The 114884-nt window shown below is 62.0% G+C and carries 107 protein-coding genes (2 of these 107 only partly in view); 28 read left to right on the top strand and 79 right to left on the bottom strand.

Features of this window, described 5'->3' with window-relative positions; genetic code table 11:
* On the top strand, positions 1-2450 hold the 3' portion of the coding sequence (locus AC3WWH_RS03260; protein WP_058320472.1) for a PAS domain S-box protein. It extends 1207 nt beyond the left edge of the window; the window shows 2450 of its 3657 coding nt (coding positions 1208-3657); the start codon falls outside the window, past its left edge; the stop codon is at positions 2448-2450.
* Between the two features lie 200 nt (positions 2451-2650).
* The gene (locus AC3WWH_RS03255) at positions 2651-4225 is read left to right on the top strand and encodes an ABC transporter permease (protein ID WP_245299033.1); all 1575 of its coding nucleotides are present in this window, start codon (positions 2651-2653) and stop codon (positions 4223-4225) included.
* Positions 4226-4525: 300 nt separating this feature from the next.
* On the opposite strand, the gene AC3WWH_RS03250 is transcribed toward AC3WWH_RS03255, so the two are convergent.
* Positions 4526-6478, bottom strand: a complete 1953-nt coding sequence (locus AC3WWH_RS03250; RefSeq protein ID WP_058320474.1) for an acetoacetate--CoA ligase — start codon at positions 6476-6478, stop codon at positions 4526-4528.
* A 185-nt stretch (positions 6479-6663) separates the two neighbouring features.
* On the opposite strand from AC3WWH_RS03250, the gene AC3WWH_RS03245 reads away from it, so the two are divergent.
* The gene (locus AC3WWH_RS03245; RefSeq protein WP_058320541.1) at positions 6664-8487 is read left to right on the top strand and encodes an AsmA family protein; all 1824 of its coding nucleotides are present in this window, start codon (positions 6664-6666) and stop codon (positions 8485-8487) included.
* A gap of 60 nt (positions 8488-8547) precedes the next feature.
* Here AC3WWH_RS03245 and AC3WWH_RS03240 read toward each other — a convergent pair whose 3' ends face one another.
* The 4 genes from AC3WWH_RS03240 to AC3WWH_RS03225 form a co-directional block, all read right to left on the bottom strand.
* Positions 8548-9393 (bottom strand): ABC transporter permease subunit, encoded by an 846-nt coding sequence (locus tag AC3WWH_RS03240; RefSeq protein ID WP_058320475.1) that lies wholly within the window; start codon positions 9391-9393, stop codon positions 8548-8550.
* 3 nt (positions 9394-9396) lie between these two features.
* Positions 9397-10308, bottom strand: a complete 912-nt coding sequence (locus tag AC3WWH_RS03235; RefSeq protein ID WP_057250993.1) for an ABC transporter permease subunit — start codon at positions 10306-10308, stop codon at positions 9397-9399.
* Positions 10309-10312: 4 nt separating this feature from the next.
* Positions 10313-11455 carry an ABC transporter ATP-binding protein gene (locus tag AC3WWH_RS03230; RefSeq protein ID WP_057250995.1) on the bottom strand — a complete coding sequence of 381 codons (1143 nt, stop codon included), beginning with the start codon at positions 11453-11455 and terminating at the stop codon, positions 10313-10315.
* 104 nt (positions 11456-11559) lie between these two features.
* Complete coding sequence (locus tag AC3WWH_RS03225; RefSeq protein ID WP_057250997.1) at positions 11560-12654, bottom strand: polyamine ABC transporter substrate-binding protein; 1095 nt, start codon at positions 12652-12654, stop codon at positions 11560-11562.
* 333 nt (positions 12655-12987) lie between these two features.
* On the opposite strand from AC3WWH_RS03225, the gene AC3WWH_RS03220 reads away from it, so the two are divergent.
* Positions 12988-13971 (top strand): fatty acid desaturase family protein, encoded by a 984-nt coding sequence (locus AC3WWH_RS03220; protein ID WP_058320476.1) that lies wholly within the window; start codon positions 12988-12990, stop codon positions 13969-13971.
* Here the strand turns inward: AC3WWH_RS03220 and AC3WWH_RS03215 are convergent.
* Positions 13965-15374, bottom strand: coding sequence for an XRE family transcriptional regulator (locus AC3WWH_RS03215; RefSeq protein WP_113398491.1), 1410 nt, complete (start codon positions 15372-15374; stop codon positions 13965-13967). The genes AC3WWH_RS03220 and AC3WWH_RS03215 overlap by 7 nt on opposite strands.
* A gap of 228 nt (positions 15375-15602) precedes the next feature.
* Here AC3WWH_RS03215 and aceA point away from each other — a divergent pair, with 228 nt between their 5' ends.
* From aceA to AC3WWH_RS03200, 3 genes are all read left to right on the top strand, one after another.
* Positions 15603-16892 carry an isocitrate lyase gene (aceA, locus tag AC3WWH_RS03210; protein WP_058320477.1) on the top strand — a complete coding sequence of 430 codons (1290 nt, stop codon included), beginning with the start codon at positions 15603-15605 and terminating at the stop codon, positions 16890-16892.
* 134 nt (positions 16893-17026) lie between these two features.
* A complete protein-coding gene (locus AC3WWH_RS03205) occupies positions 17027-17266 on the top strand; it encodes an SMc00767 family acetate metabolism repressor (protein ID WP_034800815.1) in 240 nt (79 codons plus the stop codon).
* Between the two features lie 281 nt (positions 17267-17547).
* Positions 17548-18657 carry a helix-turn-helix transcriptional regulator gene (locus tag AC3WWH_RS03200; protein WP_057251004.1) on the top strand — a complete coding sequence of 370 codons (1110 nt, stop codon included), beginning with the start codon at positions 17548-17550 and terminating at the stop codon, positions 18655-18657.
* 58 nt (positions 18658-18715) lie between these two features.
* Here AC3WWH_RS03200 and AC3WWH_RS03195 read toward each other — a convergent pair whose 3' ends face one another.
* Positions 18716-19585, bottom strand: coding sequence for a LysR family transcriptional regulator (locus tag AC3WWH_RS03195; protein WP_058320478.1), 870 nt, complete (start codon positions 19583-19585; stop codon positions 18716-18718).
* An 89-nt stretch (positions 19586-19674) separates the two neighbouring features.
* On the opposite strand from AC3WWH_RS03195, the gene AC3WWH_RS03190 reads away from it, so the two are divergent.
* Entirely contained in the window at positions 19675-19878 is a 204-nt protein-coding gene (locus AC3WWH_RS03190; RefSeq protein ID WP_057251007.1) for a hypothetical protein, read from the top strand.
* A 96-nt stretch (positions 19879-19974) separates the two neighbouring features.
* On the opposite strand, the gene AC3WWH_RS03185 is transcribed toward AC3WWH_RS03190, so the two are convergent.
* The 3 genes from AC3WWH_RS03185 to AC3WWH_RS03175 all read right to left on the bottom strand — a co-directional run bounded on the left by AC3WWH_RS03185 (position 19975) and on the right by AC3WWH_RS03175 (position 24416).
* On the bottom strand, positions 19975-22497 hold the full coding sequence (locus AC3WWH_RS03185) for a methyl-accepting chemotaxis protein (protein ID WP_058320479.1): 2523 nt from the start codon (positions 22495-22497) through the stop codon (positions 19975-19977).
* A 352-nt stretch (positions 22498-22849) separates the two neighbouring features.
* Positions 22850-22996, bottom strand: coding sequence for a hypothetical protein (locus AC3WWH_RS03180; RefSeq protein ID WP_197417228.1), 147 nt, complete (start codon positions 22994-22996; stop codon positions 22850-22852).
* A 235-nt stretch (positions 22997-23231) separates the two neighbouring features.
* Positions 23232-24416, bottom strand: a complete 1185-nt coding sequence (locus AC3WWH_RS03175; protein WP_058320542.1) for a BaiN/RdsA family NAD(P)/FAD-dependent oxidoreductase — start codon at positions 24414-24416, stop codon at positions 23232-23234.
* A gap of 124 nt (positions 24417-24540) precedes the next feature.
* On the opposite strand from AC3WWH_RS03175, the gene AC3WWH_RS03170 reads away from it, so the two are divergent.
* The 5 genes from AC3WWH_RS03170 to edd all read left to right on the top strand — a co-directional run bounded on the left by AC3WWH_RS03170 (position 24541) and on the right by edd (position 31574).
* Complete coding sequence (locus AC3WWH_RS03170) at positions 24541-25977, top strand: glutamine synthetase family protein (protein ID WP_057251012.1); 1437 nt, start codon at positions 24541-24543, stop codon at positions 25975-25977.
* Positions 25978-25992: 15 nt separating this feature from the next.
* Positions 25993-27279 (top strand): NAD(P)/FAD-dependent oxidoreductase, encoded by a 1287-nt coding sequence (locus tag AC3WWH_RS03165; RefSeq protein WP_058320480.1) that lies wholly within the window; start codon positions 25993-25995, stop codon positions 27277-27279.
* A gap of 96 nt (positions 27280-27375) precedes the next feature.
* Positions 27376-28851 (top strand): glucose-6-phosphate dehydrogenase, encoded by a 1476-nt coding sequence (gene zwf, locus AC3WWH_RS03160; RefSeq protein WP_492376871.1) that lies wholly within the window; start codon positions 27376-27378, stop codon positions 28849-28851.
* An 8-nt stretch (positions 28852-28859) separates the two neighbouring features.
* Positions 28860-29558: a 6-phosphogluconolactonase gene (gene pgl, locus AC3WWH_RS03155; RefSeq protein ID WP_058320481.1), complete on the top strand. Its 699-nt coding sequence runs from the start codon at positions 28860-28862 to the stop codon at positions 29556-29558.
* Positions 29559-29753: 195 nt separating this feature from the next.
* Complete coding sequence (gene edd, locus AC3WWH_RS03150) at positions 29754-31574, top strand: phosphogluconate dehydratase (protein ID WP_058320482.1); 1821 nt, start codon at positions 29754-29756, stop codon at positions 31572-31574.
* Positions 31575-31669: 95 nt separating this feature from the next.
* Here edd and AC3WWH_RS03145 read toward each other — a convergent pair whose 3' ends face one another.
* From AC3WWH_RS03145 to AC3WWH_RS03115, 7 genes are all read right to left on the bottom strand, one after another.
* Positions 31670-32035, bottom strand: coding sequence for a GFA family protein (locus AC3WWH_RS03145; protein ID WP_058320483.1), 366 nt, complete (start codon positions 32033-32035; stop codon positions 31670-31672).
* 89 nt (positions 32036-32124) lie between these two features.
* Entirely contained in the window at positions 32125-32535 is a 411-nt protein-coding gene (locus AC3WWH_RS03140; protein ID WP_057251024.1) for a hypothetical protein, read from the bottom strand.
* A 285-nt stretch (positions 32536-32820) separates the two neighbouring features.
* Positions 32821-33909: an ABC transporter ATP-binding protein gene (locus AC3WWH_RS03135; protein ID WP_058320484.1), complete on the bottom strand. Its 1089-nt coding sequence runs from the start codon at positions 33907-33909 to the stop codon at positions 32821-32823.
* Between the two features lie 59 nt (positions 33910-33968).
* Positions 33969-35627: a beta-galactosidase BglA gene (gene bglA / locus AC3WWH_RS03130; protein WP_058320485.1), complete on the bottom strand. Its 1659-nt coding sequence runs from the start codon at positions 35625-35627 to the stop codon at positions 33969-33971.
* A gap of 22 nt (positions 35628-35649) precedes the next feature.
* Entirely contained in the window at positions 35650-36795 is a 1146-nt protein-coding gene (locus AC3WWH_RS03125; protein WP_058320486.1) for a carbohydrate ABC transporter permease, read from the bottom strand.
* Position 36796: 1 nt separating this feature from the next.
* Positions 36797-37810: a carbohydrate ABC transporter permease gene (locus AC3WWH_RS03120; protein ID WP_093231965.1), complete on the bottom strand. Its 1014-nt coding sequence runs from the start codon at positions 37808-37810 to the stop codon at positions 36797-36799.
* A gap of 192 nt (positions 37811-38002) precedes the next feature.
* On the bottom strand, positions 38003-39361 hold the full coding sequence (locus AC3WWH_RS03115; protein ID WP_057251032.1) for an ABC transporter substrate-binding protein: 1359 nt from the start codon (positions 39359-39361) through the stop codon (positions 38003-38005).
* A 292-nt stretch (positions 39362-39653) separates the two neighbouring features.
* Here AC3WWH_RS03115 and AC3WWH_RS03110 point away from each other — a divergent pair, with 292 nt between their 5' ends.
* A complete protein-coding gene (locus AC3WWH_RS03110; RefSeq protein ID WP_057251034.1) occupies positions 39654-40685 on the top strand; it encodes a LacI family DNA-binding transcriptional regulator in 1032 nt (343 codons plus the stop codon).
* A gap of 48 nt (positions 40686-40733) precedes the next feature.
* Here the strand turns inward: AC3WWH_RS03110 and folD are convergent, their stop codons facing one another.
* Positions 40734-41633, bottom strand: coding sequence for a bifunctional methylenetetrahydrofolate dehydrogenase/methenyltetrahydrofolate cyclohydrolase FolD (folD, locus tag AC3WWH_RS03105; protein WP_057251036.1), 900 nt, complete (start codon positions 41631-41633; stop codon positions 40734-40736).
* A 252-nt stretch (positions 41634-41885) separates the two neighbouring features.
* On the bottom strand, positions 41886-43895 hold the full coding sequence (locus AC3WWH_RS03100) for a GumC family protein (RefSeq protein ID WP_058320488.1): 2010 nt from the start codon (positions 43893-43895) through the stop codon (positions 41886-41888).
* A 266-nt stretch (positions 43896-44161) separates the two neighbouring features.
* Here AC3WWH_RS03100 and AC3WWH_RS03095 point away from each other — a divergent pair, with 266 nt between their 5' ends.
* Positions 44162-45427: a lipopolysaccharide biosynthesis protein gene (locus AC3WWH_RS03095; protein ID WP_057251040.1), complete on the top strand. Its 1266-nt coding sequence runs from the start codon at positions 44162-44164 to the stop codon at positions 45425-45427.
* A gap of 14 nt (positions 45428-45441) precedes the next feature.
* Here the strand turns inward: AC3WWH_RS03095 and AC3WWH_RS03090 are convergent, their stop codons facing one another.
* From AC3WWH_RS03090 to AC3WWH_RS03080, 3 genes are read right to left on the bottom strand one after another with little or no spacing between them, the layout of a single operon-like run.
* Positions 45442-46335, bottom strand: coding sequence for a DUF6492 family protein (locus AC3WWH_RS03090; protein ID WP_306341281.1), 894 nt, complete (start codon positions 46333-46335; stop codon positions 45442-45444).
* Positions 46332-47147 carry a WecB/TagA/CpsF family glycosyltransferase gene (locus AC3WWH_RS03085; protein ID WP_244495602.1) on the bottom strand — a complete coding sequence of 272 codons (816 nt, stop codon included), beginning with the start codon at positions 47145-47147 and terminating at the stop codon, positions 46332-46334. The genes AC3WWH_RS03090 and AC3WWH_RS03085 overlap by 4 nt, the downstream gene beginning before the upstream one ends.
* The gene (locus AC3WWH_RS03080) at positions 47144-48382 is read right to left on the bottom strand and encodes a glycosyltransferase (protein ID WP_113398843.1); all 1239 of its coding nucleotides are present in this window, start codon (positions 48380-48382) and stop codon (positions 47144-47146) included. The genes AC3WWH_RS03085 and AC3WWH_RS03080 overlap by 4 nt, the downstream gene beginning before the upstream one ends.
* Before the next feature lie 155 nt (positions 48383-48537).
* Here AC3WWH_RS03080 and AC3WWH_RS03075 point away from each other — a divergent pair, with 155 nt between their 5' ends.
* Positions 48538-49527, top strand: a complete 990-nt coding sequence (locus tag AC3WWH_RS03075; protein WP_057251114.1) for a glycosyltransferase family 2 protein — start codon at positions 48538-48540, stop codon at positions 49525-49527.
* Between the two features lie 124 nt (positions 49528-49651).
* Here AC3WWH_RS03075 and AC3WWH_RS03070 read toward each other — a convergent pair whose 3' ends face one another.
* The 23 genes from AC3WWH_RS03070 to AC3WWH_RS02960 form a co-directional block, all read right to left on the bottom strand.
* On the bottom strand, positions 49652-50218 hold the full coding sequence (locus AC3WWH_RS03070; RefSeq protein ID WP_057251044.1) for a hypothetical protein: 567 nt from the start codon (positions 50216-50218) through the stop codon (positions 49652-49654).
* Positions 50218-50586: a hypothetical protein gene (locus tag AC3WWH_RS03065; protein ID WP_058320491.1), complete on the bottom strand. Its 369-nt coding sequence runs from the start codon at positions 50584-50586 to the stop codon at positions 50218-50220. Before AC3WWH_RS03065 ends, AC3WWH_RS03070 begins: the two co-directional genes overlap by 1 nt.
* 14 nt (positions 50587-50600) lie before the next feature.
* The gene (locus tag AC3WWH_RS03060; RefSeq protein ID WP_058320492.1) at positions 50601-51152 is read right to left on the bottom strand and encodes a rod-binding protein; all 552 of its coding nucleotides are present in this window, start codon (positions 51150-51152) and stop codon (positions 50601-50603) included.
* A 103-nt stretch (positions 51153-51255) separates the two neighbouring features.
* On the bottom strand, positions 51256-51669 hold the full coding sequence (locus AC3WWH_RS03055; RefSeq protein ID WP_058320493.1) for a hypothetical protein: 414 nt from the start codon (positions 51667-51669) through the stop codon (positions 51256-51258).
* 4 nt (positions 51670-51673) lie between these two features.
* Complete coding sequence (gene fliR, locus AC3WWH_RS03050; RefSeq protein WP_058320494.1) at positions 51674-52426, bottom strand: flagellar biosynthetic protein FliR; 753 nt, start codon at positions 52424-52426, stop codon at positions 51674-51676.
* Positions 52423-54510 (bottom strand): flagellar biosynthesis protein FlhA, encoded by a 2088-nt coding sequence (gene flhA / locus AC3WWH_RS03045; protein WP_058320495.1) that lies wholly within the window; start codon positions 54508-54510, stop codon positions 52423-52425. The genes fliR and flhA overlap by 4 nt, the downstream gene beginning before the upstream one ends.
* A gap of 133 nt (positions 54511-54643) precedes the next feature.
* Complete coding sequence (fliQ, locus tag AC3WWH_RS03040) at positions 54644-54910, bottom strand: flagellar biosynthesis protein FliQ (protein WP_043624946.1); 267 nt, start codon at positions 54908-54910, stop codon at positions 54644-54646.
* Between the two features lie 7 nt (positions 54911-54917).
* Entirely contained in the window at positions 54918-55328 is a 411-nt protein-coding gene (gene flgD / locus AC3WWH_RS03035) for a flagellar hook assembly protein FlgD (RefSeq protein ID WP_057251055.1), read from the bottom strand.
* A complete protein-coding gene (gene flbT, locus AC3WWH_RS03030; protein WP_025425943.1) occupies positions 55319-55768 on the bottom strand; it encodes a flagellar biosynthesis repressor FlbT in 450 nt (149 codons plus the stop codon). Before flbT ends, flgD begins: the two co-directional genes overlap by 10 nt.
* A complete protein-coding gene (gene flaF / locus AC3WWH_RS03025; RefSeq protein ID WP_034800744.1) occupies positions 55765-56112 on the bottom strand; it encodes a flagellar biosynthesis regulator FlaF in 348 nt (115 codons plus the stop codon). The genes flbT and flaF overlap by 4 nt, the downstream gene beginning before the upstream one ends.
* A gap of 34 nt (positions 56113-56146) precedes the next feature.
* Positions 56147-57205 (bottom strand): flagellar hook-associated family protein, encoded by a 1059-nt coding sequence (locus AC3WWH_RS03020; protein WP_057251057.1) that lies wholly within the window; start codon positions 57203-57205, stop codon positions 56147-56149.
* Positions 57206-57207: 2 nt separating this feature from the next.
* A complete protein-coding gene (gene flgK, locus AC3WWH_RS03015) occupies positions 57208-58656 on the bottom strand; it encodes a flagellar hook-associated protein FlgK (protein WP_058320496.1) in 1449 nt (482 codons plus the stop codon).
* A gap of 23 nt (positions 58657-58679) precedes the next feature.
* Complete coding sequence (locus tag AC3WWH_RS03010) at positions 58680-59912, bottom strand: flagellar hook protein FlgE (protein ID WP_058320497.1); 1233 nt, start codon at positions 59910-59912, stop codon at positions 58680-58682.
* Between the two features lie 91 nt (positions 59913-60003).
* Positions 60004-60675: a transcriptional activator Rem gene (rem, locus tag AC3WWH_RS03005; protein WP_058320498.1), complete on the bottom strand. Its 672-nt coding sequence runs from the start codon at positions 60673-60675 to the stop codon at positions 60004-60006.
* A gap of 270 nt (positions 60676-60945) precedes the next feature.
* Entirely contained in the window at positions 60946-61497 is a 552-nt protein-coding gene (locus tag AC3WWH_RS03000) for a transglycosylase SLT domain-containing protein (protein WP_057251064.1), read from the bottom strand.
* On the bottom strand, positions 61448-62896 hold the full coding sequence (fliK, locus tag AC3WWH_RS02995) for a flagellar hook-length control protein FliK (protein ID WP_058320499.1): 1449 nt from the start codon (positions 62894-62896) through the stop codon (positions 61448-61450). The genes AC3WWH_RS03000 and fliK overlap by 50 nt, the downstream gene beginning before the upstream one ends.
* A complete protein-coding gene (motC, locus tag AC3WWH_RS02990; protein WP_058320544.1) occupies positions 62893-64194 on the bottom strand; it encodes a chemotaxis protein MotC in 1302 nt (433 codons plus the stop codon). The genes fliK and motC overlap by 4 nt, the downstream gene beginning before the upstream one ends.
* A gap of 5 nt (positions 64195-64199) precedes the next feature.
* Positions 64200-65435: a MotB family protein gene (locus AC3WWH_RS02985; RefSeq protein ID WP_058320500.1), complete on the bottom strand. Its 1236-nt coding sequence runs from the start codon at positions 65433-65435 to the stop codon at positions 64200-64202.
* A complete protein-coding gene (locus AC3WWH_RS02980) occupies positions 65432-66085 on the bottom strand; it encodes a hypothetical protein (protein WP_058320501.1) in 654 nt (217 codons plus the stop codon). The genes AC3WWH_RS02985 and AC3WWH_RS02980 overlap by 4 nt, the downstream gene beginning before the upstream one ends.
* A gap of 445 nt (positions 66086-66530) precedes the next feature.
* Positions 66531-67502 carry a flagellin N-terminal helical domain-containing protein gene (locus AC3WWH_RS02975; protein WP_058320502.1) on the bottom strand — a complete coding sequence of 324 codons (972 nt, stop codon included), beginning with the start codon at positions 67500-67502 and terminating at the stop codon, positions 66531-66533.
* 346 nt (positions 67503-67848) lie between these two features.
* Entirely contained in the window at positions 67849-68796 is a 948-nt protein-coding gene (locus tag AC3WWH_RS02970) for a flagellin N-terminal helical domain-containing protein (protein WP_058325385.1), read from the bottom strand.
* A 275-nt stretch (positions 68797-69071) separates the two neighbouring features.
* A complete protein-coding gene (locus AC3WWH_RS02965) occupies positions 69072-70019 on the bottom strand; it encodes a flagellin N-terminal helical domain-containing protein (protein WP_192494620.1) in 948 nt (315 codons plus the stop codon).
* 292 nt (positions 70020-70311) lie between these two features.
* Positions 70312-71259 (bottom strand): flagellin N-terminal helical domain-containing protein, encoded by a 948-nt coding sequence (locus tag AC3WWH_RS02960; protein WP_113479948.1) that lies wholly within the window; start codon positions 71257-71259, stop codon positions 70312-70314.
* Between the two features lie 373 nt (positions 71260-71632).
* On the opposite strand from AC3WWH_RS02960, the gene AC3WWH_RS02955 reads away from it, so the two are divergent.
* Positions 71633-73576, top strand: coding sequence for an O-linked N-acetylglucosamine transferase, SPINDLY family protein (locus AC3WWH_RS02955; protein WP_058323541.1), 1944 nt, complete (start codon positions 71633-71635; stop codon positions 73574-73576).
* 99 nt (positions 73577-73675) lie between these two features.
* On the opposite strand, the gene fliP is transcribed toward AC3WWH_RS02955, so the two are convergent.
* The 14 genes from fliP to AC3WWH_RS02885 all read right to left on the bottom strand — a co-directional run bounded on the left by fliP (position 73676) and on the right by AC3WWH_RS02885 (position 83409).
* The gene (gene fliP / locus AC3WWH_RS02950) at positions 73676-74413 is read right to left on the bottom strand and encodes a flagellar type III secretion system pore protein FliP (RefSeq protein ID WP_057248216.1); all 738 of its coding nucleotides are present in this window, start codon (positions 74411-74413) and stop codon (positions 73676-73678) included.
* Between the two features lie 8 nt (positions 74414-74421).
* Positions 74422-74919, bottom strand: a complete 498-nt coding sequence (locus AC3WWH_RS02945; protein WP_058323542.1) for a flagellar basal body-associated FliL family protein — start codon at positions 74917-74919, stop codon at positions 74422-74424.
* Between the two features lie 17 nt (positions 74920-74936).
* On the bottom strand, positions 74937-75647 hold the full coding sequence (flgH, locus tag AC3WWH_RS02940; protein ID WP_057248214.1) for a flagellar basal body L-ring protein FlgH: 711 nt from the start codon (positions 75645-75647) through the stop codon (positions 74937-74939).
* Positions 75644-76171 carry a MotE family protein gene (locus AC3WWH_RS02935; RefSeq protein WP_373419912.1) on the bottom strand — a complete coding sequence of 176 codons (528 nt, stop codon included), beginning with the start codon at positions 76169-76171 and terminating at the stop codon, positions 75644-75646. Before AC3WWH_RS02935 ends, flgH begins: the two co-directional genes overlap by 4 nt.
* Positions 76172-76179: 8 nt before the next feature.
* Positions 76180-77295 carry a flagellar basal body P-ring protein FlgI gene (locus AC3WWH_RS02930; RefSeq protein ID WP_058323543.1) on the bottom strand — a complete coding sequence of 372 codons (1116 nt, stop codon included), beginning with the start codon at positions 77293-77295 and terminating at the stop codon, positions 76180-76182.
* Positions 77292-77804 (bottom strand): flagellar basal body P-ring formation chaperone FlgA, encoded by a 513-nt coding sequence (gene flgA, locus AC3WWH_RS02925; RefSeq protein WP_082615704.1) that lies wholly within the window; start codon positions 77802-77804, stop codon positions 77292-77294. The genes AC3WWH_RS02930 and flgA overlap by 4 nt, the downstream gene beginning before the upstream one ends.
* 17 nt (positions 77805-77821) lie before the next feature.
* Positions 77822-78610 (bottom strand): flagellar basal-body rod protein FlgG, encoded by a 789-nt coding sequence (flgG, locus tag AC3WWH_RS02920; protein WP_057248211.1) that lies wholly within the window; start codon positions 78608-78610, stop codon positions 77822-77824.
* Positions 78611-78621: 11 nt separating this feature from the next.
* Positions 78622-78963, bottom strand: coding sequence for a flagellar hook-basal body complex protein FliE (gene fliE, locus AC3WWH_RS02915; RefSeq protein ID WP_057248210.1), 342 nt, complete (start codon positions 78961-78963; stop codon positions 78622-78624).
* A complete protein-coding gene (flgC, locus tag AC3WWH_RS02910; RefSeq protein ID WP_057248209.1) occupies positions 78963-79382 on the bottom strand; it encodes a flagellar basal body rod protein FlgC in 420 nt (139 codons plus the stop codon). The genes fliE and flgC overlap by 1 nt, the downstream gene beginning before the upstream one ends.
* A gap of 5 nt (positions 79383-79387) precedes the next feature.
* Positions 79388-79768 carry a flagellar basal body rod protein FlgB gene (gene flgB / locus AC3WWH_RS02905; RefSeq protein WP_057248268.1) on the bottom strand — a complete coding sequence of 127 codons (381 nt, stop codon included), beginning with the start codon at positions 79766-79768 and terminating at the stop codon, positions 79388-79390.
* Between the two features lie 166 nt (positions 79769-79934).
* Positions 79935-80492 (bottom strand): hypothetical protein, encoded by a 558-nt coding sequence (locus AC3WWH_RS02900; protein WP_058323544.1) that lies wholly within the window; start codon positions 80490-80492, stop codon positions 79935-79937.
* Positions 80492-81883, bottom strand: a complete 1392-nt coding sequence (fliI, locus tag AC3WWH_RS02895) for a flagellar protein export ATPase FliI (protein ID WP_058323545.1) — start codon at positions 81881-81883, stop codon at positions 80492-80494. The genes AC3WWH_RS02900 and fliI overlap by 1 nt, the downstream gene beginning before the upstream one ends.
* Before the next feature lie 18 nt (positions 81884-81901).
* Positions 81902-82627, bottom strand: coding sequence for a flagellar basal-body rod protein FlgF (flgF, locus tag AC3WWH_RS02890; RefSeq protein ID WP_058323546.1), 726 nt, complete (start codon positions 82625-82627; stop codon positions 81902-81904).
* A 2-nt stretch (positions 82628-82629) separates the two neighbouring features.
* Entirely contained in the window at positions 82630-83409 is a 780-nt protein-coding gene (locus AC3WWH_RS02885) for a DUF1217 domain-containing protein (RefSeq protein WP_058323700.1), read from the bottom strand.
* Positions 83410-83593: 184 nt separating this feature from the next.
* Between AC3WWH_RS02885 and motA the strand changes: the two genes are divergently transcribed.
* The 6 genes from motA to AC3WWH_RS02855 all read left to right on the top strand — a co-directional run bounded on the left by motA (position 83594) and on the right by AC3WWH_RS02855 (position 88946).
* A complete protein-coding gene (motA, locus tag AC3WWH_RS02880; protein ID WP_057248205.1) occupies positions 83594-84472 on the top strand; it encodes a flagellar motor stator protein MotA in 879 nt (292 codons plus the stop codon).
* A 4-nt stretch (positions 84473-84476) separates the two neighbouring features.
* Positions 84477-85421: a FliM/FliN family flagellar motor switch protein gene (locus AC3WWH_RS02875; protein WP_057248204.1), complete on the top strand. Its 945-nt coding sequence runs from the start codon at positions 84477-84479 to the stop codon at positions 85419-85421.
* Between the two features lie 24 nt (positions 85422-85445).
* Positions 85446-86090, top strand: a complete 645-nt coding sequence (fliN, locus tag AC3WWH_RS02870; RefSeq protein WP_082615703.1) for a flagellar motor switch protein FliN — start codon at positions 85446-85448, stop codon at positions 86088-86090.
* Between the two features lie 29 nt (positions 86091-86119).
* A complete protein-coding gene (gene fliG / locus AC3WWH_RS02865) occupies positions 86120-87151 on the top strand; it encodes a flagellar motor switch protein FliG (protein WP_058323547.1) in 1032 nt (343 codons plus the stop codon).
* Between the two features lie 272 nt (positions 87152-87423).
* Positions 87424-88500 (top strand): flagellar biosynthesis protein FlhB, encoded by a 1077-nt coding sequence (gene flhB / locus AC3WWH_RS02860; RefSeq protein ID WP_058323548.1) that lies wholly within the window; start codon positions 87424-87426, stop codon positions 88498-88500.
* A 5-nt stretch (positions 88501-88505) separates the two neighbouring features.
* Positions 88506-88946, top strand: coding sequence for a BspJ family T4SS effector nucleomodulin (locus tag AC3WWH_RS02855; RefSeq protein ID WP_058323549.1), 441 nt, complete (start codon positions 88506-88508; stop codon positions 88944-88946).
* 56 nt (positions 88947-89002) lie between these two features.
* On the opposite strand, the gene visR is transcribed toward AC3WWH_RS02855, so the two are convergent.
* From visR to AC3WWH_RS02755, 20 genes are all read right to left on the bottom strand, one after another.
* A complete protein-coding gene (gene visR, locus AC3WWH_RS02850) occupies positions 89003-89743 on the bottom strand; it encodes a transcriptional regulator VisR (RefSeq protein ID WP_058323550.1) in 741 nt (246 codons plus the stop codon).
* 12 nt (positions 89744-89755) lie between these two features.
* Positions 89756-90496 carry a transcriptional regulator VisN gene (gene visN / locus AC3WWH_RS02845; protein ID WP_058323551.1) on the bottom strand — a complete coding sequence of 247 codons (741 nt, stop codon included), beginning with the start codon at positions 90494-90496 and terminating at the stop codon, positions 89756-89758.
* Between the two features lie 826 nt (positions 90497-91322).
* Positions 91323-92993: a flagellar basal-body MS-ring/collar protein FliF gene (gene fliF, locus AC3WWH_RS02840; RefSeq protein WP_058323552.1), complete on the bottom strand. Its 1671-nt coding sequence runs from the start codon at positions 92991-92993 to the stop codon at positions 91323-91325.
* Positions 92994-93351: 358 nt separating this feature from the next.
* Positions 93352-93744, bottom strand: coding sequence for a chemotaxis protein CheT (cheT, locus tag AC3WWH_RS02835; protein WP_058323553.1), 393 nt, complete (start codon positions 93742-93744; stop codon positions 93352-93354).
* Positions 93745-93818: 74 nt separating this feature from the next.
* On the bottom strand, positions 93819-94373 hold the full coding sequence (gene cheD / locus AC3WWH_RS02830) for a chemoreceptor glutamine deamidase CheD (RefSeq protein ID WP_058323554.1): 555 nt from the start codon (positions 94371-94373) through the stop codon (positions 93819-93821).
* The gene (locus tag AC3WWH_RS02825) at positions 94370-94759 is read right to left on the bottom strand and encodes a response regulator (RefSeq protein WP_025425902.1); all 390 of its coding nucleotides are present in this window, start codon (positions 94757-94759) and stop codon (positions 94370-94372) included. Before AC3WWH_RS02825 ends, cheD begins: the two co-directional genes overlap by 4 nt.
* Positions 94759-95820: a protein-glutamate methylesterase/protein-glutamine glutaminase gene (locus tag AC3WWH_RS02820; RefSeq protein WP_058323555.1), complete on the bottom strand. Its 1062-nt coding sequence runs from the start codon at positions 95818-95820 to the stop codon at positions 94759-94761. Before AC3WWH_RS02820 ends, AC3WWH_RS02825 begins: the two co-directional genes overlap by 1 nt.
* Positions 95817-96725 (bottom strand): protein-glutamate O-methyltransferase CheR, encoded by a 909-nt coding sequence (cheR, locus tag AC3WWH_RS02815; RefSeq protein ID WP_057248193.1) that lies wholly within the window; start codon positions 96723-96725, stop codon positions 95817-95819. Before cheR ends, AC3WWH_RS02820 begins: the two co-directional genes overlap by 4 nt.
* On the bottom strand, positions 96722-97192 hold the full coding sequence (locus AC3WWH_RS02810; RefSeq protein WP_058323701.1) for a chemotaxis protein CheW: 471 nt from the start codon (positions 97190-97192) through the stop codon (positions 96722-96724). Before AC3WWH_RS02810 ends, cheR begins: the two co-directional genes overlap by 4 nt.
* Positions 97193-97197: 5 nt before the next feature.
* Entirely contained in the window at positions 97198-99489 is a 2292-nt protein-coding gene (locus AC3WWH_RS02805) for a chemotaxis protein CheA (protein ID WP_058323556.1), read from the bottom strand.
* A gap of 19 nt (positions 99490-99508) precedes the next feature.
* Entirely contained in the window at positions 99509-99874 is a 366-nt protein-coding gene (locus tag AC3WWH_RS02800) for a response regulator (protein ID WP_025425897.1), read from the bottom strand.
* A gap of 3 nt (positions 99875-99877) precedes the next feature.
* Positions 99878-100171, bottom strand: a complete 294-nt coding sequence (locus AC3WWH_RS02795) for an STAS domain-containing protein (RefSeq protein WP_057248191.1) — start codon at positions 100169-100171, stop codon at positions 99878-99880.
* Positions 100172-100212: 41 nt separating this feature from the next.
* Complete coding sequence (locus AC3WWH_RS02790) at positions 100213-101826, bottom strand: globin-coupled sensor protein (protein ID WP_057248190.1); 1614 nt, start codon at positions 101824-101826, stop codon at positions 100213-100215.
* A gap of 799 nt (positions 101827-102625) precedes the next feature.
* Entirely contained in the window at positions 102626-104014 is a 1389-nt protein-coding gene (locus tag AC3WWH_RS02785; RefSeq protein ID WP_113399393.1) for an FGGY-family carbohydrate kinase, read from the bottom strand.
* 4 nt (positions 104015-104018) lie between these two features.
* The gene (gene rhaM / locus AC3WWH_RS02780; protein WP_058323557.1) at positions 104019-104333 is read right to left on the bottom strand and encodes an L-rhamnose mutarotase; all 315 of its coding nucleotides are present in this window, start codon (positions 104331-104333) and stop codon (positions 104019-104021) included.
* Between the two features lie 7 nt (positions 104334-104340).
* The gene (locus AC3WWH_RS02775; RefSeq protein WP_058323558.1) at positions 104341-105345 is read right to left on the bottom strand and encodes an ABC transporter permease; all 1005 of its coding nucleotides are present in this window, start codon (positions 105343-105345) and stop codon (positions 104341-104343) included.
* Positions 105345-106325, bottom strand: coding sequence for an ABC transporter permease (locus AC3WWH_RS02770; protein WP_058323559.1), 981 nt, complete (start codon positions 106323-106325; stop codon positions 105345-105347). Before AC3WWH_RS02770 ends, AC3WWH_RS02775 begins: the two co-directional genes overlap by 1 nt.
* Positions 106322-107818 carry a sugar ABC transporter ATP-binding protein gene (locus tag AC3WWH_RS02765; RefSeq protein ID WP_058323702.1) on the bottom strand — a complete coding sequence of 499 codons (1497 nt, stop codon included), beginning with the start codon at positions 107816-107818 and terminating at the stop codon, positions 106322-106324. The genes AC3WWH_RS02770 and AC3WWH_RS02765 overlap by 4 nt, the downstream gene beginning before the upstream one ends.
* 302 nt (positions 107819-108120) lie before the next feature.
* On the bottom strand, positions 108121-109110 hold the full coding sequence (gene rhaS / locus AC3WWH_RS02760) for a rhamnose ABC transporter substrate-binding protein (RefSeq protein ID WP_057248265.1): 990 nt from the start codon (positions 109108-109110) through the stop codon (positions 108121-108123).
* A 116-nt stretch (positions 109111-109226) separates the two neighbouring features.
* Positions 109227-110039 carry a DeoR/GlpR family DNA-binding transcription regulator gene (locus AC3WWH_RS02755; RefSeq protein WP_058323560.1) on the bottom strand — a complete coding sequence of 271 codons (813 nt, stop codon included), beginning with the start codon at positions 110037-110039 and terminating at the stop codon, positions 109227-109229.
* A gap of 202 nt (positions 110040-110241) precedes the next feature.
* Here AC3WWH_RS02755 and AC3WWH_RS02750 point away from each other — a divergent pair, with 202 nt between their 5' ends.
* The 5 genes from AC3WWH_RS02750 to AC3WWH_RS02730 all read left to right on the top strand — a co-directional run.
* Positions 110242-112341 (top strand): bifunctional rhamnulose-1-phosphate aldolase/short-chain dehydrogenase, encoded by a 2100-nt coding sequence (locus AC3WWH_RS02750; RefSeq protein ID WP_492376870.1) that lies wholly within the window; start codon positions 110242-110244, stop codon positions 112339-112341.
* A 14-nt stretch (positions 112342-112355) separates the two neighbouring features.
* Entirely contained in the window at positions 112356-113651 is a 1296-nt protein-coding gene (gene rhaI, locus AC3WWH_RS02745) for an L-rhamnose catabolism isomerase (RefSeq protein WP_058323562.1), read from the top strand.
* A 156-nt stretch (positions 113652-113807) separates the two neighbouring features.
* Positions 113808-114062 carry a GlsB/YeaQ/YmgE family stress response membrane protein gene (locus AC3WWH_RS02740; protein WP_057248181.1) on the top strand — a complete coding sequence of 85 codons (255 nt, stop codon included), beginning with the start codon at positions 113808-113810 and terminating at the stop codon, positions 114060-114062.
* Positions 114063-114205: 143 nt separating this feature from the next.
* Positions 114206-114394: a hypothetical protein gene (locus tag AC3WWH_RS02735; protein ID WP_057248180.1), complete on the top strand. Its 189-nt coding sequence runs from the start codon at positions 114206-114208 to the stop codon at positions 114392-114394.
* Positions 114395-114482: 88 nt separating this feature from the next.
* Positions 114483-114884, top strand: partial view of a YbaK/EbsC family protein gene (locus tag AC3WWH_RS02730; protein ID WP_058323563.1) — the 5' portion only. The gene runs 60 nt beyond the window's last position; only the first 402 of its 462 coding nucleotides appear in the window; its start codon is at positions 114483-114485; its stop codon lies beyond the right edge, outside the window.

Genomic DNA, 114884 nt, shown 5'->3' with positions numbered 1-114884 from the left:
CCGCGGTCGGCCCGCGCGCGGCCGACGTGATTGGCGCAAGCTTCACCGAAGTCGCGGTACGCTACGACCTCGACCGCGACCACAAGATCGGCACGCTGCTGCAGCGACGCGACACCTGGTCCGGCAAGACGATTTTCTGGCCCATTCAAGGCACGAGCCTCAAGGTTCCGGTCGATCTTGCGGCTTTACCCACCTATTCCCGCTCGCGCGAATTCGACGGCTTCCGCGGTTTCGGCATCGTGCGCCTGGCCGATGCCGTCGAGGACGAGAACGCCAACGGCCTGGCGCTCGGCCTCACCGAGGCGGAGACGGACGAGCCCCTGCCAGAACGGGCCGAGAGCGAAAGTCCAGCCGGCGAGGCTGAGGCCGAAGGCCGGGTTGCGGCCGGACCGCAGGCCGAAGAACAACCGTCGCCCGCACCTGAACCTGCGACAGAGACTATCACGGGCGAAGGCAGCGCTGCCGAACCCGAAGACCTGCCGCTTTTCTCGGTCGTGCCGGAAGCAACGGAACTTCCACCTGAAGAGGAAAGCCTTGTCGAAGAGCCCACGCCCCCCTCGAATCCCTTCCAGGGCGAGCGCCCGGTGCTGCGCGTCGTCGAGACACCAGGCCGGCGAACCTCCGACAAGGTCGTCGAGCTTGAGCAGCACCGCGCGGCGAACGGGCTGACACGCGGCGAACAGGCGGCCTTTCGCGAGATCGCCCGGCAACTGGGCGAGAATTTCGGCAAGCCGCCTGAAGAGGAAGACGCCGCGTCGGAAAGCGGCAAAACAGTCAGCGCGGCAACAGACGGGCCCCTCCTTGCGGGTGAGAACGACGACACCGCTTCGCTGCAGCCCCCGTCGGACGAGCCGGAAATTGAGGACGCAGCACCTGTCGCGGCAAGCGGAAGCGAAACCGAGCTTGACGCAGAGACACGCGACGCCGCCAGCGAGACCGACGTCCAGCAGCAAACGGCCGACATCGGTCTTAGCGGCGAGATCCTCGACAGCCTGCCGATCGGCATGCTCGTCCATCGCGGCGAGCAATTGCTGCATGCCAATCCGGAGTTCCTGCGGCTCACGGCCTATAGCGATCTCGGCGCGTTCGCACAGGAAGGCGGCATAGACGCGCTGTTTGCCAACGGCGAAGAGGCGATCGACGGCGAACCCGACGGCACGATGACGCTGATCCGCAAGGACGGCCAATTGCGGCCGGTCATCGCGCGCCTGCACTCGATCCGCTGGGGCGGCAACAGCGCGCTGATGCTGGCACTGACGCCGGCAAGCGCGCCAAGCGTCCAGCCGGCCAAGAGTGACGAGGCGGTGGCAGGCGGCGAACAGGTCGATCGCCTGAAGACGGAAATCGACGAGCTCAAATCCATTCTGGAAACGGCCACCGATGGCGTGGTCGTTCTCGGCCATGACGGCGATATCCGCTCGGTGAACCGCTCGGCGAGCGCGCTCTTCAACTATGACGAGGCCGAGATCCGCGGCAAACCCTTCGCGGCGCTCTTTGCCCATGAAAGCCAGAAGGCCGTGATCGACTACCTGCACGGCCTTTCCGGCCACGGCGTCGCAAGCGTGCTGAACGACGGCCGCGAGGTGATCGGGCGGGAGGCCAATGGCGGCTTCATCCCTCTGTTCATGACCATCGGAAGGCTTTCGGCATCGAACGGCTTCTGCGCCGTGATCCGCGACATCACCCAGTGGAAGCGGACGGAAGAAGAGCTCCGGAACGCCAAGCGCGCGGCGGAAACGGCAAACGCCCACAAGACCGAGTTCCTAGCCCGCGTCAGCCACGAGATCCGCACGCCGCTCAACGCGATCATCGGCTTCTCCGACATGATGGCGAGTGAACATTTCGGCCCGGTCGGCCACCCGCGCTATATCGAATATGCCGGCGATATCGGCCGCTCCGGCCGCCATGTGCTCGATATCGTCAACGATCTCCTGGATATCTCGAAGATCGAAGCCGGAGAGATGGAGCTCGACTTCGGCGCCGTCGAGATCAACGAGGCGGTTTCCGAGGCCGTGTCTCTCGTCCAGCCCCAGGCCAACAGCCAGCGCGTCATCATCCGCACCTCGCTTTCGGCAGCCGTGCCGAACGTCGTCGCCGATGGCCGCTCGATCAAGCAGATCGCGCTCAACATCCTGGCCAATGCCATCCGCTTCACGCCCTCAGGCGGTCAGATCGTCGTGTCGACCTCCTACGAGGCGAACGGCAGCGTCATCCTGCGGATCCGCGACACCGGCGTCGGCATGACGCGCAACGAGCTGGACCAGGCGATGAAGCCATTCCGACAGGTGACGACGGGCGCACGCAAGCGCGGCGACGGCACCGGGCTTGGCCTGCCGCTGACGAAGGCCATGGCCGAAGCGAACCGGGCGCACTTCTCGATCACCTCCGCGCCGAACGAAGGCACACTGGTGGAAATCTCCTTCCCGTCACAACGCGTCTTGGCGAACTGAGACCGGATGTTATAAGGAAATGTTGACTCACGGTGGCCAGTTTGCTGGCTGCCGGTTAGCTATTCCTGCCGTCTCGCTTCGGAATCGATCGATTGCAGTCCATCACTCAGAGAACAAAGCGGCGTCTTGCACGTGCAGGAACCGGTCTTTCCCATCCTCTCCTGGCGACCTGGGCCGGCCTGACGTCGGTGATCGTGCTGATGCCGATCATTGCGATCGCGTGGCTCGCTGTTTCGGGCGGGGGCGGCAACTGGCCGCATCTCATGGAAAACGTCATTCCGCGCGCAACCGGGCGAACGCTGCTCCTCGTTTCGCTGACCGGTGCCACCACGGCAATCATCGGCATCCTGACCGCCTGGCTGGTGGCAAGCTGCGAGTTTCCGCTTCGCCGATTTCTTTCCGCCGCCCTGGTGCTGCCGCTCGCCATCCCCGCCTATCTTGCGGCCTATGCCTTCGGTGAGCTCTTCACCTTCACCGGGCCGGTGCAGAGCCTGATCCGCTTGATCTTCGGCTTCAAGACGAGCCGCGACTATTGGTTTCCGGATATCCGCTCGCTCGGCGGCGCGGTGCTGGTGCTGAGCTCGGTGCTCTATCCCTACATCTACCTCGCCTGCCGCTCGATGTTCCTGATGCAGGGACGGGCGGCTGCGGACGTCGCGCGCACGCTCGGCGCCGGTCCGCTGAAAGTGTTCTTCCGCATCCAGATCCCGATGGCGCGCCCGGCGATCATGATCGGCCTGACGCTGGTTGCGATGGAGACCTTGAACGATATCGGTGCCGTCGAATTCCTCGGCGTGCAGACGCTGACCTTCTCGATCTTCGATACCTGGCTGAACCGCGGCAGTCTTGCGGGCGCCGCGCAGATCGCCTGCATCATGCTGGTCTTCGTCATCGGCCTGATGATGATCGAACGGGCCGCACGCCGTCGCCAGCGTTTTTCCAGCCAGAAGACGACCTCAGCCGTCCACGACGCCGTCCGGCTGTCGCTGACCGGCTGGAAGAAGTGGGCGGCAATGTTCGCCTGCCTGCTGCCCGTCCTCTCCGGTTTCGCCGTGCCGTTCTTCATCCTCGGCAATTTTGCCCTGAAGCGGATCGACCAGTTCGTGGAGCCTCGCCTTCTGAACGCGCTCTTCCACAGCATCCTGGTTTCGGGCGCGACGGCGATGGCCACGGTATTGCTCGGCTTCGTGCTGGCCTATGCGGCGCGCACCGGGCACTCCCGCGTCTCCGACACGGCCGGGCGGCTCGCCTCCTTCGGCTACGGTGTGCCCGGCACGGTGCTGGCGATCGGCGTGCTCTTTCCGCTCGCTGCTCTCGACAATGCGATCGACGCCGGCATGCGGGAAACCTTCGGCATCTCCACCGGCCTGATGATGACCGGCACCGGCTTTGCCATCATTTATGCCTGCAGCGTGCGCTTTCTTACAATGGCGGAAGGCACGCTCGAAGCCGGCTTCCAGAAGCTCTCTCCGCATCTCGACATGGCCGCGCGCGCGCTCGGGCGCACGGGCGGACAGACCCTGCGCACCGTGTTGCTGCCGATGATGCGCCCAGCCGTTCTGACTGCAGCCCTGCTCGTCTTCATCGAAACGATGAAAGAGCTTTCCGCCACGATCATGCTGAGACCCTTCAACTTCAACACGCTCGCGACCCTCGTCTACGAGGACGCCTCGCGAGCGAAGGTGGAGGATGCTTCGGTCGCCGCCATGATCATCGTCATCGCCGGCATGATCCCGGTCATTGCCGTGTCGCGGTCTCTCGAAGGCCGATCCTGATAGGTATCGGGAAGCCCGCCCTGCGAGTTTCTGACGGCAGCAACGGCATAAAAAAAAGGTGGCTGGGAGGCCACCTCGATAATCGAATGCTAAACCAACAAGTGCTCGAGAAGGGATGACATCATGTCTGCGGCGGCATCGCTGCCGAGCGCCGACTTACATCGACCGGCCTCAAGTTGACATGACCATGCGCCCCCAATTCTTAACAAGACCTTACCAGGCGGCTCCGCAATTTTAGTGATTTTTCAGCAAGTCTGAAGGCGTGGTTAATTCGGGGAGCGCCAACAAGTTAACGCGCCCTCAATTTTTAAGGGCCTCGAGCCCGGCAAAAAGGTCGAGCGCCTCGGGGTTGGCGAGCGCCTCCTTGTTCTTCACCGGACGGCCGTGCACGACGTCACGAACGGCAAGCTCGACGATCTTGCCCGACTTGGTGCGGGGGATGTCGGCGACCGCGATCACCTTCGCCGGCACGTGGCGCGGCGACGCGCCGATGCGGATGCGGTTCTTGATCGCCTTGGTCAGATCGTCGGTGAGCGCGATACCAGATGCGAGGCGAACGAAGAGAACGACGCGTACGTCGTCTTCCCAATCCTGCCCGATGCAGAGGGCTTCTGCGACCTCCTCCATCTGCTCGACCTGATTGTAGATCTCCGCAGTGCCGATGCGCACGCCGCCGGGGTTCAAAGTCGCGTCGGAGCGGCCGTGAATGACGATGCCGCCATGTTCGGTCCATTCGGCAAAGTCGCCATGGCACCAGATATTGTCGAAGCGCTCGAAATAGGCGGCGCGATACTTGGCACCCTCCGGGTCGTTCCAGAACATCACCGGCATCGACGGGAACGCCTTGGTGCAGACGAGCTCGCCCTTTTCACCGCGCACGGATTGCCCCTCGTCGTTCCAAACGTCGACCGCCAATCCGAGGCCGGGCCCCTGAATCTCGCCGCGCCAGACCGGCTTCAAGGGATTGCCGAGCACGAAACAGGAGACGATATCGGTGCCGCCGGAGATCGAGGCGAGCTGGACGTCCGACTTGATGCCTTCGTAGACGAAGGAGAAGCCTTCCGGCGACAAGGGCGAACCGGTGGAGGTGAGCAGCCTCAGGGTGGAGAGATCATGGGTCTTGGCCGGCACGAAGCCGCCCTTGCGGACCGCATCGATGTACTTGGCCGAGGTGCCGAACACGGCGAACTTCTCGGCGGCGGCATAGTCGAAGAGCACGTTGCCGTCGGGATAGAAGGGCGAGCCGTCGAAGAGGCAAAGCGTGGCGCCGACCGCCAGGCCCGAGACCAGCCAGTTCCACATCATCCAGCCGCAGGTGGTGAAGTAGAAGAGGTTTTCGCCGCGGCGCAGGCCGCAATGGAATCGGTGCTCCTTCAGGTGCTGCAGCAAGGTGCCGCCGGCCGAATGAACGATGCACTTCGGAACACCCGTCGTGCCCGACGAAAACAGCACATAGAGCGGATGGCTGAACGGAAGCCGTTCGAACGTCAGCGCCTTCGCCTCGAACGGCGCGATGAAATCTCCGAGAGTCTTGCCGCCCGCGATCGAGGCCGCAAGCGCTGCGCTGTCGCCGGCATAGGGTATGATCAGCGCCGGCACTGCAAGGCTCGCGGAGACCGCGCGCACCTTCGCGTCGACGTCCTGGCGCTTGCCGTTATACCAGTAGCCGTCGCAGGCGATGAACAGCTTCGGCGCGATCTGGCCGAACCGATCGAGAACGCCCTGCTCGCCGAAATCGGGAGAGCAGGACGACCAGATCGCCCCGATCGAGGCGGTCGCCAACATCAGCGCGATGGTTTCCGGCATGTTCGGCATCATCGCCGCGACGCGATCGCCCGGGCCGATGCCCTGCGCTTTCAGCGCCTGCTGTAGTCGCGACACCAAAGCACGCAGATCATTCCACGACAGGCGGTAGTCGACCTTGTCCTCACCGCGGAAGACAAGCGCATCGCCATCGCCGGTTTCGCGAAGCAGGTTCTCCGCGAAGTTCAGTTTCGCTTCGGGGAAGAAACGGGCATCGAGCATCCGGTCGCCATTGACGAGGGCAGTCGCGCCACGCTCGCCGACGACGTTGCAATGCTCCCAGACGGCGGTCCAGAAGTCACCACGCTCGGCCACCGACCATGCATGGAACGCGTCATAATCCGCAAAGGTTCTGCCGAAGCGTTCGCTGCACCAGGCGATGAATTCAGCCATGGGGCTATGCGCACGGATCTCGGGACTCGGAACCCACAACGGCTGCTCTGCTTGCATGCTTTCCTCCACTCCTACTCCATGCTCTCTATACCATGCTGCATCGCAAAATAAACAGTACCTGCAGTCGTCTCGGCATCGCGCCGGCGACATTTACCTGTCTGTTTCCTGTCCGTCGCATTTGATTTCTGAAGACCGAAGGCCTATCCAACATGCGAGATCCAAGCGATGGCGACCGGGCAGACATGACACGGAATTTCCTGCATAAGATGCGCGACGCACGCCTGCGGTCGCGGCTCAGCCGTCGCCACTTCCTGTGGGCCGCAGCGATCGGAGTGGGGCTTGCTGTCGCCTACAATGCCGCACTGCCTCTGCTGATTTCGACCGCCGACGTGCGCCCGACGGTGGAGCACATGCTCGACGCCTGGTCAGGTGGGAAAAGCCGGATAACAGGCAATCCCGAGATCAGCTTCTGGCCAGAACCGACCCTCATCCTGCGCTCCGCGACGATCGAGACGGCAGATGGCACATCGCGCAAGCTCGTGCATATCGGCAGCATAACCGCGTCCTTCAGCCTGCTTTCAGCCATCGATGGCGACCCGGACCTCGAGGACATCCGCTTGATCGAGCCGGTCGTCACGCTGGAAAGGCGGACGGATGGCACGCTCAACTGGCAACGCCCACACTGGTTGACTGTGCCGGAGCGATCGACCTCCGGCGACGATACGCCCTTCGGTGACGTCACGGTCGAAAACGGACGCCTGCAGGTCATCGATCTCATTACCAATCAGACCCGTGAATTTTCCGGCATCTCCGGAACGGTCAAGTGGCCGTCCTTCTCCGAGCCTCTGGGCGCCCAGTTCTCGGGCAGCCTTGGTGGACAGCTGGTGACCTGGACGCTCGACTGCAACGAACCGCTGGCGCTTCTTGCCGGCCGCGATACGACGCTCAGGACATCGCTGACCTCAACGCCATTGAACCTCTCTTTCGAAGGCGTCGGCAGTCTCTCACAAACACCGATCAGTTCGGGCCGGCTCCAGCTTTCGACGGCATCCCTGCAAACGCTGGCGGCCTGGTTCGAGGGCAAAGCCGAGCGTGCCCTGCCCGATAGCAGTTTCAACCTCAGCGCCAATGTCACGACAGGTGATCGCTCCCTGAAACTCGACGATCTGCAGCTTGCTCTGGGCGGCGCCAACGCGACCGGTGTTCTCGACGTCTCCACGCCAGCCAACGATACGCCCCGTATTGAGGGCACGCTCGCCTTCGACCGCATCGGCCTCAACGGTTTGCAACCCCTCATCGATCAATTGCCGGTGGAGCCTGACGACATCGCCAAGCAGCTCGGTGACGCTTTCGCGCGGACCTGGCGTGCCGATGTCCGCCTGTCGGCGCAGGAGGCATTGGTCGGCCCGCTGCGGCTTGTGGATGTGGCGGCCGGCATCATCATCGACCATGGGCGCGCTTCCATCGACATCGCCGACAGCACCTATGCCAATGGCCGGCTCAGTGGCCGGATCGCCGTCTCGGAAGCCGGGTTGGCAAAGGGCGGCAAACTCGAACTTGTCCTGAAAAATGCCGACCTCGCCGCAGCACTCGCGGACTTCGGGTTTACCGGCCCGATCCCGTCCGGCCGCGGCAACGTCAACTTCGACCTGGTGACCGAGCATCCGTTCTGGACTGAGCAGGCGGCCGAGGCTTCGGGCCGCATCAGGCTCTCGCTCGCCAACGGCACCCTCTCCGGTTTCGACGCAAACGCCTTTGCGGACCTGGTCAGGGCGGGAGAGTTCTTCTCGTTGGCTCAGGCGAGCGATGGCAGCTTCGCCTTTCAAACGGCGGACATCGAAGCCAGTTTCGGCCAGGGGTCGGCGCGGCTGAACCAGGCGCTTTTCACCGGCCAAACCGGCAGTCTCTCGGTCAATGGCGTCATTCCCTATCGCACCGGCAGCCTGGCGCTCGCCGGCACGTTCATCGACACGCTCAATGCCGGACAAAGGCTGCGCTTCTTCGTCGGCGGGTCCTGGCCGAATGCGGTGATCTCGCCCCTGTCGGTCCTCGGCGAACCCAACTGAAAACGGCCGGCGTCGAGACACTGGCCGTTGGCTTGCGGTTCATAACGGACAAAAGCCGCTTCACGCCAAGCGTGGAGCTTCTCCCGCTCCGGATTGCGCAAAGGCCGCGCGCTCGTCTCGCTCGCGCTGCGCCTCGCGCTGCTTGGTGACGATGGAGGCAACGACGACCCCGATTGCGACAATGCCGATGAGGATCGTGCAGATCGCATTGATTTCCGGCGTCACGCCGAGCCTCACCTGGCTGTAGATCTTCATCGGCAGCGTCGTGGCGCCCGGTCCCGTCGTGAAGCTCGAAATCACCAGATCATCCAGCGACAGCGTGAAGGCCAGCACCCAGCCGGAAAACACTGCCGGCGCGATAACCGGCAGCGTGATCGCAAAGAAGGTGCGGACCGGGGTGGCGCCGAGATCGAGCGCTGCCTCTTCGATCGACTGGTCGAAGCTTAAGAGCCGTGACTGCACGACCACGGCGACGAAGCACATGGTGAAGGTGATGTGCGCCAGCGTGATCGTCCAGAAGCCGCGGTCAAGGCCGATCGCGACGAAGAGCAACAGCAGCGACAGGCCGGTGATCACCTCGGGCATCACGAGCGGCGCGTAGACCATGCCGGAAAACAGCATGCGACCACGGAAGCGCGTGAAGCGGACGAGCGCCAATGCGGCGAGCGTGCCGAGCACGGTCGCGCAGGTCGCCGAGATCAGTGCGACGCGGATCGTCACCCAGGCGGCATCGAGCAGCGCCTGATTGTGCCAGAGCTGCGTGTACCATTTGGTCGAAAAGCCCGCCCAGACCGTGACAAGCTTCGACTCGTTGAACGAGAAGATCACCAGAAGCACGATCGGCAGGTAGAGGAACCCGAAGCCGAGCACGATCGAGGCGATGTTGAAGCGAGACCAGGTGCCCATCTCCTACTTCCCCTCGCTGTCGGCTTTGGCCTGCGCGTTCTGGAAATAGACGATCGGCAGCACCAGGATCAGAAGCAGAATCGTCGCCACTGCCGAGGATACCGGCCAGTCGCGGTTGGCATTGAACTCGTTCCAGAGGGTCTTGCCGATCATCAGCGTTTCCGAGCCGCCGAGCAGGTCGGGGATAACGAACTCGCCGACCGCCGGGATGAAGACGAGCAGGCAGCCGGCGACGACGCCCGCGAGCGAGAGCGGGAAGGTCACGCGCCAGAAGGCCGTAAACGGCGTGCAGCCGAGGTCGAGTGCCGCTTCGGTCAGGGTGTGGTCCATCTTCTCGAGCGACGAATAGATCGGCAGCACCATGAAGGGCAGATAGGAATAGACGATGCCGATATAGATCGCCCAGTTGGTGTTGAGGATGATCAACGGCTGGTCGATGACGTTGATACTCATCAGGAACTGATTGAGCAGGCCCTCGGGCTTCAGGATCGCGATCCAGGCGTAGACGCGGATCAGGAAGCTCGTCCAGAACGGCAGGATCACCAGCATCAAGAGCGTCGGCCGAATGGTCTTCGGTGCCTTCGCCATGCCGTAGGCGACCGGATAGGCGATCAGCAGCGTCAGGACAGTCGAAACCGCCGCGATGATGACGCTCGATACATAGGCGTTGAAGTAGAGGACGTCTTCCGTCAGCCAGACATAGTTGTCGAACGAGAACTCCCGCGCCTTTTCAAGGATTCCGGACAGGCCGCCAAAGAGATCGAAGACCGGCGTATAGGGCGGCATCGCCACTGCCGTCTGCGACAGCGAGATGCGGAAGACGATGAAGAAGGGGATGAGGAAGAAAAACAGCAGCCAGGCATAGGGGATGATGATGACGAGGCGGCTGAAGAGAGCGGATGCGACGCGTGTCATGGTCTCAATCCTTCAGAACGACGCCGGCGTCTTCGCCGAAGGAAATCCAGACCTCCTGGTCGTAGCCGAGTGGATCCTCAACCGCGCGCACCGCATTCAGCGACGACGCCTTGATCACGCGTCCGTCCTTCAGGCGCACGTGGAAGACGGTCATGTCGCCGAGATAACCGATATCCCAGATCTCCCCCTGGACGGCGTTGACGGGCGCGTGTGCCGGCGGCTGGCGGCTGACACGAATCTTTTCCGGGCGGACGGCGACGGCGGACTTGCCGCCTGTAGCCGGTCTTTCGGGCGACGCCATGCGGATCGGGAAGCCGTTGGTGCCTTCAAGGCGCACGTAGCCGCCGTCAGCCCCGCCGACTGCTCCTTCGAAAATGTTGACGTCGCCGATGAAGTCCGCGACGAAACGGGAATTCGGCGCCTCATAGATCTCGGCCGGGGTCGCGACCTGGATGACCTTGCCGTGGCTCATCACCGCAATGCGGTCGGCCATGGTCATCGCCTCCTCCTGGTCGTGCGTCACGACGACGAAGGTGAGGCCGAGTTCCTGCTGCAGGTCCATCAGTTCGAACTGGGTTTCCTCGCGCAGCTTCTTGTCGAGCGCGCCGAGCGGCTCGTCGAGGAGCAGCACCTTCGGCCGCTTGGCAAGCGAGCGGGCGAGCGCGACGCGCTGACGCTGGCCGCCGGAAAGCTGGTGCGGCTTGCGCTGGGAAAACTTTTCGAGCTTCACCAGCTTCAGCATCTGCGCGACGCGCGCAGCGATATCCGCTTTCGGCATGCCGTCCTGCTTGAGGCCGAAGGCGATGTTGTTCTCGACCGTCATGTGCGGAAAGAGCGCGTAGGACTGGAACATCATGTTGACCGGCCGCCGGTAGGGCGGGATGCCGGCGAGGCTCTGCCCGTCGAGAATGATCTCACCCGACGTCGGCTGCTCGAAGCCGGCAAGCATGCGCAGGAGCGTCGACTTCCCGCAGCCCGACGCGCCGAGGAGCGCAAAGAACTCGCGTGTGTAGATATCAAGCGAAAGGTCGTCGACGGCGGTGAAATCGCCGAACCGCTTTGTCACGTTCTTGACGGAAATGAATGGCTTGGAAGCGGGATCCGCCCAGGGGGCAAAGGACCGCCGAATACTGCCGAGAGACTTCATCATCTATCCCCGAATGATACAGCCGATTGGGCGCTCTTGTTTTCCCCGGCGCCCATTAAGAAAATTGCCCGGATTTTGAGGTCCGGGCAATTCGTTTTCCGCTCTTACTGGCCGGTTACGACCTTTGTCCAGAGTCGGGTCAATACCCTCTGTTCCTTCGCCTCGAAGGGCGTCACCGTGAACAGTTTCTGCATCACCTCTTCCGACGGATAGATGGCGGTATCTTCCAGAACGGCCTTGTCGAGGAACTGCTGCGAGGCCTTGTTGCCGTTGGCGTAGAAGACGTAGTTCGATGCCTTGGCGACGACTTCAGGTTTCATCATGTAGTTGAGGAAGGCATGGGCTTCCTCGACGTGCTGCGCATCGGCAGGGATCGCGAACATGTCGAACCACATCTGCGCACCCTGCGACGGGATCGCATAGTCGACGGTCACGCCGGCCTTCGCTTCGGCCGCGCGGTCACGGGCCTGGAAGACGTCGCCGGAGAAACCGACCGCAAGGCAGATGTCGCCGTTGGCGAGCGCGTTGATGTATTCCGAGGAATGGAACTTGCGCACGTTGGGACGGATGCTTGCCAGGAGTTCGGCCGCCTTTTCCAGATCGGCAGCATCGTGGCTATCCGGATTGAGGCCGAGATAGGCAAGCGCCGACGGCATGACGTCGGTCGGGGAATCGAGGATGTGGATGCCGCAATCCTTGAACTTCGCCGCCAGTTCCGGCTTGAAGATCACGTCCCAGTTGGGCTTCTCGTCCGTGCCCAGGATCGCCTTCATCTTGTCGACATTGTAGCCGATGCCGGTGGTGCCCCACATGTAGTCGACGGCGTATTCGTTGCCCGGATCGTACTTCGCCGTACGCTCCATGATCACGTCCCACATATTGGAAAGGTTCGGCAGCTTCGACTTGTCGAGCTTCTGGAACACGCCGGCGGCGATCTGCCGCTGCAGGAAGGTTGCCGTCGGCACGACCACGTCGTAACCCGAACCGCCCGCGAGCAGCTTCGTCTCCAGGATCTCGTTGGAATCGAAGACGTCATAGACGACCTTGATACCGGTCTCCTTGGTGAAGTCTTCCAGAATGCTGCTGTCGATGTAATCCGACCAGTTGTAGACGTTGACCACGCGCTCCTGCGCCGAGGCCAGCATGGTCGAACCGGCCAGTACGGCTGCCGCCAGGGTTGTGACGATGAGCTTGGACATACAACTCCCCTTTTGATTTTTCGTATCGGGCCCGGCATGCCGGGACACCGTCCAATCCGCTTCGCTCAGGCCGGAGGTTAGGCATGTTTCTCGATAACCTCAAGCGCTTTCGTGCCAACAAAAGGCGCCGCCGCATCGGTCGGTGTTTTTCACAAGCCAAGGAAAATCGGGCACTTATGGCAAGCCGCCGGGCGGCTGCTTAAACCGGGCGTCACCGCTCGCCGCAGTTAACCATGTCGATGCTCGACATGTACGGACCGACGTTTACAATTGATTAACCATGATCGCCGTGCGATTTTCCGGCCGGTTGTGCATCAAGGCTTGGGTATTGCGATGGGCGAGAAGATCGTTGGCGAGAAGGCCACAGGCGGACGAAGCCGCAGGATCGACCCGAAGGAACTGAAACGCCTTTCCGTGCTCGAGCCGCACAAGGCGCTGGGCGCAATCGCTTTCGATTGGGTGATGATCGCAGCGGCGATCGCCGTCAGCGAATATGCCAGCAATCCGCTGGTCTATCTGCTCGCCGTTGTGCTGATCGCCGGACGCATGCATGCACACGGCTGCATGATCCACGAGGCCGCGCATTACCGCATCGTCCGCAACAGAAAACTCAGCGACTGGATGAGCGACCTGTTGCTCGCCTGGCCGGTGCTTGCCACCGTCGACGGCTATCGCCAGAACCATCTCGCGCACCACCAGCATGCCAATACCGACGAGGATCCGGACTGGACGGCGAAGCTCGGCATGCCGCAATTCACCTTCCCGCAGAAGCTTGCTCGCGGCATAACACAGTTGCTTGGCTACCTCGTTGCGGTCAATTCGCTGCGCGACATGCTGCACATGGCCAAACGCATGGGAAAGAACGACCGCTCGACGCTTCAATACAAGCTGCTGCGCATCGGCTTCTATGTGGCCGCCGCGGCGATCTTCACGCTGCTCGGCATCTGGCGGGAAGTGGCGCTCTACTGGGTGGTGCCGTTCCTCACTTTCTTCTGCCTGTTCCTTTATATACGCAGCGTCGCCGAGCACTTTGGCAGCATGGACTATAGCGACGAACTCACGAGTTCACGCACGGTCTATCCGCATGCCTGGGAGAAGCTGTTCTTCGCCCCCCACAACATCAACTATCACCTCGAGCACCACCTCTATCCGGGCGTGCCGTTCTACAACCTGCCGGAGTTGCACGCGATCCTGATGCGCAACAAGGCCTATGCGGACAAGGCGCATATCACCCGCGGCTATACGACGGGCCTTCCGGCGGAATGCTTCGCGCCGGATGCACCGCTGCTGCCGAACCAGCATCCCGTCAGCTATTGAAAATCGAAAACGCTGAGCCCGGTCGCCATCTCATCGAGCCCCAGCGGCCGCGTGACCGGCGGCTCGGCGCGTGCCAGACAGCCCTGCCGTTCACAGAGCCGGCAGGCGGCACCAATCGCGACCGCCGGCGGCATCCCCGCACCGTAGACCACCTCATCAGCGAAGGACGCTTCGCAACCGAGGAGTAAGGCCGTGCGCCGAACCCGCTCCTGAAACGCCGCCTGCGGGCCATCCAGCGTGCGCGCCACTGTCAGAAATGCAGCGCCATCGGGCATTTCGACACGATCGACCAGAACCTGGCCCGGCACCGAGAAGGCGGCGTGGATATTGAGCTTCGGACAGCCGCCGCCGAATTTCGCCTGCGGGAAGCCTGAAGCGCCGGCCCGCCGCAAGCGGTGGCCGGCATTGTCGATCTCCGTCAGAAAGAAGGGCACGCCTTGTGCGCCCGGCCGCTGCAGCATGGTCAGCCGATTGGCGGCCTGCTCGAAGGAGACCTGAAAGCGCGCACGCAGAACGTCGACATCATACTTCGCGCGCTGCGCGGCGGCGAGGAAGGCGGCATAGGGCATCATCAGCGCATGCGCGCCATAGCGCGCAAGCTCGAAACGGGCGATGCGTCGCGCCTCCGCCGTCGAGAAACGCAAAGGCTCGAGTTCGGCGATGATCGCCTCATGGCAGGCGATCGATACGGCCTCCATGGCGATCTCGCGGAGCTGGTCATACGGCGATAGCCGCTCGGAGATGAAGAGGCGCATGGAATGCCGGTCGAAACGGCGGCGCAGATTGGGCATGGCATGCACCGGCAGGCTGCGCACCACCAGGCCATGCTCCTTCTTCAGCCAGTTCCTGAGAGCACCCACGAGATCATCGCCTGGCGACAGCGCCTCATGAAAGGCTTCCGCCGCTGCCTCGATCGCAGCAAAATGATTGGGCCGCGCCTCGAAGGTTTCGCGCACCTCGTCCATCGGCAGCCGCGTGCCCGAAAGCGCCTCCATATGCCCCTGCCCCGCCAGCAGGTCGGCGAGATCCTTCAGGCGTGCTGCCTGCTCGCGATAGGCGCGATAGAGCTTGACGACACCGCCGGCGGCATTGGGGGCGGCTTCCGCCACCTCGATCAGCTCCTGCTCTCCGGGCAGTTCGGCTGACAGCAGCGGATCGGCGAAGACCTCGCGCAATTGCGAGAGGCTGCCACCGGTTTCTCCCTGCAGCTCGTCGAGATCGACCTTGTAGACCGACGCGAGTTTCAAAAGCAGCTGAACAGTCAACGGCCGCTGATTGCGCTCGATCAGATTGAGGTAGGACGGCGAGATGCCGAGAGCCTCGGCCATGGCCGTCTGCGTCAGCGAGAGACCGTTGCGAATACGCCTGACCCGCGGACCAGCGAAGATCTTGTTCTCGGCCATTTGTAACTACCTTTACAATCTGCAACGAACGCGACGCTTTACACTTTTTACAAATTTACTTCGCGCTTCTGTCAAAGGCAAGACAAGATAACCCTTTTGACCGCGCCATTTCATTGTTTCCAATAGCCGAATATCGCAGCGCAATGTAAAACCTGTCACATGAACTCGAAACACAAAGCGCCGTGCGACGAAAGTCGAATGGAAGTCCGATTTTGACAGGAGGATGTAATGACTGATTTTTACAAGCTCGTTCCGAGCGCACCGCAAGGCCGCTTCGATGGCGTCGAACGCCCCTATACCGCCGAGACCGTGAAGCGGCTGCGCGGGTCGGTCGAGATCCGCTATTCGCTGGCCGAAATGGGCGCGAACCGCTTGTGGAAACTCATTCACGAGGATGACTTCGTCAACGCGCTTGGAGCGCTCTCCGGCAACCAGGCCATGCAGATGGTCCGCGCCGGCCTGAAGGCGATCTATCTCTCCGGCTGGCAGGTTGCTGCCGACGCCAACACCGCTTCGGCAATGTATCCGGACCAGTCGCTCTATCCGGCCAATGCGGCGCCCGAGCTCGCAAAGCGCATCAACCGCACGCTGCAGCGTGCGGACCAGATCGAGACCTCCGAAGGCAAGGGTCTTTCGGTCGACACCTGGTTCGCGCCGATCGTTGCCGATGCCGAAGCCGGCTTCGGCGGCCCGCTCAATGCCTTCGAGATCATGAAGGCGTTCATCGAAGCCGGGGCTGCCGGCGTTCACTACGAAGACCAGCTCGCGTCTGAAAAGAAGTGCGGCCACCTCGGCGGCAAGGTTCTAATCCCGACGGCCGCCCATATCCGCAACCTGAACGCGGCACGCCTTGCCGCCGACGTCATGGGCACGCCGACGCTGGTCATCGCCCGTACCGATGCGGAAGCGGCAAAGCTGCTCACTTCCGATATCGACGAGCGCGACCGTCCTTTCGTCGACTATGACGCCGGGCGCACGGTCGAAGGCTTCTACCAGGTGAAGAACGGGCTGGAGCCCTGCATCGCCCGAGCCATCGCCTATGCACCGCATTGCGACCTCATCTGGTGCGAGACCTCGAAGCCAGATCTGGAGCAGGCCCGCAAGTTCGCCGAAGGCGTCCACAAGGCGCATCCGGGCAAGCTGCTCGCCTACAACTGCTCGCCGTCGTTCAACTGGAAGAAGAACCTCGACGACGCGACGATCGCCAAGTTCCAGCGCGAGCTGGGCGCGATGGGCTACAAGTTCCAGTTCATCACGCTCGCTGGCTTCCATCAGCTGAACTTCGGCATGTTCGAACTGGCACGCGGCTACAAGGCGAGACAGATGGCCGCCTATTCGGAACTGCAGGAAGCGGAGTTCGCAGCCGAGGTCAACGGCTACACCGCGACCAAGCACCAGCGCGAAGTGGGCACCGGCTATTTCGACGCCGTTTCGATGGCGATTACCGGTGGCCAGTCCTCAACGACCGCGATGAAGGAATCGACCGAGCACGACCAGTTCCGCCCGGCCGCAGAGTGAAAGCCCGGCGGGAGCGCGGCAATCCCTGCCCGCTGCGCTCCTGCCGATCCTCATAAATCAGAGCGGGACACGGACGGAAACTGCAGACACGCCTCCGCATCCCACTCTAGCCTCGAACCTCAAGGAGAAGTCCAATGACAGTCCAGACACGCGTCAAGGAACGGGCCGAGGAACAGTCTTCGGCGATGACCCCGGACCAGCAGGCAGCGATCCGCATGGTCGCCAACGACCTGCACCGCCTCAACCAGTCCGTCATGAAGGCCGTCGATGCCGGCGTTTCGGTCGAGCTCGTTCGCTCGGCCCGCCACCACGGCGGTGAAGGCAACTGGGGCGACCTCCTGATCCCGGTCATCGTGACCCAGGGCAGGCCATGACACTCGTGGCGATGACGCTTGCGATGGCCTTGCTTTCATCCGACTCGCTTCGTCCGCTCGCTGCATCTTTCGTTCGAAGCGCAATTTATCGTTGAACATCATTGAAACTGCAGCGCGAGATCTCGGCGCACAAGATCGGAAAGGCCGGCAGCGATGCCGGCCTTTCCGTGCTCGCGGTGATCGTTCACGACGCAACGATCACCGGCAACCCACTATTTCAGGTTGATCGAACCGCCCGCTCCTGCCTATATTAGCCAAACCTACCTTAGGCAGAGGTGCGCATGCATCGATCGACGAGAGCTGCCGATACGGCCGAACTGACGGAGTTGATCTACGGCGCCGCATTTGGTGACTGCAGCTGGCAGGACTTTCTTGATCGACTGACCACGACGATGCCCGGCGGGCGCTCGGCGCTCCATTACCACGATCTCACATCGCCGGCGTCATGCGTGCCCTATGTCTCCGGCTTTACGCCGGAAGCCATCGACCAGTTCAACAGCCACTTCGCGGCGATCAATCCCTGGATACCGAAGTCGGTCCTCGTGCCCGTCGGCCGCGGTCTCGCCGGCGAGCATATCGTCTCGCGCGCGGATTTGCTGAAATCGGAATTCTACAATGACTGGCTGAAGGGCCAGACCGGCTGCGAGACCACGGTGGGCGTCACCATCGTGCGCAGCGCGACGCGCACATTGCTCGTATCGACCTGTACATCGTCCACGGACGAGGAACTCAACCGGCAGGCGGCCGATCAATATACCCTTCTTGCCCCTCATCTGAAACGCGCCTTCGATTTCCTGCGCCGACGGGACCTGATGATGGCCGAGCAGCATGAGGGCCAGACGCTTCTCGATACGATCGGCGTCGGCGTCATTTATGTCGGCGACAATCTTCGCATCCGCTCGATGAACGTCAACGCCGAACGCATGGCGGCGAAGGGTTCTCCGTTTCGCGTCACGATCGGCGGACGCTTGTTCATGGACGAACCGGAAGCCAACGCGGCACTGGAGCTTCTGGCCTCACCGGTCGGCACTCCCGCACAGCCGCAGGTTCGCATCGTCAGGACCGCGGAGAATGGCGCCTTTCGGATCACGCTCGTCCGGCGAAGCGCCAGTATCTTCACCGAACTCCTCGATGGCCCCACCGTCGCGGTGCTGGTCGAGCCGGCGTCCTCGCTGGTTTTTGACCAACGCCTCACCCACCTGAAAGACAGCTACGGCCTCACGCCGGCCGAAATCCGCATCGCGTCAGGCGTCGTTGCCGGCCTGACGCTGAAGGAAATGTCGCATGCCAACGGCGTCAGCTACGAGACGACCCGTACGCAGCTTAAAAGCATCTATTCCAAGACCCGGGTCAATTCTCAGGCCGCCCTGGTCAAGCTCCTGATGCGCTGACCGAAGGCGCCAGAACCCACGACCCGTCGTTCTGGATGCGGGCCGGTCGCGCGCATGCTCAGCCGCGACGCGGCCGTTTTCCGGCAAAGACGTCAGCATGGCTACGCAACAGCTTCGTCATGCGATCGACCACCGTGCGGATTTCCTTTCGGTGCCGATCCTCGTTGTTCATCACGATCCATTGCCGATGCCTGAGCGCCGGGATTTCGTCACCCGCCCGCTCCAGCATCGGATCGAGATCGCCGACGAAACAGGGAAGCACGGCGCACCCGGCGCCGGCACGGGCGAGATCCAGGAGCGAACGCGGCCGTGTGATCGTCGCGACGATCCTGCCCTCTGCCTGCTGGTGAGGCCAGCGAAGATAGGCCGAGATCGCCTCCTCTTCGCCCACGGCCACCCACCGACTGTTGGCAGCTGACGCTGCGTTCTTCTGGCGATAGGCGGCGTAGGCGACGTCACCGATCAGGCTCGCCGCCAGATAGCTTTCCTCGGGCTCGAAAGCACGGATGCCGATATCGGTCTCACGATAGGCGAGGCTTGCGCGTGTCTCGCCAACCGTTATCGCCAGGCTGAAACCATCCCTCTCGCTGCAAAGTGCCGGGAAATTCTCGGCAAGAAGCCAGGCATTCCAGGTGCCGACGGTGATGCGGACTGTCGCGCCTTCACCCTCGCGCCGCCAGCTTTCGACCAGGCGCGCCGCCGTCTCCATCTCCTGAAGCTGCTCGAAAAGAAGCTCACCGTCGCCAGTGAGCTGATAGCCGGTCTGGCTGCGCAGGAATAGGGCGCGGCCCGTCCGCTCCTCGAGCTCCAGCATCCGCCGCCCGACCGTGGCCGGGCTCGAACCGAGCGCCTGTGCCGCGCCGGTCAGGCCCCCGGTGCGCGCCACGCTCATGAAACAGCGGTAGATATCCCAATCCATGTTTTTCATTACTGAAAAATATAGCGCGATATCCGGTGTATGTAAAACTGCTTTGGATGCATAAAAGACGTGATGCCCACCAAGTGAGGAGCATCACCATGGAAATGATGGCAATGGTCTATATCGCCGACATGGCCTTGAAGAACCGGCGTTGGGACGAAGACTTCGATCCGAAGCCGCCGGGATATCTTCGGCGCCTCTTTAACGCCCTGTCCGTCAGGATTGCCCAGCGGCGCATGAGGCGCCTTGACGCTGAAGAAAAGAGCACCGCGGAGCCCTGCGGCCACGCGGTGCAATGTTAGCCCCTGCCCTTGTTATGTCGCACGGCGATACCGGTTTGCCGTGCCTTCGCCTGAAGGCGGAACGTCCGCCGTCAGCGAATTCGATTGCCGGCCGCCTCAGGCGGCCCGGTAATTGTAGTCGTCTGCCTGCGGCTCCAGCCGGAACTGCTCGACAAGCATCATCAACGTGTCGGCCTGGTGCGCGAGCGACCGGCTCGTCGCCGTGGCTTCCTCGACCATGGAAGCGTTCTGCTGTGTCATCTGGTCCATCTGGTTGACCGAGCCGTTGACCTCGTTGAGCGCAACGGCCTGATCGCGGCTAGCGGTCGCGATCATCTCCACATGCTGGCTGACGGTGACAATCTGCGCGCTGATCGATGCCAACACTTCGCCCGTTTCCTTGACCAGGTGCGAACCGGCATTGACCTCGTTCGTCGACTTGTTGATGAGCCCCTTGATCTCGCGCGCGGCCTCCGCCGAACGCTGCGCCAGTTCACGCACTTCCTGAGCGACAACGGCAAAACCCTTGCCTGCTTCACCCGCACGCGCCGCTTCGATGCCGGCGTTCAGCGCCAATAGGTTCGTCTGGAAGGCGATGTCGTCGATAACCTCGATGATTTGCTCGATCTGGCGCGAGGCCTCCTCGATGCGTCCCATGGCGGCAATCGCGTTGGTGACGACGGTCGCCGAGCTGTCGGCACTGCGCTTCGTCTGGATCACGGCATGGTTGGCTTCGCCGGCACGCTCGGCCGAAGAGCGAACGGTCACGGTGATCTGGTCGACCGCAGCGGCGGTTTCTTCAAGCGATGCCGCCTGGGCTTCCGTCCGCTTCGACAGCGAATCGGCTGCATGGTGCATGCTGGAACCGCTTTCCTGGATCGCCTGCGCATTGGCACGGATCTGGGAGAGCGTGTCCTGCAGCCGGATCAGCGAGCCATTGAAGTCCTCGCGCAACTGTTCGAGACGACCGTGGAACGGAACCTCGATCTGGCGTGAGAGGTCGCCCTGCGCGAGACGGCCGAGACCGGCGGCAAGCTCGCTGACGGCAAGATCGATCTGGCGATCGAGCTCCCGCTTTTCCTGATCGTTGCGGCTGCGCTCCATTTCGGCGCGGGTACGCTGCTCTTCGCTCTCGGCCTCGATCCGCACCTTGGAAAGCGCGTTCTCCTTGAAGACGCCGAGCGCGCGCGCCATGTCGCCGATTTCGTCACGACGGGCGTCGCCGTCGATCGCCGTGTCGAGGCGGCCATCGGCGAGGCGCCGCATGGCAGCGGTGATCTGACCGATCGGCTTCTTCAGCGTCAGCGTCAACGCAATGCCGGCAAGCAGCGCGATGACGACGCCGCCGACGGTTGCGGCCACCGAGATCTGGTTTGCTTCCTGGCGTTCTGTTCCGGCGGCCACCTTCTGCTGCTCGGCAAAGCCGGTGAGATCGCCCCAGATCTGGTCGATCGATTGGCCGGCAGCGTCGAAGTCGGCGGTCCGCTTGACGGTGATTTCGACGAGCGCTGCGGCATCCTTCTTCATCGCCGTCAGGATCGGCATCAGCGTATCGGCGATCTTGTCGAAGGAAGCGCCGTCACTGGCAACACCACGCAGCGTCGCCATGTTCTGTTGAACGGCAAGCGACTTGTCGAGCAGCTTCTGGCGGTTCTCTTCGTTCGTCTGCCCCATGAAAGTCGCAGCGGAAATCTGAATGTCCGTGATCGACGCGGCGAGCCGGCGGGTTGCGGTCAGTACCGATTCCGTCGTGACGATCTGCTCGTCGAGTTCGGCGAAGATCCGCGTCGCGTCACGCATCTTGCCGACCGATGCCGCCTCCAGGCGGAAGCTCGCAGTGCGGAAACGGTCGACATATTTGGAGATGCCGGCAAGCGTCTCCGGGCCGGCCGGCGCCTTCAGCAGCGAACCGATCTCGCTCGAAGCCGACGTGATCGTTTCGGCAAGCGATTTCTCGTCCTTCGGCAGCAGACGGAAGATGTCGCGCTCGGTGCGGCCGATCATCGGGAAGCGTTCCTTGACGGCCTTGAGCTTGTCGTCGACGGTGATCGCCTTGCTGACCTCGGTGCCGAATTCGTTGAAGAAGCGGCTGGCGCGCATCAGCTTTTCGGCTTCGCGCAACATGGTCTTGGCAGCGTTTTCGTTCTTCCGCACGGCGTATTGCAGCCGGTTCGATTCCTCGTTGATCTTGGAGCGCTCGATCAGCAGCGCGTCGAGGTTTGCCGCCATCGCTGCGCGCAGCTCCTGCTCGCCGACATGCAGCTTCCAGAGGCCATCAATGCGTGCCTCGATGTCGTTTGTCGCGGCGATTGCGGCCGTCAACTCGTCCTGACCGCTCTGGCCGGCGACCTGCGCGGCCGTCGCCGCAAGCACGTCCTTCTGAGCCGAAATCTTCGACTGGACGGCTTGCCTGGTTTCCTCGGTCGTCGAATGCAGGAAGGCGTTCATGCCCGCATAGACATCCTTGAAGCCGCTCAATGTCTGCAGCACGCTGTTGGAAATCTCCATGCGGCCCTGAAGCAGGCCGGATGCATAGAGACCGGTGATACCGACGGCACAGATGCTGACGACGAAGGGCAGGATGAAAAAGAGCACCTTCGTCTGGATCTTGAAACGGGCAAGAATTCTATCAATGAACATTGAAAACACCTTGGCTCGCAGCTCGCATTCGCCTCCCCCGGCAGCTCGAGACGTCTCCGCCTTCAACGACAGGGCGTGAAGGTGCGAGCGATCGAGAGCCACCCGATGCGCAAACAGGCTGATGTTTTTCGGAAAATCATACGGCGCACGCCGCAAGTCCGTCGGCAATCATTGCGGATCCGCGTCACCACTCCTAGGCAACGTGGACCTGACGAACTCACATCGTCGCACTATCCAATTTGAACGATTAAAATTTATATAAGCGCGTTTCACCTGCGGCAGAAAATCCGAAGGGCGCGGGGCGCTTCAATGGCGCCCGAGGAACCGGCCGTCTAGGGCCGGTTGCCTGAGATCAGAACCAAAGGGCCGGAACGGTTGCAAGCGCGGCTACGGCGAAGAAAGCGATGAGGGCGAGGCGCGTGATCGCGGCCTTCTGCTGACGGCTTTCATCGGTGCGGGCGACCGCGATGGCGCGGGGACGGCGGCGTGGTTGGTTCATGGCATCCTGTCCTTGTCACATTCACCGGCAACCATCGGCCCGGATGAACCGGCTTGCCAGTCACACGTATATTGCAGCCATGCCGTGGCGGAGGAAAGTCAAAAAATAGGAAACAGTGTTATTTCCGTTTACGCGACAATCCGATCACACCAACCGCCGGCTGTGCCGACGAGAAACAAGGTTCGATCAGACCCGTTAACAATCGCTGAAGCACGACCCACCAAAAGCGGGGAGATCAGGCGTCCTGCCCGGCAGCAAAGCCCGATGCCCAGGCCCATTGGAAATTGTAGCCGCCGAGCCAGCCGGCCACATCGACGCATTCGCCGATGAAGTAGAGCCCCGGCACCGCCTTCGCCTGCATCGTCTTGGAATCGAGCCCTTTGGTATCGACGCCGCCGAGCGTGACCTCGGCCGTGCGATAGCCTTCCGATCCGGCGGGCTTGATCGTCCAGGCCTGGATCGAGGCCGAAAGCTGGTTGATCGTCTTGTCCGAGAGGTCGGCAAGCTGACGGCCGGTCAGCTTCGCGCCGTCGGCGAAAAACTGTGCGAGCCGGCGCGGCAGGATATCGCCAAGCGCCGTCTGCACCGCCTGCTTACCGTGGGTGCGGCGGATCTCCTTGAGGATCGCGGCGATGTCGATATCGGGCATCAGCCGCAACTCGATCTCCTGTCCCTCGCGCCAATAGGAAGAGATCTGCAGGATCGCCGGGCCGCTCAGGCCACGATGGGTGATCAGCACCGCCTCGCGAAAGGCCGCCTTGCCGAACCGGGCTTCGGCGTCGGCTGCGACACCCGCCAGTTCGCCGATCGTTTGGAGTTGCGCCGGATCGAGGGTCAGCGGCACGAGGCCCGGCCGCGTTTCGACGATGCCAAGTCCGAACTGTTCGGCGATCCGGTAGGCGAGCCCGGTCGCACCCATCTTCGGGATCGACTTGCCGCCGCTGGCTATGACGAGCGATTGGGCATCGATGGGCCCCTCATCCGTCATGACGCGGAAGCCCGCCCCGTGGCGTTCGACGCTTTCGATCGTTGTCTCCAGCCGCAACTCGGCGTGCACATCGCGCATTTCCGCGAGCAGCATCCTGATGATGTCCTTGGCCGAGTGGTCGCAGAAGAGCTGGCCGAGCGTCTTTTCGTGCCAAGCGATGCCGTGCTTTTCGACAAGGCCAAGGAAATCGCGCGGCGTAAAGCGCGCCAGCGCCGACTTGCAGAAATGGGGGTTTGCCGAAAGGAAGTTCTTCGGCCCCGCATGGATATTGGTGAAGTTGCAGCGACCACCGCCGGAGATGCGGATCTTCTCACCGGGTGCCTTGGCATGGTCGAGCACAGCCGCACGGCGGCCGCGCTTGCCCGCTTCGATGGCGCACATCATGCCCGCGGCACCGGCGCCGATGATGACCACATCCTTCTTCTCAGCCACGAAACACCCCAGCTCTTTTGTCTTTCCTTCCCGGTGGCAAAGAAGAAAGTCAATGACCAAGCCCATCTAGCCAATTGCCAATCTGTGGTTATGATGCGTCATCCGAAGCCAAAACCGGTGATTTATGCCCTCCAAGAGAAGTGCTGCCCAACAAACAACGAAAATCAGCAAAACTTCGAAAATACCCCCCGCCTTGCACTCCCTCCGTGGTGTGAAGACCTGGAAGGAAGCCACGGACTGGCTCAAGATCCGCGGCATCGAAGACGTCGAATGCATCACGCCCGACCTTGCCGGCGTGCCGCGCGGCAAGATGATGCCGACCTCGAAATTCACGTCCAACACCTCGCTGGCGCTCCCCTCGGCCGTCTACCGGCACACGATCTCGGGCGAATATCCTGACGAAACCGGGCAGTTCCGCTACGATTCGCGCGACAGCGATATCAAGCTCGTGCCTGATCTCTCCACCCTTTCGGTCGTGCCCTGGGAGACCGACCCGACGGCGCAGGTGATCTGCGACATCGTCGGTTCGCAGGGTGAGCAGATCAGCTACACGCCGCGCAACGTCCTGAAGCGCGTGGTCGACCTTTACAAGAAGAAGGGCTGGAAACCGGTCGTCGCACCGGAAATCGAATTCTACCTCGTCGCCACCAATGACGACCCTGACTATCCCCTGCATCCACCGAAAGGTCGCTCCGGTCGCTCGATCCTTGGCGGTCAGGGCTATTCGATTGCCGGCATCAACGAGTTCGACGAGCTGATCGACGACATCTACCACTTCTCCGAGAAGCAGGGTCTCGAGATCGACACGCTGATCCATGAAGAGGGACCGGCGCAGCTCGAGATCAACCTTCGCCACGGCGACCCGATCGAGCTGGCCGACCAGGTCTTCCTGTTCAAGCGCACGATCCGCGAGGCGGCGCTGAAACACGGCATCTATGCCACCTTTATGGCCAAGCCGATGCAGGGCCAGCCGGGTTCGGCGATGCACATCCACCAGTCGGTGGTCGAAATCAACACCGGCCGGAACCTGTTTTCGAACCCGGATGGATCGGCATCGAAGGAATTCTTCCACTTCATCGGCGGCATGCAGCACTACGTGCCGCGCACGCTGGTCATGATGGCGCCCTATGTGAACTCCTTCCGCCGGCTGACGCCCGACATGTCGGCGCCGGTTAATACCGCCTGGGGCTACGACAACCGCACGACCGCCTTCCGCATCCCGGTGTCGGAACCGGTCGCCCGGCGCATCGAGAACCGGCTGCCGAGCTCGGATGCCAACCCCTACCTGGCGCTCGCGGCCTCGCTTGCCTGCGGCTATCTCGGCATCGTCGAACAGCGGGAGCCGACGGCACCGACCGAGGACACGGCCAACGAGGGCGAGATCGACCTGCCGCGCGGCCTGCTCGAAGCTGTCGCTCTGCTCGAATCGGCACCATCGCTTGCGGAGGTGCTGAGCCCTGAGTTCATCGCCATCTATGCCGGCGTCAAACGTGGCGAGTTCGAAACCTTCATGCAGGTCATCAGTCCCTGGGAACGCGAATTCCTGCTTCTCAACGTCTGACCTCAGAGGTTCTCCATGCCCTGGCAAAGCCCGATCTCGCCCGGTTACTCCTGGTATGAGGCGACCGTTCCGGATCGACCGGAGTATCCCGCCATGCCCGGATCGCGGAAAGCCAATGTCGCGATCGTCGGCGGTGGCTATACCGGGCTGCAGGCCGCCTGGAACCTGGCGCGGCAGGGCGTCGACGTCACCTTGATCGACGCCTGCCGCTTCGGCGACGGTGCCTCCGGCCGCAATGGCGGCCAGTTCGGCACCGGGCAGCGCGCCTGGGCGGACGAGACCGAAGAAAACCTTGGTCATGAGCAGGCACAGGCGCTCTTCGACATGGCGGAGAATGCCAAGCGCTACGTGCTCGACTTCGCAAACACGCACGAAATCGACATCGAGTTCGTGCCCGGTCAGCTCTCGGTCGGCCACAAGAAGAGCCTCGAAAAAGACTATCGCGACCATGCGGAAGCGATGGCAACGCGCTTCGGCTATCCGCATCTCTCCTTCATGGATCGCGAGGAAACCGCAAGCCGGCTCGGATCGAGCCATTACCACTTCGGCATCCGCGATGCCGGCACCGGCCATATCCACCCGATGAAGCTGCTGGTCGGCCTTGCGAAACAGGCCGCCCTTGCCGGTGCCAATCTCTTCGAGCAGACGAAGGCAACCAAGATCGAGCGCCAAAGCGGCACGATCGTCATTACCACCGACCGCGGCACGATCACCGCCGACCGCGTGCTCGTCGCCTGCAACGCCTATATCGGCAATCTCGAGCCGGTGAGCGCCAGCCACGTGATGCCGATCCGCTCCTTCATCGGCGCAACGACGGTGCTTTCCGACCACCCAAAGGTCATTCCCGGCGGCGAATCGGTCGATGATTCGCGCTTCGTCGTGCGCTATTTCCGCAAGTCGCGGGACGGGCGGCTGCTCTTCGGCGGCCGCGAGGCCTATACCGCTGACAATCCGCTCGATATCTCGACCCACATCCGCCGGCAGATCAGCGAGATCTATCCGGAACTTGCCAATATCGAGATCACCCATGCCTGGGGCGGCTCGGTCGGCATCACCATGCCGCGCACGCCCTTCTGTCGCGAAGTGATGCCCGGCGTCACCTCGATCGGCGGCTATTCCGGCCACGGCGTGATGCTCTCCAACTATTGCGGCAAGCTCTATGCCGACCTGGCGCTCGGCAAGGATACCGAGCTCGATCTGCTGAAAGCCCTGAAAATCCCGGCTTTTCCCGGTGGTACGCGGTTCCGCTCCGCCCTTCTCTTCCTCGCGTTAAGCTGGTACGCATTACGTGACAGGTTCTGAGAAGCCCTCGCGGCGGCATTTTATTGCGCCGCACCCTAGCGCATTTAAATCGATTAGATTATATGTGTCCGTGACCTGAACAGATCGAGATATCCCATGAGCAGCCAGATCATTCCCGTCGAACCATTTGACTATGTGGTGTTCGGGGGCACCGGCGATCTTGCGGAGCGCAAGCTGTTGCCGGCGCTCTATCACCGGCAACTGGAAGGCCAGATCACCGAGCCGACCCGCATCATCGGGGCGTCGCGCGCAGCACTGAGCCATGAGGACTATCGCAAATTCGCCGTCGATGCGCTGAAGGAACATCTGAAGGCGGACGAGTACAAGGAAGAGGAAGTCGCCAAGTTCGCCGCGCGCCTGTTCTATGTTTCCGTCGACGCCAAGTCGGACCAGGGCTGGGACGCACTGAAGAAGATCCTCGAAGAGGGCAAGGAGCGTATCCGCGCCTTCTATCTCGCTGTCGGCCCGGCGATCTTCGGCGACATTTCCGAACGCATCCGCGATCACAAGCTGATCACCAAGAATACCCGCATCGTCGTCGAAAAGCCGATCGGCCGCGACCTCGCATCGGCGACCGAGCTCAACGACACGATCGGCAAGGTCTTCCGCGAAGAGCAGATCTTCCGTATCGACCACTATCTCGGCAAGGAGACGGTGCAGAACCTGATGGCGCTGCGCTTCGCCAATGCGCTCTACGAGCCGCTGTGGAACTCCGCCCATATCGACCACGTGCAGATCACCGTGGCGGAAGCCGTCGGCCTCGAAAACCGCGCCGGCTATTACGACAAGGCCGGTGCACTTCGCGACATGGTGCAGAACCACATCCTCCAGCTCGTCTGCTTCGTCGCCATGGAAGCGCCGACCTCGATGGACGCGGAAGCGGTCCGCGACGAAAAGCTCAAGGTTCTGCGCGCGCTGAAGCCGATCACCTCGTCCAACGTCGAACAGGTGACGGTGCGCGGCCAGTACCGCGCCGGCGCCTCTGCCGGCGGTCCGGTCAAGGGCTATCTCGAAGAGCTCGAAGGCGGCGTTTCGAACACCGAGACCTTCGTGGCGATCAAGACCGAGGTCAGCAACTGGCGCTGGGCCGGCGTGCCCTTCTACATCCGTACAGGCAAGCGCCTTGCCGGCCGCATGTCGGAAATCGTCATCACCTTCAAGCAGATTCCGCACTCGATCTTCGACAACAACGCCGGCCGTATCTCCGCCAACCAGCTGGTCATTCGCCTGCAGCCGAACGAAGGCGTGAAGCAGTCGCTGATGATCAAGGATCCTGGCCCGGGCGGCATGCGCCTGCGTAACGTTTCGCTCGATATGAGCTTTGCCGAGGCATTTGCCGTGCGCAATGCCGACGCCTATGAGCGGCTGCTCTTCGACGTCGTCCGCAACAACCAGACGCTGTTCGTACGCCGCGACGAGGTCGAGGCCGCATGGAAGTGGGTCGACCCGATCCTGAAGGCCTGGGAGGAAACCGGGCAGCAGGTTCAGGGCTATACCGCCGGCACCTGGGGTCCGAGCCAGTCGATCGCGCTGATCGAGCGCGACGGCCGCACTTGGAACGATGCGATATAGGTGCGACCATGACGACAGAGCTTCATACATTTGAAAACGGTGCGGCACTCGCAGAGGGCTTGGCTGACGCCGTAAGCAGCGCACTTTCTGCCGGCATTGCAGCACGCGGTTCGGCGAGCATCGCAGTCTCCGGCGGCTCGACCCCCAAGGCTTTCTTCAAGGCGCTGTCCAAAAAGGACATCGCCTGGGACAAGGTAACCGTGACGCTCGTTGACGAACGTTTCGTGCCGCCGGAAAGTGATCGCTCCAACCATGGCCTGGTTGCCAGCAACCTGCTTCAGGACAAGGCGGCCGCGGCCAAGTTCATGCCGCTCTACCATGCGGCCCCGACCGCCGAGGCGGCCGCTGAAATCGCAAGCCGGGAAACGGCAGCAATCGGCGCGCCGTTCGACGTCGCCATTCTCGGCATGGGAACGGACGGGCACACCGCGTCCTTCTTCCCGGGCGGATCGCAACTCGCGCGTGCCATCGATCCGGCGACGCCGCGCGGCGTGATCACCATGGAGGCGGAAGGTGCCGGCGAAACCCGCCTGACGCTGACCTTCGCCAGCCTTCAGGATGCGCGGCTTCTGGTGCTGCACATCGAAGGCGAAGGCAAGAAGACCGTTCTCGCCAAGGCTGAAGAGGCCGGCGACGAGAAGGACATGCCGATCCGCGCGATGCTGCGCCGTGCCGCATCGCCGGTGCAGATTTATTGGGCGCCGTAGATCGACTGCTGTTGGGTTGAATTGGCCCAATATCAAAGTGGAGACACGTTCAGCCGGTGGCGCGCTCCCGCCTGAACGGGAAAGTGTTTCTGAGAACATGCCGGGACGCGACGTGCGCTCTCCCAAGCTCGCCGCGCTCCGGACCGATGACTGGATGAAGATGAGGAGCTTCAAGGCTCCGGAACAGGATTTGCCATGTCCGCCGATTCCCGCATTGCCGCGATCACCGCTCGCATCGTCGAGCGCTCGAAACCGCACCGCGAACCCTATCTCGACCGCGTCCGCCGGGCGGCGTCGAGCGGCCCGCACCGCAGCGTGCTCGGCTGCGGCAACCTAGCGCACGGGTTTGCCGTCTGTTCCCCCGCCGAGAAGGTGGCGCTTGCGGGCGACCGCGTGGCCAATCTCGGCATCATCACCTCCTATAATGACATGCTCTCGGCGCACCAGCCGTTCGAGACCTATCCGGCGCTCATCCGCGATGCGGCGCGCGAAGCGGGCGGCGTCGCACAGGTTGCCGGCGGTGTGCCGGCCATGTGCGATGGCGTCACCCAGGGGCAGCCGGGCATGGAGCTCTCGCTCTTCTCGCGCGACCTGATCGCCATGGCTGCCGGCGTCGGCCTGTCGCACAACATGTTCGATTCCACCGTCTATCTCGGCGTCTGCGACAAGATCGTACCGGGTCTCGTCATTGCGGCGCTGACCTTCGGCCATCTGCCCGCCATCTTCGTGCCCGCAGGTCCGATGACCTCGGGCCTCCCGAACGACGAGAAGGCGCGGGTGCGCCAGCTCTTCGCCGAAGGCAAGGTCGGCCGCGACGAGCTTCTCGAAGCAGAGTCCAAGTCCTACCACGGGCCGGGCACCTGCACCTTCTATGGCACGGCCAACTCCAACCAGATGCTGATGGAGATCATGGGCTTCCACCTGCCCGGCGCCTCCTTCATCAATCCCGGCACGCCGCTGCGCGACGCGCTGACGAAGGAGGCCGCCAAGCGGGCGCTGGCGATCACCGCCATGGGCAACGAGTTCACGCCCGCCGGCGAGATGATCGACGAGCGCTCGATCGTCAACGGCGTCGTCGGCCTGCATGCGACCGGCGGCTCGACCAACCACACGATGCACCTGGTTGCCATGGCGCGCGCCGCCGGCATCGTCTTGACCTGGCAGGACATTTCCGAGCTTTCGGATATCGTGCCGCTCTTGGCCCGCGTCTATCCGAACGGCCTTGCCGATGTGAACCACTTCCATGCCGCCGGCGGCATGGGCTTCCTGATCAGCCAGTTGCTGCGGGGCGGGCTGCTGCACGATGACGTCCGCACCGTCGTCGGCCAGGGTCTCGACGCCTACAAGATCGACGTTCGGCTTGGAGCCGACGGCGGCGTCGAGCGCGTGCCGACACCGAAGGAAAGTGCTGACCCGAAGGTGCTTGCGACCATCGACCAACCGTTCCAGCATACCGGCGGCCTGAAGATGCTGACCGGCAATCTCGGCAAGGCGGTCATCAAGATTTCCGCCGTGAAACCGGATCGCCACGTCATCGAGGCCCCGGCGAAGATCTTCCACGACCAGGCCGAGCTCAATGCCGCCTTCAAGGCCGGCAAGCTCGAGGGCGATTTCGTCGCCGTCGTGCGCTTCCAGGGCCCGAAGGCGAACGGCATGCCGGAGTTGCACAAGCTGACGACCGTGCTCGGCATCCTGCAGGATCGCGGCCAGCGCGTCGCCATCCTTACCGACGGGCGCATGTCCGGCGCCTCCGGCAAGGTACCGGCGGCGATCCACGTGACACCGGAAGCCAAGGACGGCGGCCCGATCGCCCGGATCCAGGAAGGCGATATCGTGCGTATCGACGCGGTCGCCGGGACGATCGAAGTGCTGGTCGAGGACATCGCGCTGAAGACGCGGGTACCTGCGCATGCCGACCTCTCGGACAACGATTTCGGCATGGGCCGTGAGCTTTTCGCGCCGTTCCGGGCGATTGCAGGCGCTGCCGACCATGGAGCGAGCGTTCTCTTCCACTAGGACGCAAATAGCGCCGCCTCCTGAGCCAGGGCGGCGCTCTTTTCTAGCGAACTTTTCTTCGAGGCAGCGGCGAGCTGGGCGCCCACACCATCCGCTTACGGCAGCGGGCCGGGAAACATGTCATCGCGCCCATCGTAGCGCTCGATCTCCAGCGTAAATACATCGACTCCTTCGATGCAGCGGGCATTGATGGAGATCTTGTTGTCCGGATAGCCGCCGCGCATGATCGGCGTCGAGCAGGTCGGGCAGAAGTGATGGCCCTCGTTGAGACCGCGCCAGATGTAGCTCGACAGGCGACGTTTCTCGGTGAGCAGCTTCACCTTGGCGGCGTCCACCTTCCAATGAAGGAAGCCGGAGCGCCGGCAGGTCGAACAGTTGCATTCGACGAGGCCAGAAAGCTCCTCGTCAACCTCGACTGCGATGTCGCCGCAATGGCAGGAAAGCCGATAGGGTCGCTGCATGGTTCCGGTCCGAGTCTGTTGAAGAAGACCGCAACCATTCATTGCGCCGACAGGACGGTCAGGCCCCACACCTCAAGCCGCGTTCGGCCTCAGCGATAGATATCGAGCGTTCGGTTGCGATGGTTCGGATGGGTGCTGTAAACGAAGATCCGATTGAGATCGCGGTCGGTCAGCAGGCGGAGGAACCGCGCTTCGATGACGTTGTTGGCATGCACGCGCTTCAGCAGGCAGCCGACCATCTGGATGCGGGCACTCGGGATATCGAGATAGAAGTTCTGCGGAAGCTGATACTGCGTCAGGATACTGATGACGGCGCCGCTTTTGGAGAGCTTGATGATCTCGCAGCGGCGGGAACTCAGCTGCGTCATGCCCTTCTCGGTATATTCGATGCGCGCCTCGTTCCGTGTGTCCTCCATCGGAAAGTTCGCTTCCCGATCGTACATGAAGGACTCTTCCTTGTTCAGGAAGTGCTGCTGCATTGCGGGCGCCGCGCCTCTCATCGATATGCCTTTCCTATCCCCTTTTGAAACAGATTAGCGGCAGAGATTTAACAGAGGGTTTGATCCGTAGGTTGCATTGAAAAAACCCGCCCGATTTTACGGGCGGGTCGAAATGACCATCTGTTCGTTAGACAAATCCGGACGGAGGGCCGCTACGCACCTCTCCTGGAACTGATCTTCCAAGCCGCAAGTCCGGACGGAAAACCGCTACGCACTTTTCCTGGAATTGATCTTCCAGGCCGCAATTCCGGACGGAAAACCGCTGCGCACTTTTCCTGGAATTGCTTACGCGCGATAGCTGCGACCGTCAGCATCGAACAGGTGCAGTTTGGCCTTGTCGGCGGTGAAGCGCACCTTGTCGCCGCGATGAACCGGCAGGATGCCGGGGATCTTGGCGATGATCGGCTCCTTGTCGACCAGACCTTCGATATAGAGCAGCGTCACTTCGCCAAGTGCCTCAACGATGGCGACCGTGCCCTCGAACAGGAAGTCCTCGCCAGTGGAGACCTGCAGGTCTTCCGGCCGGACGCCGAAGCTCGCCATCTTGCCGTTCTGCGATGCGTCCGTGGCTATATCGAGCGTGACGCTCTTGCCGCCGGTCAGCTTCACCGTGGTCTGCGCGCCGGTGGCGGTAATCGCCGAGGGGATGATGTTCATCGCCGGCGAGCCGATGAAGCGCGCGACGAAGAGATTGGCCGGCCGCTCGTAAAGTTCCAGCGGCGCACCCACCTGCTCGATATGGCCCTGCGACAGCACGACGATGCGGTCGGCGAGCGTCATCGCCTCCACCTGGTCGTGGGTGACATAGATCATCGTGGTATCAGCCATCTGCTCGTTGAGCTTGGCGATCTCGATGCGGGTGGCAACGCGCAAGGCCGCGTCGAGGTTCGACAGCGGCTCGTCGAACAAGAAGACCTTGGGGTCGCGGCAGATCGCCCGGCCGATCGCAACGCGCTGGCGTTGACCGCCCGAAAGCGCTTTCGGCAGACGATCAAGGTATTTGGTGAGCTGCAGGATATCGGCGGCCGCGCGCACGCGCCGGTCGATCTCCTCTTTCGATTCCTTGGCAATCCGCATGCCGAAGGCCATGTTGTCGTAGACGGTCATATGCGGATAGAGCGCATAGGACTGGAACACCATGGCGATGCCGCGCTTCGACGGCGGCACGGTGTTGACGCGCTCGCCATCGATGAACATGTCGCCGCCGGTGATCTCCTCGAGACCCGCGATCATGCGCAGCAGCGTCGACTTTCCGCAGCCGGACGGACCGACGAAGACGATGAACTCGCCCTGCTTGATGTCGAGATTGATGCCGTGAATGACATCGACCGCGCCGTAGGACTTGCGGATATCTTTAAGCAGCAGACCCGTCATTGCACCCTCCCCTTCGGTTCTTCCCGTCAGTTCTTGCTCTCATCATTGTTCAGCCGGCGTCACACCAACCGGGCGAAGTACGCGCCCCAGGCCGGCAGGTTGACCGTTCTGTCCTTCACCTCGGCTGCAAAGCCGTGCCCTTCAAGCGCGGCGACCGGTTCGTTCGGCAGCGTGGCCGCAGCCGGCGTACCGCTCATGTTGAACAGGCAGAAAAGCTTCTCGTTGCCATAGCTGCGCACGAAGGCGAGCACCTGTCCATCCGTGTTCAGGAACTCGATCTCGCCCTTGGCGAAAGCCGGATGCGCCTTGCGGAAATGCAGGAAGCGGCGGTAGTGCTCGAGCACCGACGCCTGGTCGCCCTGCTGCGCCGATACGGCGCGTTGGAGGTGCTCTGCCGGCACGGGCAGCCAGGGTTTCGCGCTGCCGAAGCCGCCATTGACCGCGGATCCGTCCCAGACCATCGGTGTACGGCAGCCATCGCGGCCCTTGAAGTCGGGCCAGAACTGGATGCCATAGGGATCCTTCAGGTCCTCATAAGCGAGTTCGGCTTCGCTCAGCGCCAGCTCCTCGCCCTGATAGATGCAGACCGAGCCGCGCAGCGACATCAAGAGGCTCGCAAGCAGCTTTGCATGCGCGTCGCGATCGGCAACGCCAGCGCCCCAGCGGCTGACATGGCGCACGACGTCGTGGTTGGAGAAGGCCCAGCAGGCCCAGCCCTCGGGCGCTGCCTTCTGGAAATTGCGGAGAACCTCGGCGACGGTCGCCGGTGTCAGCGGATCGGGCGCCAGGAACTCGAAGGCATAGCACATCTGCATCTTGTCGCCGCCGGAGGTGTATTCGCCGGCGATCTCCAGGCCGCGCTGGCTGTCACCGACCTCGCCAACAGCGGCGATCGCCGGAAACTCGTCCATGACGGCGCGGAACCGCTTCAGGAATGCCAGGTTCTCCGGCTGGTTCTTATCGTACAGATGTTCCTGATAGTTGTACGGGTTGACCGCCGGTGCGGTCTGGGCGTTGCGGCGTTCCGGCGCCAGCGCCGGATTGTCGCGCAGCTGCTTGTCGTGGAAGTAGAAGTTGATGGTATCGAGGCGGAAGCCGTCGACGCCGCGCTCCAGCCAGAAACGCTCGACACCAAGCAGCGCTTCCTGAACTTCCGTATTGTGCAGGTTGAGATCCGGCTGCGAGGTCAGGAAGTTGTGCAGGTAATATTGCAGGCGCGTCGGATCCCAGGCCCAGGCCGAGCCGCCGAAGATCGACAGCCAGTTGTTAGGCGGGGTGCCATCCGGCTTGGAGTCGGCCCAGACGTACCAGTCGGCCTTGGCGTTGGTCCGGCTTGCGCGGCTTTCGACGAACCAGGGATGCTGATCCGAGGTATGCGAGAGAACGAGGTCGATCATCACCCGGATGCCGAGGCGGTGCGCTTCCGCGATCACGGCGTCGAAATCGGCAAGGCTGCCGAAGATCTGGTCGACATCGGTGTAGTTGGAGACGTCGTAACCGAAGTCCTTCATCGGCGAGGTGAAGAACGGCGAAATCCAGATTGCGTCGGCGCCGAGGGCGGCAATGTGCGGCAACCGGGCAACGATGCCCTTGAGGTCGCCGATGCCGTCGCCGTTGGAGTCCTGGTAGGAGCGCGGGTAGATCTGGTAGATCACCGCGCCGCGCCACCAGTCCCGATCCGGCTGCAAAGTGGAAGTGCTCATTTCGGTCATGCTCATTTTCTCTGGAGGTCCTTGATAGTCAGCCGCCCTTGACCGAGCCCGCCAGCAGACCGCGCACGAGATAGCGCTGCAGGCTGAAGAAGACGATCAGCGGAACGATGATGGTAATGAAGGCGGAAGCCGTCAGGATTTCCCAGTTGCCGCCGCGGGAACCGAGCAGGTTGACGAGCCGGCCGGTCAGAACCAGTTCATCGGGGCCTGCGCCCAGGAATACGATCGCCACCAGCAGGTCGTTCCAGGTCCACAGGAACTGGAAGATCGCGAAGGAGGCGAGCGCCGGGAAGGACAGCGGCAGAATGATCTTGACGAAGATATCGAAATCGCTGGCACCGTCGACGCGGGCGGATTCCATGATTTCGCGCGGCAGGCCGGCCATGTAGTTGCGAAGCAGATAGATCGCCAGCGGCAGGCCGAACCCGGTATGGGCCAGCCAGATGCCGACATAGGTCTTGGCCGGCACGCCCAGGATCGTGCCAACGCCGTTGTAGAGCTTCAGCAGCGGGATCAGCGACATCTGCAGCGGCACGACGAGAAGACCGACGACCACGGCGATCAGGATCGCCCGGCCGGGGAACGGCATCCAGGCAAGCGCATAGGCGGCGAAGGCCGCGATCATGATCGGGATGATCGTCGCGGGTACGGCAACCGTCAGCGAATTGATGAAGGAGCGGCCGATGTTTTCGGCACCCAGCACCTCGGCATAATTGTCGAAGGTGAAACGCGGCGGCGACGACGCCGTCACGAAGACGCGCTGGCCGCGGCTTCCTTCCATCTTCTTGTCGGAAACGATCTCGAAGTTGCCGTCGGCCTGAACGGTCAGCTTTTCGCCGTCGTTGAGTTCGGCGGTTTCGCCGGCCTTGAACGCAGTCGGCTCGCGGCTGTTAAAGCCGAAGGCGGAGATTTGGCCCGGCTGACCTTCGAGCAGGTTGCCGGAGATCACGAACTTGCCTTCGCGCTCGACCTGGCGTTCTGGGCCTGGCGCCCGGACGACGGTGTTCTGCGACGAGGTCGAAAGTGCGGTCCACCAGCCGGAAACGGCGAGCTGATCCTTGTCGCGCAGAGACGAGATCAACAGGCCGGCGGTCGGCAACGTCCAGAGCGCGACGATCAAAAGGACCGAGAGGTGGACGACCCACATGAGGGGTGAGCGTGTCGCTGGATTCATCTCAGTGCCCCTTCATTTCCTTGGCCGCATTGCGGATGTTCCAGACCATGATCGGAATGACGAGGATCATGATGACGACGGCGATCGCCGCACCGCGGCCAAAGTCGCCGCCCCCGCGGAACATCCAGTCGAACATCAGGTTGGCGAGCACCTGGCTCTGCCATTGGCCGTTGGTCATCGCCAGCACGATGTCGAAGACCTTCAGCACGAGAATGGTGATGGTCGTCCAGACGACGGCGATCGTGCCCCAGATCTGCGGCACCATGATCTTGAAGAAGATCTGCCAGCCATTGGCGCCGTCGATGACAGCGGCTTCGATCGTTTCCTCAGGGATGCCGCGAAGGGCAGCGGACAGGATGACCATCGCAAAGCCCGTCTGGATCCAGACGAGGATCGCCATCAGGAAGAAATTGTTCCAGAAGGGCAGCGTGATCCAGGCCTGCGGCGCGCCGCCGAAGGCGACGACGATGGCGTTCAGGAGGCCGATCTGCTCTGCGCCTTCGGGACGGAAATCGTAGATGAACTTCCAGATGACCGCGGCACCGACGAACGAGATCGCCATCGGCATGAAGATCAGCGTCTTGGCGATGTTGCCCCACCAGATGCGGTCGGTGAGTGCTGCGATGACCAGGCCGAAGAAGGTCGCGAGCGCTGGAACGACCAGCAGCCAGAGGAAATTATTGTAGATCGACTGGCGGAACTCACCGTCGTTGACCATCCAGGCATAGTTGCTGACGCCGACGAAGTTCTGTCCGGCGCGATCATGGACGCTGTACCAGAGCGACATGAAGACGGGATAGATAAGGTACACTGTCAGCGCAAGGAGCGCTGGTCCCAGAAACAACCACGGACGGATGGCGTTGGTGATACGCAGATTTCTTGACGCGACGGCACCTGATTTTCCCTTCGACGGGAACATCAGGTCGAGAATGAAACTGGTTCCCCAGAAATAGGCGGCGCAGCCGATGACCCCGCCCAACATGAACCCTGCAGCCTTCAAAAGCTGAAACAACATGACATGTCCCTCCCCCTCGGTGCACGGTCGCGTGCAGGGCTGGCGATTGTCGCCGTTCTCATTGGGGTGCGCTGCTTCTCATAGACGAAGGCGGGAAGCGAACGGAAAACCGCATACACTTTTCCTCTGCCCGCCTCTGCAGCGAACCCGGATCGGCAACGGGCGGCATCGCCGCCGCCCGTCATCCGGTTCTTACTTGATGGCGTCCCACGCCTTCTGCACGCCATCGGCGACATCTGCCGACGACTTGCCGCCGACGAAATCGACCATCCCGGTCCAGAACGCGCCCGCGCCGATCTTGCCCGGCATCAGGTCGGAACCGTCGAAGCGGAAGGTGGTGGCGTTGAGCAGGATCTCGCCCTGCTTCTTCAGCGGCGGGTTGCCGTAGGTGTCGACGTTGACGCTCTTGTACGGCGTGAGGAAGCTCGTCTGCGCCATCCAGACTTCATGGGCGATCGGCGTCTTCAGGAATTCGATGAAGGCGCGCGCGGCCGGCGTGTCCTTGGTGATCATCGCCAGCGTACCGGCGCCGAGCACCGGATTGCCGAGCTCCTTCTTGCTCTCGTAGGGCGGCATGTAGAAGAAGTCGGCGTCCTCGCCGATCTTGGTGCCCTCAGGGAAGAAGGATGGGATGAACGACGCCTGGTGGTGCAGGTAGCACTTCGGCGGCGAGGCAAAGAGGCCCTTCGGGCTGTCGCGGAAGTCGGTGGAGGCAACGGCTGCAGCGCCGCCATCGACGAACTTGTCGTTCTTGGCAAACCAGCCGAACTCGTCGATCGCACCGACGACAGCCGGATCGGTGAAGGGAATCTCGTTCTTGACCCACTTGTCGTAGACATCAGCCGGCTGGGTGCGCAGCATCATGTCTTCCACCCAGTCGGTCGCCGGCCAGCCGGTCGCGCCGCCCGAGCCGAGGCCGATGCACCATGGCTTGCCGCCGTCAGCGGCGATCTTCTCGGTCAGCGCCTTCAGCTCTTCCATGGTCTTCGGCACTTCGTAGCCGGCATCCTCGAAGTTTTCGGGCGAGTACCAGACGAGCGACTTCACGTCGATCTTGTAGGGAAATGCATAGAGCGCGGCATTGCCGTCCTTGCCCTTGTAGGTCGAAAGATCGACCCAGGACTGGCCGGCGGCGTAGTTGTCGAGCAGCCACTTCTGGGTGTCGTCGCCGAGCGGCGTCAGGTAACCCTTGGAGGCGAGATCGCCGATCAGACCCGGCTGCGGGAGGACCGAGATTTCGGCCGGGCTGCCGGCCTGGGTGTCGATGACGATCTGCTGCTCATAGTTTTCCGAGGACGAATATTTGATCTCGGCGCCCGTCGCTTCGGTGAAGTAGGCATAGACGCTCTTGAACAGCGCCTCGTCCTCACCGCGCCAGGGGCCGAAGATCGTCAGCGTCTGGCCCTTGAGGTCATGACCCTTCTTGAACTCCTCGAAGCTCGCCCAGTTGAACTTCGAATCCTCGCCCGGCTTGAACTTGAGGTCAGCGGCGCCGGCAGCACCTGCCAACAGGGCAAACGCCGCCACGCCCAACAGCAATGATCTCTTCACGTTCTTCTCCTCCCAAAGATGAACCCGGATCCCACCGGGCAGACGATGATGCGCGAAAATTCAAAGCGCTTTGAGTTCGCTAACAAACCATTGCGACACGCGAGGAGTCAAGAGATTTCCCATCCCTGTCCTCAATGCGACGAATTTGTGCTTTGCGGTAACGTTTTGCACCGCGCAATGGTTGAATTCCGCTTTGTTGCTCGAAAAACGGATGCTACACCAACCCGAGGCGCTGGGACCAAACACCAAAAATCATACGGATATCCAAAGCGCTTTGGGAGGAATCCTGACCATGGCGGTCAATCTCAAGCAACTTGCGGAACTGCTCGGCCTGTCCCAGACGACGGTCAGCCGCGCATTGAACGGCTATCCGGAAGTGAATGCCGAGACCCGTCAGCGCGTGCTGCAGGCCGTGCGCGAGACCGGCTACAGGCCGAACCGCGCCGCCCAGCGACTGGCCACCGGCAGAGCCTTCTCCATCGGCATGGTCATGCCGATCGCGCCCGGTATCGATTCCGACGTGCACTTCGGCGAGTTCCTGGCGGGGCTTGCGGAAGAAGCGGTCAAGCACGACTTCCATTTCGTGCTCAATCCGAGTGCGCCGGAGGACGAGGAAGTGACGTTCCGGCGGCTGGCAGCCAGCGGCAATGTCGATGCGCTGTTCCTTGCCTATATGCGCGCCAACGACCCGCGCATCGCCATGCTGAAGTCGCTGTCGATCCCGTTTCTCGTCCACGGGCGCTCGATCGGCGAAAGCCGCGACTACCCCTTCCTCGACATCGACAACACCAGTGCCTTCTACGATGCGGCGCGACTTCTCATTCAACTCGGGCATCAACGGATCGCGCTGATCAATGGCCCGGAGTATCTGACTTTTTCCATCCGCCGCCAGAAGGGAATGCTCAGGGCGCTTACCGAACACGGCCTCACGCTCGACGAGGCGCTGGTCGAACATTCGCTGATGACCGACGAGCACGGCTACCGCAGCATGCAGCGCTTCCTACAGCATGCGCAGCCGCCGACCGCGGTGCTCTGCTCCAGTACGGTGCTGGCGCTCGGCGCGGTCCGGGCGATCAACCAGGCGGGCTTGAAAATCGGCGAGGACATCTCGCTGATCGCCCATGACGACGTGCTGCCGATGCTGAAGCCCGAGAATTTCAGCGTTCCGCTGACGACGACGCGCTCGTCGCTCAGGGCGGCCGGAGCCCGGATTGCCACACGGCTGATCGGCGGCATCCTGAAACGGGGCGACTATCCGGAACAGGAACTCTGGCGCGCCGAACTGATCGTGCGCGCCTCGACCGGGCCCGCTCCGCAAAAATGAAAACGCGCCGCAATCGCGACGCGTCTCGTCATTCGATGTGAGCAGGAATTAGAAGCGCGGCGGCCTGCGGCCCGCTTTGCGGTGAGCGGCAATCACGGTGTTGGCCATCAACATGGCGATGGTCATCGGGCCGACGCCGCCCGGCACCGGGGTAATCACGCTTGCGACCTCGGCGGCCTCGGCAAAGGCGACGTCGCCAACCAGCTTGGATTTCCCCTCGCCCTTTTCCGGCGCCGGCACGCGGTTGATGCCAACGTCGATCACCGTCGCGCCGGGCTTGACCCAGTCAGCCTTCACCATCTCTGGGCGGCCAACGGCGGCAACGAGGATATCCGCATTGCGGCAGACGGCGGCCAGGTCCTTGGTGCGCGAATGCGCCGTCGTCACGGTCGCATTGGCGGCGAGCAACAGCGCCGACATCGGCTTGCCGAAGAGGTTCGAACGGCCGATGACGACAGCGTTCAGCCCCGAGAGGTCATCGCCGTGTGTCTGGCGCACGAACACCATGGCGCCGGCCGGCGTGCAGGAGACGAGACCGCCTTCGAGATCGCCCGTCGCGAGCTTGCCGGCATTGACGATATGCAGGCCGTCGACGTCCTTTTCCGGAAGGATCGACTGGATGATCGGCTCGGAGTTCAGGTGCTTCGGCAACGGCAGCTGCACGAGGATGCCGTGAATGGAGGGATCCGCATTGAGCTCCGCAACCAGCGCGGCGAGTTCTTCCTGCGTGGTTGCCTCCGACAGGGTGTGCTGGATCGACAGGAAGCCGCACTCCTTGGCCATCTTGCTCTTCGAGGAAACATAGGCGTGGCTTGCCGGATCGTCGCCGACGATCACGACGGCAAGGCCTGCGCGAACACCGGCATCCGTCTCGAGCGCCTTGGTCGCGGCCTTCACAGTCTCGATGACCGAAGCGGCGACTTTCTTGCCATCAATCACAGTCGTCACGGCATGTTCCTCCTGGCTTCCTGTTCACGCGGCACACTCTAGTTCGCCCGGGAAAAGGCGATGGCCTCAAAGCGCCCTATGCTGTTCCAAACGCATAAATGCAAGAGGCGGCGGCGAGGTTGGCGGATGTTTCGTTCCACCGCGCGGCATTTCCTTTCACGGGTGAGAGGAGAGACGGCTTCGCTCAAAATCATGAGAGAGCGATCGCAACGTCGCACAGTCGGGGAATAGAGCCCACCCGTCGGCGATGGCTTAACCGCGTGCCAGCTTTTGAAGGGAGTAGTGTTCGACGCGGGTTCTCAGCGCTCGAAGATCTTCCTGGACCTTGGCGATTTCGGTATCGTTCTCCGCTTCCGCGTATGGTGGCGTGCGCCGGACCATAGCCCCTTCAGCTTCGCCACGACGCGCAGCGGCGTAGGCGGCTGTCAGCGATTGAGCATGATGCGCCGCTGGGCTGAACGGCGGCGGTAGATCGGACTTGGCAGGAGTGGGATCGGCCTGCGGCTGCTTGCGCGGCGAAGGTTCGGGATCGCCCTCCGGCTCTGGCGGCTCCGGATCCTGATCGCGCCGCGGCTCTGCACCAGGGCCGGCAAACAAACCGCGCATGCTGCGGTAGATGCCGAGCAAAACGCCGAGGCCGAAGCCGGCGAAGAAGCCGGCCATGGTGGCGGCAATCACGATGATCTTGCGCGAAGGACCCTTCGCCTGCAGCGCAGGCTCGGCCTTCGAGATCACCCGGATGTTCTTCGCCGTCAGCTTTTCCTCTTCGCGCGTTTCGCCGGCGCGCTTCAGGAAGGATTCGTAAATTGCGCGGGTGGCCGCGGCTTTCCGCTGCAGCTCACGCAGTTCGACGAATTCGGCGGAAGAATCGATCTGCCGCGCCTTCTGCACCGCAAGCTGCTGCAGCAGGTCCTGCTCGGTGCGCTGGGCGCGATCAAGCTCGGTTCCGGCCGCGGCGGCAATGCGGCGCAGTTCGTTGCCGATTTCGGAGCGCGAGGCCTCCAGCGCCTGCTGGGTGGCGATCCGTTGCGGGTGGCGTGGTCCGAGGCTCGCGTCAAGCGCACTCAATTGCGCCCTGGTCGCGGCAAATTGCTTGCGCAGTTCGGACAGCGCCAGCGAGCTGATTTCCTCCGGATAGGCCCCGGTCAAAACGTCGTTCAGCTGCACCTTGCCGGAGGCTTTCGCTTTCGCTTTTGCTTCGGCGATGCGGTTGCGGGCGGCGGCCACCTGGTCGCTGAGGCTCAGGAGCTGCTTGTCAGCGATCAGCTCGCCGCCGGCGCCGACGATGTCGTAGCTCGCCTTATAGTCCTCGACCGCCTTCTCGGCCGCATCGAGCTCGGCCTTCAATTCCTTGATGCGGACGTCGAGCGCCACCGTTGTTTTCTGGAAGAAGCCGGATTGCGCTGCGGTTTCTTCACCGAGAAAAGTTTCGACCAGCCGGTTGGTGATGAGCGCCGATTTCTCCGGGTTGCGCGTCTGCGCCTCGACCGTGACGATGAAGGTCTTCGGGTCGCGCCAAACCTGGATGGCCTCGCTCAGCTTCTTCAGCATACGGGCGGACGCGTCGCCGCCGGCCTTTCCTGCGAATTCCGGATCCTTCTCGAGGTCGAGGCCGGTTGCAACCTTCTCCATGACGGTGCGCGAGCGCAGCACTTCAAGCTGGCTGTCGACGAGCGCGAGAATGCCTTCGGTCGCCAGCGATTGTTTTGACAGATCGGAATCCGTCAGCCGCACCTCGCGCGGATCGATGTAGAGCTTGCTTTCGGAGACGTAGACGCTGGGTGTGGAAAGTGCGAGCAGTATGCCGCCCACAGCACCGAGCGCAGTCGTCGCAATAATGATCTTGCGCAGTTGCCAGACGGAGCGCAGGACGGTCTTGATGTCGACGAGAGGACGGTCACCGGGTGCGTCAGTGGCGGGCGCGGCTGTCGCCTGGGCATCGTCCCGGCTATCGGTCAACCATTGTACCAGCCTGTCGCCCATGCCGCTCAGGGCGCGACGATGCTTGGCCGTTCCACTCGTTCCCTTCGAGGCATTCTTGCCTATTGTCGGTTGCGCCGCCGAACGGGTCGCCTCGCGAGCGCCGGACTGGCCCGTCGGGCCTTCGGCTGCGGACAGGCGATTGAGCAGAGGAGAATTGGCCGCGGAAGCGCCGGCCACACGGGGCTTTTGCGCGCGCGCGGAACCGCGCGTGTCCTCGGCTACGAAATCGAGCAACGATGCACGCGGAACCGGGCGTTTCTCGTCGTCGATGTTGAACATGACTGATCCCGCGGCTGCCGAGACGGCGAATTCCGAATAGTGAAGCCAACCTAAGGAAACATGGAAAACAAATGGTTAATTTCTGTGGATCGACGCACGCAAACGGGTCAATCTCACGCCTTATTAAGCTTTCCCGCCTATGACGGAAGGCAGCAAAGCAGTTCCAGCAAATGCGACACGCGCCTTGCGCTCGGAACTCAGCATAAACAAAGAGATAGAGCGCTTCCAACGGCCGTGCCGGGAGACGCGCTGTTGGAACGTCGGCCGTGCCTCATCGCGTCAAAGCGCTTTATCTCCGCCACCAGGCGCTGATCCACGCCTATCTCTCCATGACCGGAGGCTCGGCCGGGCGGCTCGTGCTGTCGCTCGTCTACTTCATCGCCGTCGCGAACACGCTTGTCATCGCCGATTTTGGTCTCTTTGCCACAGCGTCAGCAGCCGGCATCATGATCTCGCGCGTGCTTGCCTTCGGCTTCATGTCGCCGCTCTATCGGGTCGCCACCGTAAAGCCCCTGCTGGTCGGGACCTACAGCGCCGGCTTCCTGGTGGGTGCGGTGCTCTCGCTGCCGCTGATCGCGATCATCTGCGCCATCATCTTCCTCGCCCTTTTTTCCCGGGACATGACGGCGAGCGCCTTTTCTGCGTTCATGCTGGCGGAAATCATCTGCTGGCGCGGACTGGAAACCGCGGTCATCGTGCTGAATGGCCTTGGCCGTTTCGGACGCGGGGCGCTGCTCGTGGTGATCGGTACGGCGATCCGCACCGGCGCTGCCTTGCTCTTTACTCTCCTATCCTGGAAGACGCTTGAGGCCTGGTCCTATTTCTACCTGGCTGCGAATGCGCTTGGCCTCGTCGTGGCGCTTTTGTGGTTCTACCCTCGCGTCCGGCTGCGCTGGAAGCCCAGGCTCTATTTCCGGCGCTGGTCCGATTCCGTCTCCGTCGCCGGTGCCGAGGTGCTGTTCTACATTCAGTCGGAATTCGACAAGATCGCCGTGCTTGCCATCGGCGGTCCGGCGGTTTCCGGCCTTTATGCCATCCTGATGCGGCTTGCGGACCTGACGGCGCTTCCGGTGCGGTCGTTCAACACCCTGCTCGTCCAGCGCATCATGCGTACGCCCGAGGCGATCGCGCGCTGGCGGATCAGGTTGTCGATCGAACTCCTGGTGGCGCTGGCTTCGCTTGCAGCCATGGCGGCCATGGCTCTCTATCTCTGGATCTTCCCGAACGGCCTCGGCCGCAACGTATCGGCCGCTGCTCCGATCATCGCGATGATCCTTCTCGTTCCCTCGTTCCGCAACCTGATCGAGTATCACTCCGAACTGCTCTATGCGACGGGCCGGACGGTGCGGCGCATGCTCAACCTGCTGATCGCCGGCGTGGTCAAGGTGGCTCTGCTGGTGCTGTTGCTGCGGACAACGACAGATGTTACCGCCTGGGCGCCGTCGCTCAACGCGATCTTCTTCGCGCTCTACGCCCTCTCCTTCGTCCTGACTTACACGGCGCTCCGGAAGCCGGCTGAACGCGTCATCTGACGCCGGTCGAACCCTCAGGCGGCGAGTTCGACCACCGCCCTGCGGATGTCATCGAGGTCGTGCCCGACGAAGGATTGAACGCCGATGCCGATCTGGTGCGGCTCCATATCCTTCAGGAAGTCCCTGAGGCCGGAGAGGTCCTGCCGGTAGCTGTCCTCGAACCAGAGCACGTGACAGAGCGCGGCATCGGAGGGCACATGCCCCTCCCCGCCGAGTACCTCGTCGACGAAGCGGCCATAGATCGTGCATTCGGAGAAGGCGCGGGTCCGCGTGATCGCCCGAACCCAATTGCGGCCGTGCTGCGCCTCGATGTGGTCGAGCAGCTTCCGGCACGTGTCCGTGCGCCAGGCGATCAGCGTGTTGATGTAGTCATTGGCCGGCAGGTTACAGGGGCCGATGCCGAGAAGGCGATCGGAATGGGCGAGCCATTCGAGATGGTTGGAGCGCATATGCGCGTCGATCGCGCCATCCTTGCGGTAGAGCGTCAGCCGGTCCGCCTGCCAGAGGCTGGCGGGATCGAAGGCACGCAGGAACACGACGTCGGAGTCGACCGCAAACATCGCCGCCTCGTCGATATGCCGCGCGAGCGCCAGGCGACGAAGCTGCTGCGCATGCCAGCCACGCAACGGCAAACCGAAGGGACTGAGCCATACCTTCCTGCGACCGGCGGATAGTGGATCCGTAACCGGATGCAGCCACCAGGGCAAAAGATCGCCCTCGCTGACGACCACCCGCCGCGCGCCTTCGAGTTGCCGAAAGAGCGTCACGTCAAAATCGGCGACCAGCAGATAGTGCTTCCAATCGCCCTGAAGCTTGCGGTCCATGCTTTCGCACATGAGCCGGCAACGCTCGAAATCGTTCGCATAGGACGCTGTGACAACCGCAGTGCGCATGGTCGGACCGTTCACGATGTCCCCGTTCGAAGGTTGGTGTCGGCGATCGTTTCGCGCGAGCGTCCAGACAGTTTGTGCCAGAGGACATGGCACAGGAAAAGCGGGTTTCCGAGAACGTAGCGGCGCCACATTCGCCGCGGTTCCATCGCCAGACGGAAGAACCACTCCAGCCGCAGCCGGCGCAGGAATTTTGGCGCCCGCGGAAACTCCTCCGCGACGAAGTCGAAGAGCGCGCCGACGGAAATGACCAGCCGGGCGTCCTGGGGGCCGACATGGGCATCGACCCATTTCTCCTGGCCCGGACTGCCCATCGCGACCAAAAGGATATCGGCCTTCAACGCACGGACTTCAGCGAGAATCTCCCGGGACCGTTCCCGGTCGAAGAAACCATCGGAAACCGGCAGAAACTCGTGCCACGGTGCGTGCGCCTGGAAATTCTCGGCGGCGCGCGCGAGCACCTTCGGCCTGGCGCCGATCATGGCGATGCGCAGCGGTCTTTCGATATAGGTCAGCAGCGACGGCACGAAGTCCGTGCCATTCAGATTGGCAGGAAACATGCGGCCGTAAAAAAGATAGGAAGCGATATCGACGCCGTGCCCATCCGGAAAGACAACCTGGCGCGCCAGCGCCGCACGGTATTCTCCGTCGCGCATCATCAGGTTGGCATTGTTGGCATTGAGGAAGGCAAGGACCGTTTGTCCGCCTGGCCGCGAAAGCGCTTCTGCAGCAAAGGCGAAAGCCTTCGTCCAGCCGAGATCGACGACCGGCATTCCGAGGATCAGACGCCGCGATAGAGAAACGTTCTTTGTGGCAACGATTTTCGTCACGATCGTCCCCCTTCATGAATCGTCAAGTCCGGCGGCAGCGACGGCCCGTCCGCAGCGCTCGCAGGCGCAAGGCCCGCCAGCACATTGCGCATCACCCGCATCAGCCGCACTTTCTGGGCACGGTGGAAGACCGAGCCGTCAAGACGCTGACGATCGCCGGCCCGCACCTTGGCAACCTTGTTGACCAAGAGGCGCGCGAATTCCGCGGGATCATCGGCCGCGGAGCAATTGTCGGGGATAGCCTCGATGCCACGCAACGACGCCTGCGTCGCGACGCAGGGCATGCCGAGTTCGAAGGTCTCGAGGCTCTTCAGCTGCACGCCGGTGCCGCCACGGCTGATGAGCGGGACGACCGCGCTTTCGGTGACGAAGGCGCGCGCGTCCGGCACCCTGCCTACGAAGCGGACACCGGGATGGGAGACCGTCGGCACGCCATCCATCTGACCGGCGATCGCGATCGTCATATCCTCTGGCAGATGCGGAACGACCTCGGCGAGGAACCAGTCGAGGCCCAGCCTGTTCGGTCGCCAGCTCCATGTGCCGATCAGCCCGAGATCGTGCTGGAGGTCTTGATCAGGTTCGCCGGTCCGAGCCGCCGGCGCGTCCCAACCCGTTACCAGCGGCAGAACGAAGGCACGCTCACTGACAGCGCGGCCGAAACCGAAACGATCTGCCTCGGCAAAAGTCCAGACAGCAACCGCATTGTGCGCCAGGTGCTGCTCGTAGTGTTCGAGATATTGCGCTTCGCGCCGGAAAAGAAAGCGCTCGATGGTGCCCTTTGCCCGCTCGGCACTCTCGAAGGCGGAATCCGCCTCGACATTGTGGGCGACATAGACCGACGGATAGGGTCGGAAGACCTGCGCGAAGGCGGCCGGCAATTGCACCGAATTGAGCACCAACCCATCGAATGGGGCGAGGCTGTCGAGGATCGACTGGATCCGGTTTGCCGATATCGTAAGCATCTTGCCGGATGAAACCGATGTGCGGTTGAGGAAGGCGGTCGCGAGCCAGCGCAGCTTCTGAAGCGTGCCGACCTTGGCATTGGTTACCTCGAGTTCGCCGAGGAGATTCATCTCGCAATCGAGCGCGGGTGTTTGTCCGGGCTGGAGAAAACCGATGACGCTGACCCGGTGACCGAGCGCACGAAGGCCGTCGAGCACGGCCCGGTTGGCGATGTCGAAGCCGGACGCCGGATTGGCGACGGGAACGAGCGAGGAAACCAGGACAAGATGCATTTTGCCACACGTCATGAATGGAGCTGGGCACTTCTTTAACAGCATGGGGTGAAAGAGCGCTTAAAGCCCCCTTTCAAAATCTGCCGTCCGGGTTCAGCATCTGTTTAGGAAGATTTGTTGTATTGCACATCAATTTTGCTTGCACAGGTTTCGCCATGACGTCGACCGGCCAGGACATTTCCGTCTACTTCCGGACAGAGCTGGAGGACGCCGGCGACATCGAACTCGTCGTCGTGCTGCCGACGTTTCGCCGGCCCGAACACGTCGTCAAGTCGCTGAAAACCATTGTTTCCCAGAGGCCTGATGTCTCCTTCGCCACGGTCGTCGTGGAGAACGACGATGAAGGATTGGCCGGCGCTCAGGCCGCCAAGGACTTTTTCCTGGGCCATCCCTCCGAATCGATCGTCATCGTCGCGCATCAGCGTGGCAACTGCCATGCGTACAATGCCGGCTGGTCGATGGCGCTCGAAACCTATCCGAACCTCAAGGCGATCGCGATCATCGATGACGACGAGGTCGCGGCACCCGAGTGGCTCGATTGCCTCATCACGGTACAGGAAACGACGGGCGCCGACATGGTCGGCGGGCCGCAGCTCCCGGTCTTCGAGGGCGACGGCGGGCAGAAGTGGAAGCGCCACCCGGTTTTCACGCCCCACTATGACACGACCGGACCGGTGCCGATCCTCTATTCCTCCGGCAACGTTCTCGTTACCCGGCCGGTGCTCGACAGGATGCCGCGGCCGTTCCTGGACCCGGCATTCAACTTTATCGGCGGCGGCGATGCGGATTTCTACAGCCGCAGCAAGGAACAGGGCTTCTGCTTCGCCTGGGCGGCGGATGCCTGGGTCGCCGAAACCGTGCCGGCGCGCCGCACGAGCGCATCCTGGATCCGGGCGCGCAGCCTGCGCAATGGCGCGATCTCGACGATGCTCGAGCATCGACGCGACCCAAGTTTCGGCGGGCGGATGCGGACCTTCGGCAAATCGCTGGCGCTGCTCGGCGCTTCGATCCCGCGCGGCATCGAACTCTGGAGCAAGAGCGGGCTGGCAAGCGCCGGGCTCTATCATTTCTATGTGGCGATCGGCCGGTTGATGGCCGAGTTTGGCCTCGTCAACGAACAGTACCGCACGCCCGAAAAGAACTGACGGCAATAATGTTCGCAGGCGCGTTTCCAGCAAATGCCTGGAACGGCCTTAGTCTGGAATCTCACAGCGTCAAAATGAGATGGTCGAGGTCGGAAAGCGAATGCAGGCGCTCGCGTTTCTCAGATCAATGCGAGCTGCTTGCGTTGATCGCGCCTTCCGGCAGCTTATCGCCGGCAACATTGCCGTTCTTGTCGACGATCGGAACCGGCTTCTGCCGCGGCACGTTCTGGCTGTTGGCAACGCGCTTGACGTCGTCCTTGGTGAGGTATTCGAGCTGTTCGACGAGCACCTCGGTGATCACCTCTTCGCCGAGCTTCTTGTTCAGGCCATCCTTCACCGTGGTCTTGAAGGTTGGCAGATCGAAGGTGCCGGTATCGGCAACGTCGATGAACTTCGAGCCGACGAGCAGATCGTAAAGCACGTCGGTGACCATCTGCCGGAGCGGAGCACGGAGATTGTTGATCCCCTCCTTGGTCGCAGAGAAGGAAAGCTTCGTGAGGAAATAGCCCTGGACCGAGCCCTCCTTGATCACCGGAATGGTGATCATCTCACCGGGAACATATTGTTCCGACGCGCGACGAGCTGCCTCGCCGTCCGTGACGACGGGCGCCGAAGCGCTTTGCATCGAAAAATAGACCGATCCGAGCGTGACCGCGCAGACCCAGACCCCGGTGAGAATGAGCTTGAGCATCAGAAATCGCTATAGCGGAACTGCGCTTCGGAATAGATGCCGTCCGCATCGGCATCCTGTGCAGCCGTCTTCAGGAGATCGACGACGGAGCGCACCGCTTCGAGATGCGCTTCCACCTTCTGCGAGTTGATCGCCAGCTTGTCACGCAGGTGACGAGCATGCGAGGAGAAGGTCGACGACGTCTCTCCCGGCAACATGTCGCGATGCAACATCGTCAGTTCGTAGAGGCAACGACTCTTGTGCGCGTTCGACGTCTTGATGTCGAATTCCGGGTCGAGACCGATGCGGCTGTTCTCGTTGTCGAGGATCATTTCCAGTCGCCCGAGCACGTTCTGGATCCGGACGTCATTGGATGCCACAGCTTCCATGAATCAACTCCCAATTAAGCTTGCTTGTTCTTGTCGTCTTCAGGCGTAAAGCCGGTCAGCGTCTTGCGCTCATATTCCTGCACGAGGCTTGCGGCGAGGTTTCGGCTGTTGCCATCGAGCGAGGCCTGGACCCGATCGGTCGCGCTGCCGCTCGCCAGCTGATCGGCGATGCCGATGCCGCCGCTCTTCGAGATGACGTCGCCGATCTGCTCGGCCATCATGCTCTTCCAGATATCGCCTGCGTTCCCTTTACCGAACACGTTCTCGCTGTCGGTCGGCAACATCGACTTCACGAAGTTCTGCAGCACCATGGCCTCGAACTTTCGATAGGTTTCAGGGATCTTCTTCTGCTCGACGCGGTTGTTGATATCGCCGAGCCCGGTCGAGCCCTCGGAAGAATTGAGGATGTTGACGGCGGCGGTGAAACCGTTGCCGTTTTCCGCGAGGCTCGTCGCCTTGAAAGCCGCACGATTGGCCTTCAGCCGCGCCTGCGCTTCCTGCACCTCGGTCGGGTCGGCGGCGCGCACGACATCCATCACCAGATCGCTGGGCGGAGAGATGGCCATGACGAATCCTCTCAAAATCGAGCCTGCATCGACCAGGGGCGATGCACAAAGGCAATAGTCGGACCGGCATCGCTCCACCGTCGGAGCATCCCCGGATGGCGTACTATCGCCCGTCAACCTTACCGGAAGCTGGCGCCTGCCCGGTAACGTGTTGATCGATCAGGTCATAGATGGAGTTGTCGGCTTCCTCGCGCTCCTCGGACTGGCGCGCTTCCTTCATGTTTTCCTCGAGCCGGTCGGCCTTTGCCCGCTCCCTCAGCATCCGCGCTTCATGCGTCTGCTGGATGCCGAGCAACATCTGGTCCTTCTGCACCAGACGCCCGACCTGCGAGGAATAGTGGCCGGAGAACATGCGATGCATCGGATGGGCCGAACCCATGGCATCGACGACCACGTCGATCGTCTCGGCCAAGGCCTCGCGTTGGCGCACCATCTCGACATAGTCGGCCTCGGCCATCTGCTCGAGATGGCGCTGGACGGCCACCAGGCGCTTGAGCTTCTGCGAACGCGTCTTCATCTGGCTATCCTCCCTGCATGACCGGCGCGAAACCGTCGCCGAACAGGCGCAGCATTGCGGCAATGCCGAGATAGAGCAGGAACATGCCGCCCATGATCAGATAGGGCTGCGAAATGAAGTAGATCGGGATCTGCGGGGCGAGCTTGTTGACCATGCCGATCGCTACGTTGAAAAGCAGGCCGTAGATGACGAAGGGGCTCGCGAGCCTCAGCATGATCATGAAGGTCTGCGCCAGCGAGTCCGTGAGCGTGATCAGCACGCCTTGCGGATCGAAGGCGGTACCGATCGGCATGGCGCGATAGGATTGCACGATCGCCTCGATCATCACGTGATGGAAATCGAGCATGAAGAGCACCATCAACCCGGCGAAGCTGATGAGGCTGGTCAACTGGTTTTCCGGCGTGTCCTCAATCACATCCGACGAGGGCGGGGAGCTGAAGCCCATCAACATGGTGATCGCCGCGCCGGCGAACTGCAGCCCGAGCACATAGTAGCGGGCGACGAGACCCATGACCACGCCGACGGCCGTCTCGGCGGCGATCAGATAGATATAGGTATGCCCCTTGCCGGTCACCTCAGGATAGATGTCCGTCCACATAACCGGCAGGATCGCCATGGACACCGCGACCGCGATGAACAGCCGGACCTGCATTGGAACGCGGGCAGAAGAAAACCCGGGCATGATCATGATGCAGCCACCGATCCGGCAAAAGGCCGCGAACAGCGCAAGCACCGAGCCCTCCGGGTCGGTGATCATGAAACTGAGCCGATGATCTTGATCTCGAGGCCCTTGGCAAGCTCGACATGCGAGAGCACGGGCAAAGTGGCAAAGAGACGCTCGATGATCATGCGAACATAAGAGCGGGATTCGGGCGAACTTACCAGTACGAAGGGCATGCCGCGATCGAGATGTTCACGGATAACTTTGGTCGCCTGTTCGCTGAATTCTTCCAGATGGCGCGGGTCGATGTCGAACTCGACGACTTCGCCCTTGGCGTCGCGCTTCAGTGCCTGGTGGAAGACCATGTCCCACTTGTTGCCGAGCCGCAGCACGCGCAGGACGCCATTGTCGGCGAGGTCGCCGCAAAGCTGCTGCGACATGCGCACGCGCACGTGCTCGACGATCTGTTCGGTCTTGCGCACATGCGGCGCAAGTTCGGCAACCGCTTCGAGGATCAGGTGCAGGTTGCGGATCGAGACGCGCTCAGCAAGCAGCAGCTTCAACACGGCCTGCAGGCCGGAATAGGACATGTGCGAGGTGCAAATTTCGTCGGCAAGCTTGCGGTATTCCGGATCGAGCCGTTCGATCAGCACCTTCACGTCCTTGTAGGAAAGCAGGTGCGGCAGGTTGTTGCGAATGACCTCGCTCAAATGCGTCAGCACTACCGAGACGTTATCGATCGGGTGGAAGCCTTCGCGCTTCAGGTCTTCGGTGAAGGTTTCGAGGATAGAAACCGCCGGCATGCCGAAGGCGGGTTCGCGGATCTCGTCGCCCGGCACGCTCGGCCGGCGGCCGCCGCCTGTCACCACCAGCACTTCGCCGACACGCACAGTGTTCGAGGCGATCGTCGTACCGTGGATACGGATATGATAGGCCTTGTCCGGAATGCTGATGTCGTCGGACACCTTGATTTCGGGAATGACGAGGCCGTATTGCCCGGCGAATTTGCGGCGCATCTTACCGACGCGGAAGGCCAGTTCCTGGTGGGCGCCGAGCAGGCGCGTCGAGACCTGTTTGCCGAGGAGAAGCTCGATCTCGGCGGTCTTCAGCACCGATTTGACGGAATCCGCCTCGCCTTCCTTGGTCTGCTGGACCTTGGCGGCCTCCTCGGCGCGGCGGGCCGCATTGGCCGCTTCGATCTGGCGCGGCACGAGCCAGCTCAGAAACGCCATGCCGCCGCCGAGAACGGCGAAGGGTAGGAACGGCAGGCCGGGGACGACCGCCAGGAGAATGATCAGACCGGAGGCGACCATCAGCGCCTTCGGATAGCCACCGAGCTGGCCGACGACGGCCTGATCGGTCGAACCCGAAGTACCACCGCGCGACACGAGCAGGCCGGCGGCGAGCGAGACGATCAGCGCCGGGATCTGCGAGACGAGACCGTCGCCGACCGAGAGCTTGACGAAGACGTCGGCCGCTTCTCCGATCGGCATGCCGTGGCGGAGATAGCCGATAATGATGCCGCCGAAGATGTTGATCGCGGTGATGATGAGGCCGGCGATCGCATCGCCGCGCACGAATTTCGAGGCACCGTCCATCGAGCCGTAGAAGGAGCTTTCCTCTTCGAGTTCGCGGCGGCGGCGCTGGGCCTCCTTTTCGTCGATCAGGCCGGCCGAGAGGTCGGCGTCGATCGACATCTGCTTGCCTGGGATCGCATCGAGGGTGAAGCGCGCGCCAACTTCGGCGATACGCGTCGCACCCTTGGTGATGACGATGAAGTTCACGGTGATCAGGATCAGGAAGACGATCAGACCGATGACGAAATCGCCGGACATGACGAGGCTGGCAAAGCCCGAAATGACGCCACCGGCAGCACCATGACCTTCATGGCCATGCGAAAGGATGACGCGGGTCGTGGCGATGTTCAGCGCCAGACGCACCATGGTCGAGATCAGCAGAATCGTCGGGAATGAGGAGAACTCGAGCGGGCGCTGGATCCACAGCGAGACCATCAGGATCAGAACCGAAAAGGCGATCGAGAAGGCCAGTCCCATGTCGATCAGGAACGGTGGAATGGGCAGGAAGAGGATCGACAGGATCATCACGATCCCGAGCGCAAAGCCGACGTCCCGGCCCTTCGGTGCCACTTTCGGGATGATCAGCGCTGCTTGTTGTGCCATGTCTCTTCCGTCTCATCATGAGAACAAGGCAGCATTCACACGCGCTGCCCCACTATAGAGACGGAGATACCGGTCCAAGCTTGTGCGAGGGTTTCACGGCCGCACGTGCAGATCGCCCCGCACTGCGAGCGGATCAGAAACCGGATTGGATGCGCGAGAAGATGATGTCGGTGAAGATCGAGATCTGGGCGCCGATGAAGGGCGCGGACACCGCAACGGTGATCATGACCGCAAGGATCTTCGGGACGAACGTGAGGGTCATTTCCTGGACCTGGGTCAGCGCCTGAATGAAGGCGATGACAACGCCGACAATCATGGCGGCGAGAACGGCGGGGCCCGAGGCCACGATCACGGTCCAGATCGCAGCCTGTACAATATCGAGGGCATCCGCCTCATTCATGGATGTGTCACTTCACCTTGACGCCCGGGCCGATAACAAGCTCCTTGCCGCTATCGAGCACCGCAATGATTCCGTCAGAGTATAGTTTCACTTCCTTAACCACGCCAGTGGTCTTGCCGTCCTCGCTGGTGACGGTGCGTCCGATCACGGCATCGGCTTCGCTCAGCGACGTGCGCTGGAGGAGGCTCTCGAGGTTCTTGTTGGTCTTGATCGTCTGTTCCACCTGCGAAAAGGTCGCGAGCTGGGCGATCTGCTGGGTCGCATCCATAGGTTGCGTCGGATCCTGGTTTTTCATCTGGGCGACCAGCAGCTTCAGGAAGCTCTCGTAGTTGAGCGATGCCTTGGCCGCGTCGCCGCCCGAATCCTGGCCGGAAACGATCGGGGTGTAGCTGTTGTTGTTGACGCCGCTTACCGCCACGGTGCGATCTCCTTGCGAATCTGCTCGACCGTCGCCGGCGTGATTTCCTGCGTGTTGAGAATGCGGTCTTCGATCGCGTAGAGGCCACGGATCGCTTTCAGCGCCTCGAATGCGCGGCCGTTGGTGACGAGACCGTCGACGCGCTTCAGTTCGGCCAGAATCTCTTCGTTCTTGAAGCAATTGAGCAGCATGACGACCGACTTGCGGAACATGGCGGTCGACTGTTCCGCACCTTCCGGATTGATGAGGATCATCTGCGCGATGAAGTAGAGCTGCTTCAGCGGCGTCGTCGCGTCTTCCGGCTGCAGCACGTGGTTTTCGAGCAGGAAGGTCACGTCGTTCAGAAATTCGACTGCGACCTTGCGGTCAACGCGAAGCACCGCACCGTTAACAAAAATCCGTTCGCCCGACTTCAGCGAAATACGCAGTGTGCTCTTCATTTCAGTCCATCCCTGATGATGGTGGTAATGTCAATTATGCCCTGGAAGTTGGAGGATTCGCGTTTGCGGATCTTCTCTGTCTCGTTGAGTATCCAGATGGCGATCGAAATCAGATTGGCGCGCAGCTCTTCGTTGAGCTGGTTTTCCGGAGCGCGCAGATCCTCGATGAAGCGGATCCACAGGCGCCGGGTGAAGTAGATGGCCTCGATGGCCTCTCTCGAATACCCTTTCTGCTGTTTCGCTGCTTCCATGAGCGCGATCGAGCGATCGAGTACCTGCCGTTCTCGATTTTTGGAGTCGGCGACGCCGTCCTCCATGATCTCGGCATAGGAAAACTGATACATTCAGACATCCTTCATGTTTGTCCGGTTCCCCATACTAGAGGAAATTGAGCAAGCTCATCTGCTGTAGTCGTGACGTTAGTGTATAGGACGTTTCCAACTGCACCTTTAGCGTGTTGATCCGGGTCGATGTCTCGATCGGATCGACGCCCTCGATGTCGGCGACATGCGTGTTGACGAGCTTGAGCTGCGCTTCGATGGAGGTATTCGCCTTCTTGACGCGCGCTTCAGAGATACCGAGCGAGCTGCGCTCCGCGTTGAGGCCGGCAATCCCCTGTTCCGCGTAGTCGAGGGCTGCGACGCCAATGGCCGAGCGCACCTCAGGCGTTACGTTCTTGTCCATCAGTTCAGCGGCGATCACGCTTGCCACCGCGAACATCCGGAAACCCTTGGTATTGGCGTTGGTCGAGCTCTCGATGACTTCGCTGGTGCTGATCCGGCTCGTCATGTTCTGGTTCGAAGCGTCGGACCAGTTGGCATCCCAGCCAGGTCCGGTGAACATCGGTTCGACGGTGTTCTTGATGAAGTCCTGCATTTGCGTGACGGAGAACTGGTTCATGCCGGTCAGCGGCGGAACCTGCGCAGCCATGAAGGTCGAGAGTGCATTGTCGAAAGCAGTCTTGGCGGCCGACGGCGGTGTCGTGTCGTAGTCGGCAACCGGCTTGGCATCCGTGTTGATGCCCGAAAACAGGAACTCGCCATTGAAAGAAGTGTTGGCCGCAGCAGTAAAGGTCTGCAGCGCGCCCATGATCTCGGTCTTCTGGATCTTCAACTGGCTGGCAGCATCGTTGCCCTTGTAGGTGACGAGCGTGTCGCGCACCTTTTCCGCCGCCTTCGCCATGGTCTCGAGAGCGCCCTGCGAACCGGAGAGACGCTGGGTCACGACCGAGTTCGTGCTCTTCATCGAGTTCAGCCGGTCCAGCTCGCGCTGAAGGTTGAGTGAACGTGACGCCGTCGCACCAAGCGCCAGGCCAACGTCATAGTGGCGGCCGGTGGTCTGCTCCTGGGTGAGTTTGAGCAGCTCCGACTGATTCTGCTGGATCGTCAGGCGCATTGCGCTCTGGATCGCCAGATTAGAAACGTAGGACGTCTTCATGATTACCTCACGGCTTCCATAAGGGCTGCCATCATGGCATCCACGGTACTGACCAGCTTGGCCGATGCTTTGTAGGATTGTTCGAGATCGAGCAGCAGCGACAGTTCTTCGTCGATGCTGACGCCCGTCTGCTTGCTGAGTGCTTCCTGGGTGCGCGCAAGCATTGCCTGCTTGTTGTCGTCCGCGGTCGAGGCCGTCTTGCGTGTCTGCTCGAGCCAGCCAACCGAACCGGTCGCAAAGTTCAAAAGGCTGCTATTACTATCGAGGCCAGTGGACGGGGCGAACGACATGTTCTCGCCCATCTTGTTGATGAAGCCGTCGAGCAGCGCGGTATAACCGGGGCTCGGATTGGCCGCACCGCCCGGGTTCGACACCACGCCATTGAAGCCGCCGTCTCGCAGCAGCAACGGGTTTGCTTTGGCCAAGGCGTTGACGGTGATCTTGGACGCCATGCCGGGGACGACGGTGCCCGTTGGCGGAACGCCAGCACTTCCCCAGGTGAACAGACCGGGCTGATACGCGATTGCCGGCGGGTTGCCTTCCTTGAAAAGCTCGACCAGACCGCGCGCGATCTCGTCTAGCTGCGACTGGAACTTCGGCGCGATATCGTCGCGCAGCTGCACCAGGCTCGCGAGCTTGCCCTTGGCTGTCGTGTCCGCGCCGGTTCCGGCTGCGATCGGCACGCCATCGACGAAAATCTTGTTTCCTGTGACGGTGGCGTCGAATGTGGTGGTAGGAGCGAAAGTGACCTGACGCGGAATGTTCTCGAAGAGCACCGTGCCGTCGGTGGTGAAGATCACCGTATCGCTGTTGCCGCGCGTGACGGTGGAGATGCCGATGATCTCCGAAACCTGCTTCAGGATCTTGTCGCGCTGGTCGAGCGCGTCGCTGGCGTCACTGCCTAGCGCCGTCGCCGACTTGACGGCGTTGTTGGCCTTCTCGAAATCCGCCAGCAAGCTATTCAGCTTGTCGACCTCAATCGCGATTTCCTTGTCGGCATCCTTGCGCAGATCCTGCACCGTGGTGGAGGTCTTGTTGAGCGAGTCGGCGAGATCCTGCGCATCGGAGACCGCCGTCGCCGCGATCGTCTTGTTTCCCGGCGTTGCGGCCAAGGTCTGCAGGCTGTTGCGGAAATCGGAAAGCAGCTTCGACGGCGCCGTTTCATAGTTGTTGCCGCCGAGCGCCGACTTCAGCAGTTCCAGCCCGTCGCGAAGCCGGGCCTGGCCCGAGGCTTCGCCGATGCTGGCGATGCTCTGCTTGAGCAACGCCTCGTTCTGGGCCCGGTAAATAGATACGACCTGCGCCCCGTTCGGCGTGCTGCCCAAGAGAGCGAGACGACGCGAATAATCCGCATTGCCCGCATTCGCGATGTTCTTCGACACGGTCGCGGTCTGCTGCGCCGTATTGCTGAAGGCCTGCTGTGCGATGGATATTGCGGAGGACAGCGACATGACGCGGACCGTATCTCTTTCAATTACCGTTTCAGGTTGACCAGCACGTCAAGCAGGTCCGAGGCGGTCTGGAACACCTTGGAGTTTGCCGTGTAGTTGCGCTGCGCCTCGATCATCGAGGTCAGTTCGTTGGCGATGTCGACGTTGGAGTTTTCAAGCGCCTTGGACTGGATGTTGCCGAATGCCCCGGAGCCGGCAAAACCGGTGACGATGACGCCGGAATCGGTGCCCTGCGAATAGACGTTGCCCGATTCTGGCTGCAGCTTGTCCGGGCTCTGCACGGTCGCCAGCGCGATGCGATACTTCGGAACGAGGTTGCCGTCGCCGTACTTGACATAGACGATGCCTTCCTTGTCGATCTCGAAACCCGACATCTTGCTCGGCTTGCTGCCGTCGATGCCGCCGCCGGTGCTGGTGAAGTCACCGCCGAGCTGCGTGGTCTTAGTGGTGTCGATCGTCAGCGCGCCGAGATTGGCGCCGGTGCCCGGCAGGTTGTTGATAGCCGTCGTCGTCAGTGTGGTGGGGACCGCGCCGGTGCGCTTGCCGGCCGCGTCGAAAGTCATGACCTGAGAGCCGATCACACCGGTGATCGGCGGGCCGGCCGAGTAAGTTGCACGGTCGCGGATCTCGAGCGACCACTCATTGACGTTGGTTTTCTTGTAGACGAAATCGAGGATACGGGTGTTGCCCTGGCTGTCATAAACGACGAGCGAGGTCGGCTTTTCGTCGCCGATCGCTGCACCCGACGGCAGGTTGGCTTCCATCGCGCCCTTGGTCGAACCGGAGGCCACCAGGCCTTCGTCCTTGAGCTTGACCTGCGTCAAGCCGTCAAAGCCGTTAACAACAACCGTCGGATCAGCGCCGGCCTTGTATTCGTAACCCATCAGCGTGAAGCCGGCGGTGTTGACGAGGTTGCCGTCCTTGTCGGGGACGAAGGAGCCGGCACGCGTCAGGAAATTCTGGCCGCCATTGCCCTGGACGATGAAGAAGCCGCCACCGTTGATGGCCAAGTCACTTGCTGACGTCGTGTAGCTCGTGCCGCCCTGCTGCGAGATGCTGTAGCGCACCTGGGTTTCGACGCCGCCGGAATTGTAGTTGCCGCCGCCCGAAGGCAGGATCATCGACGAGAACTCGGTCGAGGCGCGCTTGTAGCCCGTCGTGTTCGCATTCGCGATGTTTTCGGCGACCGTGCCGAGACGGTTGGACTGGGCGTTCATACCGGACACGCCCGTTCTCATGCTGCCATAGAGACTCATATCGGATCCTCATTTCCTTGTTACGGCGACACTAGGAAGCGGGCCTTGCGTGAACCTGTCTTTGTTCGGCGCCCGCTCAACCGCGTGGCGTTCAGTTCCAGTCGATGCAGTAGCCAAGGAAGCGCTTGGAATCGATCGGATCGAAGCCGAGCTTCTTGCGCAGTTTCTTGCGCAGCTTGCTGATGTGGCTCTCGACGACGTTTTCTTCGACGTCCTCGTCGAAGATCCCGTAGATCGCGTTGAAGATCTGCGACTTGGATACGCGGCGGCCGCGGTTTGCGACCAAATATTCGAGAATCCGTCGTTCGCGGCGCGGCAGGGCGAAGACGTCGCCGTTGATCTCCGGATCACGGCCATCGGCAAAGACGCGGATCGGACCGATGTCGGTGAAGTTGGTAATCGCCTTCAGGCGTCGGCGGATTGCGGCGACGCGGGCGAGGATTTCGCGGGGGTGAACCGGCTTGCGCACGACGTCGTCGACGCCACAATCAAAGAGCGCAAGCGTGTTTTCCAGAGAGGGGGTGTCGCTGACGGCGATGACGGGCGCCATCGACCGATCGCGGATGGCACGAGGCAGCGTGAAGGTGGCGTCGCCCTGGCCGATCAGGAAGGCCTCGACGGCATCGATATCCGAATCAGCCGCCGCATTTACCCACTCGCCAAACTCCCTGGGGTCGAAGCCCGTCGAGGGAATTCCTTCACGCCCGAAGAGCGACGTATAGCCGTCCTTCACAAGCTCTCTTTCATCAACCACTACGATCATTCGCCCGCCTCCGAATCAGTATGGCTCCGCACTGATCGAGAGGTACGAATCGAGGGATTCATGAACAACTAGAGGAAGTTACTGGGTGGAATTAATAATTGATTAACCATGTTTCGCCGATTTGATCTATATCTAGTGGCACCCCGTTAACGTCGGCACTAAAATAATGTGGAAAAGTTAACGGACTACGACAAATCCGCTTGCCGTCACATTGTCCACGCATTGTCGCCACAATGCGGCAGCGCCTTCAAAAATACAATTATTGGTTGCTCACTGACAGAACTGCGTGGCGTTCGGCGTCCACTTGCCGTAGCCAGTCGCGACAAGATTCGCGATCACCCGACAGACATATTTCTTCTGCGCCGGGTCGTTGTTCGGGCCCGCGTGATAGCGGGCAACAGCCATAGTCCAAGTCTCATGCTTGGCGTGCAGATTGGCCAGGAAGCGCGCGGCATATTCGACATTCTTGCGCGGGTCAAGCATCTCCTGCGGCGAGCTGAAATGCTCGCCATGGAAGTAATAGTTGATCTGCATGCAGCCAAGATCGATGAGCTTGGCGCCCTGCGCACGGGCATTGCCGAACTGCGTGAGAACGTCCTGTTCACTGGTGCCGAAATAGGCCTTGCCTTCGATGTTCATCGCATAGGGCTGCAGCGAGCCCTTGCGGCCGGTTTCGGTCAGCCCGACGGAATAGAGTATCCCGGCAGGGATGTCGTATTTCGCCGCGGCGTTCATGATCTCGCGTTCGCAGACGCCGGCGCTGGCCAAGGCACTACATGTAGACGTGACCAGTGCGAGAGCGCTCAGTGCCGGCAGCCGCATCGTCCGTCCCGCCATTGCCAACCCACCTTTCCGCCATCGAAGCCTGGCCGTCGTCCTGTCGCTGCTGACGTCCCTGGCCGTTCCCGTCAGCCCGCTCGCGTCCCTGCTGCCCGGCCTGGGCTTGTGCCTGAGCCTGCGAGCCTCCACCCGAGGACGTGTCGCCGCCCGAATTGAAGACGATGTTGACCTGGTCGACCGCGAAGCCCTGCGCACGCAGGGCCTTCACCATCTCGCTCTGGTCGTCGCGCAACTGCCGGAACGCTTCGCCGGTCTCCACCTTCAGCTCGACCTGCAATTCGTCATCCTTGAGCCTCAGCGTGGCGGTGACGAGACCGAGTTCGATCGGATGGAGCTGGATCTTCAGCGTGTTCAGCGTCTTGCCTGCCTGGGTCCAGGCGCCTGGCTGGCTGAGTGCCGCGCTCGGCTGCAACGGGCTGGCGCCGACTTCGCCTGCGATCGCGTCCGCCACGGCGCTCGTGTTCGGATTCATCGAGATGCCCAGATAGCGCCGAGCCTCAAGCACCGTGACGTTCTCGACCTTGGCAGCCTGCGAACGGGTGCCGTCGAACGCAGCCTCTCCATCCTTGGAAAGGCTCATGGTTACGGCCTGTCCCTTCCCGTCGGCCCGGGCGAAGCGGAAGAGCCGATCCACATCGCCCTCGCCTGCCGCGGACTCGGCCTTGGCGCCGTGCTCGCCGGTCCCAGCGACATGCATGCCTGCAGCCTCGCCCGTGCCAGTCGCCGGCTGACGGCCGGCCTTGGTCGTTTCGCCGAGCGCCTGCCCGACCGCCTGGCCGCCGCCGAGCAGCGTCAACAGGTCATCCATATCCATCTTCGATGCCGACGTCGCTTCGCCGCCCTCGCCATTGGCGGCATCGGCGTCGCCTGCCGCCGTCGTTTCGCCGTTTGCCTGCGCCTTTGCCAGCCGCTCCGCAAGGTCGGCAATGCGCTCTGCGAGTTCGTCCGGGACGGTCGCGTTGCTCAAACCGGCCGGATCCGCGTTCGCCTTGGCCGTATCGGCCTTGTTCGCCGTGCGACGCGCGCCAAGGTCGCGTTCCGTTGCTGGGAAACGGTCGTGGGGCGCGTGTTCGCCAAGTGCCTGTTCGTCGCGGCCGATGGCAATGCTGCGCGCCGCCGCGCCGTGCCTGCCGGCGCTCTTGGCAATGTTGTCCTTGTCGATCAAGGCTCCAGCCTCCGTGTCGTCGCCGGCAGCGGTGTCGCCGAGGCCTTTGCCGGTTCCCGCCTGATCATTCGCCTTCTGCCGTCCAGCATTTGCCACGGCGTCCTCGAAGGCACCGCCCAAGGCGCCACCCGCCTGCTCCTTGCCGCCGGCGCGCCCATTTCCCTTGCCGGCAGGGGCCGGGGGCAGGCCGCGCAGGCTATCATCAAGAGCCCTCATTTCCCTTCTCCCTTCAGGAGAGCATCGATCTCTTCGATCTTCGACCTCCCCTTCGCCACGAACCCGTCGTGTTCGGGATCGCCGGCCGCACCGGCGTCGATTTCCGCCGCGCCTTCGGCTGCGGCCACCGGGATCGGCGTATTGCCGAAGGGGCTTAGGCCACTGCCTGTCTCCTCACCCGCTTCCGAGATGTCGGCTTCGACCGGTCTATCGGGTTTAGTCGCAAACGCTTGCGTGAGGCTTTCATCATTCGGCGGCCTGACGACCGCATCTGCGACGGCTCTTGCGGCATCACGCAACGCGCGGTCGCGTGGCGAAAGCTCGGCATCCGGTATCGCTGCTATACTTGCTGTCGCGGCGAACACATCGCTGGAGGGAACGGACGCCAGGCCCGCATAGAAACCGGCGAGCACTTTCGGCTGCATCGCGCCGTCGGCACCAAGCGCTTCGGCCCGCTCAGAAGCCTGCTTCGCCAATGCCTGCTTGCCGGCAATCGCTGCGCGCCGGGCGACACGCAGATAGACCTCGCGCTGGCGCGGCGCGTCCATGAAGTCGAGAATCTCGAAGATCCGCCCCTGGGCTTCTCCGTCGAAATGCGCGACGGCAAGCTCGACGAAGACGTCGGCGAACTGGCTGGCATAGGGAGACGTCAGGTAGCGGCGTGCATAGGTCAGCGCGTAGTGAAAGCCCTTGTCCGGCGCGTCGGCCTGCACCGCAAGGAACACGGAGCGACGCAAGGCCGCCTCCTCGATGATCGTGCCGGGAGCCGTCAAACGCGCCCAATCGTAATACTTCATCGCCGCAACCGGATCCTGCTGCGAGGTCGCATTGCCAAGAATGAGATAGAGATAGGGACCGATGCGGGCGTTTCGATATTCCGGGGCAGCCCTGGACAGGTTCTCGACGATCAGACCGCCCTTGCCGTTCAGATACTGCCGTAGCGCTTCGGTCACGCGGGAATCGAAATTGCCGGCCACGTCATGATCCGAAAGGTACTTCAGCGTCTCGGGATTGCCGCCGCTCATCGCATAGACAAGCGCCGCATCGACGTTGCGCGGGTCGCTAAACACCGAGGCATCGGCGGCGCGCAACCGCTTGTCGATCGCCCCGAGCATGAAACGCTGCATCTCGATCGCGGAATGATCGCCGAGCACCACGGAGTCCTGCACATATTGCAGCGACCGGATCATCTTGAAGGGCGCGAGTTCCTCGATATCGTTCGCCCTGGCGCTCCCGTTTGCAAACGGGGTCGCCAGCACGCAGCAGGTCATCAGGATCGATCGCAGGCGTCTCAGCATCATGTTTAACCCGGAGCCGATTGCAGCAGGATCTCGATGCGCCGGTTGCCCGGCGCATAGGGATCAGCCGGGATCTGCAGCCGCCGGTCGGCGAAGCCAGTGATCTGGCTGACGCGGTCTTCCTTCAGACCACCGCGAACGAGCATGTAATAGGCACTCTGGGCGCGTGCGGCGGAGAGCCGCCAGTTGTCATAGGTGCCGTCCTTGAACGGGCGGCCGTCGGTGTGGCCGCGGATCGCGACCGCACCCTGCCGCTCGGCGAGCAGATGGCCGATCTTTTCCATCGCCAGCACCAGTTCCTTCTGCGGCACGGCCGAACCGATGGCGAACATCTGCGCGTCCGTGCGCTCGCTGATCGTAACCATGAGACCGCCCTCGGCCGGCGTTACGACAAGGCCTTCCGCCAGCTGGCCAGCCTCACCGGCAAGTTGCTTCTTGAGCTCGGCCTGGAGTTCTTCGGCCTGCTTCTCCGCGGTCGCCTCGGCCGTCTCGGTCTTCGGCTTGTCGCCGCCGTCGCTCTCGGTCGTTTTGTCCGTGCCGTCTTCTGCCTTCGCCTGCTCCGCCTGTGTTTCATCCTCGGTCTTGTCGACCGCCGGAGCGCCACCTGCCTGCATCGCCGACGCCGCGGCGAGCGCCACGTCGCTCTTGGTCGTATTGCCCGCGTCGGTCAGTTCGACCTGCTTGGTCCAGAAATCCGGATCGAACGGATCGCGATAGGCTTCGCCGCCGTCGGCGCCGGTTGCCGGACCGGACTGAGCCGCTCCGCCCTCACCCTTGACGCTGATGTTGGCCTGCTGGCCGACTTCGCGGGCGATTTCGGAGAGCACCGAATAGGGGTTCTCGAAGAAGTCTGCGTCGGAATACTTGGTTTCTTCGCCCGAGGTCGCGGTCAACTGGTCGCCCGTCTTGGCCGACCCACCGGACTTTTCCTGCTCGCCATCGACCTTGGAGCGCTGCTGCGTCTCCTCGCCCTGCGCATCCTTCGCCGGATCCTTCAAGCCGCGTTCGGCAGGCTTCTGGTCGGTCAATTGCACCGGATTGAAATAGGAGGCGATCGCCGCCTTCGTTTCCTCGTTGGCAGCGTTGATCAGCCACATGACGAGGAAGAAGGCCATCATTGCCGTCATGAAGTCGGCATAGGCGATCTTCCACGAGCCGCCGTGATGCCCGTCATGGCCACCGTTGTGGCGCTTGACGATAATGATCTCATGTTTGCCGTTGTGATGGTTTTCGTCGCTCATGCGAGAACTTTCCGGACGGTATCGGCCCAGGCGGCCATGCGTGTCACCAGGATCGTACCGTCCATTTCGACAGCGAGATCGATGTCGTCGGTTTCGACGTGGCGGAACAAAGGCATGTCCTCCCCGAGCTGGCGCTTCAGCGCCTCGAAGAGTTGGGTTGGGGCCTTGACGACGACGGTGCAACCTTCGCCGGCCACCAGGCCCTGCTTAATCATCTGCGCCATATCGGCGACGGCGCGCTGCAGGAGGGCATCCTCCATGACCGGCGCAAGGACCCGAGCGGTCTGATCTCCGAGCGCGACCACCAGACTGTCGGCCATGTCGGCAAAACGCTCTGCCAGGCGGTTGGCGGTCTCTGCTTCGAGGCGTTGGGTCAAGGCCGCGAGCTCGGCCGCATGGGTCGCCTGCAGGTCGGCAATCTGGCGCTCGTGTTCGAAGACGAGCTCGGCCGTCGCCTCGGCGCGGCCTTCTGCGAAGGCGCGTCGGCGCTCCGCGTCGATGTCAATCTCTGGCATGGCTGGCCTCGCGCCGAGGCGGTCGCCATCGGCATAGTCGCTGTCCAGGTCGGGGAAATATTTTTGGGGCATCAGCGACAGCTCGACTTTCGGCGCGCTGAAATCCTTGAGGTAGCGGGAGAGCATCGCACTCATGACCGGTCACTCGCGGCGGCGCAGCGATACGGCAATCCCCGTCTGATCACGAGACGGCACCCTCTGGCGCGGACTTCCATGGCTCCTGGCACTGCTGACATGTCTCCCACGGGTCCAGCCGCGGATGCGAAGAACCCAACATTCTTGACGTACATCGGCGATGTTCGGGCTAGTCGTTCCCGGAGCGATCCGATGCAGGCGGCGGCCAAGATTCATTTTGGCCGGCAGTCATGCGACAGGACTGCGAGAGAAGGCTATTCGGTCAAACTTGTGCGAAAATGAATGTGTTGGACCGCGCCAGGGCAATTAGCGCGGTCCAACCGTTTCCACCGGGGCCGTGACCGACGACGTGGCAGAACTCAAACTTTGCCGCCCCCATTCCGGGAAAGCGGAAGCGTTTTGGCGGATCCGCCGGGCGCAGCCGGCCGCTCTCCGCCGATGCGCCTTACTGTTGGAACAGGCGCAGGATGTTCTCGGAGTTCGTATTGGCGATCGAGAGCGCCTGGATGCCGAGCTGCTGCTGCGTCTGCAGTGCCTTGAGGCGCGTCGATTCCTCGTTCATGTCGGCATCGACGAGGCGACCGACACCCTTGTCGATCGTATCCATCAGGTTGGCGATGAAGCTCTCCTGCATGTCGATGCGCTTGGTGATGGCGCCGAGCGTGGAACCGGCATCCGTCAACTGGCCGAGGATGTGGTCGACGACGCGGATCATGTCGTCCATCTGGGCGTCGGTGGTCGCTGCCGTCAGCTTGACTTCCGACGAGGTCGCATTCGGGGTGGTCACCGGTGCGCCGATCAGGTGGAAAAGCTTGGCCGAGGTGCCGACCGGCGACGTGAGCAGCGAGGCGTCGTAGCTTCTGGTCAGGAGGCCACGGCTCGCATTGGCCGTATCGATCAGCATGGATTGCGCCGTGTCGAAGTCGAGCGTGGTGACCGACACGTTGCCGTTGGCATCGCGGTTGAACGAGGCAACGATCGACTTGGTGCCGACGGAAGCCGCATTCGCGTTATAGAGCCAGTTTTCGCTGGAGAAGGATGCGGACTGCGCGGCAGCCAGGAGCTGGTTCTTGAGTTCGGTGATTTCCTTGTCGATCTTCAGCTTGTCGACGCCCGGCTCGCGCGCGGCAACCAGCTTGCGCTTGATCTCGCTGACGACGTCGATGGACGAATTCATCGCCGCATAGGCCGTGTCGATCTTGGCTGCACCGAGGCCGAGTGCGTCTTCGACGGTCGACAGCGCCGCATTGTCGGAGCGCATGGTGGTCGCGATCGACCAGTAGGCGGCATTATCCGCAGCGGTCTGCACGCGGTAGCCGGAGGAAATCCGATCCTGGACCTCGGCCATGTCGGTATTGATGGAACGCAAGGTCTGAAGCGCCGCCATGGCGGCGGTATTGGTCATGATGCTGGTCATTGGTCACCTGCCCGGAATGAATTTCTGAAGACATTCCGGAGTGCAGAACCGGCAGCGATGGGACTGGCATCATGCGAATCGCCCCTGTTTTGCCCTGGAGGCGACCCTTCGCTCTTAACCAAGATGTAACGATTGCATGGTTAACAAATGGTTAACGCCGTTAGTAAGTCGGTAACAAAGGTGAACAAAAATAAGGGAATATGGATGAAAGGTTAAAGGCGGATCGCGCCCGCTGCCAAAGTTTGAAGCGCAAAACGAAAAAGGCCGCACGACCCCGTTGGGCGTGCGGCCTTTCTGCTGTGTGCGCAAGAGGGGCGAAAAATCGCCCGTCTTGCCTGTCGTTCGCTTAGCGGAACAGCGACAGGATGTTCTGCGAGTTGGTGTTGGCGATCGTGAGCGCCTGGATACCGAGCTGCTGCTGCGTCTGCAGAGCCTTCAGGCGGGTCGACTCTTCGTTCATGTCAGCGTCGACGAGGCGGCCAACGCCCTTCTCGATCGAGTCCGAGAGGTCGCGGACGAAGTTCTGCTGCAGTTCAACGCGGCTGTTGAGCGCACCGAGATCGGCAGCAGCGTCGGTCATCTGCAGAAGCGTTGCGTCAACGCCCGAGATGGCTTCTGCCAGAGCGCCCATCGTCATGTTGGTGATGTCGAGCGACAGCACGCTGTAGCCGGTCGTAACCGTCGCACCGTTGGTCGCCAGCTTGTATTCCATGTAGCTGGATAGCAGGCCGGTGCCGCCGGTCGTAACGTTAGCGCCGGTGGCGTCGACCTGGATCAGCGAGCTCTTGTTCGTGTCGAACTGGAGCGTCGTCAGGCTGACGTTGCCCTGGGCGTCGCGGTTGAACGAACCGACGATCGACTTGGTGGCAGCCGTGTTGTTGGCGTCGTTGTAGACCCAGTTTTCGCCGGAGAACGAAGCTGACTTGGCAATGCTCACGAGCTGGCTCTGCAGCTCCTTGATTTCCTTCTGGATCTTGCTCTTGTCGACGCCCGGCTCGCTGGCGGCAACCAGCTTTTTCTTGATCTCGTCGACGACGTCCTTGGAGTTTTCCATGGCCGTGTAGGCAACGTCGGTCTTGGCAGCGCCGAGGCCAAGAGCGTCTTCAACGGTCGAGAGTGCCTTGTTGTCCGAACGCATGGTGGTTGCGATCGACCAGTAAGCGGCGTTGTCCGCAGCGCTACCGACGCGCAGGCCCGATGAGATGCGGTCCTGGGTGGTTTCCATCGAGGAATTGATCGAACGCAGGGTCTGAAGAGCCGACATTGCGGCGGTGTTCGTCATGATGCTGGTCATTGGCTGAGTGCCCCTTGTTGGCTGATTTGGAATGAAAAGGGACATTCCGGGATTACCGGGAAGCAGCGGTCAGCCTCATGCCTGTTAATGTTGATTAACCCGCCGTTTCGTTGGCCACAGAAAACACCATCGTGGTTAACAAATGCTGAAGCTCAGTCGATAATTTCGGCACGCGTGGCTGAAATAGACCAACAAAAAACCGCGCCTCTTGCGAAGCGCGGTTTCGATTTTCTGCAGTCGGGCGCGAGCCGGGACCCGCGCCGCCTGGCGCCCGATTAACGGAACAGCGACAGGATGTTCTGCGAGTTCGAGTTGGCGATCGTGAGCGCCTGGATACCGAGCTGCTGCTGCGTCTGCAGAGCCTTCAGGCGGGTCGACTCTTCGTTCATGTCAGCGTCGACGAGCTTGCCGATGCCCTTCTCGATCGAGTCCGAGAGGTCCTGAACGAAGTTCTTCTGCAGTTCAACGCGGCTGTTGAGCGCACCGAGATCGGCAGCAGCGTCGGTCATCTGCAGGAGCGTCGCATCAACGCCCGAGATGGCTTCGGCCAGAGCGCCCACCGTCATGTTGGTGATGTCGAGCGACAGCACGCTGTAGCCGGTCGTAACCGTCGCACCGTTGGTCGCCAGCTTGTATTCCATGTAGCTGGAGAGCAGGCCGGTGCCGCCGGTCGTGACGTTAGCGCCGGTAGCGTCGACCTGGATCAGCGAGCTCTTGTTCGTGTCGAACTGGAGCGTAGTCAGGCTGACATTGCCCTGGGCGTCGCGGTTGAACGAACCGACGATCGACTTGGTGGCAGCCGTGTTGTTGGCGTCGTTGTAGACCCAGTTTTCGCCGGAGAACGAAGCCGACTTGGAAATGCTGATGAGCTGGTTCTGCAGCTCCTTGATTTCCTTCTGGATCTTGCTCTTGTCAACACCCGGCTCGCTGGCGGCAACCAGCTTCTTCTTGATCTCGTCGACGACGTCCTTGGAGTTTTCCATGGCGGTGTAGGCAACGTCGGTCTTGGCAGCGCCGAGGCCGAGGGCGTCCTGAACCGTGCCGAGAGCCTTGTTGTCCGAACGCATGGTGGTCGCGATCGACCAGTAAGCGGCGTTGTCGGCAGCGGAACCGACGCGCAGGCCCGACGAGATGCGGTCCTGGGTGGTTTCCATATCCGAATTGATCGAACGCAGAGTGGAGAGAGCCGCCATTGCGGCGGTGTTCGTCATGATGCTGGTCATTGGCTGAGTGCCCCTTGTTGGCAATACTCGTGAAAAAGGGACATTCCGGGAGCTACCGGGAAGCAGCGGTCAGCCTCATGCCTGTTAACCGGTTGTTGTTGTTGGTTAACCCGCTCCTTCGATGGACACAGCAAACACCATCGTGGTTAACGGCAACCTAAGACGCCGCGATTATTTTTCGAAACGCTCCAACATCCGATTTGGCACAACAAAAAACCGCGCCTCTTGCGAAGCGCGGTTTCGATTTTCTGCAGTCGGGCGCGGGCCGGGACCCGCGCCGCCTGGCGCCCGATTAACGGAACAACGACAGGATGTTCTGCGAGTTCGAGTTGGCGATCGAGAGCGCCTGGATACCGAGCTGCTGCTGCGTCTGCAGAGCCTTCAGGCGGGTCGACTCTTCGTTCATGTCAGCGTCGACGAGCTTGCCGATGCCCTTCTCGATCGAGTCCGAGAGGTCCTGAACGAAGTTCTTCTGCAGCTCGACGCGGCTGTTGAGCGCACCGAGGTCGGAAGCGGCGTCGGTCATCTGCAGCAGCGTTGCGTCAACGCCCGAGATGGCTTCTGCCAGAGCACCGGTGGTCATGTTGGTGATGTCCATCGACAGCACGCTGTAGCCGGTCGTGACCGTCGAACCGTTGGTCGCCAGCTTGTATTCCATGTAGCTGGAGAGCAGGCCGGTGCCGCCGGTCGTAACGTTAGCGCCGGTGGCGTCGACCTGGATCAGCGAGCTCTTGTTCGTGTCGAACTGGAGCTGCGTCAGGCTGACATTGCCCTGGTTGTCGCGGTTGAACGAACCGACGATCGACTTGGTGGCAGCCGTGTTGTTGGCGTCGTTGTAGACCCAGTTTTCGCCGGAGAACGAAGCCGACTTCGCGATGCTCACGAGCTGGTTCTGCAGCTCCTTGACTTCCTTCTGGATCTTGCTCTTGTCAACACCCGGCTCGCTGGCGGCAACCAGCTTCTTCTTGATCTCGTCGACGACGTTCTTGGAGTTTTCCATGGCCGTGTAGGCAACGTCGGTCTTGGCAGCGCCGAGGCCGAGTGCGTCCTGAACGGTCGAGAGCGCCTTGTTGTCCGAACGCATGGTGGTCGCGATCGACCAGTAAGCGGCGTTGTCGGCAGCGGAACCGACGCGCAGGCCCGACGAGATGCGGTCCTGGGTGGTTTCCATATCCGAATTGATCGAACGCAGGGTAGCGAGAGCGCCCATTGCGGCGGAATTGGTCATGATGCTCGTCATTAGAGTGTCCCTTTATTACTTAAGACGATTGGGGGACATACCGGACTGTTTACACTACCGGTGATGATGGATCGGCTTCATGCCTCTCGGTTCCAACGACTTTCTCGGAAGAAACCAAACCCGTCATGTGAGGCCGAATATCGAGCCCAATGCTTGCGAATTCCTTAAATGCCGAAGCGGCCTCAACGAGAGATAATTTATACTTAACAACGCCTTAAGTGGACGGTCCGGGTCGCCAAACGCGCCGTTCGAATGGCCCCTTGCGAGACAGGACCAGGCTTTGATCGGGGTTGACGCGTCATGCCTGAGGCAAGCTCCCATTACTACGATGGCCACGAGACCTGCTTTGCGACATCGAGGTGCCAAGCCATTGATGCCGGCAGCCCAGACGACGGAGCTATCAGTGAACGCCCAAGCCATTTTCTCGACCGCTTCCCGGCAATATCAGAAAGGCCAGTACACGGACGCGCTCGACCAGCTAAACATCCTGATGAATATCAATCGGGATACGAAGACCTTTGTGCTGCTCGCCAAGGTTCTGCTGAAGCTCGGCTTCAAGCCCGAGGCAGCACGCGCCTACCAGCTCGCTGGAGAGGCCGGCGGTTCGCGGTCGCAGGACTATCTGACCGAGGCGATGAAACTCTATTTCGTCAATGGACACGAGGACGAAGCTCTGGCCATCGGCCTCCCGCTGCTGGAGAAAGCCAAGACGGATCCGGAGATCGCATTCATCATTGCTTCGATCTTCCTCAAGCGCGACCAGAAGGAAATCCTCGGCCTGTTCAAGGCACCGCTGTCGACCAGCGCCAATCGCCATCATCAATCGCTGGCATTCAAACTTTTGACAGCCGATGTCAACGATGCGCTAGACCGTGAGGCCGTCGCAAATCTCTTCAAGACGCACCCCAAGAACACGACATTGCGCTCCGCCTATCTCGTCTATGCCCGCGAGGCAAACGACTTTGCCGAAGTCGAGAAACACAGCCGCGACATCGACCGAGCGCTGAGGCTCGGCGAGGCGGATATCCTCGCCGCCGAGGCGCCCTATTACCATATCACCTGGTGCGGCGACGAACGGCTGAACCGGATTGCCGGCGCGCAGCACCGTCCCTTCCCTGCCGGACTGACGGAAGCCCGCCGCGCCATGCCACATGCCTGGAACGACCGCATCCGTATCGGCTATGTCTCTTCCGACTTCTGGCACGACCACGCGACCATGAAGCTGCTCGCAGCCGTGCTCACGGCGCACGATCGCTCGCGTTTCGATATCACTCTCTTCTGCCACACATCGCCCAACAACGTCGTGCGCGACGACGGGTCCCGCGAAAAGTGGGGCAAGATCGTTTCCATCAACGACCTTAGCGATGACCAAGCGGCGGAGGTCATCCGTTCCGAGAACATCGACATTCTTGTCGACCTCAAAGGACACACGCTCGAGAGCCGGGTGAACATCTTCAACCGGCAGACCGCTCCGGTTCAGGTGAGCTGGCTCGGCTTTCCCGGGACGACGGTCAATGTGGACCTCGACTACATCATCGGCGACCCCCATGTCCTGCCGGATGGCAGCGAACCGCACTACTACGAGAAATACTGCCGGCTTCCCGACACCTATCAGCCGAACGACCCTCTCAACCGCCCGCTGCCGCAGCCATTGTCGCGTCGCCAGCTCGGCCTTCCCGAGGAAGTATTCGTCTTCGCGTCGTTCAACGCCAACCGCAAGATCTCGTTGCAGACGATCAACCTGTGGATCGAGATCCTTCAGCAGACCCCGGACAGCGTGCTCTGGCTGATGTGCAGCCGCCCGGATGCGCGAGCGAACATCATCGCAAAGTTCAAGAGTGCCGGCCTCGACACCAAGCGCATCATCGTCTGCCCCAAGGTCCTCTATCAAGACCACATCAGCCGTATCCCGGTCGCCGACATCGGCCTCGACACCTATCCCTATAACGGCCACACGACGACCTCGGAACAGCTCTGGGCCGGCCTTCCGGTGCTGACCTTCAAAGGCACCAACTTCGCCTCACGCGTGAGTGAGAGCCTGCTCAACGCCATTGGCGTGCCGGAACTCGTAGCCGCCGGGCCGGAGGACTATGTTCGCGAGGCGGTCGCGCTCTACAACAACCGAGACAGGATCGCCGACTATCGAAAGACCCTCGAGGAGAACCGGTTCCGCATGCCGTTGTTCGATGCCGAACGCTTCTGCCGCCACCTGGAACAGGGCTACGAAATGATGGCTGACCGCGCGAAGAGAGGTCTGGTACCGGATCACATCGACGTTCCGGCGCTACCGGCGCGGACTGGTTCGTTCGAACGCTAAGCGATCCGACCCTCGACCCCGAACGACGAAAGGCAGCGCCGAGGCGCTGCCTTTTTTGTTTGCGCCTTTCGAAGCGCCCAAACCTTTAATGACAGGTATCTAGCTGAAGGAGCGCACCAGGCTGCCGACGAGCAGATTCCATCCGTCGATCAGCACGAAGAACAGGATCTTGAAGGGCAGCGAGATCGCCGTCGGCGGCAGCATCATCATGCCCATGGCCATGGTGATGGTGGCAACGATCAGGTCGATCACCAAGAATGGCAGCATGATCAAGAAGCCGATTTCGAAGCCGCGGCGAATTTCGGAGATCATGAAGGCCGGCACGACAGCGCGCAGATCCACCTTGTCGTCCACGACCACCGTCTGGCCCTTTTCCTTGGCGATATCGATGAAGAGCTGCAGGTCCTTGTCGCGGGTGTTGGCGAGCATGAATTCGCGGAACGGCTCGCTGATCCGCGGGATCGCCTCGGCCTCGGTGATCTGGTTCTTCATGAGCGGATCGATGCCGTCGCGCCATGCGCGATCGAAGGTCGGCCCCATGACATAGAAGGTCATGAATAGGGCCAGCGACACCATGATCATGTTCGACGGCGTGGTCGCCAGGCCCATGCCGGTGCGCAGGATCGCAAAGGCGATCACGAAGCGCGGAAAGCTGGTGACCATGATCAGGATGCCCGGGGCCACCGACAGAACGGTCAGAAGACCGAAAGTGCGGATGATCCACGAGGCGGCCGACCCGTCGATAGGTGTATTCAGGATATCAGAGGGAAAACTCTGGGCGCCGGCAATACCGGACATCGCCATCATGGCGACTATGAAGGCGACAAGCCGGACCATTTATCGAATCATTGGATGACGAAGGTTCTGAACATCACATTGGTTACGCGCCCATCGGAGCGCAGGTCAACCCGCTCTTGAATGTCATCCCGGAGATATTGAAAGCCGCGCGGCCCCTGGATCTGCTGCAGCGAGACCGTCTTCAGATAGGCGGCGATATCCTGGTGGATCTGTTCCGCTAGTTTGGGATCGGGCGCGCCGTCGAACTGCAGCGCCACCTCGAGCCGTATCCAGTTCTCCGAAGGATAGGCAAGGTTGGTGGTGATCGGCTCCAGCTGAACGACACCGTTCGCTTCGGTCGCGAGCTTCGGCAGGCCCTCTTCGCCCGTGGCGTTGGCGGCCGGTTCCTTGGTCGCGTCGACCTGCTCCTTCGGCGGAGGCGGCGCGAGCAGGCCGCCGACCAGCCAGCCGCCGCCGCCGGCAACGAGCGTCAGCACGGCGACGATCGCGATGGTCATCACCTTTGACGGCGACTTCGGCGCGGTGGCGGTATCCAATTCTTCCATCTTGCCGTCCCTGCCGATCAGATCGGCGAAAATAGGTCCATGAACTGCTGGCCGTAGGGCGGCTGCTGCACCTCGGTCAAGCGACCGCGGCCGCCATAGGAGATGCGTGCCTCGGCGATGCGGTCGTAGTTGATGACGTTCTCGGCATCGACATCCCGCGGCCGCACGATGCCGGCAACGTTGAGGATGCGCAGTTCGTGATTGACGCGCACTTCCTGCGAACCGCTGATCAAGAGGTTGCCGTTTTCGAGAACTCCGGTCACGACTGCGGCGACGAGCACCCTCAGCTTTTCCGAACGCTCGGTCGTGCCGTCGCCCTCGGTCTTGGTATTCGACCCATATTTCAGGTCGCCCTCCCAGCCGAAATCGCTGGCCTCCGACTTGCCGTTGGCACCGACGTTGAAGCCACTGCTGTTCTTGCGGCTGCGATCCGTCTTGTTGTCGAAGGTAGCGCCTTCATTGATCTTGATGTCGACCGTGAGGATGTCGCCGACATTGATCGCGCGCGCGTCCTTGAACAGGGCGGCCTGCTGGTCGTTCCAGAGCGAGTAGCCACTTACCACCTGGCGCGGCTGCTTCGGATACATGGCAAGCTGCGGCGTCTGGGAATATTGCAGACCGCTGCCGATCGGGCTCATCGAAGGCGCCCGACCAATCTCGTTGAACGCCTGGTTCTGGCATCCGGCAAGGAGACCCGCCGTCAGCACGGCCGTTAGACGCATTTTCATGATGGTTCCTTCGAGGTGTTCGGGTCGCTGGCGCTCGAGATGATATTGGTAAGGATAGCCGCCCTTTCGTCCGTCATTTCGCTGAGGATCAGAGACGACTGTCGTGGCGGCAGCTGCATGACGATCGCGGCCGCGATCTCCGGATTGACCATTTCCAGCTTGCCGGCAGCCGCATCCGGCTTCATCGTCTTGTAGATGTCGACAAGACCGAGCTGGGCCTGTTTCAAAAAGTCGTTGCGGCGTTTCAGCCAGTCCTCGTATTCGTCGCGTCGCTTCTCCAGCGTGGCGATGCGTTCGTCGATACTTGCCTGCAAGGTCTCGAGGTCCTTGCGCTGCAGCACGTAGCGCTGGTCGCGGGCGGCGTCGGCAATATTCGTGCAGAACTGTTGGATCTCATTCTGCGTCGCGTCGGTTGCCGGAGGCGCGGTGACGTCCTGAGCGAAGGCGCCGGGCATCGTCAGCATCGAAGCGGCGGCCGCGCCGACAAGCAACAGATTGCGGACTTTGCCGAAAGATGGGTTCATGTTCGCCGTCATTGCAGCACTAGCTCCGCCTGAAGGGCCCCGGCCGTTTTGATGCTTTGCAGGATCGCAATGATGCCGTCCGGCTTGACACCGATGTTGTTAAGACCGGCGACGAGCGAGCGAAGGCTCGATCCGTTGAGGATCGCCACCGTGCCGCCATCTGACTGCGCGTTGATGGTGGTGTTCGGTTCCACCTCCGTTCGTCCACGCGAGAATGGCAGCGGCTGAACCACCGTCGGCGTCTCGCTGACCTCGACGGTCAGGGTGCCGTAGCTCACCGCCACCTCGTTGATGCGAACGTCCTGGCCAATCACGATCGTGCCGGTGCGTTCGTTGATGACGACGCGGGCCGGGACGTCCGTCTCGATCACGATGTTCTCGATATCGGCCATCAGCCGAGCGAGATCGGCCATCTTCGGCTTTTCGACGAGCACGGATTGAGAATCGCGTGCCTCGGCAATGCGACCGCCATATTGCTGGGCGGCATATTTGTTGATCGCCGCAGCCATGCCGACAGCCGTCGAGAAGTCCGGGTTGCGCAGTTGCAGAACGAGGTTGAAGCCATCCTTGAACTTGGACGGCAGCTCGCGCTCGATGATTGCGCCATTGGGCACGCGCCCGGCCGTCGTCACACCCTGGTTGAGGGTTGCCGCATCGCCCTGCGCGGCAAAGCCCGTCACGACGACGGACCCTTGCGCGACTGCATAGATCTGGCCGTCCGCGCCGGAGAGCGAGGTCATCACCAGGGTGCCGCCGCGAAGCGAGGTGGAGTCGCCGAGCGAACCGACGGTCACATCGACGCGGCTGCCGGGGCTTGCGAACGGCGGCAGCGTCGCCGTCACCAGAACGGCCGCAACGTTGCGCGTGCGGGAATCGCCGCCCTGGGTGGAGATGCCGAGGTTCTGCAGCATCGCCCGGACCGACTGGTCGGTGAAGGGCGAGGCACGCAGGCTGTCGCCGGTTCCCTGAAGGCCGACGACGAGGCCATAGCCGATGAGCTGGTTGTCGCGTCCCGCCTGGAGCGAGGCGACGTCCTTGATCCTGGACGCGCCGAAAGCCGGCGTCAGCGCCGTCGAGATCGCGACGGCCAGCGTCAGGAACCATTTGCAGGCAAGCATTTTCATTTCGCCACCACATGGACAGTGCCGTCGGCCATTACCGTTCCGGAAACGATGATGCCGGTATCGATGTTGCGCGCCCGGATCAGTTCGCCGACGGCGGCATCCTGGAGCGGTGATCCGGCGGCGCTGATAGTCAGGCCGCCATTGCTGAAGACGAGGCGCACGGTGGAGCCGCGCTCGACGGCATACTGCTCGCGCAGTGCGTTTGCGAGGATCACCCGACCGGGCAGAAGCGTGCGCTTGGTGACCTTGCCATCGATTTCGTTGAGGGTCCTGATGTAGCCGTCCGCGAGATCGGGGTTGGTAACGTCGACAACCTCGACGCGGCTGCGGTCGATCGTTTCGCCCGGATAGATCGTCCGGGTCGGGATCACCGCGGTCGGCCGCTCCGCAAGGCTCGCCGAAGGCAACAGGAAAGTGGCGGCAAGCAAGGCGCCAGCCGCCAGACGAAGCGCCTTGGATGCACTGTCGCCCTTCGATACCTTGATGTCTGCGGATCGGCGAAACATCATGTTTGCCCCCTCTTTCGTTACCTGAGGTTCTTGCTCACCGTGGCCGCCATTTCATCGGCCGCCTGGATGATCTTGGAGTTCATCTCGTAGGCGCGCTGGGCCGAGATCAGGTCGGTGATTTCCTTCACCGGATCGACGTTGGACGCCTCGAGATACTTCTGCTTGATCTGCGCGAAGCCCGGGTCCGCCGGCGTGCCGACGATCGCGTCGCCGGAAGCCGGGGTCTGCTTGAAGAGGTTGTCACCCTGCGGCTCGAGACCGGCCTCGTTGACGAAGTTGGCGATCGTCAGCTGACCGATTTCCTGCATCGCGGGATCGTTGCCGATGCGCACCATCACCTGGCCGGAGCTGGTGAAGGCGATTTCCGTCGCATCCTGCGGAACCGTGATGCCGGGGACGACCGTGTAACCGTCGATGGTCACGAGCTGGCCCTGGGCATTCTTGTTGAAGGCGCCGGAGCGCGTATAAACCGTCTCGCCATCTGGCGTCTCGACCTGGAACCAGCCGCGGCCCATCAGCGCCAGGTCATAGTCGTTACCAGTGTTGACCATGCTGCCCTGGATATGCAGGTTGCGCACGGCAGCCGTCTGGACGCCGAGACCGATGATCGCGCCTTCCGGTACGATGGCCTGGTTGGAGCGGTTCGGCACGCCCTGGGCGCGCTCAGTCTGATAAAGCAGATCGGAGAATTCTGCGCGGGCGCGCTTGTAACCGGTCGTGTTGATGTTCGCGATGTTGTTCGCGATCACTTCGAGGTTCAGCTGCTGGGCGTTCATGCCGGTTGCGGCAATGGAAAGGGCCTTCATGTCTCGTTCCTTCAGATCTGCATGCGCGCGATTTCGAGGTAGGCGGTGACCACCTTGTCGCGGATGGCGAGTGCTGTCTGGAGCGACTGTTCGGCGTTCATGACAGCATCGACAACTTCACGGGTGTTTGCCTGACCGCGGATGCCGTCGAGCGATGCGCCCTCGGCCTTTTTCATCGCGTTGATTGTGTCGGTCGCCATATCCCCGAGGACCGAGGCGAAGCTTTGCCCCTGCGGCACGCCCGGCGTGGCGGCCGGCATGCCGAAGATCGACGACGAGGAGGATGTGGAACGGGTACCGTCGGTCTCTTTGGTGACCGAGAACGCGCCGAGGGATTTGACTGCATCGATCATTATTGCGAGGCTCTCAACAGGTCGATTGTCTGGGAAATCAGATCGCGGGACTGCTTGATGGTCTGGAGATTGGCCTCGTAAGCGCGGTTGGCTTCGCGCATGTCGGCCATCTCAACCAGGATGTTCACGTTCGGCATCTTGACCATGCCCTTCTCGTCGGCCGCCGGATTGCCCGGATCGAACTCGATGTTGTAGTCCGAATCATCCGTGCCTTGCCGTTCGATCTCGACAAGCGAGGCGCCGCTTGCCCGGTCGACTTCGGCAGCAAAGCTGATGGTCTTGCGGCGGTAGGGTTCCGAACCCGGCGTGTCGCCGGTCGAGCGGGCGTTGGCGATGTTTTCGGAGACGATACGCAGACGGGTCGATTCCGCCTGGAGGCCGGAAGCCGATACCTTGAGGGCTGAGGTCAATGGATCCATGGTTCTTACTTCCGTACCGTCATCAGCATCATGCGGTGAAACGCCTTCACAAGCCCGGCGCTGAGCTCGTAGTCGCGCTTGATCTCGCCGGTCTTCATCATTTCCTGCTCGATCGCGACGCTATTGCCGGACTGCTGGATCTGCACACCGTCGACCATGCCGACTTCGGCAACCTGCGAGGCTTCGAGGCCTTCGGTAAAATGCGCCTTGTGGGTCGCGGCCATCTGCATGCCGGTATCCTGCAGCACGCTTTCGAACGGCTTGACGTCCTTCGCCTTGTAATGCGGCGTGTTCGCATTGGCGATGTTGCCGGCCACCACGTTCTGGCGAACGGTCAGCCACTGGGCCTGCCGGGACGCGAGTTCGAAAAGCTGAATCGGTTGCATCAAAAGCTCCATGCTTGGTGATGCGAACCTAGGCCGGTAATCTTGCGTGGGACTTTCGTCGGAGGTCGCTGCGGTCCGGACGCTTGCATTCCGCTTCGGGCGAACAGCAGCGCGCCGCGCATCCGAAGCGATGCGCGACCATCAACTCTGACGATGGGCTGCTAAATCAGTTGGCCTGGTAGACTTCGCCTGACGAGGTGACCATCACCCAATGGCCGTCGCGCTGCTCGAGCGTGGCAAGCCGGGTGTTGTCAGGCAGGACGGAGCCGATGCGCACGATATACATGCCGCTCGCATCCTCGATCAGCGCCCGGCCATTGGCGACATGCATCAGCTTGAAGCCGGACTTGCCCGGAAAGGGCTGTGACAGCCCCTCTTCCGCCGCGGTCCCCTCGGGACCCGGACCGCCGGCGATGCCGGGCACGGTCGCCGTCGTCAGCTGGTCGATTGCAGCCATGGTCTCGCCGTCCGCGTCGGGCATCGCCAGCGGCGAAACCGAGACGACGTTGCGGGCGGCGCGCTCCGGCAGATCGCGGGTGGAACCCTGCCAGAGCGGCGGCATGGTGAACTTGTCCTGGTGGAAGAAGGCGTACCAGGGAAAGAAAGTCGCAAACGCGGCAAGCGCGACGCCCGTCGCGGCCAGGAACTTGTCGGTCATCGGCATGCGGCTGCTTCGCTTGCGCTGATGAACCATTTCGTCCGCATCGTAATCGGTCACCGCCATCACCTCGCTCTCGCGCCCGGTTGATTACCCATCGCCGCCGCCTTCAATGCATTGGCGAGATCGGCAAAGGCGTCCTGCGCCGGGCGCTCACCGGCGGTCTGCGTCAGCACGTCGTAGATAACCGGCACCTGCTTGATCGCCATGTCGAGGTCGGGATCGCCACCGGGGCGGTAGCCGCCGATCAGGCGAAGATCGCGGGTTTCCTCGAAGCGGTGGATCAGCGCCTTCAACCGCGACACCAGCTTTTCCTGGTCGGGAGTCCAAGCCTTGCGCGCCAGGCGCGAGATGGAGGCGAGCGGATTGATCGGCGGATAACGTCCCTCTTCCGCAAGGCTGCGTTCGAGCACGATGTGGCCATCGAGGATGCCGCGCGTGGAGTCGGCGACCGGGTCGTTATGGTTGTCACCGTCGACGAGAATGGAGATGATCGCCGTGATCGTGCCCGAGCCTTCGGTGCCGGGTCCGGCACGCTCGAGCAGACGCGGCAGTTCTGTGAAAACGGAGGCCGGGTAACCGCGCGCGATCGGCGGCTCGCCGGAAGCCGTCGCCACTTCGCGGATCGCGTGTGCGAAACGGGTGACGCTGTCGACGATCAGCAGCACGTTGTCGCCATTGTCGCGATAGTGCTCGGCGATGGTGACGGCGGTCAGTGGCGCCATCTTGCGCAGCATCGGGCTTTCGTCGCTGGTTGCCACTACCGCGACCGACTTTGCGAGATTGTCGCCAAGCGTATCCTCGATGAATTCGCGCACTTCGCGGCCGCGCTCGCCGACGAGCGCGATCACCACCTTGTCGAAGGCGTCTGCGCGCGCCAGCATGGAGAGCAGCGTCGACTTGCCGACGCCGGAGCCGGCGAAGATGCCGAGACGCTGGCCGAGGCAGAGGGGCGAAAAGATGTCGATCGCCCTGACCCCGGTGAGAAAGCCCTTCTCGACCCGCTTGCGGCTCATCGACGGCGGCGCGGTGTTGGAGATCGAGCGGCGCACATCGCCCTGCAGCAGCGGCCCGAGACCATCGATCGGCTCGCCGAGCGCATTGATGGCACGGCCGCACCATTGATCGGTCGGAGCGACGCGGAAGGCACCTTTGCGGATCACGGTGTCATGGATGCCTATCGGATCGCCGGGTTCGATCGGGCAGACGACCACCCGCTCCGGTTCGACCCGCACCACCTCGCCGAGATGCGTTCCGGTGACACTCTTGTGGGCGACGAAATCACCGAGCCGCACATGCCGCGACAGACCGGTCACCGTGTAGTGACCGGGCGAAATCGTCTGCACGTGTCCGCCCGGAGCGATCGAGAATTCGGGCTTTGCGTAGCGCTCGACCAGACCGGCAAGTGCTGCCAGAGAGGTCGATCCCGCGCTTGTCTTCAGGCCTTCGCGTTGCATGCCGGTACCCGTCAGAAATTAGCGACTGCCGCCGAGCGTCTTGACCGCTTCTTCGAGCGATCCCTCGCTGTCACGCAACAGGCCAGTGATGTTGTCGAAGGCGCGCGTGACCATGATCAGCTGCGACATTTCCTGGATGGCATTGACGTTGGATTCCTCGACGAAGCCCTGCATCACGCCGACGTCGAAGCGATCGACCACCGGCGAGGCCTGTGCCGTCGGCTGAACAGCGCTGTTGTCGAGGCGCATGAAACCCTTGCTGAAATCTGCCTCATAGAGACCGAGCGAGGCGACAGCCACGCCGTTCTGATGGATCGCGCCATCGGCGCCGACGGTGATCTCGCCGCCGCTGCCGTTGAGCTGGATCGGCGCTCCGCCGGCGTCGAGCACCGGATAGCCACGGATGGTGACGAGTTCGCCGGTATCGGTGAGCGTGAAACGCCCGTCGCGCGTCAGCGCCGGGCCGGATGGCGTCTCGATCTGGAACCAGGCATCGCCCTTGATCGCAAAGTCGAGAGCCGAGCCCGTGCGCGACAGCGAGCCGTTGTTGGTGTTCAGGAACTCCTCGCCCTTGCTGACATAGGCAACCTTGGTCGGCTTGGTGTCGCCGAGCATCTGATTGAACTTTACCTCGGTGCCACGGAAACCGACGGTGCCGGAGTTCGCGATATTGTCGGCAAGAGTGTTGAGGCGCTTCTCGAGCGCCATCTGCGACGAAATCGCGACGTAAAGACCGGTTTGCACGTTCAATTTCCCCCGAGTTTCAGGCTGTTGATGGACAGGAGAAGATCGGAAGAAATGCCGTAGCCGCTCGAAGAGCCGAAGACTGCGAGCGGATCATAACCGTCCGTTGAATTTTTGGTTTCCCAGAGCGCCGTGAACCGGTCGAGAAACTCGGTCACCTTGCCCGGGTTCTGGAAATCCTTGAAATCGATCGCCGCTTCATAGACCTCGGCCTGACGATCGACATTGGTTGCCGCGAATTCGTCGGGCAATTGCAACGCGGTGCGCACCACCTGGGCGAGCGCCTCGTCGGCGATGATGGCGTAGCCACTGCTGATCGTCGGCGCCATGCGCGAAAAATAGAGGGCAAGCCGCACGCCGGCATTTTCCTCACCGGCGTTCTGCTCCAGCGTCTGGCGAGCATATTTGTCGGCGACGCCCTTCTGGGCACGGTCGAAGGATGTGGCGGCCGCGCCGTGGGCGGCGAAGTTCAGCGATTCGACGAGCTGCTTGTAGCGGTTGTCGGTCAGCTTGTTGGCAAAGGCGTCGTCCTTGTCGATGCCTTCGGTCAGCACCTTGCGCATGAAAGCCTTGGCATAGGCCATGTCTTCGAGACCGTGAGCCTTCATCGCGTAGTTGTAGAGCCTGGTATCGGCAAAGAAATCGTCGATCGTTTTGACGTCGCCGATCTTCGACAGGTAGTACTCCGTCTCGCGCGCCACATCCGGCTGCTCGGCAACGCGGGCCAGCGACTTCGTCAAGTCGGCCGTTATCAGCTTGTAGCTCGTGTAGGTCGTGGTCACGATCGGTTCGCCCCTGCCGGAATGACACAGACAGAGCATGCGCCCTGCCTTGACAAATCCTGACCGGATAGCCTTGCGCGAACCTGTTCCGATGAATGACCCCCATCGCCCGCGCCGGCCAGCCTCACGCAAGGATGAAACCGTATCCCGTTAGCGGAAAATAGGATCGCGACAGGTATCGAAAATGAACATCATCATCGGGCTTCTTGTGACGTTCGGCTGTATTCTCGGCGGCTATCTGGCCATGGGCGGCCACATGGAGGTCCTCAACCAGCCTTTCGAACTGCTGATCATCGGCGGCGCCGGCATCGGCGGCTTCATCATGGCCAACTCGATGAAGGTGGTTAAGGATACCGGCAAGGCGCTCGGCGAAGCCTTTCGCCACAAGGTGCCGAAGGAGCGCGAATATCTCGACACGCTCGGCGTTCTCTATTCGCTGATGCGGGATCTGCGCACCAAGTCGCGCAACGAGATCGAAAGCCACATCGACAACCCGGAAGAATCCTCGATCTTCCAGGCAGCGCCGACGGTTCTGAAGAACAAGGAACTGACCGCCTTCATCTGCGATTACGTACGTCTGATCATCATCGGCAACGCCCGATCGCACGAGATCGAAGCGCTGATGGACGAAGAAATCCAGACCATCACCCACGACAAGATGAAGTGCTATCACGCGCTGAACACGATGGGCGACGCCTTCCCGGCGATCGGTATCGTCGCGGCGGTTCTCGGCGTCATCAAGGCGATGGGCGCGATCAGCGAGGCGCCGGAAGTTCTCGGTGCCAAGATCGCAGCCGCACTCGTCGGCACGCTGCTTGGCGTGTTCCTGTCCTATTCGATCGTCGCGCCGCTGGTCGCCAACATCAAATCGGTGCGCGAGAAGCAGAACCGCCTCTACATCATCGTCAAGCAAACGCTGCTTGCCTACATGAACGGCTCGGTACCGCAGGTCGCTCTCGAATACGGCCGCAAGACCATCTCGGCCTATGAGCGTCCGTCGATCGACGCGGTCGAGCAGGAAATGATGAACCCCGGCGGCGGCGGCGAAAGCAAGGCGGCTTGATCCCATGAATTCCGCAACATCCAACGTTCACGCATTCGACCGGAAACTCCTGGCGCGCATGACCGGCGCGCTCGGCGACGACAGGGTGATCGGCCGGCTGGCACTCGAACTCGGCCAGGTCTTCAGTGAGTTCCTGCCCGACATCTGCCGGGCGGAAACGGGTCTTGACGTCACGATCGGCTATGCCGGTTTCCGGACGGGGCTGCGGCGGGAGCTGATCGCCGGCCTAGGTACCGGCGTGGTGATCAGTGACGTGTCCTTGCGCAACTGGTGCGCGGATTTCCAGATCGGCTGCGACAGCCCGATCATCATCACCCTCGTCGAGGCGCTGCTCGGCGCCGAGCCGGCCGGGATCGAAGAGCCGCAGCCGCGTGCGCTCTCCCAGATCGAGATCGACGTCGCCGTGCCGCTTTTCGAAAAGATCGCCGACGTGTTGCGCACCGCCGTCAACGCGCCGGGCGGTTTCGAAGCGATCGTCGAACGTCCGCTCAACAGCGCATCGCGCCCCAAGCCCGATCCCATGATCGAGGACATCCATGCGGGCGCCATCGACATGACGATCGGCTTCGGCCCGGTCATGTCCACCTTCTCCGTCATCGTCCCGCAGAGCGTGCTCCTGAAGACCACCATCGTCTTCCCGAAGGGCAGCGGCCAGCAGCGCAAGGCGAAGGCCGAATGGACCGAGCAGCTCGAAGAACAGGTTCGCCGCTCTGCCGTCACGATCGAGGCGCGCATCCGGCTCGAAAGCCTGACGCTCGAAACGATCAGCCGGCTGCAGGCGGGCGACGTCATTCCCTTCCACGACGCCCAGGACGTTCGCGTCGACGTCAACGCCAATGGTCGCGACCTCTATGTCTGCGAATTCGGACGATCGGGATCGAAATACACGGTTCGGGTCAAGGATACCCACGGCTCCGAGCAGGACATCCTTCGCCACATCATGAGTTAAATCGGCCTGCCGCGCGCTCGCAGCATGCCTGAGGCAAGCTTCAACTGGAATAGTTCTCACATGGCACCCAAGAAAGCACCCATCAACGAACAGGCAGAAGCCGCTGTCGGAGACATGGAACTCGACCAGGCGATCAATGACCTGCGCGGTGTCCTCAAGCAGGATTCGGATGCGCCGGCAGCCTTCGGCTCGGATTTCGGCAGCGAACCCGCTGGCGCCGCAACCGACTTCGGTAGCGACTTCGGCGCACCGGCCGGCGGCCTCGACGCGTTCGGCGGCGATTTCGGCTCCAGCGACTTCGGCGCCGACCTCGGCGGCGGTTCCGTTTCGAGCGATTTCGGCGGCACGGATTTCGGTGCGACGTCCTTCGACAGCGCTGACGCTGCGATCGACGCGCCGCCCGGCAGCGGCATGACGGCCAACCTCGACCTGATCATGGATATCCCGATCGACGTCCAGATCGTGCTCGGCACAAGCCGCATGCAGGTGTCCGGTCTCATGAACTTGAGCGAAGGTGCAACGATCGCGCTGGATCGCCGGATCGGAGAGCCGGTCGAGATCATGGTCAACGGCCGGGTGATCGGCCGCGGCGAAATTACCGTTCTCGAAGGCGATGACACCCGATTCGGCGTCAAACTCATCGAGATCAAGGGCAGCAAGAAGTCATAAAACCCGATGATCGGGCGAAGGATGAATCCATGATGGATTTCGAAAGTTTCGAGGCTCAGGCGCTATCAAGGCCGCTGAGCCAGACGGACAAGGCGGCGGCCGTCCTGCTTGCCATGGGCAAGGGCGTCGCAAGCAAGCTCTTGAAGTTCTTCACCCAGAGCGAGTTGCAGTCGATCATCGCCGCGGCGCAGTCGCTGCGCGCCATTCCGCCGCATGAGCTGGAAGCACTCGTCAACGAGTTCGAAGACCTCTTCACCGAGGGCGCCGGGCTGATGGACAATGCCAAGGCGATTGAAAGCATCCTCGAAGAAGGCCTGACCCCGGACGAGGTCGACGGCCTGCTCGGCCGCCGCGCCACTTTCCAGTCCTACGAGGCCAGCATCTGGGATCGCCTGCAGGAATGCGACCCGGTCGCCGTATCGGTACAGCTTGCCAAGGAACATCCGCAGACGATCGCATACGTTTTGTCGATGATGCCTTCGGGCTTCGGCGCCAAGGTGCTGCTGCAGCTTTCCGAAGAGCAGCGGCCGGACATCCTGAAGCGCGCCGTCAACATGAAGGAAGTCAACGCGAAAGCCGCCGCGATCATCGAGAAGCGCGTCATGGAAATGATCGGCGAGATGGAAGCAGAACGCAATTCGGCCGGCCCGGCCAAGATCGCCGAGGTCATGAACGAACTCGACAAGCCGCAGGTGGACACCCTGCTCGCGTCGCTCGAATCGCTCAGCACCGCTTCCGCCAACAAGGTGCGCCCGAAGATCTTCCTCTTCGACGACGTGCTCTACATGCCGCAGCGCAGCCGCGTACAGCTCTTCAACGACGTGTCGACGGACATCATCACGATGGCGTTGCGCGGATCGACGGGAGAACTGCGCGAATCGGTACTTGCCTCGATCGGCGCACGCCAGCGCCGCATGATCGAATCCGATCTCGCCATGGGCGATGCCGGCATCAACCCGCGCGACATCGCGATCGCACGGCGCTCGATCACCCAGGAAGCCATTCGCCTGGCGGCCAGCGGCCAGCTCGAGCTCAAGGACAAGGACGCGCAGGCGGCCTGATCGGGTAGGCGCGCCGCATGGGCCCGTCGAGCGGACGGCTGGCGCGCCCCTCCTCACCGTATTTCCTGTTGAGCCCTGGCGAATGCCGGGGCTCAACGCTTGCCTGCCCAGCCTTCCGGGTACACTACTGCATTTTCCTTGGATCGGCCTCGATTTGAGGAGCACGCAGCAGCTCGACGCGTTGCAACGACCTTTGCGCCTCTTAACAGACGCACGGCGCTGCAGAAAACGCGATCGACGCTGCCCAGATGTAACCGGAGCCTTCCTGCTTCATGTCTGATGATCAGGATAAAGACAGCAAAACAGAGGCCCCGTCAGAGAAGAAGATCTCCGACGCTGCCGAGAAGGGTAACGTGCCCTTCTCCCGCGAGGCGACGATGTTCGCCTCGACGCTCGCGATCTACATCTTCTTCGTCTTCTTCCTTGCCGACGGCGTCAGCACCATGGCCGAGGCCCTCAAGGACATCTTCGAGCAGCCGGAAGCCTGGCGGCTGGAAAATTCGACCGACGTGGTGGCGCTCATCACCCATCTCGCATGGAAATCGACCGCGCTGGTCGTTCCGGCCTTCGTGCTGCTCATCCTCTTCGGTGTCGGCTCCTCGATCTTCCAGAACCTGCCGCGGCCGGTTCTCGACCGCGTCCAGCCGAAGCTGAACCGCATTTCGCCGATGGGCGGGCTCAAGCGCATCTTCGGCGTGCAGGGACTGGTCGAGTTCGGCAAGTCGCTGTTCAAGATCATCATCGTCTCCGTCGTCGTCGTGCTGGTGCTGTGGAACAACTACTTCGCGACGCTCGACCTGATGTTTTCGGACCCGGTCACGATGTTTTCGACCATGGCGAACGATCTCAACGAGATCATGATCGTCATCCTGTTTGCGACCGCGGTTCTGGCGATCGCCGACCTCTTCTGGTCACGGCACCATTGGTACACCGAACTGATGATGACCAAGCAGGAAGTGAAGGAGGAAATGAAGCAGGCCCAGGGCGACCCGATCGTCAAGTCGCGCCTGCGTTCGATGCAGCGTGACCGGGCGCGCAAGCGGATGATCTCGTCCGTACCGCGTGCCACGCTGGTGATCGCCAACCCGACTCACTACGCGGTCGCGTTGCGTTATGTCCGCGAGGAAAGCGACGCGCCCATCGTCGTGGCGATGGGCCAGGACCTGGTTGCCCTGAAAATCCGTGAAATTGCAGAGAAAAATGGCATCCCCGTCTTCGAGGATCCGCCACTTGCACGCTCCATGTTTGCACAAGTCTCGGTCGATAGTGTGATTCCACCCGTGTTTTACAAGGCTGTTGCCGAGCTCATTCACAGGGTGCATGCGTCGCAACCAAAACGGATGACATAACTCCGATGAAAAAGTGCGAATTCTCCGAGAAGCGGGAACAGATCGTAGCTGAAGCAATCCGCCCTGTGGCGACCGAACTGCGGCTCATCGACGCCGCCGATTTCATCGCCCTCTTGCGGTTCGAATCCTACGCCAGCCTCGCCGATCTCGTCGAATCCGCGGCAGAACTTTACTTTCTGCCCGGTACGGTCAACTTCGGTCTCGGCGGCAACTACAATCTCGATTGGGATTGCGAGCCGGAAATCGTTCTCGACCTGGAGCTTAAGCCCCGCGGTATCACCATCTATGTCCGCCTGTCCCTCGGCAACGAGACGGCCGGCATCGAGATCAGCCATATCAGCTTCCAGAACCCGTCGGCCGACCCGGACGAGAACACGGCCTTCCTGGCGCGGAGCCTGGCGGACGCAAAATTCATCAAATCCTACGAACTGCCGCTCGCAAGCTAAAAGAACCGCGCATGCGCGCACCTGTATTCTGCAGAAGGCGCCGGCGCTGAATGCGCTTAGCTGATGTAGCCAAGGCGGATCGCCTTGGCGATCGCCTGGATGCGGTTGACCGAATCGAGCTTGGTGGTCGCAGCGCCCAGATAGGCGTTGACCGTATGGACGGAGAGGCCCATGCGCTCGGCAATCTCTTCGCTGATATGGCCGTCGCCCGCCATCTGCAGGCAGGCGATCTCGCGGTCACTCAAGGTTTCGGCCGGCGCCATGCGCTTTTCATCGGCGGCCAGCAGGTCGGTCATGATCATGCAACTGCGACCATGCAGATCCACCACCTGTTCGGTCGAGGCATCGATGTAGCTGCCGGCGAAGATGACGTAGCCGTTGCCCTGGGCGCCGAGCCTGACAGGAAAGGCTATGCCCGAATAGGCAAGCTTGCGCACTTTCAACCGATACGCAAAGGGCGCGAGTTCCGAGACTTCCGCTGCCTGATGCTCCCCTGCCCCGTTCCAAAGCACCGGCAGCAGGGATTGATCGAGATGGGCAATCAGTTCCTCGCCATAGGCGGTGATGAGATCATGCGCGTTCGCTTCGGCCGTAAGGCCCCAGTTGTCGAGGACGCAGGTCAGCTTTCGGGCCGTGCCTTTACCGCTGAGGCGCAGCACGGCGAAATGCTTGGCATTGATCTGCCGCTGCATCGCTTGCAGACGCGTGACCAGGGTTGCGGCACGTGCGGCGCGGTTGCCCTGCCGGGCGAGCTTGTGGTCGTCGTCGATCCGCCCACCACCGAGAAAATGCGTCATCGCGCCCGTTCCTCACACAAGATTGTTGCGCACCGCGTAAGCTATCGCTTCCGATCGCGTCCTGGTCGCGGTCTTGCGCATGACGCTGGTGATGTAGTTGTTGATGGTGTTGCGCGAAATTCCGAGGATCACCGCGATCTCTTCGCTGGTTTTGCCCTCGGCGATCCAGAAGAGGCATTCGAGCTCGCGCTCCGTCAACTCGAAGTCTCGATCGTGCCGGACTTCGGCGCGCGTCGTGAAGCTTGCGAGGTAACCCGCAAGCAGCGTGACGTCCCGCAGGCTCTCCTGCGACAGGATCACGTCTTCCGGCATGAGCAGCATCAGCGAGAAGCGCAGCCGTCCGACGTTGAAGGTGACCGCACAATATTCGCGGCTGATACCGCGCGGCAGGTCGATGTCATCGGGCAGCGCGTAGAAACACGGCTGCAGCACCGCCAGGCATTTTTCAAGCTCGGTCGTCTTGGCGTGGAGCGACGTGACGACGCCGGAGAGGCGCCGCACCACGTCGAAGGGCCAATCGGAACAGACCACGAAGTCGAGCCCGTTGTCCTGCGAGATGTCATAGCGCGCCAGAAGATAGTGGCTCGCGCCGACATATTCGGTCAGCGCCGACAGACCGCTGCCAAGACCGCCCCGACCGGCGACTTCCCCCAGCCTTCGCAAAAGTTGTTCGCGCGAGAAACCGCCGCCGCGTGCACGTGTCGGTGCCGTCGGCAAAGGCCAGACAGCAATGTCTGCTTGCGAAATGTCCATGAGTTCAGCCCCCGTGCCGGATTCACATCCCGGAACTGCACTTGCACTGTCGCCGCCAACAGCCGGCCGAAGCCGAATATTACCACCAGTCGCAGATCAGGACGCGAATCAACTGTTAAAAATGTACATCGGCACGAGAAAAATACCACCGCCCTGTTCTGGCTATTTACTTCACATCCTGTGCATAGACCGATTCGACCCAGATAGGCCTCGCCTGTTCTGCCCAATGACGTTCATCGCCTTTGCCAAGGCACAACACATTGATAGACAACGCATTTCTACTTGAAAACCTGCCGTTCCCGCGCGTCAGCCGCGATCCTGGACAGCGCTATTGGCGTGGTTTTGCCCAACAAACGGGCGCTTATTGCCGAAATTCGAAAATTAGAACCTGAAGAAATTATACTTTGTTTTCACAGCTGTGGCTGAAATGCATCAGGAGTTTTTCAGGCTCTTCTCATTTTACCGATATATAAATTGTGAACTTTCAGAATAAATCTGAGTGCATGCGAAGTTATATTTCAGTTTGACTATGTATAGCTGGAATCCGGTATAGTAGATGACCGCACCGAATGCACGCCATGCGCGCGCGACGAATCTATAAATTAAGATATCGTTAAAATATTACCATTCTCGGCTCCCACAGGACTCAGCGGCCTCACTTCGAAACTTGAAGCAAATTTGCGGCAGTGGCGGCGGACGCGCCCGGACTCTCACAATATTTGGCCCGAACATAGACGACGCCGCCTGACATGCGGGAGCGACGCCACAAAGACAAATCCCACCACAAGGGCGGGATCTGTTTGATTGCGGCAGGGCTGCGGCGATATCAGGCGGCCTTGTCGAGGGCCCATTTGCGCAGGATTTTCGCCGCGCGTTCTTCGCTGATCTCGACCATCCGGGCCAGGCGCCTTTCCGGGCCCTCCTTGACGCGGCGGTTGAAGCCACCGTCTTCGCCCATATTGAGCAGGTCGTCGGTGCTGTCGAAACCGAAGTCCGACCCGAAGCCTTCCATGAGCGCCCCGCCGGCACCGGCATTGGCCGGAGAGAAGTCGGGCAGTTCGAGACCGGCGGCTTCGCCTTCCAGCTGGCCGGCAGTGCTGCCGAACCCGAGCTGACGGGCGAGCGGCCGCATGCCCCAGACGACCAGAGCGGCCACCACGATAAAGGCAAGGGCATTGATGATGCCGCCGAGATTGCGGGTCAGCGTTTCCATCACGCCGGGGCCAGCGACGGCCTGATCGAGCAATTGCGTTTCGACGAAGTCCATGGCGGTCAGGGTCACGACGTCGCCGCGGTTCGTATCAAGACCGGCAGCGGAAGCGACGATCTTCTGCATGTCCTGCAGATAGGCGTCGATCTTCGCCTGGTCGGCCGGCTCGCCGACCATCGCGGCCAGTCGGCCACGGTTGACGACGACGGCAATGGAGAGGCGTTCGATCGTGTAGCTGTTCTTGACGGTAGCAATCGTCTTGCTGTTGATCTCGTAGTTGGTCTGCTCTTCCTTCTTCTCGGCCTCGTCGCTCGACTTCGGGCCGGCGCCGCCGCTCGGGGCAGCCTGAGGAATGTTCTGCTGGACGGTGGCGGCATTGTCCGGCTGCTGCTGGCTGGACTTCTGCTCTTCCTTGGTCACGCGCGTGGAGCGTTCAACCCGCGATTCCGGATCGAAGACCGTTTCCTGGATCTGCTGGGTATCGGTGTTCAGCCGCGCGGTGACACTCGAACGGAAATTGTCCATTCCGAGGAAGGGCGCCAGCGCGTTGTCGATCTTCTTCTCGAGCTCGGTCTGCACATTCTGGACGACGCCGAGCGACTGGTTGAGAGCGCTGTTGGCCGGATCGTCGCCGGAGGCGAGCAACTGTCCGGTCGAATCAAGCACGGTCACGTCATCGACGTCGAGCCCCGGTACGGAAGAGGCGACGAGATGGCGGATCGAGGCAGCGGCGCTGCGGCCGACGGTGGCGCTGGCGCGGATCATGACCGAGGCTGTGGGGTTCTGGTCCGCCTTGCGGAAGCTGCCGCGTTCCGGCATCACGATGTGGACGCGGGCGGCGGCGATGCCGGAAATCTGCTGGATGGTACGGCCGATTTCGCCTTCGAGGGCACGCACCCGCGTCACTTCCTGCATGAAGGAGGTGAGGCCGAGCGAACCGACATTGTCGAAGAGTTCGTAACCGGCATTGGCACTGCTCGGCAGGCCACGCTCGGCGAGCAGGAGGCGCGCCTTGCTCGTCATGCCGACGGGAACCTGGAGGCTGGCGCCATCGGAGCCGACATTGAAATCGATATTGGCCTCAGCCAGCGCGATGCTGATCTGGGTGACATCGCTGCGTTCGAGCCCGACATAGAGCGTTTCGAACGAGGGTCTGTTGACGTAAATGCCCGCCCCGAGCACCAGGCCGACCGCGACCATGCCGGCTGCCGCCAGCGCGATCAGCTTGCCCTGCCCGAGATTGCTCAGGTTCTTCGTGACCGTCGAAAGTTGATCCAACAGACTCATTCTGTTTCCGCACCCAGTATCGCAGAGCTTTCAGGCCGGTCATCGGCCGAGCGCCCTGCGCAGTTCCAACATTCGGGTTTGCTGGGTATCGGCATGCTTTGTATCGACTTCCAATGCGCGCGAATCTACCAGCCCCGATCGGGACCGTAGGAAACGAAACTTGCGCGAAATTGGCTTGATCGGCTCAGATCGCCGATCGAATGGACGCATCGGCAGAGTTATCCACTGACTGACAGGAGCCCGTGAAAGCGGATATCCGGGGCAAACGGCATGAGCGGAGCGCTGGCCTGCGCGCCGCAAGCCGCTGATTTTGCGGCGCTATTGCCAGATTCGTGCGTCGCACAGACTTCCGACGAGCTCAAAACGCCTCGAAATCACCCGCTGCCTTGGTCAGCGGCTGGGAGTGGCCGTGGCGCAACATGCCGTTGCCAAGTGCCTTCTTCATATCGGCAAGCTTGACGAGACTGACGGCGGTGGTCACGTCGACGAGCCAGTCGTCGGGGATCGACGCCGTTATGGTGTCGATGAACTCCGCGAGGCCACGCGTCTTCTGCACAGCGAGGTCGACGCCCTGCAGCAGCATCATCTTGTCCGGATTAGCGAGCGCATCGGCCCCCTCATCACCTGCCAGCTGCGGTTCGATCCGTTCGATCAGATAGGCGACGTCATGCAATTCGGTGACGATGCGCATCAGCACTTCGGGCAGTGCTTCTTCCACGTGCGGCATGTGGCCCTGATAGTCGGTCTGCATTGGTATGTCTCACGTGGCTCGGGGCTTCGGTAGAAGGTCGTATTTGCGGCCTGCGAGGCGCCTGCCTCGCAGGATCAGAAGAATTCGATCGAGCTTTCGGCCAGCTTCGGCGCGATGACCGGACGCTCCTCCAACTGTACGGTGCGCTGCGTCTCGACGCCGGTCAGGGCATATTGTCGGGCCCGGCCGCTGGACGGCCAATACTCGAGCTTGCGGCCGTGCTCGCCGCCGGTGCTTTCGCCGACGATGCGGATGCCTTCGTCGAGCAGGAACTGCCGTGCGAAAGCGGCATTCTGTTCGCCGACATTGGAGAACCGCGCGATCGTCTTGGCGCCGCCAAAGATCTTGGCTTCAAGACGATCTCGACGCGCGCCCTGCTTCAGCAGTCCGTTGATCAGGAGTTCCATGAGATGGACCCCGTAGCGGGTCGCGTCGCCGCCGGAAGCAGGCGACGTCGCGGAACCTGGCAGCAGGAAATGGTTCATGCCGCCGACACCGACCACGGGATCGCGCATGCATGCCGCCACACAGGAGCCGAGAATGGTCGACAGCACGATATTGGGATCGTTGAAGACCTTGTACTCGCCCTGGATGACATGCACACGCTTGCCGGCGGCTTCCATGTTCATTTGAGCGCCCCGAATACGGCTTCGATCGCCGCCTTCATCTTTTCGATGGTGAAGGGCTTGGCGAGCACGTTGTTGGCACCGAGGGCCGCCGCCTTCTGGACGAGGGCACGATCGCCCTGGGCCGTCAGGATGATGAAGGCCGCCTTCTTGGTCGCCGGGTTGGAACGGACCGCCTGCAAGAGGCCAAGGCCGTCCATCTTCGGCATGTTGAAGTCGGAGATCACCAGATGGTGCGGGTTCTGGGCCATGATCTTCATGCCCTGCTCCCCGTCACCGGCGGCGGTGATCTGCTTGAAACCGAGCTGCTGCAGGGCATCACCCAGCAGCAGGCGGCTCGTCACCTGATCGTCAACGATCAGAACTTTGATTTTTTCGGCGATGGACATTATTCGCTTCCTTCCTTGCGGAGCGCCGCTGCTTTCAGGACCTCCTCCCCGATGGAACCGAGGGGGAGCTGGGTTTCAACGGCGCCCAATTCATAGGCGACTCTCGGCATGCCGTAGACGACACATGTCTTTTCGTTTTGTCCGAAGGTCTTTGCTCCGGCATGCCGCATTTTCAGGAGACCGGAGGCGCCATCGCGCCCCATGCCGGTCAGAATGACGCCGATCGCATTGCGGCCGGCGAGTTCAGCAACGGAATCAAACAGCACATCTACCGACGGCCGATGTCCGTTGACCGGGTCGCGATCGACCAGGCGGCAGCAGGGTGCCGTCGCGTTCGCGACCTGCAGATGGCGCTCGCCACCGGGTGCCAGGTAGACCTTGCCGATTTCGAGCCGCGCACCATCCGTCGCCTCCTGCACCGTCGGCGCGCACAGGCGGTTCAACCGCTCGGCAAAGCTCTTGGTGAAGGTGTGCGGCATGTGCTGCGTGATGACGGTCGGCGGGCAATTGGCCGGGAACTTCTGCAACACCGTGATCAGCGCTTCGACGCCGCCGGTCGACGCACCGATGGCGATGATCTTGCGGCCGGCCCGGTATTCCGAAGCCGTGTTCGCGTTGGCGGCAGCGGGAGAGCCCGCGATCTTGTTGCCGGTGATGATGAACTTGCGCTGCGAACGCGCTGCCGCCTTCACCTTGTCGACCAGGCCGGCGAAGGGATGTGGATCGCCCGGGTGCGGCTTGCCGACGCAATCGAAAGCACCGATTTCGAGTGCGGCGATCGTCGCCTCTGCGCCCTTGTGTGTCAGCGTCGAGACCATGATGACCGGCATCGGTCGGAGCCGCATGATCTTGTCGAGGAATTCGAGGCCGTTCATGTTCGGCATTTCGATGTCGAGCGTGACGACATCGGGGTCGAGTTGCTTGATCGCCTGGCGCGCTTCCATTGCGTCGGCCGCCTGGCCAACGACGGTCACATCAGGGTCGGCGTTCAGGACAGCGGTGATCAGGCCACGCATGGTGGCCGAATCGTCAACGACGAGAACACGAGCGGGAGCGGTCATGCCCGTCCTCCATGAAACTTGCCGGTATGGCGGTAGGTGGTGATACCGATGTTGTCGAAGTGCGACTTGGCGTCACCCGACACGCGCTCGGAATGCCCTATGTAAAGATGACCGTCGGTGTTCAGCATGCCGGCGAAGCGCGACCAGATCTTCATCTGCGTCGGTTCATCGAAATAGATGACGACGTTGCGGCAAAAGATGACGTCGAACGGGCCCTTGAACGGCCATTGCGCCATCAGGTTCAGCTCGTTGAAGGTGATCAGGCGCTTGACCCGATCGTCGACCTGCCACTTGAAGCGGCCGCCGGCATTGACCTCGGAGAACCACTGCTTGCGCATGGCGGGGTTGACGGTTTCAAGCGCGGTTGCGTCATAGGCGCCGGCACGGGCGAGTGCCAGGATCTTCGGATCGATGTCGGTCGCAAGGATGCGGAAGTCGTAGTCGGCCGCGTTCGGCAGCAGCGACAGAACCGTCAGCGCGATCGAATAGGGCTCCTGCCCGTCCGAGCAGGCCGCCGACCAGATACGCACCCGGCCGCCGGCCTTGGCGCGCGCGATCAGCTCCGGCAGCACTTCGGTCTTCAGGTGCTCAAAGTGGTGGTTCTCGCGGAAGAACCGCGTGAAGTTGGTGGTCAGGTGCGAAAGCATGTCGCGGCGCGCGGCGGCGCCGGCGGGCGAAGCGACCAGCTGGCAATAATCCCGGAAGCCCTTGAGCCCGAGATTGCGGATATGCTTCGACAGACGCGAATAGACGAGCGACGCCTTGCTTTCGTTGAGATAGATGCCGGCATCCGCATAGATCATCGCGGCGATCTCGGTGAGATCGCGGCGGGTCAATGGATATTCGCCGCTGGCCAGGCACTCGTCCGGCGACAGCTTCTGTTCGAATGCGACCTGGTTCCTCATGCCGCTTCCCTTTCTTCCTGCGGGAAGATTGCTTCCAGCTCTATGAGGCAGATCATCCGGCCTTCGATCGCCAGCACACCGCGGGCGAAGCTCTTCTCGAACTCCGACGAGACAACGTCGGGTGTCGGCTGGATCTTGTCATTGGTGATGGTCAGGATGTCGGAGACGGCATCGACCAGCAGACCGACGGCCTGGCTTTTGACCTGCGCAACGATGATGACGTGACGCACGGTCGGCTCGGCCGGCTTCATGCCGAGCCGGGCCGAAAGATCGATGATCGGCAACACGGCACCGCGCAGATTGATGATGCCGAGCATGTAGGTCGGCGCGTGCGGCATCGCCGTCGCCGGCGTCCATCCGCGGATTTCGCGCACAGACATCACGTTCACGCAGAACTCCTGATCGCCGACGCGGAAAGCGATCAGCTCGCGTCCGTCCGTGGTCAGACTTTTTGCGGCATAGGTCATCACATTCATCCAGCAGCAGCGAGAGACATTTCAGGCTTCAGCGAATGACCACGCGAGGCGGCCACGATCGTGTCGACGTCGAGAATGAGCGCCACGCGGCCGTCGCCGAGAATGGTCGCCGCAGCGATGCCCGGCACGTGGGTGTAGTTGGCCTCGAGGCTCTTGATCACCACCTGGCGCTGCCCCTGGATCGCATCGACCATCAGCGCACGCTGACCGCCACCTTCCGATTCCACCAGAAGTGCTACGCCCTCGACCGGGTTCGCCTGGATGGCGCGGAAATTCAGGATGCGGCCGACGTCGACGAGCGGGCAGAAGGAGTTGCGGATCGAGATCAGCCGCTGGTTGGAGCCGAAGGAATGGATTGCCGAAGCTTCCGGCTGCAGGGTCTCGACGATCGCGGTCAGCGGCACGACGAGCGTCTGGTTGGCGACGGTGACCACCATGCCGTCGAGCACGGCGAGCGTCAGCGGCAGGCTCATGGTGAAGACCGAACCGTGGCCGGGCTTGGAGGAGATGTTGATGCGGCCACCGAGCGCCTGGATCGAGCGCTTGACCACGTCCATGCCGACGCCGCGGCCGGAAATGTCGGAGATCTTGTCGGCCGTCGAGAAGCCGGCATGGAAGATCAGGTTGTCGATCTCTTCGTCCGAGAGATTTGCGTCGGCCGCGATCAGGTCGTTGTCGATCGCTTTCTGGCGTACCTTCTCGCGGTTGATGCCGGCGCCGTCGTCGGCAAGTTCGATGACGATACGGCCGGAGCGATGCTTGGCCGTCAGGCGCACGGTGCCTTCAGCGCTCTTGCCGGCGGCAAGTCGCTTCTCCGGCGTTTCGAGGCCGTGGTCAACCGCGTTGCGGATCATGTGGGTCAGCGGCTCGGCCAGCTTGTCGATGACCGTCTTGTCGACTTCGGTGTTTTCGCCTTCGGTGATCAGGCGGACAGACTTGCCGGTCATGTCGGCGATTTCGCGGACGATGCGCGACATGCGCTGGAACACCGGCTTCACCGGCTGCGCGCGGATCGCCATCACCGAGTCCTGGATCTCGCGGGTGAGCTGCTGCAGCTCTTCGAGACCCATGTTGATCGAGGACGTGCCGTTGGCGTCGTTCTCGACGACGCTCTGCGAGAGCATCGCCTGGTTGATGACCAGTTCGCCAACGAGGTTGATCAGGCGATCGACACGGTCGAGATCGACGCGGATGGTCGGCGTGCCGGCCGATGCGGCTGCCTGCTGGGCGGCAGCGCTCTGGGCCGCGCTGGCGGCGGGCGCTGCCTTTTCGGCAGGGGCGCGGGCTGCGGATTGCGCCATCTGCAGCACGTTGCTGGCGGTGCCTGCGGCCGAAACGGCGGCGTTGCGGATGTCCTGCTGTCGGGACGCGAGCTGTTCTTCCTCCTCGACGACACCGACCGAAACCGCCGGCTCATCATCAAGGATCGAAAGATCGAAAGGCACCGGCTGCATCGGCAGCTCTTCGCCCGACTGCGTAGCCTCGTCTTCGACCAGGGAAATCTCCAGGTCGCAATCCCACTCGGCGAATTCGAAGACGGTGCGGATCGCGTCCTCGCCCTTGTCGGTCGCAAGCTGGATCTTCCAGGAGAAATAGGCGCTCTCCGGGCTCAGCCGCTCGAGCGTCGGCAGTGCGCCCATGTCGCAATGGATGCTCATTTCGCCAAGGCGGGAGAGGTCGCGCAGAAGCAGCGTTGCCTCATTGCCCTTGGCATAGAGATCGGACTTCGGCTTGAAGACGATCTCGTAGGTGGGCATTTCCATCAGCGGCGGTTCTTCGGCAGCGTCGAAGTCGTCGAAGGAGAAAGCGACCGGCTGGAAGCCTTCGTCGTTGACCGGCGGCGGGGCCGCGGCGGCAACGGGCTTGGCAACCACTTCGACCGGCGCTGCGGACGCTTGCGGCACTTCGCCATTCGCCAAAGCCTCGAGCTCCTTGATCAGCTGACGGCTGCGCGCCTCGTCGACGCTGCCGCCGTCGCGGGCGGCATTGGTGAGGTCGGCGAGCACATCGGCCGACTTCAGCATGACCTTCAGAACCTCCGGACCGGGATCGAGCCGGTTGGAACGAACGCAATCAAGGGTCGTCTCGAACACATGCGCGAAGGAGACGAGGTCGTCGAGCCCAAAGGCGCCGGCGCCACCCTTGATCGAGTGCACCGCGCGGAACACCGCATTGACCGTTTCCGGGTCGCGGTCGCCGTCATTGAGCTTCAGCAGACCCGATTCCAGTTCGGCGAGTTGCTCCTCGCACTCCTGGAAGAAGATCTCTTTGATTTCGTTCATATCCATTGGAGGCTATCCCCGGACTTCAGGCCGTTACGCGCTCAATTGCATCGATGAGTTTGGTCGGGTCGAACGGCTTGACGATCCAGCCCGTTGCCCCCGCCTGGCGCGCGCGGTTCTTCTTTTCCGCATCACTTTCGGTGGTCAGCACCAGGATCGGGATGGCGCGGTAGCGATCGTTCTTGCGCACGCCTTCGATGAAACCGAAACCGTCGAGACGCGGCATGTTGATATCGGTGACGATCACATCGGGGTTGGCTTCTTCCAGAACCTCAAGTCCCTCGACGCCGTCCTCGGCCTGGATCGTTTCGAACCCGGCATTGTTCAGCGTGACCAGCAGCATGTTTCGGATCGTCCGGGAGTCGTCGACCGTCAGAACTCGCTTCTTCATTTCTCAAATCTCCTTTGCCACCAGATGATCGATCTCGACCCCGATGAGCTGTGTCGTTTTCTCGAAAGCGTCCGACACCTTGCTGAAGGTGAAAGACAAATGATCCTCTTCCCAGGTCTTGGCGCCGGCCATCAGCACCTGGACACAAAGCGTGCCCACCCGCTCGACCGCCGAAGCGTCGATCACGATGTCGCTGCCTTTCAGAGCGATCAGCTTCTCGTGCAACGCCGTCGCCTCATTCAGGTCCAGCACCGGAGCGAGGCTAAGCGTCTTCTGAGCGGTCTTCTTGCTGGCCATTCCTGTCTTCCTCGACTGCTAACTCTGTACTGCTCTTGAAATCAGCGCTGCCATCCGGCGAGCTGCCGTTGCGGCCCGTCGTCGAACAGCGGCAGTCCCGGCTCTTCAGCAACTACGCCCAGGGCCGGCCGGCTCGGTTCGCGACCGACAGCTGACGAAACGGGATGACGCCGCTCCAGACGAAACCGACGGATGGTTTCGCCAAGCTCGACGATGACGGTGTGGAGATCGTCCGACGAACGCGCGGTTTCTCCCGCCAGGGCAGCACTTGCCTGCACGCCCTGGGAGATCGTGCCGATCTCGGCGGCAACGCCCCGGAGGTCGCCGACCTGTTGCTCCGCTTCGCGGGCTATGCCGGAAACGGCCGAATTGATCGACGTGACCTGCTCGACGATGCTGCTGATCGCGTCCTGCGTGCGGCCGACGATCTCGACACCGGTTTCGACCTGCGCCTTGGTGCCGGAGACGAGCTGCTTGATTTCGCGGGCCGCCTCACCGGAGCGCTGCGCGAGCGCGCGCACTTCCTGGGCGACAACGGCAAAGCCGCGACCGCTGTCGCCGGCCCGCGCCGCTTCGATGCCGGCATTGAGCGCCAGCAGATTGGTCTGGAAGGCGATCTCGTCGATCACGCCGATGATCTGGCCGATCTTTTCGGCCGATGCCTCGATGTCGGCCATGGCGCTGATCGCCTGGCCGGCGATTTCGCCGCTGCGCTCGACGGCGATGCGGGTTTCGTTGGCCTTCGTCTCCGTGGCGCTGATGCGGCCGGAGCCGCTCGCCATGCGTCCAGCCATGTCGGCAAGTGCTGCAAGTTGCCCGGACAGCGCATCGGCTTCGACACTCGCCTTGTCCGAAAAGGTTGCCGCGTTTCCGCGCATGCGATCGACCAGAGCTTCGGCGGAACGGTTGTGGTGGTCAGATGCCTGCAGGCTCTGTTGAATTTGTTCCAGCGCCGCATTCAGACTGGCGACGATCGGCTGGTAGGCTTCCGCTGCCGCTTCCGGCAAGCGCGCACCAAGATCGCCCTGGCTCAGACTCTCGGCAAAGTCGCCGAAGAGCGCCTTGACTTCCTGTTCGTCGGCGCTGCGCTGCTCGGTCAGCTGCCGCTGGTGCTGCTGGCGCAGGGCATTGAAACGGAGCGAAACACCGATCTCGGTGTCGACGAAGACGGTGCGCACCAGCGCGGCGACGAGGTCGCAGAGCTCGCGGCGACGCGCCTTGCCCATCGGCAGGAAAGATCTCGGCCAGGCCTCTTCGATGAGACCGACGAGCAGATGTTCGAGCACGACCGCGTGGCTTGCCATCTGCCAGCGCGGATCGAGACCCATGCGGCTTGCCGTGTCGGCGAGCACCTTGACGCGCTCGGCATAGAGCCCATCGAAACGCGCGTCGGTCAGCACGTTCCAGTGCGACGACTGAAGATCCTGGAGGCGATCGATCTGGCGATCGCTGTCGAAATGGCGGGCGGCATCGGGATAGGTCTGGAGGCGCTGGAAAAGGTCGCGAAGCGCCTGGTCGATGCGGGGAGAAAGCTTCTGTCTATGATCCCGGACGCGGTTGCAGCTCTCATCGTCGAGCCCGGCAAAACGCAAGCGCTCCAGCAGGCTGCCTGCCTGGCCCTTCCTTGCCTGTTCTGACGATGCTTCCTGCCTCAACGCTGATCCCCGGGTAATGCGCGTTTTCGAATTTGCCCGGGGCGGTTCAAGGGGAGCCACAGTCCACCGGACGTGCACGCCACATCGATGAGATCAGCCCCCGCCAGCAGCGTCTGCTATCGTTCATCCCGCAAGTAAATTCGGTGAAGAATGGATACCGGACCGGAACCGGTACGGCGGGGCGGCATCATGCCTTGAGGAGACTTGTGAATTATCCCATTCCGACGTGTGGGACCATGTTTATGGTTAATTCCTTGCTTGAAGGTTAACGGTCCCTCGCCTCTAATCGGATTCACTAAAATTCGCAGGGTGTTTTCGCGGGCCATTTCTGCACTGCAACAAAACTGTAATAAAGCCCCTGGATTACAACAGGTTCTCACTCACAAGAGTTTAGAATTGTACTTCGACTTGCGCTCGCGTATCGAAGCGAAAGTGAAGTGGGCGCTCAATGCGCGAAGAAACCTTCGCAAGAGCGGGATGAGGAAAAGTGTGTGCGGTTTTCCTCCCGCATCCCGCTCTAACTAGTAAGAAATCGATCACGTTTATGATTGGGGTCGCTGCGACCCAAATCATCGTGATCTAGGCAAAGCGACATCATGATGATGCGCTTACAGGAAACGAACAATGATTGTTCTTGGTATTGGCGCCGCACTCACAGCAATCCTGACAATGATGGCAGTATCGATCGTGCTCAACATCGAGCATAACCGCTCGGCAAATCGCAGCTCTGTGTTTTGAGCGGGCTCGGGCCCGTATCTTACTGACACAGCCAAGCGTCTTGCGGCCGTGACCGGATGTTCTACGGCCGCTTTTCTTTGCCTGTATGCTTGAGTGCCGCCTCGCGCCATGCCTGCGCATAGATGACGAAGCTCTCGGGAATCTCGCCCGCAACCGGCTCGATCCCGGTCCTGACCCTCGATCCCTGGACGAGGCAGGCTGCACCGAGGCTCGTGCCCGTAACATTCTGGGGATCGGCGAAGACCGGCCTTCCGGTCGCCGCTGCGAGCATGCGCAGATAGGCCTTGTTTGCGGCAAACGGTCCCTCGACGACGACCTCCCCGCGCGCGCCGATCAGATCGAGGCAGGTGGCCGTCATCAGCGCCAGGTGAAACGAGACGACGGCAAAACGCTCGGCGGCGCCAAGCGCCTGTTCGTCGGTCGTCCAGATCGCCTTCGAAGCCGGAAAGGGACCAGACCCCTCGGGAATGGACGGCAGCAGCATGTGGCCGGCCTTGGCGACCGTCTCTTCCACATCCGGCGATGCGGGAACCGACCCCTCCCCCAGCAGAAGCTGGAAGGCGCGGCCGCCCATGAAGCGGGCCGAGGGCACGGGCTCGCCGAGCGCGTTGACGTTGATGAGCGTGTCGCGATGTTCGTCGAGCGCCTTCGGCTCTGCGCCGACCGCCAGCATGACGACCCAGGTACCAGTGGAGACCACCGAGAATGGCGAAGCGCGCGTCAGCAGATGCGGGAGCAGCGATGCGTTGGAATCATGAATGCCGCAATAGACGGGCGTCTCGGCGGCAATGCCGGTTGCGGCACAGAGTTCCGGTCGCAAGGCACCGGCGATATCGTTCGCCTTCAAAACCGGCGCAAAGAGTGGCCTCCAGCCCTGGCGTTCGACCAGAGACGAGAACGTGCCGGCTCGCGGGTTCCAAAGATCGGTATGACAACCGAGCGACGTCAGTTCGTTTGAGAGAACGCCGGTCAGGCGATAGGTCCAGTATTGCGCATAGGTGAGGATCGACGCGACCCGCGCAAAATCATCCGGAAAGGTCTTCTGCTGCCAATAGAGTTGCGCGCCGACATTGAGGCCCATAGGCAAGCGTGCAGAGCCAGTCTCTGAAAACGGGGGCCGCGCCACATCATATTCGGCGGCAAGGCTGTCGGGTCCGGCGTATTCATAGTCCAGCACCGGTAGCGCAAGGTGGCCTGCAGCATCGAGCACGACCGCTGTCGCGCCATGGGTGGTAATGGAGACTGCCTCGAAAGCGTGTTCGGCGTTAAGCGCCGCGAGGCTCTCAAGCAGGAAGGCCCAGAGGTGCTCGATATCGAAATGCGGATAGGGACCGGAAGTTAGCACCGCATTCGCCGTCTTGCGGACGGCGATCTCCTCGAACCGTTCGAGATCGACGGCCGCGACCTTCGCATTGGTCTTGCCGATATCGATGACGCAAACGACCCGCATCCGATCAGTCCATATGGAAGACGGTTTTGAGCGGCACCGCCACCGGCTCGTTATCGGCCTTGGTCTCCATGATATCGGCCATATAGGCCCACCATTTCCGCATGACGGGATGGGACGGCAGGTCGGCCATTCGGTGGTCGTCCGTGCGCCAGAGAACGCCGAAGAGCAGGCTGGTCTCCTCGTCCAGATGGATGGAATAGTCGGAGACGCCCGCCTCCTTCAGGAGCGCCGCCAGCTCCGGCCAGATGGCATCGTGCCGCGCCTTGTATTCGGCCGCCATGCCTGGGTTCAGCCGCATGCGGAAGGCGTATTTTTCCATCGGAACCTCAATGCGCGAGACGGCGGCGGGCACGCCGCCAGAGAATGGGGAGTGCGATGACCGAGATCAGCAGCATGCCGATGAAGATCGACATGACGATACCGGGCACGTTGAGAAGGCCGAAGCCGAAGGTCACCATGCCCATGATCAGCGCCGCGAGCACGACGCCGGGGATGGTTCCGGAGCCACCGAGAATGTTGACGCCTCCGAGCACCACCATCGTCACCACTTCGAGCTCCCAGCCGAGCGCGATCGACGGACGGGTCGAGCCGAGGCGCGAGGTCAGGCAGATCGAGGCGAGCCCCGCCATCAGACCGGTAAGCAGGAAGAGGATAAACTTGATGCGCGCGACCCGGATGCCGGAAAAAAGCGCTGCAGTCTGATTGTTGCCAATGGCATAGACCGCGCGGCCGAAATTGGTCTTGTGCAGAACGACGCCGTAGACGACCGCGAGGATGACGAACAGCGTGAACTCGAAGGAGAACACCCACCAGACATAGCCCTGGCCGAACCAGGAGAAACTGTCGGGATAACCGGTGAAGGCCTGGTCGCCGAGAATGATGAAGGAGAGCCCGCGGAAGAGGCTCATGGTGCCGATGGTCACCACGATCGACGGCAGCCCGAGACCAGTGATCAACAGGCCGTTGACCGCGCCGCAAATGAGGCCCACTGAGAGGCCGATCGCCACCAGCGCCGGCGTGTCGAAGCCGAGCTGGACGGCATAACCCATCGCCGTCGAGGCAAGCGCGATGATCGAGGCCACCGACAGATCGATCTCGCCGGAGATGATCACGAGCGCCATGGCAAAAGCGATCATCGCCTTTTCGGTGAAGTTGAAGGTGGCGTCCGAGAGGTTCCACGGATCGAGGAAGTAGGGAGACGCCAGTGAGTTGCCGAGGAAGATCAGGCAGGCGACGACGAACAGCAGGCTTTCCCAGCTCCTCAAAAGCCGGGCGCCGCGCCCTTCCAGCCGATCGGGGATGTGGCGGGGAGCCAGGTGGGTTTCGGCCATCAGACAGCCTCCGCTTTTCTCAGGATGACACGGCCCTTTCGCCGCTCGGCGCGGGCGTTGACGGCAACAGCGATAATGATGACCGTGCCGGAAATCGCCATCTGCGCGAAGGGCGAAATGTTGATGACCGGCAGGGCGTTCTTGATCACGCCGAGAAACAGCGCGCCGAGCACTGCACCCGCGACGGTACCGATACCGCCGGCGATCGAGATGCCGCCGATGACACAGGCCGCGATGATGTCGAGCTCGAAGCCGGCGGCGATGTCGACATAGGCGACGGCATAACGCGACACCCAGAGATAGCCGGATAGCCCGGCGAGCGCGCCCGAAAGGCAATAGGCCGAGAAGCGGGTGCGGCCGACATCGATGCCGGTATAGACGGCCGCATGCGGATTGCCGCCGACGGCATAGAAGGCGCGGCCGAGGGCCGTGCGGTTCATCAGCAGGAAGACGAGCCCGATCATGACCAGCGACAGCCAGGACAGAACCGGGAAGCCGAAGAGCGCGTCGCGCGGCAGCGCCTTGAATGCATCACTCATCTGGTGCGCGTTGATCCACTTGCCGTCGCTCAACAGGAAGATCAGGCCGCGATAGATGGTGAGCGTGCCGAGTGTCACGACGATCGGCGGAATATCGAGCTTCCAGACGAGCGCGCCGTTGATCATGCCAAGCGCGGTGCCGAGCGCGATCGCGGCGAGCATAATCAGTGGGATCGGCAGGCCGGGATAGGCGGCGTTCAGCATCGCCGCCACCATGCCGGAGAGCGCCAGGTTGGCAGCCATCGAAAGGTCGATGCAGCGCGTCAGGATCACCGCCATTTGGCCGAGCGCCAGGATGATGAGGATCGAGGTGTCGTTATAGACCCGCGCCAAGTTCGCGGGTGCGACGAAGGGCGGGAAGCGCCAGGTGATCAGCGCGAGCAGTACGGCAATCGCGCCAACGAGCAGAAGCTCACGATTCTTGAGAAACTTCGCCATCACGCGGCCTCCTGAATGCCGGCAGCGGCACGCACCAGCTTTTCGGCCGTCAGATCGACACGCTCGAAGCGCCCGGCGATCCGCCCCTCGCGCATGACGATGACGCGGTCGGACATGCCCATGATCTCGGGGATTTCCGAGGAGACCATGATGACGCTGAGGCCTTGAGCCGCAAGCTCGCTCATGAAGGCGTGCACGGCCGCCTTCGAGCCGATGTCGATGCCCTTGGTCGGCTCGTCGAGAATGATCACCTTTGGCTTCGTCGCCAGCCACTTGGCGATGACGACCTTCTGCTGATTGCCGCCCGAGAGCGTGCCGACGTCCTGGTCGAGCGAGGCGGCGCGCAAGTCGAGGCGCGCGGTGTACTCGCGGGCGAGCGCGAATTCATTGGCGAGTTTCAGGAAGCCCGAGCGCGAGGTGCGCGACAGCGAGGGCAGCGTGACGTTCTGGAAGATTGGCAGACCGATAATTGCCCCTTGGCGGCCGCGCTCTTCGGGCACGTAGACGATGCCGCTGCGGATCGCCTCGGAGGGGCTGCGGATCACCAGCACCTGGCCGTCGAGCCGGACAGCGCCGGCAGAGGGCCGGGTCACGCCGATCAGCGACTGCATGAATTCCGATCGGCCGGCGCCGACGAGACCGTAGAAACCGAGGATCTCGCCGCGGCGAAGCTCGAAATTGATGTCCTCGAATTCGGTCGGATGGCGGTAGCCCGAGACGGTGAGCACCGGCGCGCCGATCGCCACTTCCTTCTTCGGGTAGACCGAACCGACGGCGCGGCCGACCATGAGGCGCACCAGTTGGTCCTGGCTGACATCGGCAATCAGGCCCTCATCCACCATCGTTCCATCGCGGAAGACGGTGTAGCGATCGGCAATGCGGAAGATCTCGTCGAACTTGTGGCTGATGAAGAGGATCGCCTTGCCGTCAGCCTTCAACCGCTCGACGAGCGCATAGAGCTCGTGGATCTCCTTGTGCGACAGCGCGGCGGTCGGCTCGTCCATGATGACCACCTGGGCATCGACGGACAGCGCGCGGGCGATCGCGACGAGATGTTTCTTGGCAATGCCGAGATCACGCAGGCGGATCGTCGGATCGAGATCGGCACCGGCGCGCGCAAGCAACGCGCGCGCATCAGTATTGAGCTTCTTCCAGTCGATCAGGCCGAAGCGATTGCGCGGTGCATGGCCGAGGAAGATGTTTTCGGCGACCGAGAGCTCATCGAAAAGCACGGTTTCCTGGTGGATCGCGGTGACGCCGGCACGCGCTGCGGCAAGTGCCGTCGGGAAATGGACCTCCTGCTCCGCAACGCGGATCGTGCCGCCATCCGGCTGATAGATGCCGGTCAGGATCTTCACCAGCGTCGACTTTCCGGCGCCGTTTTCGCCGATCAGCGCGGTCACCGATCCCGGATAGAGCGACAGCGAAACATCAGAGAGCGCCTTGACGCCGGGGAAGGACTTCGAGATCCCCTCAAGCGCGATGGCGGGCTTCATCCGCGATGTGAGCGTATCCTGGAGCAAGTTCCGTTCCGCCTGATCTATGTGCCTGACATCGAGGGCACCGCAGTCTGCAAATGCCCCTCTCCTCGGGTTTAACCCGAGGACTAACCCTCTCCCCGCGCGCGGGGAGAGGGAACGAGGACGCCGCTCTCCTCCCTCCTTGACGTGGAAGAGGAGCGAACGGTTGCCGCTTGTCCCTTCTCCCCGCCTGCGGGGAGAAGGTGCCGGCAGGCGGATGAGGGGCCCTTCCCTCACCGCGCGGATGAGGGGCGACGCCAGTTTGGTCGTTCGCCAGATCAGAAGATCTTGGCGAATTCCTCGACGTTCTTGGCATCGTAGACGAACGGGTCGGCCATCGCGCCTTCATTGTTGTCGTCGAGCTTGACGGCACCCATACGGCCCATCTTCAGTTCCGCGCCGGGCTTGGCTTCGGCACCGCCGATCAGATCATAGGCGATCATCGTTGCGGAATAGCCGAGGTCGATCGGGTTCCAGATGGCGAAGGACTTGGAAGCGCCCGACTTGACGTGGCCGGCCATTTCCGAGGGAAGGCCCAAGCCCGTTACGTTGATCTGGCCGATCTTGCCGGCGTCGGTAACGGCCTGTGCGGCGGCAACGATACCGACCGAGGTCGGCGCGATGATCGCCTTCAGGTTCGGATAGGACTGAATGAGCCCTTGGGTTTCGCGATAGGACTTGTCGGCAAGGTCGTCGCCATAGACGGTTGTTACGACGTTGATGCCCTTGTAGTTGCCCTGGACCTTCTTCATCTCGGCGATCCAGGTGTTCTGGTTGGTCGCTGTTGCGGACGCCGAGAGCACGGCGACGTCGCCGCCCTCAGGCAGGTTGTCGGCGGCAAGCTTGATGATCATGTTGCCGATCAGCGGGTTCGACGACGGGTTGAGGTGCATCAACCGGCCATCCTTGGCGACACCGCTGTCCCAGGAGATGACCTTGATGCCGCGGTCCATCGCCTTCTTCAGCGCCGGCACCAGGGCGTCGGTGTCGTTGGCCGAAACGGCGATCGCATCGACCTTCTGGGCGATCAGCGAGTTGATCACCTCGATCTGGCCTTCGGCGGTGGTCGAGGTCGGGCCGGTGTAGATCACCTCGACGTCGCCCAGTTCCTTGGCGGCTTCCTGGGCGCCCTTGTTGGCAGCTTCGAAGAAGCCGATGCCGAGCGCCTTGACGACGAGCGCGATCTTCTTGTTTTCCGCATGCGCGGCATTGGCCATCAGCGCCAGCGAAACCGCGGCCGTGACCATCAGTGACTTCAGGATCTTCATGCTCATTTCCTCCCATTGTCCGGTTCGCGAAAATCGCATCCGGCGCAAATTCCTCCATTCGGCAACGACCCGGCCGTTTCGGCCGTGACCGCCGCCTTCCCCTCTCCTCACCCGCGTCAGGCGGACGAGGATATGTTCTCCGCATCCGCGCCGGCTCTTGAACTGGCCACAACCAGCCTCACCCCGGCATTTTCGAGCATCGCGGCATGCCTGTCCTCGATGCCCGAATCCGTAATGACAGTGGCGATCCGCTTCAGCCCGCAAAGAATGAGGCTCGACCGCTTGTGAAATTTCGACGAGTCGACCAGCACGACGAGTTCGTCCGCCTGATCGATCAGCTTCTGTTCCGCCTGGATCAGAAGCGGGTCCGCTTCCATCAGGCCGAGCGGCCCCAGTCCTTGAGCCCCCATGAACATGCGGCGCGCATAGAAATTGCGCGTCACGTCGTTGTCGAAGGGGCTTAAGATGATGTTCTGCTCGCGGTAGATCGTGCCGCCGGACAGCATCACCGTGTTCTTTGAGTGCTTTAAAAGGTGCTCGGCGATCGGGAAGGAATTGGTGAACACCTGCATGCGGCGATTGCTGAGAAAATGCACCATCTGGAAGGTGGTGGTGCCGCCATTGATGATGATCGGCTCGCCATCCTCGCAGAGCGCCACCGCCTCCTTGGCGATCGCCTGCTTCTCGCGGGCGTGCAGGCCTTCGTTGACCTTGAACGGCCGACCGGCAAGGCCGACGAATTGCGGCGGGTTGATTGCCTCGGCGCCGCCGCGCACACGGCGCAGCTTCTTCTGCACATGGAGTGCCGCAATGTCGCGCCGGATCGTCGCCTCGGAACTGTCGGTCAGATCGACCAGCTCCTGGACGGTGACGACGGGTTTTTCCTGAACCGCCGACAGAATGATCCGGTGTCTTTCTTTCTCGTGCATGCGTTCCTCCGATGGCGTTCATGCTTCCATCACGATCGACCATTGTCAATCACAATCAATCATATTTTTTCATTGTGCAGCGCAATATGCGCGAACTTGATCGTTTTTGATTGACTTTAACGCTCAAGTCCTATGATCTGATGCCAACCATATCTCCGTGCGGACGCCAAGCCGCGCGACATCAGACCGGGAGGAATTCGAGATGCTGGACAAGCAGCAGGGCGCACGACTTGCAAACCTTTGGGACGAGGCAAAGGCTGCCGAGATGAGCGAATCCGAGCGCCTGCTCTATCGCTCGAACCTGCTTGGTTCCGACAAGCGCATCACCAATTATGGCGGCGGCAACACCTCGGCCAAGGTGATGGAAAAGGATCCGCTTGGCGGCGGCACCGTCGAGGTTCTCTGGGTCAAGGGCTCCGGCGGCGACGTCGGCACGATCAAGCTCGACGGCTTCGCGACGCTCTATATGGACAAGCTCAATGCGCTGAAGACGATCTATCGCGGCGTTGATTTCGAAGACGAGATGGTCGCCTACCTGCCGCATTGCACCTTCAATCTCAATCCGCGCGCTGCCTCGATCGACACGCCGCTGCACGCCTACGTGCCGAAGAAGCACGTCGACCACATGCATCCCGACGCGATCATCGCGATTGCGGCCGCAAAGAACAGCCGCGAGCTGACGGCAAAAATCTTCGGCGACGACATCGGCTGGCTGCCGTGGAAGCGCCCCGGCTACGAGCTCGGTCTGTGGCTGGAAAAATTCTGCCTGGAAAACCCTGCTGCCCGTGGCGTCGTGCTCGAAAGCCACGGCCTCTTCACCTGGGGCGACACGGCGAAAGAGGCCTATGAGACGACGATCGAGATCATCAACAAGGCGATCGCCTGGTTCGAGGTCGAGAACACTAAGCCTGCCTTCGGGGGCGCAGTAACAGCGACGCTCGACGCTACTGCCCGCGCCGATGTCGCCCGCAAGCTGATGCCGGTCATCCGCGGCCTGATCAGCGCCGACAAGAAGAAGGTCGGCCATTTCGACGGCAGCCAGGCCGTGCTCGACTTCGTCACATCGAAGGACCTGAAGCCGCTGGCGGCGCTCGGCACGAGCTGCCCCGACCACTTCCTGCGCACCAAGATCCGACCGCTGGTGATCGAATTCGATCCGGCCAAGCCGGATATCGACGGGACGCTCGCTGCGCTTCCCGAGGCAATCGCCGCCTATCGCGCCGACTATGCGGCCTACTACGAGCGCTGCAAACGCGTAGACAGCCCGGCTATGCGCGATCCCAATGCGGTCGTCTATCTCGTGCCGGGCGTCGGCATGATCACATTCGCCAAGGACAAGGCGACCGCCCGCATCTCCGGCGAGTTCTATGTCAACGCCATCAACGTCATGCGCGGCGCTTCCGGTGTCTCCACCTATGTCGGCCTGCCGGAACAGGAAGCCTTCGACATCGAATACTGGCTGCTGGAGGAAGCGAAGCTGCAGCGCATGCCGAAGCCGAAGAGCCTTGCCGGCCGGATCGCGCTCGTCACCGGCGGCGCCGGCGGCATCGGCAAGGCGACGGCCAACCGGCTGATGCAGGAAGGCGCGTGCGTGGTGCTGGCTGACATCGACGAGACGGCGCTTGCCGCAGCCGAAAGCGAGCTTTCCGCGCGCTACGGCAAGGATGTCGTGCGCTCCGTCACCATGAATGTCACCAGCGAGGCGGCCGTCGAAGGCGGCTTCGCTGATGCGTTGCTCGCCTTCGGCGGTCTCGACATTCTCGTTTCCAATGCGGGTCTTGCCTCCTCCGCCGCGATCGAGGACACGACGCTTTCGCTCTGGAACAAGAACATCGAGATCCTGACGACCGGCTATTTCCTCGTCTCGCGGGAAGCCTTTCGGGTCTTCCGCCAGCAGAAGGCCGGCGGCAATATCGTCTTCGTCGCCTCCAAGAACGGGCTTGCCGCCTCCCCCGGCGCCTCGGCCTATTGCACCGCCAAGGCGGCCGAGATCCACCTTGCCCGCTGCCTGGCGCTGGAGGGTGCTGCGGCACAGATCCGCGTCAACGTCGTCAACCCGGACGCGGTGCTACGCGGCTCGAAGATCTGGACCGGCGAGTGGAAGGAGCAGCGCGCCGCAGCCTATAAGATGGATGTCGACGATCTCGAGGCGCATTATCGCGAGCGCTCGATGCTGAAGCTCAGCGTCTTCCCGGAGGACATCGCCGAGGCGATCTACTTCCTTGCCTCCGACATGTCGGCGAAATCGACCGGCAACATCATCAATGTCGACGCGGGCAACGCCCAGTCCTTCACCCGCTGATCGAGGAGGTTTCCATGACGACGACGATGATCAGCCAGGCAACGGTCGAGGCCGAGAACGAAAGCCGGCTCACCGCGCTTCGCCGGGATTATGACAGCCTCGGCGAGCGACTCGATCGGCGCGGCGTTGCGATCGACGAGATCAGGCGCAAGGTCGCCGCCTATGGCGTCGCCGTCCCCTCCTGGGGTGTCGGCACCGGCGGCACGCGCTTTGCCCGCTTCCCCGGCAAGGGCGAGCCACGCAACATCTTCGACAAGCTTGAGGATTGCGCGGTCATCCAGCAATTGACCAGGGCGACGCCGACCGTCTCGCTGCACATTCCGTGGGACAAGGTGAGCGACATTTCCGAACTGAAGCAGAAGGGCACGTCGCTCGGCCTCGGCTTCGACGCGATGAACTCCAACACCTTCTCCGACACACCGGGCCAGGCGCACTCCTACAAGTTCGGCTCGCTGTCGCATGTCGATGCCGCAACCCGCCGCCAGGCGGTGGAGCACAATCTCGAATGCATCGAGATCGGCCGGCAACTCGGCTCCAAGGCGCTGACGGTGTGGATCGGCGACGGCTCCAACTTCCCCGGCCAGAGCAATTTCACCCGCGCCTTCGAGCGTTATCTCGATGCGATGAAATCGGTCTATGCGGCGCTGCCAGAGGATTGGCGGGTCTTTACCGAACACAAGATGTTCGAGCCGGCCTTCTATTCGACCGTCGTTCAGGACTGGGGCACAAACTATCTGATCGCGCAGGAGCTCGGCCCCAAGGCCCTCTGCCTCGTCGATCTCGGTCACCATGCGCCGAACGTCAATATCGAGATGATCGTCGCCCGCCTCATCCAATTCGGCAAGCTCGGCGGTTTCCACTTCAACGATTCGAAGTACGGCGATGACGATCTCGACACGGGCGTGATCGACCCCTATCGGCTGTTCCTCGTCTTCAACGAGCTGGTGGATGCGGAAACGCGCGGCGCCAAGGGATTCAAGCCGGCGCATATGCTCGACCAGAGCCACAACGTCACCGATCCGATCGAGAGCCTGATGACGAGCGCGACCGAGGTTTGCCGGGCCTATGCCCAGGCGCTGATCGTCGACCGCGAGGTACTTGAAGGCTGCCAGGAAGACAACGACGCGCTGATGGCGAGCGAGACGCTGAAGACTGCCTTCCGCACCGATGTCGAGCCGATCCTTGCGATGGCGCGACTTGAGAGTGGCGGAGCGGTGGCGCCCGTCGCGACCTATCGGAAAAGTGGATACCGCGCGAAGGTCACCGCCGAACGCCCGGCCGTTGCCGGCGGCGGAGGCGGGATCGTCTGATACCGATCGAGCAGCGCCGTGCCCTTGTCTTGGGGGTCCGGCGCCCCGGCCATCATTCAAATCTCAAAAAATCGCTGCGCGATGAAATTGTCCTCTATCTGATTTCGATTCCTGATCTATCTTTCCAATCGAGATCCAATGGAAAGGGGACCATTCATGGGTATTGAAAGCATTCTCGTCTTCCTGATCGTCGGCGCGGTCGCCGGCTGGCTCGCCGGCCTCATCGTCAAGGGTGGCGGATTCGGCCTGATCGGCAACATGGTCGTCGGCATCATCGGCGCCTTCATCGCCGGCTTCCTCTTCCCGGCGATCGGCATCAGCCTCGGCAGCGGTATTCTCTCGGCCATCCTGCACGCGACAATCGGTGCGGTGATCCTTCTGGTGCTGATCCGCATCGTCAAGCAGGCCTGAGCCCACACCATTCGGCGGCAGCCGCCTTCGCGCATGGAACGGCCCTCGGCCGTTCCATCTGGACGCGCGAACAGGGCTGTAGCACTGTGATCTGCTGGACGGGTCACCGGACGGAACACCGCACTTGCCAGACGGAGGCACGCATGAACGCGCTTTACACCGACAAGATCGAGACGGCGCTCAGGTCTTTCATCGCCGATCACCCGGGAACGCTGTCACGGGATCAGGCGATCGCCACGATCCTCGAGAACTGGTTCACCAGCCATGGCTATCTGCCGCCTGGGCAAGAAGGCCGGCGCCCCGAAGACCTTGACGCTTCCAACGACGACTGAGAGATTTGCCCGCCGAAGCCGAACGTCGTGACGGTTGTTCGCAACGCGGCCGATCGCCATCGCTTTTCAATAACGTGAATCCTTTGCCATGAGCCTGACTTCCGTCAAAGACTTCTTTTCCCAGCACGCCCCAGATATCGATGTCATCGAGCTTCAACAGAGCACCGCCACGGTTGCGCTTGCGGCCGAGGGCCACGGCGTCGAGCCGGCGCAGATCGCCAAGACACTGGCGCTTCGGGTTGGCGACGATGTGATCCTCATCGTCACGCGCGGCGACGCCCGCCTCGACAACAAGAAGTACAAGGCCCGCTTCGGCACCAAGGCCCGCATGCTCGGCTTCGACGAGGTGGAAGCGGAGACCGGGCACCCGGTCGGCGGCGTCTGCCCCTTCGGTCTTGCCAAGCCGCACAGCATCTATTGCGACTTGTCGCTCAAGGCCTACGACATCGTCGTGCCGGCCGCCGGTGCCACCAATGCGGCGGTGCACATC

The organism is Ensifer sp. EB106-03-01-XG145, assembly GCF_058792075.1.
Note: the sequence above shows the minus strand (reverse complement) of the source record. Positions and strands in the feature narration are given on the sequence as shown.

Bases quoted from the DNA above. Each gene is read 5' to 3' on its own strand.
- AC3WWH_RS03255 (WP_245299033.1), top strand. From the start codon at position 2,651: ATGCCGATCATTGCGATCGCGTGGCTCGCTGTTTCGGGCGGGGGCGGC.
- AC3WWH_RS03250 (WP_058320474.1), bottom strand. From the start codon at position 6,478: ATGCAAGCAGAGCAGCCGTTGTGGGTTCCGAGTCCCGAGATCCGTGCG.
- AC3WWH_RS03245 (WP_058320541.1), top strand. From the start codon at position 6,664: ATGACACGGAATTTCCTGCATAAGATGCGCGACGCACGCCTGCGGTCG.
- AC3WWH_RS03240 (WP_058320475.1), bottom strand. From the start codon at position 9,393: ATGGGCACCTGGTCTCGCTTCAACATCGCCTCGATCGTGCTCGGCTTC.
- AC3WWH_RS03235 (WP_057250993.1), bottom strand. From the start codon at position 10,308: ATGACACGCGTCGCATCCGCTCTCTTCAGCCGCCTCGTCATCATCATC.
- AC3WWH_RS03230 (WP_057250995.1), bottom strand. From the start codon at position 11,455: ATGAAGTCTCTCGGCAGTATTCGGCGGTCCTTTGCCCCCTGGGCGGAT.
- AC3WWH_RS03225 (WP_057250997.1), bottom strand. From the start codon at position 12,654: ATGTCCAAGCTCATCGTCACAACCCTGGCGGCAGCCGTACTGGCCGGT.
- AC3WWH_RS03220 (WP_058320476.1), top strand. From the start codon at position 12,988: ATGGGCGAGAAGATCGTTGGCGAGAAGGCCACAGGCGGACGAAGCCGC.
- AC3WWH_RS03215 (WP_113398491.1), bottom strand. From the start codon at position 15,374: ATGGCCGAGAACAAGATCTTCGCTGGTCCGCGGGTCAGGCGTATTCGC.
- aceA (WP_058320477.1), top strand. From the start codon at position 15,603: ATGACTGATTTTTACAAGCTCGTTCCGAGCGCACCGCAAGGCCGCTTC.
- AC3WWH_RS03205 (WP_034800815.1), top strand. From the start codon at position 17,027: ATGACAGTCCAGACACGCGTCAAGGAACGGGCCGAGGAACAGTCTTCG.
- AC3WWH_RS03200 (WP_057251004.1), top strand. From the start codon at position 17,548: ATGCATCGATCGACGAGAGCTGCCGATACGGCCGAACTGACGGAGTTG.
- AC3WWH_RS03195 (WP_058320478.1), bottom strand. From the start codon at position 19,585: ATGAAAAACATGGATTGGGATATCTACCGCTGTTTCATGAGCGTGGCG.
- AC3WWH_RS03190 (WP_057251007.1), top strand. From the start codon at position 19,675: ATGGAAATGATGGCAATGGTCTATATCGCCGACATGGCCTTGAAGAAC.
- AC3WWH_RS03185 (WP_058320479.1), bottom strand. From the start codon at position 22,497: ATGTTCATTGATAGAATTCTTGCCCGTTTCAAGATCCAGACGAAGGTG.
- AC3WWH_RS03180 (WP_197417228.1), bottom strand. From the start codon at position 22,996: ATGAACCAACCACGCCGCCGTCCCCGCGCCATCGCGGTCGCCCGCACC.
- AC3WWH_RS03170 (WP_057251012.1), top strand. From the start codon at position 24,541: ATGCCCTCCAAGAGAAGTGCTGCCCAACAAACAACGAAAATCAGCAAA.
- AC3WWH_RS03165 (WP_058320480.1), top strand. From the start codon at position 25,993: ATGCCCTGGCAAAGCCCGATCTCGCCCGGTTACTCCTGGTATGAGGCG.
- zwf (WP_492376871.1), top strand. From the start codon at position 27,376: ATGAGCAGCCAGATCATTCCCGTCGAACCATTTGACTATGTGGTGTTC.
- pgl (WP_058320481.1), top strand. From the start codon at position 28,860: ATGACGACAGAGCTTCATACATTTGAAAACGGTGCGGCACTCGCAGAG.
- edd (WP_058320482.1), top strand. From the start codon at position 29,754: ATGTCCGCCGATTCCCGCATTGCCGCGATCACCGCTCGCATCGTCGAG.
- AC3WWH_RS03145 (WP_058320483.1), bottom strand. From the start codon at position 32,035: ATGCAGCGACCCTATCGGCTTTCCTGCCATTGCGGCGACATCGCAGTC.
- AC3WWH_RS03140 (WP_057251024.1), bottom strand. From the start codon at position 32,535: ATGAGAGGCGCGGCGCCCGCAATGCAGCAGCACTTCCTGAACAAGGAA.
- AC3WWH_RS03135 (WP_058320484.1), bottom strand. From the start codon at position 33,909: ATGACGGGTCTGCTGCTTAAAGATATCCGCAAGTCCTACGGCGCGGTC.
- bglA (WP_058320485.1), bottom strand. From the start codon at position 35,627: ATGAGCATGACCGAAATGAGCACTTCCACTTTGCAGCCGGATCGGGAC.
- AC3WWH_RS03125 (WP_058320486.1), bottom strand. From the start codon at position 36,795: ATGAATCCAGCGACACGCTCACCCCTCATGTGGGTCGTCCACCTCTCG.
- AC3WWH_RS03120 (WP_093231965.1), bottom strand. From the start codon at position 37,810: ATGTTGTTTCAGCTTTTGAAGGCTGCAGGGTTCATGTTGGGCGGGGTC.
- AC3WWH_RS03110 (WP_057251034.1), top strand. From the start codon at position 39,654: ATGGCGGTCAATCTCAAGCAACTTGCGGAACTGCTCGGCCTGTCCCAG.
- AC3WWH_RS03100 (WP_058320488.1), bottom strand. From the start codon at position 43,895: ATGTTCAACATCGACGACGAGAAACGCCCGGTTCCGCGTGCATCGTTG.
- AC3WWH_RS03080 (WP_113398843.1), bottom strand. From the start codon at position 48,382: ATGCATCTTGTCCTGGTTTCCTCGCTCGTTCCCGTCGCCAATCCGGCG.
- AC3WWH_RS03075 (WP_057251114.1), top strand. From the start codon at position 48,538: ATGACGTCGACCGGCCAGGACATTTCCGTCTACTTCCGGACAGAGCTG.
- AC3WWH_RS03070 (WP_057251044.1), bottom strand. From the start codon at position 50,218: ATGCTCAAGCTCATTCTCACCGGGGTCTGGGTCTGCGCGGTCACGCTC.
- AC3WWH_RS03065 (WP_058320491.1), bottom strand. From the start codon at position 50,586: ATGGAAGCTGTGGCATCCAATGACGTCCGGATCCAGAACGTGCTCGGG.
- AC3WWH_RS03060 (WP_058320492.1), bottom strand. From the start codon at position 51,152: ATGGCCATCTCTCCGCCCAGCGATCTGGTGATGGATGTCGTGCGCGCC.
- AC3WWH_RS03055 (WP_058320493.1), bottom strand. From the start codon at position 51,669: ATGAAGACGCGTTCGCAGAAGCTCAAGCGCCTGGTGGCCGTCCAGCGC.
- fliR (WP_058320494.1), bottom strand. From the start codon at position 52,426: ATGATCACCGACCCGGAGGGCTCGGTGCTTGCGCTGTTCGCGGCCTTT.
- flhA (WP_058320495.1), bottom strand. From the start codon at position 54,510: ATGGCACAACAAGCAGCGCTGATCATCCCGAAAGTGGCACCGAAGGGC.
- fliQ (WP_043624946.1), bottom strand. From the start codon at position 54,910: ATGAATGAGGCGGATGCCCTCGATATTGTACAGGCTGCGATCTGGACC.
- flbT (WP_025425943.1), bottom strand. From the start codon at position 55,768: ATGAAGAGCACACTGCGTATTTCGCTGAAGTCGGGCGAACGGATTTTT.
- flaF (WP_034800744.1), bottom strand. From the start codon at position 56,112: ATGTATCAGTTTTCCTATGCCGAGATCATGGAGGACGGCGTCGCCGAC.
- AC3WWH_RS03020 (WP_057251057.1), bottom strand. From the start codon at position 57,205: ATGAAGACGTCCTACGTTTCTAATCTGGCGATCCAGAGCGCAATGCGC.
- flgK (WP_058320496.1), bottom strand. From the start codon at position 58,656: ATGTCGCTGTCCTCCGCAATATCCATCGCACAGCAGGCCTTCAGCAAT.
- AC3WWH_RS03010 (WP_058320497.1), bottom strand. From the start codon at position 59,912: ATGAGTCTCTATGGCAGCATGAGAACGGGCGTGTCCGGTATGAACGCC.
- rem (WP_058320498.1), bottom strand. From the start codon at position 60,675: ATGATCGTAGTGGTTGATGAAAGAGAGCTTGTGAAGGACGGCTATACG.
- AC3WWH_RS03000 (WP_057251064.1), bottom strand. From the start codon at position 61,497: ATGCGGCTGCCGGCACTGAGCGCTCTCGCACTGGTCACGTCTACATGT.
- fliK (WP_058320499.1), bottom strand. From the start codon at position 62,896: ATGAGGGCTCTTGATGATAGCCTGCGCGGCCTGCCCCCGGCCCCTGCC.
- motC (WP_058320544.1), bottom strand. From the start codon at position 64,194: ATGCTGAGACGCCTGCGATCGATCCTGATGACCTGCTGCGTGCTGGCG.
- AC3WWH_RS02985 (WP_058320500.1), bottom strand. From the start codon at position 65,435: ATGAGCGACGAAAACCATCACAACGGCAAACATGAGATCATTATCGTC.
- AC3WWH_RS02980 (WP_058320501.1), bottom strand. From the start codon at position 66,085: ATGAGTGCGATGCTCTCCCGCTACCTCAAGGATTTCAGCGCGCCGAAA.
- AC3WWH_RS02975 (WP_058320502.1), bottom strand. From the start codon at position 67,502: ATGACCAGCATCATGACCAATACCGCCGCCATGGCGGCGCTTCAGACC.
- AC3WWH_RS02970 (WP_058325385.1), bottom strand. From the start codon at position 68,796: ATGACCAGCATCATGACGAACACCGCCGCAATGTCGGCTCTTCAGACC.
- AC3WWH_RS02965 (WP_192494620.1), bottom strand. From the start codon at position 70,019: ATGACCAGCATCATGACGAACACCGCCGCAATGGCGGCTCTCTCCACT.
- AC3WWH_RS02960 (WP_113479948.1), bottom strand. From the start codon at position 71,259: ATGACGAGCATCATGACCAATTCCGCCGCAATGGGCGCTCTCGCTACC.
- AC3WWH_RS02955 (WP_058323541.1), top strand. From the start codon at position 71,633: ATGCCGGCAGCCCAGACGACGGAGCTATCAGTGAACGCCCAAGCCATT.
- fliP (WP_057248216.1), bottom strand. From the start codon at position 74,413: ATGGTCCGGCTTGTCGCCTTCATAGTCGCCATGATGGCGATGTCCGGT.
- AC3WWH_RS02945 (WP_058323542.1), bottom strand. From the start codon at position 74,919: ATGGAAGAATTGGATACCGCCACCGCGCCGAAGTCGCCGTCAAAGGTG.
- flgH (WP_057248214.1), bottom strand. From the start codon at position 75,647: ATGAAAATGCGTCTAACGGCCGTGCTGACGGCGGGTCTCCTTGCCGGA.
- AC3WWH_RS02935 (WP_373419912.1), bottom strand. From the start codon at position 76,171: ATGAACCCATCTTTCGGCAAAGTCCGCAATCTGTTGCTTGTCGGCGCG.
- AC3WWH_RS02930 (WP_058323543.1), bottom strand. From the start codon at position 77,295: ATGAAAATGCTTGCCTGCAAATGGTTCCTGACGCTGGCCGTCGCGATC.
- flgA (WP_082615704.1), bottom strand. From the start codon at position 77,804: ATGATGTTTCGCCGATCCGCAGACATCAAGGTATCGAAGGGCGACAGT.
- flgG (WP_057248211.1), bottom strand. From the start codon at position 78,610: ATGAAGGCCCTTTCCATTGCCGCAACCGGCATGAACGCCCAGCAGCTG.
- fliE (WP_057248210.1), bottom strand. From the start codon at position 78,963: ATGATCGATGCAGTCAAATCCCTCGGCGCGTTCTCGGTCACCAAAGAG.
- flgC (WP_057248209.1), bottom strand. From the start codon at position 79,382: ATGGATCCATTGACCTCAGCCCTCAAGGTATCGGCTTCCGGCCTCCAG.
- flgB (WP_057248268.1), bottom strand. From the start codon at position 79,768: ATGCAACCGATTCAGCTTTTCGAACTCGCGTCCCGGCAGGCCCAGTGG.
- AC3WWH_RS02900 (WP_058323544.1), bottom strand. From the start codon at position 80,492: ATGGCGGTGACCGATTACGATGCGGACGAAATGGTTCATCAGCGCAAG.
- fliI (WP_058323545.1), bottom strand. From the start codon at position 81,883: ATGCAACGCGAAGGCCTGAAGACAAGCGCGGGATCGACCTCTCTGGCA.
- motA (WP_057248205.1), top strand. From the start codon at position 83,594: ATGAACATCATCATCGGGCTTCTTGTGACGTTCGGCTGTATTCTCGGC.
- AC3WWH_RS02875 (WP_057248204.1), top strand. From the start codon at position 84,477: ATGAATTCCGCAACATCCAACGTTCACGCATTCGACCGGAAACTCCTG.
- fliN (WP_082615703.1), top strand. From the start codon at position 85,446: ATGCCTGAGGCAAGCTTCAACTGGAATAGTTCTCACATGGCACCCAAG.
- fliG (WP_058323547.1), top strand. From the start codon at position 86,120: ATGATGGATTTCGAAAGTTTCGAGGCTCAGGCGCTATCAAGGCCGCTG.
- flhB (WP_058323548.1), top strand. From the start codon at position 87,424: ATGTCTGATGATCAGGATAAAGACAGCAAAACAGAGGCCCCGTCAGAG.
- AC3WWH_RS02855 (WP_058323549.1), top strand. From the start codon at position 88,506: ATGAAAAAGTGCGAATTCTCCGAGAAGCGGGAACAGATCGTAGCTGAA.
- visR (WP_058323550.1), bottom strand. From the start codon at position 89,743: ATGACGCATTTTCTCGGTGGTGGGCGGATCGACGACGACCACAAGCTC.
- visN (WP_058323551.1), bottom strand. From the start codon at position 90,496: ATGGACATTTCGCAAGCAGACATTGCTGTCTGGCCTTTGCCGACGGCA.
- fliF (WP_058323552.1), bottom strand. From the start codon at position 92,993: ATGAGTCTGTTGGATCAACTTTCGACGGTCACGAAGAACCTGAGCAAT.
- cheT (WP_058323553.1), bottom strand. From the start codon at position 93,744: ATGCAGACCGACTATCAGGGCCACATGCCGCACGTGGAAGAAGCACTG.
- cheD (WP_058323554.1), bottom strand. From the start codon at position 94,373: ATGAACATGGAAGCCGCCGGCAAGCGTGTGCATGTCATCCAGGGCGAG.
- AC3WWH_RS02825 (WP_025425902.1), bottom strand. From the start codon at position 94,759: ATGTCCATCGCCGAAAAAATCAAAGTTCTGATCGTTGACGATCAGGTG.
- AC3WWH_RS02820 (WP_058323555.1), bottom strand. From the start codon at position 95,820: ATGACCGCTCCCGCTCGTGTTCTCGTCGTTGACGATTCGGCCACCATG.
- cheR (WP_057248193.1), bottom strand. From the start codon at position 96,725: ATGAGGAACCAGGTCGCATTCGAACAGAAGCTGTCGCCGGACGAGTGC.
- AC3WWH_RS02810 (WP_058323701.1), bottom strand. From the start codon at position 97,192: ATGACCTATGCCGCAAAAAGTCTGACCACGGACGGACGCGAGCTGATC.
- AC3WWH_RS02805 (WP_058323556.1), bottom strand. From the start codon at position 99,489: ATGGATATGAACGAAATCAAAGAGATCTTCTTCCAGGAGTGCGAGGAG.
- AC3WWH_RS02800 (WP_025425897.1), bottom strand. From the start codon at position 99,874: ATGAAGAAGCGAGTTCTGACGGTCGACGACTCCCGGACGATCCGAAAC.
- AC3WWH_RS02795 (WP_057248191.1), bottom strand. From the start codon at position 100,171: ATGGCCAGCAAGAAGACCGCTCAGAAGACGCTTAGCCTCGCTCCGGTG.
- AC3WWH_RS02785 (WP_113399393.1), bottom strand. From the start codon at position 104,014: ATGCGGGTCGTTTGCGTCATCGATATCGGCAAGACCAATGCGAAGGTC.
- rhaM (WP_058323557.1), bottom strand. From the start codon at position 104,333: ATGGAAAAATACGCCTTCCGCATGCGGCTGAACCCAGGCATGGCGGCC.
- AC3WWH_RS02775 (WP_058323558.1), bottom strand. From the start codon at position 105,345: ATGGCCGAAACCCACCTGGCTCCCCGCCACATCCCCGATCGGCTGGAA.
- AC3WWH_RS02765 (WP_058323702.1), bottom strand. From the start codon at position 107,818: ATGAAGCCCGCCATCGCGCTTGAGGGGATCTCGAAGTCCTTCCCCGGC.
- rhaS (WP_057248265.1), bottom strand. From the start codon at position 109,110: ATGAAGATCCTGAAGTCACTGATGGTCACGGCCGCGGTTTCGCTGGCG.
- AC3WWH_RS02755 (WP_058323560.1), bottom strand. From the start codon at position 110,039: ATGCACGAGAAAGAAAGACACCGGATCATTCTGTCGGCGGTTCAGGAA.
- AC3WWH_RS02750 (WP_492376870.1), top strand. From the start codon at position 110,242: ATGCTGGACAAGCAGCAGGGCGCACGACTTGCAAACCTTTGGGACGAG.
- rhaI (WP_058323562.1), top strand. From the start codon at position 112,356: ATGACGACGACGATGATCAGCCAGGCAACGGTCGAGGCCGAGAACGAA.
- AC3WWH_RS02740 (WP_057248181.1), top strand. From the start codon at position 113,808: ATGGGTATTGAAAGCATTCTCGTCTTCCTGATCGTCGGCGCGGTCGCC.
- AC3WWH_RS02735 (WP_057248180.1), top strand. From the start codon at position 114,206: ATGAACGCGCTTTACACCGACAAGATCGAGACGGCGCTCAGGTCTTTC.